Annotated in this window: 112 protein-coding genes, 1 pseudogene and 1 riboswitch (1 of these 114 running past the window's edge); of the genes and pseudogenes, 57 read left to right on the top strand and 56 right to left on the bottom strand. The window is 70.4% G+C overall.

Features of this window, described 5'->3' with window-relative positions; translation table 11 throughout:
* Nucleotides 1-1,494, bottom strand: the 5' portion of a protein-coding gene (gene thrS / locus ACZ6WN_RS13090) for a threonine--tRNA ligase (protein ID WP_465865076.1). The gene continues 495 nt to the left of window position 1, outside the view; only the first 1,494 of its 1,989 coding nucleotides appear in the window; the start codon lies at nt 1,492-1,494; the stop codon falls past the left edge of the window.
* 215 nt (nt 1,495-1,709) lie between these two features.
* Here thrS and ACZ6WN_RS13085 point away from each other — a divergent pair, with 215 nt between their 5' ends.
* The 8 genes from ACZ6WN_RS13085 to ACZ6WN_RS13050 all read left to right on the top strand — a co-directional run bounded on the left by ACZ6WN_RS13085 (nt 1,710) and on the right by ACZ6WN_RS13050 (nt 10,690).
* The gene (locus ACZ6WN_RS13085) at nt 1,710-2,708 is read left to right on the top strand and encodes a hypothetical protein (RefSeq protein ID WP_465865075.1); all 999 of its coding nucleotides are present in this window, start codon (nt 1,710-1,712) and stop codon (nt 2,706-2,708) included.
* Nucleotides 2,709-2,732: 24 nt separating this feature from the next.
* Nucleotides 2,733-3,878 (top strand): zinc-binding dehydrogenase, encoded by a 1,146-nt coding sequence (locus tag ACZ6WN_RS13080; protein WP_465865844.1) that lies wholly within the window; start codon nt 2,733-2,735, stop codon nt 3,876-3,878.
* Between the two features lie 157 nt (nt 3,879-4,035).
* The gene (locus ACZ6WN_RS13075) at nt 4,036-5,334 is read left to right on the top strand and encodes a DEAD/DEAH box helicase (protein ID WP_465865074.1); all 1,299 of its coding nucleotides are present in this window, start codon (nt 4,036-4,038) and stop codon (nt 5,332-5,334) included.
* Nucleotides 5,335-5,472: 138 nt separating this feature from the next.
* Complete coding sequence (locus ACZ6WN_RS13070; protein ID WP_465865073.1) at nt 5,473-6,840, top strand: sensor histidine kinase; 1,368 nt, start codon at nt 5,473-5,475, stop codon at nt 6,838-6,840.
* Complete coding sequence (locus tag ACZ6WN_RS13065) at nt 6,837-7,508, top strand: response regulator (protein ID WP_465865072.1); 672 nt, start codon at nt 6,837-6,839, stop codon at nt 7,506-7,508. The genes ACZ6WN_RS13070 and ACZ6WN_RS13065 overlap by 4 nt, the downstream gene beginning before the upstream one ends.
* A gap of 86 nt (nt 7,509-7,594) precedes the next feature.
* The gene (locus ACZ6WN_RS13060) at nt 7,595-8,476 is read left to right on the top strand and encodes an ABC transporter ATP-binding protein (RefSeq protein ID WP_465865071.1); all 882 of its coding nucleotides are present in this window, start codon (nt 7,595-7,597) and stop codon (nt 8,474-8,476) included.
* Entirely contained in the window at nt 8,473-9,648 is a 1,176-nt protein-coding gene (locus ACZ6WN_RS13055; protein ID WP_465865070.1) for an ABC transporter permease, read from the top strand. Before ACZ6WN_RS13060 ends, ACZ6WN_RS13055 begins: the two co-directional genes overlap by 4 nt.
* Before the next feature lie 148 nt (nt 9,649-9,796).
* Nucleotides 9,797-10,690, top strand: a complete 894-nt coding sequence (locus ACZ6WN_RS13050) for an SMP-30/gluconolactonase/LRE family protein (RefSeq protein WP_465865069.1) — start codon at nt 9,797-9,799, stop codon at nt 10,688-10,690.
* Nucleotides 10,691-10,698: 8 nt separating this feature from the next.
* Here ACZ6WN_RS13050 and ACZ6WN_RS13045 read toward each other — a convergent pair whose 3' ends face one another.
* The 3 genes from ACZ6WN_RS13045 to ACZ6WN_RS13035 all read right to left on the bottom strand — a co-directional run bounded on the left by ACZ6WN_RS13045 (nt 10,699) and on the right by ACZ6WN_RS13035 (nt 13,307).
* Nucleotides 10,699-11,646, bottom strand: coding sequence for a lipid kinase (locus ACZ6WN_RS13045; RefSeq protein ID WP_465865068.1), 948 nt, complete (start codon nt 11,644-11,646; stop codon nt 10,699-10,701).
* Between the two features lie 102 nt (nt 11,647-11,748).
* Nucleotides 11,749-12,507: an MOSC domain-containing protein gene (locus ACZ6WN_RS13040; RefSeq protein ID WP_465865067.1), complete on the bottom strand. Its 759-nt coding sequence runs from the start codon at nt 12,505-12,507 to the stop codon at nt 11,749-11,751.
* 8 nt (nt 12,508-12,515) lie between these two features.
* On the bottom strand, nt 12,516-13,307 hold the full coding sequence (locus ACZ6WN_RS13035) for an isocitrate lyase/PEP mutase family protein (protein ID WP_465865066.1): 792 nt from the start codon (nt 13,305-13,307) through the stop codon (nt 12,516-12,518).
* A gap of 58 nt (nt 13,308-13,365) precedes the next feature.
* Here ACZ6WN_RS13035 and ACZ6WN_RS13030 point away from each other — a divergent pair, with 58 nt between their 5' ends.
* Complete coding sequence (locus ACZ6WN_RS13030; protein WP_465865842.1) at nt 13,366-14,277, top strand: cation diffusion facilitator family transporter; 912 nt, start codon at nt 13,366-13,368, stop codon at nt 14,275-14,277.
* A 16-nt stretch (nt 14,278-14,293) separates the two neighbouring features.
* Here ACZ6WN_RS13030 and ACZ6WN_RS13025 read toward each other — a convergent pair whose 3' ends face one another.
* Complete coding sequence (locus ACZ6WN_RS13025) at nt 14,294-14,977, bottom strand: TetR/AcrR family transcriptional regulator (protein ID WP_465865065.1); 684 nt, start codon at nt 14,975-14,977, stop codon at nt 14,294-14,296.
* 124 nt (nt 14,978-15,101) lie between these two features.
* Nucleotides 15,102-15,416, bottom strand: a complete 315-nt coding sequence (locus tag ACZ6WN_RS13020; protein WP_350658900.1) for a DMT family transporter — start codon at nt 15,414-15,416, stop codon at nt 15,102-15,104.
* Between the two features lie 10 nt (nt 15,417-15,426).
* Nucleotides 15,427-15,490, bottom strand: a riboswitch (guanidine-III (ykkC-III) riboswitch).
* A 104-nt stretch (nt 15,491-15,594) separates the two neighbouring features.
* Here ACZ6WN_RS13020 and ACZ6WN_RS13015 point away from each other — a divergent pair.
* Nucleotides 15,595-16,170: a LysR family substrate-binding domain-containing protein gene (locus ACZ6WN_RS13015; protein WP_465865064.1), complete on the top strand. Its 576-nt coding sequence runs from the start codon at nt 15,595-15,597 to the stop codon at nt 16,168-16,170.
* 50 nt (nt 16,171-16,220) lie between these two features.
* A complete protein-coding gene (galK, locus tag ACZ6WN_RS13010; RefSeq protein ID WP_465865063.1) occupies nt 16,221-17,375 on the top strand; it encodes a galactokinase in 1,155 nt (384 codons plus the stop codon).
* A gap of 9 nt (nt 17,376-17,384) precedes the next feature.
* On the opposite strand, the gene ACZ6WN_RS13005 is transcribed toward galK, so the two are convergent.
* From ACZ6WN_RS13005 to ACZ6WN_RS12990, 4 genes are all read right to left on the bottom strand, one after another.
* Nucleotides 17,385-18,314 (bottom strand): patatin-like phospholipase family protein, encoded by a 930-nt coding sequence (locus ACZ6WN_RS13005; RefSeq protein ID WP_465865062.1) that lies wholly within the window; start codon nt 18,312-18,314, stop codon nt 17,385-17,387.
* A 74-nt stretch (nt 18,315-18,388) separates the two neighbouring features.
* Nucleotides 18,389-18,925 carry a nucleosidase gene (locus ACZ6WN_RS13000; protein ID WP_465865061.1) on the bottom strand — a complete coding sequence of 179 codons (537 nt, stop codon included), beginning with the start codon at nt 18,923-18,925 and terminating at the stop codon, nt 18,389-18,391.
* A 106-nt stretch (nt 18,926-19,031) separates the two neighbouring features.
* Nucleotides 19,032-20,246, bottom strand: coding sequence for an acyl-CoA dehydrogenase family protein (locus tag ACZ6WN_RS12995; protein ID WP_465865060.1), 1,215 nt, complete (start codon nt 20,244-20,246; stop codon nt 19,032-19,034).
* On the bottom strand, nt 20,246-21,610 hold the full coding sequence (locus tag ACZ6WN_RS12990; protein ID WP_465865059.1) for an acyl-CoA dehydrogenase family protein: 1,365 nt from the start codon (nt 21,608-21,610) through the stop codon (nt 20,246-20,248). The genes ACZ6WN_RS12995 and ACZ6WN_RS12990 overlap by 1 nt, the downstream gene beginning before the upstream one ends.
* Nucleotides 21,611-21,705: 95 nt before the next feature.
* Here ACZ6WN_RS12990 and def point away from each other — a divergent pair, with 95 nt between their 5' ends.
* Complete coding sequence (gene def / locus ACZ6WN_RS12985; RefSeq protein ID WP_465865058.1) at nt 21,706-22,323, top strand: peptide deformylase; 618 nt, start codon at nt 21,706-21,708, stop codon at nt 22,321-22,323.
* Here def and lhgO read toward each other — a convergent pair.
* The 3 genes from lhgO to ACZ6WN_RS12970 all read right to left on the bottom strand — a co-directional run bounded on the left by lhgO (nt 22,320) and on the right by ACZ6WN_RS12970 (nt 24,887).
* The gene (lhgO, locus tag ACZ6WN_RS12980) at nt 22,320-23,519 is read right to left on the bottom strand and encodes an L-2-hydroxyglutarate oxidase (protein ID WP_465865057.1); all 1,200 of its coding nucleotides are present in this window, start codon (nt 23,517-23,519) and stop codon (nt 22,320-22,322) included. The genes def and lhgO overlap by 4 nt on opposite strands.
* Entirely contained in the window at nt 23,516-23,863 is a 348-nt protein-coding gene (locus ACZ6WN_RS12975) for a YciI family protein (protein ID WP_465865056.1), read from the bottom strand. The genes lhgO and ACZ6WN_RS12975 overlap by 4 nt, the downstream gene beginning before the upstream one ends.
* A 124-nt stretch (nt 23,864-23,987) precedes the next feature.
* A complete protein-coding gene (locus tag ACZ6WN_RS12970) occupies nt 23,988-24,887 on the bottom strand; it encodes a patatin-like phospholipase family protein (RefSeq protein ID WP_465865055.1) in 900 nt (299 codons plus the stop codon).
* 226 nt (nt 24,888-25,113) lie between these two features.
* On the opposite strand from ACZ6WN_RS12970, the gene ACZ6WN_RS12965 reads away from it, so the two are divergent.
* Nucleotides 25,114-25,803, top strand: coding sequence for a Pr6Pr family membrane protein (locus ACZ6WN_RS12965; protein WP_465865054.1), 690 nt, complete (start codon nt 25,114-25,116; stop codon nt 25,801-25,803).
* 13 nt (nt 25,804-25,816) lie between these two features.
* On the opposite strand, the gene ACZ6WN_RS12960 is transcribed toward ACZ6WN_RS12965, so the two are convergent.
* Nucleotides 25,817-26,788 carry a GNAT family N-acetyltransferase gene (locus ACZ6WN_RS12960; RefSeq protein WP_465865053.1) on the bottom strand — a complete coding sequence of 324 codons (972 nt, stop codon included), beginning with the start codon at nt 26,786-26,788 and terminating at the stop codon, nt 25,817-25,819.
* A gap of 238 nt (nt 26,789-27,026) precedes the next feature.
* Here ACZ6WN_RS12960 and ACZ6WN_RS12955 point away from each other — a divergent pair, with 238 nt between their 5' ends.
* Nucleotides 27,027-27,947, top strand: coding sequence for an endonuclease domain-containing protein (locus tag ACZ6WN_RS12955; RefSeq protein WP_465865052.1), 921 nt, complete (start codon nt 27,027-27,029; stop codon nt 27,945-27,947).
* Between the two features lie 99 nt (nt 27,948-28,046).
* On the opposite strand, the gene ACZ6WN_RS12950 is transcribed toward ACZ6WN_RS12955, so the two are convergent.
* Nucleotides 28,047-29,090, bottom strand: a complete 1,044-nt coding sequence (locus ACZ6WN_RS12950; protein ID WP_465865051.1) for a LacI family DNA-binding transcriptional regulator — start codon at nt 29,088-29,090, stop codon at nt 28,047-28,049.
* 154 nt (nt 29,091-29,244) lie between these two features.
* Here ACZ6WN_RS12950 and ACZ6WN_RS12945 point away from each other — a divergent pair, with 154 nt between their 5' ends.
* Genes ACZ6WN_RS12945 through ACZ6WN_RS12930 form a run of 4 tightly spaced genes read left to right on the top strand, consistent with a single transcriptional unit; the run spans nt 29,245 to nt 34,027 of the window.
* Nucleotides 29,245-30,513: an extracellular solute-binding protein gene (locus ACZ6WN_RS12945; RefSeq protein ID WP_465865050.1), complete on the top strand. Its 1,269-nt coding sequence runs from the start codon at nt 29,245-29,247 to the stop codon at nt 30,511-30,513.
* A 33-nt stretch (nt 30,514-30,546) separates the two neighbouring features.
* Nucleotides 30,547-31,545 (top strand): carbohydrate ABC transporter permease, encoded by a 999-nt coding sequence (locus tag ACZ6WN_RS12940; protein WP_465865049.1) that lies wholly within the window; start codon nt 30,547-30,549, stop codon nt 31,543-31,545.
* A complete protein-coding gene (locus ACZ6WN_RS12935) occupies nt 31,529-32,407 on the top strand; it encodes a sugar ABC transporter permease (protein WP_465865048.1) in 879 nt (292 codons plus the stop codon). The genes ACZ6WN_RS12940 and ACZ6WN_RS12935 overlap by 17 nt, the downstream gene beginning before the upstream one ends.
* Nucleotides 32,408-32,419: 12 nt before the next feature.
* Nucleotides 32,420-34,027, top strand: a complete 1,608-nt coding sequence (locus ACZ6WN_RS12930; RefSeq protein WP_465865047.1) for a glycoside hydrolase family 13 protein — start codon at nt 32,420-32,422, stop codon at nt 34,025-34,027.
* Nucleotides 34,028-34,127: 100 nt separating this feature from the next.
* Here ACZ6WN_RS12930 and ACZ6WN_RS12925 read toward each other — a convergent pair whose 3' ends face one another.
* Together ACZ6WN_RS12925 and cobA are read right to left on the bottom strand one after the other, a co-directional pair.
* Entirely contained in the window at nt 34,128-34,931 is an 804-nt protein-coding gene (locus tag ACZ6WN_RS12925; protein ID WP_465865046.1) for a TrmH family RNA methyltransferase, read from the bottom strand.
* A gap of 75 nt (nt 34,932-35,006) precedes the next feature.
* Entirely contained in the window at nt 35,007-36,233 is a 1,227-nt protein-coding gene (cobA, locus tag ACZ6WN_RS12920) for a uroporphyrinogen-III C-methyltransferase (RefSeq protein WP_465865045.1), read from the bottom strand.
* Nucleotides 36,234-36,315: 82 nt separating this feature from the next.
* Between cobA and ACZ6WN_RS12915 the strand changes: the two genes are divergently transcribed.
* A complete protein-coding gene (locus tag ACZ6WN_RS12915; RefSeq protein WP_465865044.1) occupies nt 36,316-36,843 on the top strand; it encodes a YbhB/YbcL family Raf kinase inhibitor-like protein in 528 nt (175 codons plus the stop codon).
* Between the two features lie 35 nt (nt 36,844-36,878).
* On the opposite strand, the gene ACZ6WN_RS12910 is transcribed toward ACZ6WN_RS12915, so the two are convergent.
* The 3 genes from ACZ6WN_RS12910 to ACZ6WN_RS12900 form a co-directional block, all read right to left on the bottom strand.
* Nucleotides 36,879-37,547 carry a response regulator gene (locus ACZ6WN_RS12910; RefSeq protein ID WP_465865043.1) on the bottom strand — a complete coding sequence of 223 codons (669 nt, stop codon included), beginning with the start codon at nt 37,545-37,547 and terminating at the stop codon, nt 36,879-36,881.
* Between the two features lie 117 nt (nt 37,548-37,664).
* Entirely contained in the window at nt 37,665-38,309 is a 645-nt protein-coding gene (locus tag ACZ6WN_RS12905; RefSeq protein WP_465865042.1) for an FMN reductase, read from the bottom strand.
* Nucleotides 38,306-39,481, bottom strand: coding sequence for an LLM class flavin-dependent oxidoreductase (locus ACZ6WN_RS12900; protein WP_465865840.1), 1,176 nt, complete (start codon nt 39,479-39,481; stop codon nt 38,306-38,308). The genes ACZ6WN_RS12905 and ACZ6WN_RS12900 overlap by 4 nt, the downstream gene beginning before the upstream one ends.
* Nucleotides 39,482-39,620: 139 nt before the next feature.
* On the opposite strand from ACZ6WN_RS12900, the gene ACZ6WN_RS12895 reads away from it, so the two are divergent.
* From ACZ6WN_RS12895 to ACZ6WN_RS12885, 3 genes are read left to right on the top strand one after another with little or no spacing between them, the layout of a single operon-like run.
* Nucleotides 39,621-40,442 carry an ABC transporter permease gene (locus ACZ6WN_RS12895; protein ID WP_465865041.1) on the top strand — a complete coding sequence of 274 codons (822 nt, stop codon included), beginning with the start codon at nt 39,621-39,623 and terminating at the stop codon, nt 40,440-40,442.
* A 22-nt stretch (nt 40,443-40,464) separates the two neighbouring features.
* Nucleotides 40,465-41,262, top strand: coding sequence for an ABC transporter permease (locus ACZ6WN_RS12890; protein ID WP_465865040.1), 798 nt, complete (start codon nt 40,465-40,467; stop codon nt 41,260-41,262).
* 1 nt (nt 41,263) lies between these two features.
* Nucleotides 41,264-42,211: an ABC transporter ATP-binding protein gene (locus ACZ6WN_RS12885; RefSeq protein ID WP_465865039.1), complete on the top strand. Its 948-nt coding sequence runs from the start codon at nt 41,264-41,266 to the stop codon at nt 42,209-42,211.
* A 61-nt stretch (nt 42,212-42,272) separates the two neighbouring features.
* On the opposite strand, the gene ACZ6WN_RS12880 is transcribed toward ACZ6WN_RS12885, so the two are convergent.
* The 3 genes from ACZ6WN_RS12880 to ACZ6WN_RS12870 are packed head-to-tail and all read right to left on the bottom strand — an operon-like array spanning nt 42,273 to nt 46,460.
* A complete protein-coding gene (locus ACZ6WN_RS12880) occupies nt 42,273-43,640 on the bottom strand; it encodes a condensation domain-containing protein (protein ID WP_465865038.1) in 1,368 nt (455 codons plus the stop codon).
* Complete coding sequence (locus ACZ6WN_RS12875; RefSeq protein WP_465865037.1) at nt 43,621-45,075, bottom strand: condensation domain-containing protein; 1,455 nt, start codon at nt 45,073-45,075, stop codon at nt 43,621-43,623. The genes ACZ6WN_RS12880 and ACZ6WN_RS12875 overlap by 20 nt, the downstream gene beginning before the upstream one ends.
* Entirely contained in the window at nt 45,072-46,460 is a 1,389-nt protein-coding gene (locus tag ACZ6WN_RS12870; protein ID WP_465865036.1) for a condensation domain-containing protein, read from the bottom strand. The genes ACZ6WN_RS12875 and ACZ6WN_RS12870 overlap by 4 nt, the downstream gene beginning before the upstream one ends.
* Nucleotides 46,461-46,787: 327 nt before the next feature.
* Between ACZ6WN_RS12870 and ACZ6WN_RS12865 the strand changes: the two genes are divergently transcribed.
* The 3 genes from ACZ6WN_RS12865 to ACZ6WN_RS12855 are packed head-to-tail and all read left to right on the top strand — an operon-like array spanning nt 46,788 to nt 50,539.
* Nucleotides 46,788-48,140 carry a hypothetical protein gene (locus ACZ6WN_RS12865; RefSeq protein WP_465865035.1) on the top strand — a complete coding sequence of 451 codons (1,353 nt, stop codon included), beginning with the start codon at nt 46,788-46,790 and terminating at the stop codon, nt 48,138-48,140.
* Between the two features lies 1 nt (nt 48,141).
* Nucleotides 48,142-49,584 carry a hypothetical protein gene (locus ACZ6WN_RS12860; RefSeq protein WP_465865034.1) on the top strand — a complete coding sequence of 481 codons (1,443 nt, stop codon included), beginning with the start codon at nt 48,142-48,144 and terminating at the stop codon, nt 49,582-49,584.
* A 13-nt stretch (nt 49,585-49,597) separates the two neighbouring features.
* Nucleotides 49,598-50,539: an alpha/beta hydrolase gene (locus tag ACZ6WN_RS12855; RefSeq protein ID WP_465865033.1), complete on the top strand. Its 942-nt coding sequence runs from the start codon at nt 49,598-49,600 to the stop codon at nt 50,537-50,539.
* A gap of 15 nt (nt 50,540-50,554) precedes the next feature.
* On the opposite strand, the gene ACZ6WN_RS12850 is transcribed toward ACZ6WN_RS12855, so the two are convergent.
* From ACZ6WN_RS12850 to ACZ6WN_RS12840, 3 genes are read right to left on the bottom strand one after another with little or no spacing between them, the layout of a single operon-like run.
* The gene (locus tag ACZ6WN_RS12850) at nt 50,555-52,084 is read right to left on the bottom strand and encodes an amino acid permease (protein ID WP_465865032.1); all 1,530 of its coding nucleotides are present in this window, start codon (nt 52,082-52,084) and stop codon (nt 50,555-50,557) included.
* Between the two features lie 39 nt (nt 52,085-52,123).
* Nucleotides 52,124-52,882, bottom strand: a complete 759-nt coding sequence (gene eutC, locus ACZ6WN_RS12845; protein ID WP_465865031.1) for an ethanolamine ammonia-lyase subunit EutC — start codon at nt 52,880-52,882, stop codon at nt 52,124-52,126.
* Entirely contained in the window at nt 52,879-54,279 is a 1,401-nt protein-coding gene (locus tag ACZ6WN_RS12840; protein ID WP_465865030.1) for an ethanolamine ammonia-lyase subunit EutB, read from the bottom strand. The genes eutC and ACZ6WN_RS12840 overlap by 4 nt, the downstream gene beginning before the upstream one ends.
* 148 nt (nt 54,280-54,427) lie before the next feature.
* Between ACZ6WN_RS12840 and ACZ6WN_RS12835 the strand changes: the two genes are divergently transcribed.
* On the top strand, nt 54,428-55,606 hold the full coding sequence (locus ACZ6WN_RS12835) for a low temperature requirement protein A (protein WP_465865029.1): 1,179 nt from the start codon (nt 54,428-54,430) through the stop codon (nt 55,604-55,606).
* Nucleotides 55,607-55,636: 30 nt separating this feature from the next.
* Here the strand turns inward: ACZ6WN_RS12835 and ACZ6WN_RS12830 are convergent, their stop codons facing one another.
* A complete protein-coding gene (locus ACZ6WN_RS12830; protein WP_465865028.1) occupies nt 55,637-56,527 on the bottom strand; it encodes a LysR family transcriptional regulator in 891 nt (296 codons plus the stop codon).
* A gap of 172 nt (nt 56,528-56,699) precedes the next feature.
* Between ACZ6WN_RS12830 and ACZ6WN_RS12825 the strand changes: the two genes are divergently transcribed.
* The 4 genes from ACZ6WN_RS12825 (at nt 56,700) to ACZ6WN_RS12810 (ending at nt 61,603) form a co-directional block, all read left to right on the top strand.
* Nucleotides 56,700-57,854, top strand: coding sequence for a glutathione-independent formaldehyde dehydrogenase (locus ACZ6WN_RS12825; RefSeq protein ID WP_465865027.1), 1,155 nt, complete (start codon nt 56,700-56,702; stop codon nt 57,852-57,854).
* 64 nt (nt 57,855-57,918) lie between these two features.
* Nucleotides 57,919-58,476, top strand: coding sequence for a type 1 glutamine amidotransferase domain-containing protein (locus ACZ6WN_RS12820; protein ID WP_465865026.1), 558 nt, complete (start codon nt 57,919-57,921; stop codon nt 58,474-58,476).
* Nucleotides 58,473-59,573: an NAD(P)/FAD-dependent oxidoreductase gene (locus ACZ6WN_RS12815; protein WP_465865025.1), complete on the top strand. Its 1,101-nt coding sequence runs from the start codon at nt 58,473-58,475 to the stop codon at nt 59,571-59,573. Before ACZ6WN_RS12820 ends, ACZ6WN_RS12815 begins: the two co-directional genes overlap by 4 nt.
* A gap of 236 nt (nt 59,574-59,809) precedes the next feature.
* Entirely contained in the window at nt 59,810-61,603 is a 1,794-nt protein-coding gene (locus ACZ6WN_RS12810; protein WP_465865024.1) for a BCCT family transporter, read from the top strand.
* Nucleotides 61,604-61,649: 46 nt separating this feature from the next.
* Here ACZ6WN_RS12810 and ACZ6WN_RS12805 read toward each other — a convergent pair whose 3' ends face one another.
* From ACZ6WN_RS12805 to ACZ6WN_RS12785, 5 genes are all read right to left on the bottom strand, one after another.
* A complete protein-coding gene (locus tag ACZ6WN_RS12805; RefSeq protein WP_465865023.1) occupies nt 61,650-62,318 on the bottom strand; it encodes a nitroreductase family protein in 669 nt (222 codons plus the stop codon).
* Between the two features lie 18 nt (nt 62,319-62,336).
* Nucleotides 62,337-63,098 (bottom strand): sulfite exporter TauE/SafE family protein, encoded by a 762-nt coding sequence (locus ACZ6WN_RS12800; protein ID WP_465865022.1) that lies wholly within the window; start codon nt 63,096-63,098, stop codon nt 62,337-62,339.
* Entirely contained in the window at nt 63,099-64,178 is a 1,080-nt protein-coding gene (locus ACZ6WN_RS12795) for an SPFH domain-containing protein (protein ID WP_378729277.1), read from the bottom strand. It abuts the gene before it with no gap.
* A gap of 38 nt (nt 64,179-64,216) precedes the next feature.
* Nucleotides 64,217-64,678 (bottom strand): NfeD family protein, encoded by a 462-nt coding sequence (locus ACZ6WN_RS12790; RefSeq protein ID WP_465865021.1) that lies wholly within the window; start codon nt 64,676-64,678, stop codon nt 64,217-64,219.
* Between the two features lie 68 nt (nt 64,679-64,746).
* Nucleotides 64,747-65,544, bottom strand: coding sequence for an ABC transporter ATP-binding protein (locus ACZ6WN_RS12785; RefSeq protein WP_465865020.1), 798 nt, complete (start codon nt 65,542-65,544; stop codon nt 64,747-64,749).
* 53 nt (nt 65,545-65,597) lie between these two features.
* Here ACZ6WN_RS12785 and ACZ6WN_RS12780 point away from each other — a divergent pair, with 53 nt between their 5' ends.
* The gene (locus ACZ6WN_RS12780) at nt 65,598-66,380 is read left to right on the top strand and encodes a hypothetical protein (RefSeq protein ID WP_465865019.1); all 783 of its coding nucleotides are present in this window, start codon (nt 65,598-65,600) and stop codon (nt 66,378-66,380) included.
* A gap of 34 nt (nt 66,381-66,414) precedes the next feature.
* Nucleotides 66,415-67,659, top strand: coding sequence for a phosphoserine phosphatase SerB (serB, locus tag ACZ6WN_RS12775; RefSeq protein WP_465865018.1), 1,245 nt, complete (start codon nt 66,415-66,417; stop codon nt 67,657-67,659).
* 759 nt (nt 67,660-68,418) lie between these two features.
* Here serB and ACZ6WN_RS12770 read toward each other — a convergent pair.
* The 3 genes from ACZ6WN_RS12770 to fabG are packed head-to-tail and all read right to left on the bottom strand — an operon-like array spanning nt 68,419 to nt 70,459.
* Nucleotides 68,419-68,925, bottom strand: a complete 507-nt coding sequence (locus tag ACZ6WN_RS12770) for a SixA phosphatase family protein (RefSeq protein WP_465865017.1) — start codon at nt 68,923-68,925, stop codon at nt 68,419-68,421.
* Between the two features lie 17 nt (nt 68,926-68,942).
* Nucleotides 68,943-69,716, bottom strand: a complete 774-nt coding sequence (gene fabI, locus ACZ6WN_RS12765; protein WP_465865016.1) for an enoyl-ACP reductase FabI — start codon at nt 69,714-69,716, stop codon at nt 68,943-68,945.
* 2 nt (nt 69,717-69,718) lie between these two features.
* The gene (fabG, locus tag ACZ6WN_RS12760; protein WP_465865015.1) at nt 69,719-70,459 is read right to left on the bottom strand and encodes a 3-oxoacyl-ACP reductase FabG; all 741 of its coding nucleotides are present in this window, start codon (nt 70,457-70,459) and stop codon (nt 69,719-69,721) included.
* Between the two features lie 140 nt (nt 70,460-70,599).
* On the opposite strand from fabG, the gene ACZ6WN_RS12755 reads away from it, so the two are divergent.
* From ACZ6WN_RS12755 to ACZ6WN_RS12745, 3 genes are read left to right on the top strand one after another with little or no spacing between them, the layout of a single operon-like run.
* Nucleotides 70,600-70,923 (top strand): DUF3099 domain-containing protein, encoded by a 324-nt coding sequence (locus tag ACZ6WN_RS12755; protein ID WP_465865014.1) that lies wholly within the window; start codon nt 70,600-70,602, stop codon nt 70,921-70,923.
* Nucleotides 70,923-71,117 carry an acetone carboxylase gene (locus tag ACZ6WN_RS12750; protein ID WP_465865013.1) on the top strand — a complete coding sequence of 65 codons (195 nt, stop codon included), beginning with the start codon at nt 70,923-70,925 and terminating at the stop codon, nt 71,115-71,117. Before ACZ6WN_RS12755 ends, ACZ6WN_RS12750 begins: the two co-directional genes overlap by 1 nt.
* 22 nt (nt 71,118-71,139) lie before the next feature.
* Nucleotides 71,140-72,078: a nucleoside hydrolase gene (locus tag ACZ6WN_RS12745; RefSeq protein WP_465865012.1), complete on the top strand. Its 939-nt coding sequence runs from the start codon at nt 71,140-71,142 to the stop codon at nt 72,076-72,078.
* A 121-nt stretch (nt 72,079-72,199) separates the two neighbouring features.
* Here ACZ6WN_RS12745 and moaA read toward each other — a convergent pair whose 3' ends face one another.
* Entirely contained in the window at nt 72,200-73,219 is a 1,020-nt protein-coding gene (gene moaA, locus ACZ6WN_RS12740; protein ID WP_465865011.1) for a GTP 3',8-cyclase MoaA, read from the bottom strand.
* A gap of 66 nt (nt 73,220-73,285) precedes the next feature.
* Between moaA and ACZ6WN_RS12735 the strand changes: the two genes are divergently transcribed.
* The gene (locus tag ACZ6WN_RS12735; protein WP_465865010.1) at nt 73,286-74,173 is read left to right on the top strand and encodes an SURF1 family cytochrome oxidase biogenesis protein; all 888 of its coding nucleotides are present in this window, start codon (nt 73,286-73,288) and stop codon (nt 74,171-74,173) included.
* Nucleotides 74,174-74,177: 4 nt separating this feature from the next.
* Here the strand turns inward: ACZ6WN_RS12735 and ACZ6WN_RS12730 are convergent, their stop codons facing one another.
* Nucleotides 74,178-76,061: an ABC transporter ATP-binding protein gene (locus ACZ6WN_RS12730; RefSeq protein ID WP_465865009.1), complete on the bottom strand. Its 1,884-nt coding sequence runs from the start codon at nt 76,059-76,061 to the stop codon at nt 74,178-74,180.
* Between the two features lie 229 nt (nt 76,062-76,290).
* On the opposite strand from ACZ6WN_RS12730, the gene ACZ6WN_RS12725 reads away from it, so the two are divergent.
* The 5 genes from ACZ6WN_RS12725 to ACZ6WN_RS12705 are packed head-to-tail and all read left to right on the top strand — an operon-like array spanning nt 76,291 to nt 80,505.
* The gene (locus ACZ6WN_RS12725) at nt 76,291-77,901 is read left to right on the top strand and encodes an ATP-binding protein (RefSeq protein WP_465865008.1); all 1,611 of its coding nucleotides are present in this window, start codon (nt 76,291-76,293) and stop codon (nt 77,899-77,901) included.
* A complete protein-coding gene (locus tag ACZ6WN_RS12720; protein WP_465865007.1) occupies nt 77,891-78,277 on the top strand; it encodes a roadblock/LC7 domain-containing protein in 387 nt (128 codons plus the stop codon). The genes ACZ6WN_RS12725 and ACZ6WN_RS12720 overlap by 11 nt, the downstream gene beginning before the upstream one ends.
* A gap of 31 nt (nt 78,278-78,308) precedes the next feature.
* A complete protein-coding gene (locus tag ACZ6WN_RS12715; RefSeq protein WP_465865006.1) occupies nt 78,309-78,671 on the top strand; it encodes a DUF742 domain-containing protein in 363 nt (120 codons plus the stop codon).
* Nucleotides 78,652-79,239, top strand: coding sequence for a GTP-binding protein (locus ACZ6WN_RS12710; RefSeq protein WP_465865005.1), 588 nt, complete (start codon nt 78,652-78,654; stop codon nt 79,237-79,239). The genes ACZ6WN_RS12715 and ACZ6WN_RS12710 overlap by 20 nt, the downstream gene beginning before the upstream one ends.
* Before the next feature lie 33 nt (nt 79,240-79,272).
* Entirely contained in the window at nt 79,273-80,505 is a 1,233-nt protein-coding gene (locus ACZ6WN_RS12705; protein WP_465865004.1) for a cytochrome P450 family protein, read from the top strand.
* 14 nt (nt 80,506-80,519) lie between these two features.
* Here ACZ6WN_RS12705 and ACZ6WN_RS12700 read toward each other — a convergent pair whose 3' ends face one another.
* On the bottom strand, nt 80,520-82,118 hold the full coding sequence (locus tag ACZ6WN_RS12700; protein WP_091042352.1) for an ABC-F family ATP-binding cassette domain-containing protein: 1,599 nt from the start codon (nt 82,116-82,118) through the stop codon (nt 80,520-80,522).
* A gap of 63 nt (nt 82,119-82,181) precedes the next feature.
* Here ACZ6WN_RS12700 and ypfJ point away from each other — a divergent pair, with 63 nt between their 5' ends.
* Nucleotides 82,182-83,138, top strand: coding sequence for a KPN_02809 family neutral zinc metallopeptidase (gene ypfJ, locus ACZ6WN_RS12695; RefSeq protein ID WP_465865003.1), 957 nt, complete (start codon nt 82,182-82,184; stop codon nt 83,136-83,138).
* Nucleotides 83,139-83,162: 24 nt separating this feature from the next.
* Here ypfJ and ACZ6WN_RS12690 read toward each other — a convergent pair whose 3' ends face one another.
* The gene (locus tag ACZ6WN_RS12690; protein ID WP_465865002.1) at nt 83,163-84,080 is read right to left on the bottom strand and encodes a phosphotransferase; all 918 of its coding nucleotides are present in this window, start codon (nt 84,078-84,080) and stop codon (nt 83,163-83,165) included.
* A 102-nt stretch (nt 84,081-84,182) separates the two neighbouring features.
* Here ACZ6WN_RS12690 and ACZ6WN_RS12685 point away from each other — a divergent pair, with 102 nt between their 5' ends.
* Entirely contained in the window at nt 84,183-84,611 is a 429-nt protein-coding gene (locus ACZ6WN_RS12685; RefSeq protein ID WP_465865001.1) for a hypothetical protein, read from the top strand.
* A gap of 10 nt (nt 84,612-84,621) precedes the next feature.
* Here the strand turns inward: ACZ6WN_RS12685 and ACZ6WN_RS12680 are convergent, their stop codons facing one another.
* From ACZ6WN_RS12680 to ACZ6WN_RS12655, 6 genes are read right to left on the bottom strand one after another with little or no spacing between them, the layout of a single operon-like run.
* Nucleotides 84,622-85,236, bottom strand: a complete 615-nt coding sequence (locus tag ACZ6WN_RS12680; protein ID WP_465865000.1) for an acVLRF1 family peptidyl-tRNA hydrolase — start codon at nt 85,234-85,236, stop codon at nt 84,622-84,624.
* A gap of 9 nt (nt 85,237-85,245) precedes the next feature.
* On the bottom strand, nt 85,246-85,608 hold the full coding sequence (locus tag ACZ6WN_RS12675) for an MmcQ/YjbR family DNA-binding protein (RefSeq protein WP_465864999.1): 363 nt from the start codon (nt 85,606-85,608) through the stop codon (nt 85,246-85,248).
* 25 nt (nt 85,609-85,633) lie between these two features.
* A complete protein-coding gene (locus ACZ6WN_RS12670; protein ID WP_465864998.1) occupies nt 85,634-86,182 on the bottom strand; it encodes an ASCH domain-containing protein in 549 nt (182 codons plus the stop codon).
* A 26-nt stretch (nt 86,183-86,208) separates the two neighbouring features.
* Nucleotides 86,209-87,054: a GNAT family N-acetyltransferase gene (locus tag ACZ6WN_RS12665; protein ID WP_465864997.1), complete on the bottom strand. Its 846-nt coding sequence runs from the start codon at nt 87,052-87,054 to the stop codon at nt 86,209-86,211.
* Between the two features lie 20 nt (nt 87,055-87,074).
* Nucleotides 87,075-87,713, bottom strand: coding sequence for a maleylpyruvate isomerase family mycothiol-dependent enzyme (locus ACZ6WN_RS12660; protein ID WP_465864996.1), 639 nt, complete (start codon nt 87,711-87,713; stop codon nt 87,075-87,077).
* A gap of 12 nt (nt 87,714-87,725) precedes the next feature.
* Nucleotides 87,726-88,994: a dicarboxylate/amino acid:cation symporter gene (locus ACZ6WN_RS12655; RefSeq protein WP_465864995.1), complete on the bottom strand. Its 1,269-nt coding sequence runs from the start codon at nt 88,992-88,994 to the stop codon at nt 87,726-87,728.
* A gap of 303 nt (nt 88,995-89,297) precedes the next feature.
* Between ACZ6WN_RS12655 and ACZ6WN_RS12650 the strand changes: the two genes are divergently transcribed.
* The 10 genes from ACZ6WN_RS12650 (at nt 89,298) to ACZ6WN_RS12605 (ending at nt 96,745) form a co-directional block, all read left to right on the top strand.
* Complete coding sequence (locus ACZ6WN_RS12650; RefSeq protein WP_465864994.1) at nt 89,298-89,639, top strand: WhiB family transcriptional regulator; 342 nt, start codon at nt 89,298-89,300, stop codon at nt 89,637-89,639.
* Nucleotides 89,640-89,825: 186 nt separating this feature from the next.
* Nucleotides 89,826-90,812: an AraC-like ligand-binding domain-containing protein gene (locus ACZ6WN_RS12645; protein WP_465864993.1), complete on the top strand. Its 987-nt coding sequence runs from the start codon at nt 89,826-89,828 to the stop codon at nt 90,810-90,812.
* 83 nt (nt 90,813-90,895) lie between these two features.
* A complete protein-coding gene (gene oxdA, locus ACZ6WN_RS12640; protein ID WP_465864992.1) occupies nt 90,896-91,957 on the top strand; it encodes an aliphatic aldoxime dehydratase in 1,062 nt (353 codons plus the stop codon).
* Nucleotides 91,958-92,041: 84 nt separating this feature from the next.
* The gene (locus tag ACZ6WN_RS12635) at nt 92,042-93,583 is read left to right on the top strand and encodes an amidase (protein ID WP_465864991.1); all 1,542 of its coding nucleotides are present in this window, start codon (nt 92,042-92,044) and stop codon (nt 93,581-93,583) included.
* Nucleotides 93,580-94,284, top strand: a complete 705-nt coding sequence (gene nthB, locus ACZ6WN_RS12630; RefSeq protein ID WP_465864990.1) for a nitrile hydratase subunit beta — start codon at nt 93,580-93,582, stop codon at nt 94,282-94,284. The genes ACZ6WN_RS12635 and nthB overlap by 4 nt, the downstream gene beginning before the upstream one ends.
* Nucleotides 94,281-94,880, top strand: coding sequence for a nitrile hydratase subunit alpha (gene nthA / locus ACZ6WN_RS12625; RefSeq protein WP_465864989.1), 600 nt, complete (start codon nt 94,281-94,283; stop codon nt 94,878-94,880). Before nthB ends, nthA begins: the two co-directional genes overlap by 4 nt.
* Nucleotides 94,877-95,305, top strand: coding sequence for a nitrile hydratase accessory protein (locus tag ACZ6WN_RS12620; RefSeq protein WP_465864988.1), 429 nt, complete (start codon nt 94,877-94,879; stop codon nt 95,303-95,305). Before nthA ends, ACZ6WN_RS12620 begins: the two co-directional genes overlap by 4 nt.
* Before the next feature lie 20 nt (nt 95,306-95,325).
* Complete coding sequence (locus tag ACZ6WN_RS12615; protein WP_465864987.1) at nt 95,326-95,526, top strand: CbtB domain-containing protein; 201 nt, start codon at nt 95,326-95,328, stop codon at nt 95,524-95,526.
* Complete coding sequence (locus ACZ6WN_RS12610) at nt 95,526-96,332, top strand: CbtA family protein (RefSeq protein WP_465864986.1); 807 nt, start codon at nt 95,526-95,528, stop codon at nt 96,330-96,332. The genes ACZ6WN_RS12615 and ACZ6WN_RS12610 overlap by 1 nt, the downstream gene beginning before the upstream one ends.
* 5 nt (nt 96,333-96,337) lie before the next feature.
* Nucleotides 96,338-96,745, top strand: coding sequence for a hypothetical protein (locus tag ACZ6WN_RS12605; protein WP_465864985.1), 408 nt, complete (start codon nt 96,338-96,340; stop codon nt 96,743-96,745).
* A gap of 69 nt (nt 96,746-96,814) precedes the next feature.
* Here ACZ6WN_RS12605 and ACZ6WN_RS12600 read toward each other — a convergent pair whose 3' ends face one another.
* The 8 genes from ACZ6WN_RS12600 to ACZ6WN_RS12565 form a co-directional block, all read right to left on the bottom strand.
* The gene (locus ACZ6WN_RS12600; protein ID WP_160028798.1) at nt 96,815-97,150 is read right to left on the bottom strand and encodes a metal-sulfur cluster assembly factor; all 336 of its coding nucleotides are present in this window, start codon (nt 97,148-97,150) and stop codon (nt 96,815-96,817) included.
* Nucleotides 97,151-97,260: 110 nt separating this feature from the next.
* Nucleotides 97,261-97,725, bottom strand: coding sequence for a Fe-S cluster assembly sulfur transfer protein SufU (sufU, locus tag ACZ6WN_RS12595; protein ID WP_465864984.1), 465 nt, complete (start codon nt 97,723-97,725; stop codon nt 97,261-97,263).
* On the bottom strand, nt 97,725-98,978 hold the full coding sequence (locus ACZ6WN_RS12590) for a cysteine desulfurase (RefSeq protein ID WP_465864983.1): 1,254 nt from the start codon (nt 98,976-98,978) through the stop codon (nt 97,725-97,727). Before ACZ6WN_RS12590 ends, sufU begins: the two co-directional genes overlap by 1 nt.
* Nucleotide 98,979: 1 nt before the next feature.
* Nucleotides 98,980-99,738 carry a Fe-S cluster assembly ATPase SufC gene (gene sufC, locus ACZ6WN_RS12585; RefSeq protein ID WP_465864982.1) on the bottom strand — a complete coding sequence of 253 codons (759 nt, stop codon included), beginning with the start codon at nt 99,736-99,738 and terminating at the stop codon, nt 98,980-98,982.
* Nucleotides 99,735-100,919 (bottom strand): Fe-S cluster assembly protein SufD, encoded by a 1,185-nt coding sequence (gene sufD, locus ACZ6WN_RS12580; RefSeq protein ID WP_465864981.1) that lies wholly within the window; start codon nt 100,917-100,919, stop codon nt 99,735-99,737. Before sufD ends, sufC begins: the two co-directional genes overlap by 4 nt.
* Nucleotides 100,919-102,337, bottom strand: a complete 1,419-nt coding sequence (gene sufB, locus ACZ6WN_RS12575; protein ID WP_465864980.1) for a Fe-S cluster assembly protein SufB — start codon at nt 102,335-102,337, stop codon at nt 100,919-100,921. The genes sufD and sufB overlap by 1 nt, the downstream gene beginning before the upstream one ends.
* Nucleotides 102,334-103,077: a helix-turn-helix transcriptional regulator gene (locus ACZ6WN_RS12570; protein WP_465864979.1), complete on the bottom strand. Its 744-nt coding sequence runs from the start codon at nt 103,075-103,077 to the stop codon at nt 102,334-102,336. Before ACZ6WN_RS12570 ends, sufB begins: the two co-directional genes overlap by 4 nt.
* Nucleotides 103,078-103,195: 118 nt before the next feature.
* Nucleotides 103,196-103,579 (bottom strand): hypothetical protein, encoded by a 384-nt coding sequence (locus tag ACZ6WN_RS12565; RefSeq protein WP_465864978.1) that lies wholly within the window; start codon nt 103,577-103,579, stop codon nt 103,196-103,198.
* Nucleotides 103,580-103,662: 83 nt separating this feature from the next.
* Between ACZ6WN_RS12565 and ACZ6WN_RS12560 the strand changes: the two genes are divergently transcribed.
* Nucleotides 103,663-104,268 (top strand): methyltransferase domain-containing protein, encoded by a 606-nt coding sequence (locus ACZ6WN_RS12560; RefSeq protein ID WP_465864977.1) that lies wholly within the window; start codon nt 103,663-103,665, stop codon nt 104,266-104,268.
* Nucleotides 104,269-104,284: 16 nt separating this feature from the next.
* Here ACZ6WN_RS12560 and ACZ6WN_RS12555 read toward each other — a convergent pair whose 3' ends face one another.
* The 3 genes from ACZ6WN_RS12555 to ACZ6WN_RS12545 form a co-directional block, all read right to left on the bottom strand.
* Nucleotides 104,285-105,481 carry an outer membrane protein assembly factor BamB family protein gene (locus ACZ6WN_RS12555; protein ID WP_465864976.1) on the bottom strand — a complete coding sequence of 399 codons (1,197 nt, stop codon included), beginning with the start codon at nt 105,479-105,481 and terminating at the stop codon, nt 104,285-104,287.
* Nucleotides 105,482-105,565: 84 nt separating this feature from the next.
* Complete coding sequence (locus ACZ6WN_RS12550; RefSeq protein ID WP_465864975.1) at nt 105,566-106,036, bottom strand: PPOX class F420-dependent oxidoreductase; 471 nt, start codon at nt 106,034-106,036, stop codon at nt 105,566-105,568.
* A complete protein-coding gene (locus ACZ6WN_RS12545; protein WP_465864974.1) occupies nt 106,002-106,643 on the bottom strand; it encodes a glyoxalase in 642 nt (213 codons plus the stop codon). The genes ACZ6WN_RS12550 and ACZ6WN_RS12545 overlap by 35 nt, the downstream gene beginning before the upstream one ends.
* A 295-nt stretch (nt 106,644-106,938) precedes the next feature.
* Here ACZ6WN_RS12545 and ACZ6WN_RS12540 point away from each other — a divergent pair.
* The 3 genes and pseudogenes from ACZ6WN_RS12540 to ACZ6WN_RS12530 form a co-directional block, all read left to right on the top strand.
* Nucleotides 106,939-107,598, top strand: a pseudogene (locus ACZ6WN_RS12540) (ABC transporter ATP-binding protein); the annotation flags it as partial.
* A gap of 247 nt (nt 107,599-107,845) precedes the next feature.
* A complete protein-coding gene (locus tag ACZ6WN_RS12535; protein WP_465864973.1) occupies nt 107,846-108,637 on the top strand; it encodes an ABC transporter permease in 792 nt (263 codons plus the stop codon).
* Nucleotides 108,634-109,536, top strand: coding sequence for a COX15/CtaA family protein (locus tag ACZ6WN_RS12530; RefSeq protein ID WP_465864972.1), 903 nt, complete (start codon nt 108,634-108,636; stop codon nt 109,534-109,536). The genes ACZ6WN_RS12535 and ACZ6WN_RS12530 overlap by 4 nt, the downstream gene beginning before the upstream one ends.
* The last annotated feature ends 272 nt before the right edge of the window (nt 109,537-109,808 follow it).

Raw genomic sequence — 109,808 nt, 5'->3', positions numbered from 1 at the left:
GCGGCCGATCGCGTCCTTGGCCTGCACGGAGATCTTGGGTCCGTAGAACGCCGCGCCGCCGGGGTCGGGCACGAGGTCGAGACCGGTCTCGGAGGCGACGTCCTCGAGGATCTTGGTGGCCTCGGCCCAGTCCTCGTCGCTGCCGACGAACTTGTCCTTGTTGGCGTCGTCGCGGGTCGACATCTCGAGGTAGAAGTCGTCGAGACCGAAGTCCTTGAGCACGGTCAGCATGAAGTCGAGCAGGTGCTTGACCTCGGCCGGCGCCTGCTCCTTGGTGCAGTAGGAGTGGGAGTCGTCCTGGGCGAAGCCGCGCACGCGGGTGAGCCCGTGGATGACGCCGGACTTCTCGTTGCGGTAGACCGACCCGAACTCGAACAGGCGCAGCGGCAGCTCGCGGTAGGAGCGCCCGCGCGAACGGAAGATCAGGTTGTGCATCGGGCAGTTCATCGCCTTGAGGCGGTAGTCTTGGCCGTCTACGTCCAGCGCCGGGAACATGCCGTCGCCGTAGTAGGGCAGGTGGCCCGAGGTGTGGAAGAGCTGCTCACGCGCGATGTGAGGGGTGCCGACGTACTCGAAGCCGTGCTCGATGTGCTTGGCGCGTACGTAGTCCTCCATCTCCCGCTTGATGATCCCGCCCTTGGGGTGGAAGACCGGGAGGCCGGAGCCGATCTCGTCCGGGAAGGAGAACAGGTCGAGCTCGCGACCGAGCTTGCGGTGGTCGCGGCGCTCGGCCTCCTCGATCCGGGCCAGGTGGGCGTCGAGCGCCTCCTTGGACTCCCAGGCGGTGCCGTAGATGCGCTGGAGCTGCTTGTTCTTCTCGTCGCCTCGCCAGTACGCCGCGGCGGACCGCATCAGCTTGAAGGCCGGGATCCGCTTGGTGGTCGGCAGGTGCGGGCCTCGGCACAGGTCCTTCCACGCGATCTCGCCGTTGCGGTCGAGGTTGTCGTAGATGGTCAGCTCGCCACCGCCGACCTCGGCACCGGCCCCTTCGGCAGCCTCGGCGGCCGAGCCCTTGAGGCCGATCAGCTCGAGCTTGTAGGGCTCGTCGGCCAGCTCGACGCGGGCGTCGTCGTCGGTGGTGACCCGGCGGGAGAACTTCTGGTTGGCCTTGATGATCTTCTTCATCCGGGACTCGATCTTGACGAGATCCTCGGGCACGAACGGGGTCTCGACGTCGAAGTCGTAGTAGAAGCCGTCGGTCACCGGCGGTCCGATGCCGAGCTTGGCCTCCGGGAAGAGCTCCTGCACCGCCTGCGCCATCACGTGCGCGGTCGAGTGGCGCAGGATGTCGTGGCCGTCCTTGGAGTCGATCAGGACACCCTCGACCTCGTCGCCGTCGGCGAGCTCGTAGGCGAGGTCCTTCAGGTCGTCCCCGACCCGCGCGGCGATCACGTCAGGGTTGTCCGCGAAGAGCTCCCACGCCTTCGTGCCCGTAGTGACCGTCCGCTCCTCGCGCCCGTCGGGGGTGAGTACGGCGATCTTGATCTCGGACACGGATGCTCCTGTGGGTTCCAGTGATGTGTGGACCGCGATGCTCGCGCGGCGCTCCGATCGTATCCGTCGCCGACGGCGTACTGCGAATGGGTGAACCCGTGTCAGATACGGTCGTCGAGCAGCCTCTTTCGTACGCCTCAGGGGTTCACGGGAACCCATGGGGGCACGCGACTAGACTTCCGACACCCCTCCCAGACTCTGATGTGAAAGGCCTCGTGCTCCCCACCACCGGCCCCAAGTCCCGTCTCATCGACCCGTCCCGCCGGGTCCTCCGGCTGCAGCGACGTACCTCGATCGCCATCGTCCTGGTCACCCTGGGCCTCGGCGCGCTGGCGATGCTGTTCCCGGCCACCGTCGTGGCGCAGCAGGCCGCCGACCGGTGGAACAGCGGACAGTGGGCGGAGGTGAGCGTGGTGGAGCGGTGCGACTTCGACAGCGCCACCGGCGAGATCCTCTCCTGCCGGGGCCGATGGAGCGTCGACGGCGAGCGGGTCACCGGAAGCATCCACGGCACCCTGCGCGACATCGGCCGCGACCCCGACCCGTCGAAGGCGACCTTCCGGATGTGGGTCGTCGACTCCGATGCCTACGGGGAGCATGCGATCAACCCGTGGCCGGCCCGGATCCTCGGGATGGGTCGTGACCCGGTGCTCTGGGGCGGGATCGCGCTCACCGCGCTCGGGCTGCTGGTGCTGCCGCGGCGGCGGGCGTGGCTGCGTACGCCGGGCGAGGAGACGCTCACCGAGGACCTCGGCATCCGGCTGAGCACCCACCCCGCGCACGGACGGGCGTGGCTGGTGCCCGTCGGGCTGGTCCTCGGCCCGGCTCTCATCGCGCTCGGTGCCTGGATGGCCACCCGGCCGCACTGGCCGACGGTTCTTCTGGTGGCCGGGGGTCTGGTCGCGCTCACCGGGCTGATCCTCGGGTTCCGGCTGACCTGGCTCGGGCTGCAGCGTCCGGTCGCGGTCGACCTCGGGCTCTACGAGGGCGGCCTGGTCCTGGAGCACGCCCGACACACCGACGTCATCCTCTGGGAGGACGTGACCGGCATCGACACCGGTGTCGTCGACGAGCGCAAGGCCAACCCGCGCATCGACGTCACCCTGCACCTGGTCACCGGCGCCGCGCTGCGGCTGCCGCGCGTGGACCACGTGCACTCGCTCACCGCCCACCTGCACCGGATCACCTCCGCCGGATCGCTGCCGGCGCAGTGAGGTAGCGTCGGCGTCGTGACACAGATGCGCGCAACCGTGGTCCACAAGGGCGAGCTCTCGGTGCAGTCGGTGCCACGCCCGGAGCCCGGGCCGGGCCAGCTGCTGATCAAGGTGCTGCGCACCGGGATCTGCGGCTCCGACCTGCACGTGCGCCAGCACGCCGAGGAGCTCAACGAGGTCGTCACCGAGCTCGGCTACACCACCGCGATGACGCCCGAGCAGGAGATCGTGCTGGGCCACGAGATCCTCGGCTCGGTCGTCGCCTACGGCCCCGAGACCCGCGGTCGCTGGGAGCCGGGCACCTCGGTGGCGGCGCTGCCGGTGCTGCGCACCGACGGCGCGGTCCACATGGTCGGCTTCGACATCGACTCCCCCGGCGGCTTCGCGGAGTACACCGTGGTCCAGGAGGCGTTCACCTTCCCCGTCCCCGATGACGTGGACCCCGACCGGGCGGTCTTCACCGAGCCCTTGGCCGTCGCCTTCCACGCCGTACGCCGCGGCGCGCTCTCCGCACGACGCCCGGCCGTGGTGATCGGCTGCGGCCCGATCGGGCTGGCCGTCATCCTCATGCTCAAGGCGCAGGGGGTGAAGACGGTGGTCGCGTCCGACCTCTCCCCTGCGCGTCGCGCGCTCGCGGTCGAGTGCGGTGCCGACGTGGTCGTCGACCCGCGCGAGTCCTCGCCCTGGGACGCCTACAAGCAGCGTGGTCCGGTGGGCTCGCTGACCGACTACCTGGGCTTCGGGATCGACGCGATGCAGGTCGTGCGCCGCATCCCGCTGCTCCCCTGGGAGACGGTGCTGCTCAACGCCGACCGCCTCGGGCAGTCGCCGACGGGTCCGGTCGTCTTCGAGTGCGTCGGGGTGCCCGGGATGCTCGAGCAGATCATGACCGCGGCGCCGCTGCACACGCGCGTCGTGGTGGTCGGGGTGTGCATGGAGCCGGACACGATCCGGCCGGCGATCGCGATCCACAAGGAGATCGACCTGCGCTTCGTCTTCGGCTACGACCCGGCGGAGTTCGCGCGCACGCTGGAGCTGATCGCCGGCGGGAAGGTCGACCCCTCGCCGCTGCACACCGGCACCGTCGGGCTCGACGGCGTCGCCCAGGCGTTCTCGGACCTGGCCGACCCGGAGACGCACGCGAAGATCCTCGTCGACCCCTGGGCGTGATGCGAGACACGGCACCGGCGATTCTGGTGGACGGGTCACCTACCAGTAGTATCTGATCCATCAGCGGCCCGTTCCGGTCTTGCCCCCGGCCGCTCTCGCGGACCTGTTGGCCCGGCAACTCATTATGGCGAGACACCTCGCTTGAAAAGTTGACTCCTTGTCTCAGCAGAGCTTCAGCGCGCTCGGCGTGCCCGCAGACCTCACCGCCGTTCTCGACCACCACGGCATCACCTCCCCCACCCCGATCCAGGCCGCGACCCTGCCGGACTCCCTCGCCGGGCGCGACGTGCTCGGTCGCGGGCGGACCGGGTCGGGCAAGACGTACGCCTTCCTGATCCCGCTCGTCGCCCGCCTCGCGGGTGGCGCCAAGGCGAAGTCGGGCAAGCCGCGGGCGCTCGTGCTCGCCCCGACCCGTGAGCTGGTCCGCCAGATCGAGGAGTCGCTGCGGCCGCTCGCCGCGGAGGCCGGCCTGAGCGTGCAGACCGTCTTCGGTGGTGTCGGGCAGAACCCGCAGGTCATCGGCCTGCGCAAGGGTGCCGACGTCGTCCTCGCCTGCCCCGGCCGGCTCGAGGACCTGATCGCGCAGCGTCACGCCGACCTGTCCTCGATCGAGGTCACCGTGCTGGACGAGGCCGACCACATGGCCGACCTCGGCTTCCTGCCCGCCGTGCGCCGCCTGCTGACGATGACGCCGAAGGGCAGCCAGCGCCTCCTGTTCAGCGCCACGCTCGACAAGGGCGTCAACGTGCTGGTCAAGCAGTTCCTCCAGGAGCCGGTCGTCCACGAGGCCGACTCCGCGCAGTCGCCGGTGGCCGAGATGGAGCACCACGTGCTGCACCTCTCCGCCCGCGAGCACCGCATCCCTGTGCTCGCCGACCTGGCCGCCGCTCCCGGCCGCACCGTCGTCTTCACCCGCACCAAGCACGGCGCCAAGGGCGTCGCCCGCCAGCTCGGCCGCGCCGGCATCCCGGCCGTCGAGCTCCACGGCGACCTCTCCCAGAACGCCCGCGTGCGCAACCTGGAGGCCTTCCACTCCGGCCGGGCGACCACCCTGGTGGCCACCGACATCGCGGCCCGCGGCATCCACGTCGACGACGTCACCCTCGTCGTCCACGCCGACCCGCCCGCCGAGCACAAGGCCTACCTGCACCGCTCCGGTCGTACGGCCCGCGCCGGTGCCTCCGGCACCGTGGTCACCCTGATGCTGCCCGACCAGGTCAAGGACGTCCGCACCCTCACCCGCGCCGCCGGCATCAAGCCGACCACCACCCGTCTCGACGGGCCCTCGCACCCCATCCTGGTCGAGCTCGCGCCCGGCGAGCGCAGCCGCCCCGGCCCGTTCGTGCCGGTCGTCACCCAGCCCCCGCGCCGCCCCGCCGGCGAAGGCACTGGCACCCGCAAGAGCCGCCCCGGCTCCCGCGCCCGCAAGCGCCAGCGCTCCGCCGGCTCCCGCTGAGTTCGGGTAGTCCGGGAGCGAACTGTCTATTACTCGCCAGTAAATGGACAGTTCGCTCCCGGACTAACCCGCCAGCCGCCCGCCAGACTCCGACTCGAGACTGAGGACCTGGTCCGCCGACCGAACTAGGGTGGCCGGGTGACTGTGCACGACGACGGCTCCTCCGGCCGGCTGGCGACGTTCTTCGCGACCGACGACGACTGGGAGCGGGAAGGCTCGATCACGCTCGGCGACTGGCTGGTCGGCGCGGTCGTGCTGGTCGCGAGCCTGGTCACCCTGGAGCTGATCCGGGGAGTCGGGACGCTCGACTCCAGCGACGCGCCGACCTGGGTCGAGTGGGCGGCCGTGGTCATCGGCGCGGCGCTGCTCGTCTTCAGGCGCCGCTTCCCGCTCACGATCGCGCTCCTGGCCGCGCTCCACATGTTCGTCACCGGGGTGTGGCTCCCGATCGTGATGGGGCTGCTGCCCATGCAGATCATCTACTTCGTCGCCTTCTTCGCCGGGGCCGCCTGGGCCCGCCGCCGGCGGGACATGGTGGTCGTGATGGGGCTGATCACCCTGTTCATGTTCGCCTGGCTCTCCTGGCAGTTCGCGGTCGGCAGCGGTGTCGACGACATCCGCGAGGCGACCGCCGACGCGGAAGGCTCCTGGCTCGTCGGCCCGGTCACCGCCTACGTGCTGCTCACCACGATGATGAACCTGCTCTACTTCGCCGGCGCGATCGTCGGCGGCCAGGTCGCCTGGCGCGGCGCCCGGCAGAAGGCCGAGCTGGCCGAGCAGGCCATGACCATCGCCGCCCAGTCGGGACAGCTCCAGCGCCGCGCCGTGATCGACGAGCGGCTGCGGATCGCCCGCGAGCTGCACGACGTCGTCGCCCACCACGTCGCGGTCGTCGGGGTCCAGGCGGCCGCCGGCCGCAAGCTGCTCGAGCGCGGTCGCCCCGACGACATCGAGGGCGCCGCCGAGGCGCTCGGCAACGTCGAGGCCTCGGCCCGCGAGGGGGTCACCCAGATGCGCTCGCTGCTCGGCACGCTGCGCGACCCGGCCGGCGACTCCGACACGGAGGCCGAAGGCGTACGCCGCCCCGAGCCGCGGCTGGAGGACCTGCCCGCGCTCCTGAACGAGGTGCGCGAGAGCGGCCTACGGGTCGACTACGAGGCCGTCGGTCCGGTCTCGGACCTCCCGCTCCCCCTGGCCCACTCGGTCTACCGGATCGTCCAGGAGGCGCTGGCCAACGTACGCCGCCACTCCACCGCCGACCGCGCCCAGGTCGTCCTCCGCGTCGACCGCGCCGCGGCCGCGCCGTACGCCGAGGTCGAGATCACCGACAACGGCCGGCCCCGCCACGGCACCTCGGGCAGCGGCCTGGGCCTGCTGGGCGTACGCGAACGGGCGGCCGTCCGGAAGGCGGAGGTCGACATCGGGCCCCGAGCCGTGCAGGGCTATCGGGTGCGGGTCCGGTTCCCGCTCGAGTCCCCCGTCGCGTCGGCGGGTGCGGCGCGATGATCCGGGTGCTGCTCGCCGACGACCAGCAGCTGGTGCGCTCGGGTTTCCGTCTCATCCTCTCGATGGAGGACGACATCTCGGTGGTCGGCGAGGCCTCCGACGGCGCCGAGGCGATCGCCAAGGCTCGCGAGCTGCGGCCCGACGTGGTGCTGATGGACGTGCAGATGCCCGGCACCGACGGCATCGAGGCGACGCGTACGGTGGTCGCCGAGGGGCACGCCAAGGTGATCATCCTGACCACCTTCGACCGTGACGACTACCTCTTCGACGCGCTCGCCGCCGGCGCGAGCGGGTTCCTGCTCAAGAACGCCGACCCCGACTCGCTGGCCGAGGCGGTGCGGGCCGCCGCCGACGGGCACGCACTGCTCGCCCCGGAGGTCACGATGCGCGTGATCGGCCGGGTGACCAGCGACAATGCGCCCTCGGCGCCGAGACCGCGGCCGCCCAAGGAGCTCGACCTGCTCACCGCCCGCGAGCGCGAGGTGCTCCTGCTCATCGGCGAGGGTCTGAGCAACAACGAGATCGCCCGCCGGCTGTTCCTCACCGAGGCGACCGTGAAGACCCACGTGTCGGCGTGCCTGGCCAAGCTGCAGCTGCGCGACCGGGTCCAGACGGTGGTCTTCATCCACCGCCACGGCCTTCTCCCCGCCGGCCCGCCCAACGGGTGAGTCCGGGGTCATCCTCGCGACGGATCCGCCGGGCGCGGCACTGAAATAGCGTGGAGCCCGTTCGTTTCCGACGTAGAGGAGTTTCGATGCTCGAGGTCAGCGGGTTGACCCGTCGCTTCGGCGACATGGTCGCCGTCGACGAGGTGTCCTTCCCGGTCCCGTCCGGTGGGCTCACCGGGTTCGTGGGCGGCAACGGTGCCGGGAAGACCACCACCATGAGGATGATCATGGGGGTGCTCGCCGCGCATGCCGGGACGGTGTCCTGGCAGGGCCACGAGGTCACCCGCGAGGACCGGCGCCGGTTCGGCTACATGCCCGAGGAGCGCGGCCTCTACCCCAAGCAGCCGATCCTGGACCAGCTGGTCTACCTGGCGCGCCTGCGCGGCATGACCACCGCCGACGCGCGCCGGGAGATCTCCGCGCTGCTGGAGCGGTTCGGGCTCGGCGGGCGCATGAAGGACCCGCTGGAGAAGTTGTCCCTGGGCAACCAGCAGCGGGTCCAGATCATCGCCGCCCTCGTCCCCGCGCCGATGGCGCTGATCCTCGACGAGCCGTTCTCCGGGCTCGACCCCGACGCCATCGACGCGATGGCGGACCTGCTGCGCGAGCATGCTCGCGACGGCGTACCCGTCGTCTTCTCCTCCCACCAGCTCGATCTCGTCGACCGGCTGTGCGACCGGCTGGTCGTGATGGCCCGCGGCCGGGTGGTCACCCAGGGCACCGGCGAGGACCTGCGCGCCGACGCCGCTCTGCGCTACCGGGTCGTCCTCGACGGCGACGCCGGCTGGGTACGCGACCTGCCGGGGCTCCACGTCCGCGACGTCTCCGGCCCCGAGGCCGAGATCGAGGTCGTCTCCGCCGGTGCCGAGCAGAAGCTGCTCACCGAGGCCACCAGCCGCGGCAACGTGCTCGACTTCCACCGCGTCGTGCCCCGTCTGTCCGAGATCTACCGGGAGGTCACCGCATGAGCCGCCAGCAGCCGGTGTGGCAGATCGTCGCCCGCCGCGAGATCGCGGTCCGCGCCACGGACAAGTCGACGCTGATCGGCACCGCGGTGATGCTCGCGGTGATCGTGGGTGTGCTCGGCTTCACCGCGTGGAGCGAGAGCCGGGAGAAGACCTACGACCTCGCCTACTCGACCACCGCCTCGCAGGCGATGGTCGAGGGCATCGCCGAGCGGGCCTCCGAGATCGACGAGAAGGTACGCATCGAGCCGGTCGCCGTCGACGACGCCGATGCCGCGCGGCACGCGCTCGAGGAGGAGCAGGTCGACGCCTACCTGCGGCCGGCCACCGACGGCTGGACCCTGGTCACCCTGGACGACGCCGACTCCGAACTGCGCGACGTCGTCAGCCAGGCGGTCGAGGCGATCGTGCTGGCCGGCAACGCCGACGCGGCCGGCACCACCGCGGCCGAGCTGACCCAGGGCTCGACGGTCGCCGTGGAGCAGCTCGAGGGCGACAGCGAGCTGACCGCGATCCGCTACGTCGTCGGGTACGCCCTCGCGATCGTCTTCTACTTCGCCTCGATCATGTTCGGGATGACCCTCGCAAACAGCGTCGTGGAGGAGAAGCAGTCGCGGATCGTGGAGATGATCGCCGCCGCCGTACCCCTGCGGCAGCTCCTCGCCGGCAAGATCATCGGCAACGCCGTCATCGCCGTCGGCCAGATGCTCATCTATGTCGCCGTCGGACTGGTCGGGCTGAGCCTGACCGACTTCAGCTTCGCGCTACCGGCCCTGTCCGGCGCGATCGGCTGGTTCGTGGTCTTCTTCCTGATCGGCTTCGTGGTGCTCTCCACCCTGTGGGCCGTCGCGGGCGCGCTCGCCTCCCGCACCGAGGACCTGCAGTCCTCCTCCACCCCGATCACGATGCTGCTCATGGTGATGTTCTTCGGCGCCCTCTACCTCGACGGCGTCGGCGAGCAGATCGGCTCGTACGTCCCGCCGCTCTCGGCCGTGCTGATGCCGATGCGCCTGGTCGAGGGCACCGCCGCCTGGTGGGAGCCGATCATCGCCATCATCCTGCTCCTCGCCTTCGGGATCGCCCTGGTCCGTCTCGCGGAGCGCCTCTACAGCCGCGCCCTGCTCCAGACCGGCGGCCAGCTCTCCCTCAAGGCCGCCTGGCGACTGGAGGAGTAGCCGAGGCGTCGGCCCCGTCGGCCGAGACGTCACCCGCGTCGGCCGAGACGTCACGTCGGTGCCATCTCGATTCGCGTAGGTGACTTCTCGCCCGACGGGGCCGACTTCTCGGCATGATGGGGGCCAGCCGAGCAAAGGAGCATCTGCCGTGGTTCGAGAGATCACCACCGTCGTGAAGGACCTGCACTTCCTGGAGTGCCCGCGATGGCACGAGGACCGGATCTGGTTCGTCGACTTCTACTCCTACAAGGTCTATTCGGCCCGGGAGGACGGGTCGGACCTGAAGGTGGAGGCCGAGGTGCCGGGGCAGCCCTCGGGGCTGGGCTGGCTGCCCGACGGCCATCTGCTGGTGGTGTCGATGAACGACAGGCGGATCCTGCGCCGCGAGTCCGACGGGTCGCTGGTGACCCATGCCGACCTCAGCGGCCACGTCAGCCACCACCTCAACGACATGGTGGTCGACGAGCAGGGCCGGGCGTACGTCGGGAACTTCGGCTTCGACATCATGGCGGGCGCCGACGTGGCGCCGACGGTGCTGCTGCGGGTCGACCCGGACGGGACGGTGACCGAGGTCGCCGACGACCTGTGGTTCCCCAACGGAAGCGTGATCACCGAGGACGGCACGCTGATCGTGGACGAGACCTGCGGCAACCGGATCAGCGCGTTCGACATCGCGGAGGACGGGTCGCTGACCAACCGGCGTACGTGGGCGAAGTTCGGCGAGCTCACCACCCACACCGCGTTCGCGGAGGCGATGGGCGATGCCGTGCTCGCGCCCGACGGCTGCTGCCTGGACGCCGAGGGCGCCGTGTGGACCGCCGACGCGGTCTTCGGCCGGCTGGTCAGGGTCGCCGAGGGTGGCGAGATCCTGGAGCAGATCGAGCCGGGCGGCGGGGTCTTCGCGTGCATGCTGGGCGGCAGCGACGGGAAGACGCTGTACGCCTGCGCCGCGCCCGACTTCTTCGAGGAGCCGCGCAAGGCCAACGCCGAGGCCCGGCTGCTGGCGATCCGGGTCGACGTGCCGAGGGCCGGGCGCCCCTAGGGTCTGGTCTACGCCTCGGTCCGCTCGTCGCTGGCGTCCGGCGGCGGGCCGTCGAGACGGCCGGCGCGACTGCGCATCGGCACGGCGACGTGGATGGCGTTGCTCTCGAGCGTGAAGTCGGCCGGCGTCTCGGTGAGGATCTCTCCGTCGAGGTTGATCGGCATCGGCTCCTCGGTGGTGATCCGCACGGCGCGGGTGGTGGTGTGGTGCACCTGCTCGTGCTCGACGAAATGGCCGCTCTTCAGCAGCCGGGCGATGGAGACGTGGTCGCTCAGCTTGCCTCGCACGATCGCGTAGACGTCGAGGAGGTCGTCGTCGACCGAGGCGTTGGGCGAGACGGTGTTGCCACCGCCGTAGTGGCGGCCGTTGCCGACGGCGACCTGGAGCAGGTCCTCGAACTCGACCGTCTCGTGGTCGCCCTCCGGGAACTCCAGCCGTGCGGTGAAGGGGGTGTGATCGCGGTAGGCCTTCAGCGTCGCCACCGGGTAGGCCGCGGGCCCGATCAGCTTCTTCATCCCCGGGCTCAGCGCCTCGGTCACCGCGACGGAGAGACCGAACGAAGCCACGTTGAGATAGGCGTGGCCGTTTGCCCTGCCGATGTCGACGTTGATGACCTTGCCCTCGAGCAGCTGCTGGATCGCAGCCTGCGGCTCGAGCTCCAGCTCGAGCGTGCGGGCGAAGTCGTTGGCGGTGCCGAGCGGGATGACGGCAAGCACGACATCGGTGTTGGCGACGCGGCCAGCTGCGGCGCTCACCGACCCGTCACCGCCGCCGATGACCAACAGGTCCGGCTTCCCGGCGGCCGCCTCGTCCAGCGCGGCCTCCAGCTCCTCCCCCGAGTGGACTGCGTAGGAGCGGACGTCCTCGATCCCGGCGGACCGAAGCTTCTCCTCCACGGAACCCAGCGCATCCTCTCCCCGACGGGAGCCGGCGTTGACGACGAGGGCGACCTTCACGGAGTCACGCGACAAGAGCGTTTGCATATCCACATCTGGAGAGTACGCACCACACCCAGGCCCGCACCGCCGGATGCCGTCCGCGACCGGTAAAGACCCCGCTCAGCCGACGATCCCCCGCCGGACGACCTCGGCGAAGACCCCGAACGCCGGCTCCCCGGCGCGGTTGAGCGGGCGGTGTGCTGCGAGCGTCTTCAGCAGCCGTACGTCCCGCTCCCCCGTCTCCGGCCGGACGTCGATCACGGCGCAGCGCGGGATGGGCACGCCGATGCGGAGCGTGGCCCCGCCGACCCGGACCTCCCGGCCGAGCCAGGCGTCCTCGGCATAGGGCTCGTCGGTCTCGACCACCAGGTTCGGCCGGAACCGCGCCGCGTCCAGATCGTCCTGGCCGGTCTGGCGCGCGAGGTCCCGGAGCGACGCCGTGGTCACCACCGACACAGCACCGGCGAAGACGACGTCACCGCGACGGGCACGGGCCAGCCGCACCGGCCGGTCGAGCCACCTCGAGAACAGCGCCGCGTGCGGGCCACCGAGCAGCTCGAGCTCGACCTCGCGGCCCCAGTAGTCGCAGGTGAGCCGCTCGCCGGTCGCGACCGGCTCCGCCGAGGCGGTCTCCCCGTCGGGCAGCTCGACCTCGAGCCGGTCGCCGGCCAGCTCTGCCCGCACCGCGACCAGCGAGGGGTGCTGCACGGTGCGCAGCACCCGCCCGTGGGCCGGGTCGGCCTCGTCGACCGAGACCAGCGCGAACCCACGGTCACCCACGACGCCCTGGCCGTCGAGCACCACGCGGTCGTGGGGCAGGTGCCTGGTCCCCTTGATCGGCGCGAACCCGGCGCGCACGACCCTCAGCTCATCGATCACGCCCCCAGTCAACCAGCGCTGCGAAACGCCTTGGCACCCTCGGCCGCCAGCTCCGCGTAGCCGGTCGTGCCGGTGCCGAGCAATTCCTCCGCGGCCCGCTTGAGGGCACCGAGAGCGGCGAAGGCGAACGCGCCGCCGACCGAGATCCGCGCCGCGCCCGCCTCGGCCAGCTCCGCGACCGTCGGGCCGCCCGGCAGCAGCAGGACGTTGACCGGGCGGTCGACGGCCTCGACCAGGCGGCGTACGTCCTCCACGGCGACGACGCCGGGCGCGAAGAGCACGTCGGCGCCGGCCTCCTGATAGGCCTGGAGGCGGGTGATCGTGTCGTCCAGCTCGTCGTGGCCACGGATGTGGTTCTCGGCCCGGGCGGTCAGGACGAACCCGTCACCGGCAGCGCCGGCCGCGGCGGCGACCCGCTCGGCCGCCTCCTCCAGGACGTAGATGGTGTCCTTCTCGGTGCCGGCGTAGTCCTCGATCGACCCGCCCGCCAGACCGGTCGCCACGGCGAGCCGGAACGTCTCCTCGACCTCGGTCGTGGTGGCCGCGAAGCCCGCCTCCAGGTCGGCGGAGACGGGCACCTCGACCGCCTCGACCAGCGCCGTGGCGTGGGCGATCACCTCCTCGCGGGTGACCTGGCCGTCGAGGCGGCCCAGGGTCGCGGCGTACCCGCTGCTGGTGGTGGCGAGCGCCGAGAAACCCAGCGAGGCCAGGACCTTGGCCGAGCCCGCGTCCCAGGCGTTGGGCATGAGCAGCGGGCTTCCGGGCAGGTGCAGCGACAGGAAGTTCTCGGCGAGCGACATGCCGATCACCCTGCCACGGGACGGCGCGGTCGAGAACCGGATTTCCGGCCTAGGATCGATGATCATGGGCCACGATCACGAACACATCTCACCCTCGGCAGACCGGCGCTACCTGATCGCCGCGATGTCGCTCCTGGGTGTGTTCCTGATCGGTGAGGTGACGGTCGCGATCCTCGCCGACTCGCTCGCGCTGCTGGCCGACGCCGGCCACATGCTCACCGACATCGGGGCGATCGCGGCGGCGCTGTGGGCGATGCGGCTGGCCGCGCGCCCGGCGCACGGCCAGTGGACCTACGGCTGGAAGCGCGCCGAGATCCTCTCCGCGGCGCTCAACGGCATCACCCTGCTCGTCTTCGCCGCGGTCGTCGCCGTGGAGGCGATCCGGCGCCTGCTCGACCCGCCCGACGCCGAGGGCTGGCCGATGTTCGTGGTCGCGCTCGTCGGGTGCGCCGTCAACATCCTCGCGGCCGCCCTGATGGCGCGCGCCAACCGCACCTCGCTCAACGTCGAGGGCGCCTACCAGCACGTCCTCTCCGACCTCTACGGCTTCATCGGCACCCTCGTCGCGGCCATCGTCATCCTGCTCACCGGCTGGACCCGCGCGGACCCGGTGGCCTCGCTCGTGGTCGTCGCCCTGATGACGTACGCCGGTGTCTGCCTGCTCCGCGACAGCGGCCGGATCCTGCTCGAGGGTGCGCCGGCCGAGGTCGTCGTCGAGGACCTGCGCCGGCACCTGCTGGAGGTCGAGGACGTCGTCGAGGTGCACGACCTGCACGCCTGGACGGTCACCTCCGGCCTGCCGACGGTCTCGGCCCACCTGACGCTGCGTCCGGAGTGCTTCCTCGACGGCAGCGCGCCAAAGGTCCTCGACCGGGTCCAGGCCTGTCTGTCGGGTCACTTCGACGTCGAGCACTCCACCTTCCAACTGGAGCCCGAGACCCACCTGGCCCACGAGCCGGGGATGCACTGAGCCCGGCGGGTGAGGGTCAGGCTCGCGCGAGCGCGGCGAGTGCCGCCTCCCGCGCCTGCTCGATCGCGTCCTCGGCGACCCCGCACAGTCGCAGGCAGCCCGAGGCGATCGTGGCGACGGTCGTGCTGCCCACCCGGTTCTCACGGCGGAGGCTGACCACGCTCTCGACCATCTGCACGAGGAGCTCGCCGAGCCCGGGCTCGCCGCTGCTCGCCGAGACCCGCTCCACGGCGGCGCGCTGCGCGACCCTGCCGTAGCCGGCGACGAGGTCGCCGCGGAGGTGGCCGTAGCGGTCGTAGACGGGTGAGGCGATGACGTCGGGCAGGCGGTAGAGCATGCCGATGTTGTAGGGCATGGCGACCAGCGCGCTCATGTCGCTGACCGCGAGGGCGTAGAGGCCCACGTCGGGCGTGACCGACCCCATCTCGGCCTCGATCTTCCCGGCCTGCTCGACCCGGTCCTGGACCGAGCGCTCGAGCAGCACCGCGAGGATCTCCTCCTTGCTGCCGAAGTGGTAGTAGATGGAGGCCTGCCTCAGCCCGGCACCCTCCGCGATCTCGCGGGTGGTGGTGCCGGCGTACCCGCGGCTCACGAAGAGCTCGGCAGCGGCAGCGAGGATCTGATCTCGGGGGTTCGCCGCAATCTTTCCGGGGAGCAGCCGTGGACGGCCGCGACCCGGACGCGGCGAGATCTGTGACACCGTGGCATCGCCTTTTTCTGTCGTGCGATAGATAACGTCGGAGAGGGTAAGTTTCGCACTCATATCGAAAGAGTCAAGCGTCTGCGGACGTGTCCGCCCGCGCAGGTTGTCCCGCGCCTGAGCCTCAGTGCGTGAGCTTGAGCCCGACGACACAGCCGACCAGCGCGACGATCAGCAGGACACGGACGGGACTGATCGCCTCGTCGCCCGCCATCATCGAGTAGCCGACGGTCAGCGCGGCGCCGATCCCGACCCAGACCGCGTAGGCGGTGCCGATCGGCAGGGTGCGCATCGCCATCGCCAGACCCACCAGGCTGCCGATCAGGGCGACGCCGAAGACGATCGAGGGAACCAGCCGCGAGAATCCCTCGGTGCGGCCGAGCGCGAGCGCCCACACAGCCTCGAGGACACCTGATACAACAAGAAAGAGCCAGGACATGACCACTCCAGACGGCCGTCTTGTCGCGCCTCCGGGTACGGCTCCCTCGTCCGGCAGCCGGTCTCGGCTGACATCGCTCACGTTAGCAAACCTGTCACGCGATAGAAACTTCCCGGCAATCCGGAACGCCGTGTTCTTCAGCGCGGGATTCAGCGCCGATTGATGGGAGGATGCGTGGGTGACCTTCACCGTCGGCTTCGTCACCGGAGCCACCCCTGACAAGTGGGCCCGGACCTGGCGAGAGCGCAGCCGCGAGCGGCTCGAGCTGGTCCCGGTCACCGAGGACGAGCAGGAGCGGCTGCTTCGCGAGGGCGAGCTCGACATGTGCCTCGTCCGCCTCCCCGTGGACCGCGACGGCCTCCACTGCATCCCGCTCTACGAGGAGCAGCCGGTGGCGGTGATGGGCCACGAGCACCTGCTCTCCCTGCTCGAGGAGGTCACCCTCGACGACCTCGCCGAGGAGCAGCTGGTCATCCCCGAGCGTGGGGGCTGGACACCGACCGCGACGCAGCTGGACTGGCCGCCGATGAGCGAGAAGGACGCCGTCGAGACCGTCGCCGCCGGCACCGGCGTCGCGATCGTGCCGATGTCGATCGCCCGGCTCCACCACCGCAAGGACGCCGTCTTCCGGCCGGTGGCCGGCCTCGAGCCCACCACGGTCGGCCTGGCCTGGTTGATCGACAACGACGACGAGCGGGTGCAGACCTTCATCGGCATCGTCCGCGGCCGCTCACGAAACTCCTCGCGAGGCTGAGAAGCACCCGGATGAGCTCCGCCGCGGAGCGACCGGGCAGACTTTGCACCATGCTCGAACCGACCGATCTCACCACCCGTGCCGTCGAGGCGCTGCGTACCACCTTCGGCGCCGAGGCCACGGTGGTCGGGAGGGCACCGGGACGGGTCAACCTGATCGGTGAGCACACCGACTACAACGCCGGGCTGGTGCTGCCGGTCGCGCTCCCCCACGCCACCTACGCGGCGGCCGCGCCGCGCACCGACGGCGTGATCCGGATCGCCTCGGCCCAGGAGCCGGAGCCGTTCACCGGCCACGTCGACGAGCTCGGCCCGCAGATCGAGGGGTGGGCCGCGTACGTCGCGGGGGTGCTCTGGACGCTGCGCGAGGCCGGGCTCGTGAGCGGCGGCCTGGACATGCACCTGGAGTCCTCGGTCCCGCTCGGTGCGGGCCTGTCCTCCTCGGCGTCGGTCGAGTGCGCCACCGCGGTGGCCGCCCTCGGCATCGCGGGCCGGGCTCTCGACGAGAACCTGCAGCGGGCCGTCGTCGCGGCCGGGATCCGGGCCGAGACCGAGGTCGCCAACGCGCCGACCGGCGGGATGGACCAGTCGGTCGCCGTCTTCGCCGAGGCCGGTGGCGCATTGCTGATCGACTTCGACTCCGGCGAGCACCGCAACGTCCCGCTGGCGCTGGGCGGACGCACGATCCTGGTCACCGACACCCGGGTCAAGCACCAGCTGACCGACGGCGGCTACGGCTCGCGGCGCGCCCAGTGCGAGAAGGCCGCCGCCGACCTCGGTCTGCGCTCGCTGCGCCAGGCCACCCTGGACCGGGTCGAGTCGCTCGGCGACGAGGTCGTACGCCGCCGGGCGCGCCACATCGTCACCGAGATCGCCCGCGTCGAGCCGACCGTGACCGCGCTGGGCGGCGGCGACTGGTCGGCGATCGGCGAGCTCTTCGCCGCCTCGCACGCCTCGATGCGCGACGACTTCGAGATCTCCGTCCCCGAGCTCGACCTGGCCGTCGCGGCCGCGGTCGAGGCTGGTGCCGACGGCGCCCGGATGACCGGTGGCGGCTTCGGGGGGTCGATCGTCTCGATCCTCCCCGCCGAGGCCGTCGAGTCGGTCAGCACGGCCATCGACAAGGCCTTCGCCGAGGCCGGCTACGGCGCCCCCGGGCACCTGATCGCCAGCCCGTCGGCGGGCGCGACCTGGTCCCTGGCGTAGGCCGAAGCCTCAGACGAGGCCCGCCTCGGCGAGCATCCGGGTCGCGGTGGCGGTCGCTGCCTCGCGTGCCACCCGCAACAGGTGGATGTCGGTCTCGGTGCGCCCCGGGATCGGGTCGTCCGCGGCGGGCGCGAACGTCAGCGTACGCACGCCGGCGTAGCCGCCGGCCCGCATCTCCGCGACCGTGCTGCGGTAGCGGTCCGGCCGGCCGCGGTAGAGGTCGCCGAGCTCGGGGTTGACCCGGCGCAGGTAGCGCTCGATGACCCGGTCCGCCGGGCCATAGCTGGGCGCGGTGCCGAACGGGCGGGTCACCAGCACGATCGCGTGCGTCGCCCCTAGCGCCGCCGCCGAGGCGACCGGCACCGCTTCGACCAGCCCGCCGTCGAGCCAGCGGCGACCGCGTACGGTCACCGGGAGGCCGCCGGCCAGAGGCAGCTGGCTCGAGGCGATCACCGAGTCGGCCAGGTCGGTGGCGTCGGTGAAGTCGGTGAGCGGGACGGCCTTCGCGGTCACCACGTCGGTGGCCACCGCCGCCAGCCTCGGCGCCCCTTCGCGCAGCGCGAGCGACCACTCGAACAGCTCCGCCGAGCGTGCGGTGATCCCGCGGGTGTCCACCATCGACTTGCGCCGCAGCATCCGCCCGGCGCCGATGTACTCGGGCGAGGCGAACACCGAGGCGTACGACTCGCTGAAGGCGCCGATCGTCCCGGCCGCCACCGCGGTCGCGTTGGCGGCGCCGGCGGAGGTGCCGACGACCATGTCGACCGCATCCATCAGGCCGCGGTCGGCGAGCACCGCCGCCATCGTCGCCGACAGCATCCCCCGCATCCCGCCACCCTCGATCACGAGGGCCAGGGTCGCCCCGTCATCTCTGTTCCCACTGTTCCCGCCGAGACGGGACCGGAGCAGCTCGGCCACTCCCGATTGCGATGCGTCCACGCCTGAATTGTGATGCTACCGATGAGTAGGACCTGGCATCGGGTCGCGCCGACATGCCCGGACAGGGGCCTACGTCACACGTTCGCGGCGAGCCAGGCGCCCAGGTCGCGGGCGGATCGGTCGACGACGGCGGCCCACTCGAGGGCGCTCTCGTCGGCGTTGTCGGAGACGTGCTTCACGATCCGCGCCGGGACGCCGGCCTCCCGGGAGGCCCAGGCGACGGCGAAGGCCTCCATATCGACCAGGTGAGCGCGCCGGGCGAGCTCGGCGCGGACGGCCGGGTCGGTGACGAAGAGGTCGCCGGTCGCGCACACGATGTCCGACTCCCCGACCTCCAGCTCGTCCTCGACCGGGTGACCCAGCGCCCGGATGGCTGCGCTCGAGAAGTCGTGGTTGAGCACGGTCCCGACCTCATAGACACCGGTGTGGCCGTCACGCAGCGCACCGCAGGAACCGATGTTGACGACCTGCCGGATGGTCTTGTCGGCCGCCAGCACGCGCGAGACCGCGGAGGCGGAGGCCACCTTCCCCATCCCGGTGATCACCACCTTGAGCCCCGAAGGAACATGGGCCGCCTCGGCCCTGGTCGCCGACACCACGAGTACGCTCACGGCCGGTGACCCTACCGTCGCCCCGAACCCGCATGCCGAGTCGGCGCGTCATAACGCGCCGACTCGGCATCGATTCCGGTCAGGACGAGCCGACTCGGCCCGGGTTCTACTTGAGCTCGGCGGAGGAGAGCCCCAGGACCCGGCGCGCCACGATCAGCTGCTGGATCTGCTGGGTGCCCTCGAAGATGTCGAGGATCTTCGAGTCGCGGGCCCACTTCTCCAGCAGCTCACCCTCGGAGTAGCCGATGGTGCCGGCCAGCTCGACGCAGGACAGGGTCACGTCCGAACCCATCCGGCCGGCCTTGGCCTTGGCCATCGAGGCCTCCTTGGAGTTGGGCTGGCGGTTGTCGGCCATCCAGGCGGCCTGGAGCATGAGCAGGTACGCCCCCTCGTAGTCCGACTCCAGCTGGATGAACTTCGCCGCGGCCGCCGACTGCAGGTGAGCCGGGCGGTCGTAGTCGATCTCCACACCGGCCTTGGACAGCAGGTCGCGGGTGTAGTCGAGCGCTGCCCGGGCGCAACCGACCGCCATCGAGGCCACCAGCGGACGGGTGTTGTCGAAGGTGGCCATCGCACCGGCGAAGCCCTCCTTGACGTTGATCTCGGGGCTGCCGAGGAGGTTCTCGGCAGGCACCCGGCAGTCGGTGAAGGTGATCGTGGCGGTGTCGGAGGCCTTGATCCCGAGCTTGTGCTCGAGACGCTCGACCTTCATCCCGGGCGTGCCCTTCTCGACCACGAACGACTTGATCGCGGCCTTGCCGAGCTCCTTGTCGAGAGTCGCCCACACCACGACCGCGTCGGAGCGGTCACCGGAGGTGACGAAGATCTTCTCGCCGTTGAGCACGTAGTGGTCGCCGTCGAGCGTCGCGGTGGTCTTGATGTTGGCCGAGTCGGAGCCGGTGCCGGGCTCGGTGATGGCCATCGAGGCCCAGATGCCGTCGAAGCGCTCGTGCTGCTCGTCGTTGGCCACCGACGCGATGGCCGAGTTGCCCAGACCCTGGCGCGGCATGGCCAGCGTGAGCCCGACGTCGCCCCAGCACATCTCCGAGACGGAGAGGACCGAGGACATGTTGGCGCCGTTCTTGACCTTGCCGTCGTCGGGCTTGGAGTCGCGGCGTACGCCGGTGGCGCCTGCGCCCTCACCCTGACCGGACTCCGCCAGGCCGTCGGCCATCGCCGCGAGCATGTCGAGCTCGGTGGGGTATTCGTGCTCGGCCTTGTCATACTTGCGCGAGATCGGTCGCAGCATGTTCATCGCGACCTGGTGGACCTGCTCGCGCAGCGGCTTGAGCTTCTTGGGGTCTTCCAGATTGATGGCCATCAGACCAGCACCGTGCCTTCCATGATCCCGATCGCACGCAGGTCGCGGTACCACCGCTCCACCGGGTGCTCCTTGACGAAGCCGTGACCGCCGAGCAGCTGGACGCCGTCGAGGCCGATCTGCATGCCCTTGTCGGCACACAGCTTGCGAGCCAGCGCGATCTCGCGGGTCGCGTCGATGCCCTGGGCGACCCGGCTGGCGGCCTTATAAGTCACTAGACGCATCGCCTGCAGCTCGATCGCGATGTTGGCGACCATGAACGCCACCGACTGACGGTGGGCGATCGGCTCACCGAACGCCTCGCGGGTCTTGACGTAGGGCGTCACGTAGTCGAGGACGGCCTGGCCGACGCCGATGGAGAGCGCGCACCAGGCGAGACGGGACAGGCGCACGGCCTCGGTGTAGGTCGAGCCGTCGGTCTCGCCGAGGACGGCGGCCGCGGGGACCTTCACGTCGCTCAGCGTGAGCTTGGTCAGCGAGGCGGCGCGGACACCCATCGCGGGCTCGGACTCGATGGTCAGACCCTCGGTGGAGGACTCGATGAGGAACAGGACCGGCTTGCCTTCGAGGGTGGCGCCGACCACGAACAGCTCCGCCTCGGCACCACGGGCGACCAGCGACTTGGCGCCGTTGATGACGTAGCCGTCGGCGGTCCGGGTCGCAGTGGTCGACGGGGAGAGCACGTCGAAGAGGACCTTGTCCTCGTTGAGCGCGAACGCGGCGGCCGGGACCGAGCCTTCGGTGAAGGCCGGCAGATAGGTCTGCTGCTGCTCGTCGGTGCCCCACAGACCCAGGGCGGTCGCGACCGAGCCGGGTGCGAGGGCGGCGACGGCGAGGCCGAGGTCGCCGTGGGCGAGCGCCTCGGCGACCAGGGTGCCGGCGACCGCGGAGCGGGTCTCGGAGATGCCGCCGAGCTCCTCGGGGACACCCAGGATCGGCAGCCCGATCTCCAGGCTCGACTTCAGCAGCTCGTCAGGCGCGGCACAGGCCTCGTCGGCCTCGGCCGCCGCCGGACGTACGACCTCGGCGGCGAACTCGGTGACCACGTCGACGAGCATCTGCTCGTCCTCGCTCGGGGTCAGGTCGAAGACGCCCTTCGGGATGGCGTTGGGCACGCGGACGCCCGGGGCGCCCGGCTTGCCCTTCTTCTTGAACGCACGGCTGGTCGCCGCGATCGTCTTGAACCCGCTGCGGGTCACCGTGAAGACGACCTGCTCGGTCTGCTTGCGGACACCGAGCCGGTCGAGCGCGGCGCTCTGCGAGAGCTTGCGCAGACCAGCCACGGCGAACCCGATCGGGTCACGCGACTCACCGGACGGGACGCCGTTGGCGTTCCCACCACGTAGGCCTTGGAGGATACTCATGGGTAGAACTGTAACTGGGAGTTACAACGCGGTCTACAGTTGAGGGTGGTGATGGCGGTAACAAACGACGTACAGCTTCTTTATAGGGTTGGCGCATGGCCGACTCCTCGCTCGAATCCGCTGCCCCGCTCGCGCCGCACGGCGCCCTGCCCGAGGGCGGGAAGGTGCGGCCGATGACCCGCTGGGGCACCCCGGTCATGCACCGGCCCAAGAAGAAGGTCGAGGTCTTCGACGCGGCGCTGGCCGAGCTGGCCGCCGACATGGTCGCGACGATGTACGCCGCCGAGGGCGTGGGCCTGGCAGCCGACCAGATCGGCGAGGACGTCGCCATCTTCGTCTTCGACTGCCCCGACGCCACCGGGCAGCGCACCGTCGGCATCGTCTGCAACCCGGTCCTGACCCTGCCCGAGGGCGAGGACCGCCACCTCGACGTCGACCTGGAGGGCTGCCTCTCCTTCCCCGGCGCCTTCGTGGACTGCGCCCGCCCCGACTGGGCCGCGGTCGACGGTCTCGGCCTCGACGGGAAGCCCGTCCACTTCGAGGGCAACGGCCTGCTGGCCCGGTGCCTGCAGCACGAGACCGACCACACCAACGGCACCGTCTTCGGCGACCGCATCTCCGCCAAGGCCCGCAAGAAGCTCACCAAGGAGCACGACCGCCTGGCCAAGGACTACCCGGCCGACTGGCCCGCCGGAGGCGACCCCGTCGACTAGGGGCCGCTCCGCTCGCCCATCCGGTCCACGACGTACTCGGCGATGGCGAGGCTGGAGGTCGCGGCCGGGCTCGGCGCGTTGCGCACCGAGGTGAGGCCGTCGGCGTGGTGGATGACGAAGTCGTCGACCAGGGAGCCGTCGCGCTCGACGGCCTGGGCCCGCAGCCCCAGGCCCGCGCGCTCGACGTCGGCGGCGCCGATCTCGGGCACGTAGCGCTGGGCCTGCCGCATGTAGGCCTCCTTGGACAGTACGCCGCGCAGCTCGGTGAGGCCGGTGCGCCAGTGCTCGGCGGCGAACCGCCAGAACCCCGGCCAGGCGAGCGTGTCGACGACGTCGCGCGGGGTCAGCGAGGTGCGGCCGTAGCGTCGGCGACTGAGTGCCAGGAAGGCGTTCGGCCCGACCTCGAGACCACCGCTGACCCGGCGGGTGAAGTGCACCCCGAGGAACGGGTAGCGCGGGTCGGGGATCGGATAGACCATGCCCCGGACCAGATCCTGCTTCGCCTCGCTGACCTGCATGTACTCACCGCGGAACGGGATGATCCGGGGCGCCTTCGGACCGCCGGTCAGCTCGCCGAGCCGGTCGGACTCCAGGCCACCGCAGACGACCAGGTGGTCGACCCGGGTCCGGCCGGCGAGCGTCTCCACCTCGATCCCGCCGGGGACGCGGTCGACGCCGGTGACCTCCTGGCCGAGGCGTACCTCTCCCCCGGCCTCTGTGACGCTCCGGCCGAACGCCTCGGTCACCGCGACGTAGTCGATGATCGCCGTCCGCGGTGAGTGCAGGGCGGCCAGCCCGGCCGCGTACGGCTCGATCTCCTTCATCTCCTCGGGACCGACCCGTCGCAGCCCCGGGACGCCGTTCTCGGTGGCCGTCTTCTCCAGCGCGTCGAACCGGTCCAGCTCGGACTCCTCGACCGCGACGACGAGCTTGCCGCACTCCTCGAAGGGGATCCGGTGCTCGGCCGCGAAGTCCTTGAGCAGATCGCGGCCGCGGGTGCAGAGCCGGGCCTTGAGGCTGCCCGGCTTGTAGTAGATGCCGGCGTGGACCACGCCGGAGTTGTGGCCGGTCTGATGGGCGCCGAGCGTGGCCTCCTTCTCGAAGACGATCACCGTCTCGGCACGACGGCGGCGCAGGATCTCCCGCGCCACCGCCAGCCCGAGGATCCCGCCGCCGACGACCCCGATCGTGGTCAACGCGACTCGGCCCCGGGGAGCAGCTCGCGCACCTGCATGGTGGCGCGGCACGCCGCGGCGCACTTCCGCGCCCACATCAGCGCCTCGTCGAGGGAGTCGACGTCGACGACGATGAAGCCGCCGAGGTGCTCCTTGCTCTCCGGGTAGGGGCCGTCGGTGACCACCCCGGCCTCGTCGACCGTCCAGGCGTCCTCGTGACCGCCCTTGATCCCGCCGCCGAAGACGAACGCGCCGGCCTCGATGGCCTCACGGGTCATCTCGGAGGCGGCCGCGGCGATGTCCGCCACGTCCTCCTCGCGGTAGTCCATCGCCTCGTCGCGGAACGAGATCAGATACCTGCTCATCTGCCACCTCCTGATGTCGGGCAGCGCCCATCGCCACCCCCACTCGCTCCACGAACGGGTCCGGCCGGTTTCGACCGCCCTCGTCGGTTTTCCCGGTGACAGGAAAGGTACGCCGCGGCTGCCCTCATCGGGTCCAGAACCCGGCGATCTCCCCAGCAAGGCGTAGCCCCTGGCGATGGCCTGCGCGGGCCGCGGGCGGCCGGGTCGCAGGGTTCATCATGTTGTCGCCGAACGCCGCCAGCGAGCCTTCGTCGGGGAGAACGGTCTCGACGGTGCTCCCGCTCGCACGCAGCTCCTCGACCTGAGCGGCGAGCTCGCTGCGCCATCCGGCCGGGTGCCGGGTCCGGCCGCCCAGCGGGGAGAGCACGAGCACCCGCTCGTACCCCGCGGCAAGGTCGGCGTTCTCGCTCGAGCGCCGGTAGCCGCCGTCGATGAAGTGGCGAGCGCCGATCGCGTACGCCGGGCCGCCCGCGCAGCTGGCGGCGACCGCGTCGACCAGGTCGACGCCGCTGTCGCGGTGGAGCTCGACGGGTTCCCCGGTGTCGGCGTCGACCGTGGTGAGCAGGACCGCACGCTCCGGCCAGTGCGGGCTCGGCAGCCGGGCGGCGACGGTCTCCCGCCAACGCTCCCGCCCGGCCGGCCCGGAGGCCGCGGCGAGCTCGATCGCGTCCGCACCGGCCCGACGCCGCATGTCGGCCAGGTCCGCCGAGGCCGCGATGATCGCGTTGGTCCGTTCGAGGTGGGCCGGGCCGATGGGGCTGAGCCCGGCCGGTCTCGCCGAGGGCTGGGGTGCCGGCGCCGCGAGAGTGGCGGCCAGCAGGTCGGCCGGGCTCGCAGCACCGAGCTGAGCCGCGGCCGTCGCGCCGGCCGAGGTGCCGATGACCAGATCGGCCTCGGTCACGTCCAGCCCGCCCTCGTGCAGCCCGGCGACGACGCCGATCAGCCAGGCGTTGCCGGCCGATCCGCCGCCGCCGAGGACCAGCGCGCGCTCGTGGCCGGTGGGGGTTGATGATGTCGTGTTCATGGGAGTCGCCTCTCGGAAGGTGCCGCAGGCGCTCCCGGTGGCTCGGACGGGAGTCCGGCTCAGCCGCGCGATCGTGGAGGGCGGGGAGCACCCGCTGATGACGTTGCGTACACGGGTCTCACCTCCTGGCCTCGAATCACGATCGGGACGAAGCTAGCACGAGGACACGGCGCGGCTCATCCCGAATACGACGCCGATCGGCCCGCCTCGGCCTTACGGTGAGTCCGTGACGAAGACCTGGTCCATCCTGCGCCTGGCCATGGCCGCGCTCATCCTCGCGGCCGTCCTGACCGAGTTCCGCAACGCCCTGCGTACGGTGCCCGCCGAAGGGTCCAGCACCGCAACGGTCGTGGTGAACTTCTTCAGCTACTTCACGATCCAGTCGAACCTCTTCGCGCTGGCCGCACTCGTCGCCGGCGCGGTCTGGGCCCTGACGCGGACGGGCCCGGAGCCGGTCTGGATCGCGGTGCTGCTCGCGGCGGGCACGACGTTCATGACCATCACCGGCCTCGTCTACAACCTGCTGCTGCGGAGCATCGCGCTCGCCACGACACCGTGGGCCAACGAGGTGCTCCACCTGATCGGACCGATCTTCTTGATCCTCGACCTGTTCTTCGCTCCCCCGCGCCGGCGGCTCCCGTGGCGTACGGTCGCGGTCGTCATCGCCTGGCCGCTCCTGTGGGTGGTCTACACCCTGCTCCGCGGCGAGCACGTCGTCTCCCCGCTCACCGGGGAGGGATGGTGGTATCCCTACCCGTTCCTGAACCCGCACGTCCAGGACGGCTACCTGGTCGTCTCGTTCTACGTCGCCGGCATCGCCGCGGCGTTCACCCTGGTCGCGTGGGGTGTCGTCGGTGTCGGCCGCCGTCGCGACGCCGCCCCGGTCGAACCCGCCACCACGGGCGCGCTGCCCTGAGCCGGGGCGCCTGCTAGCGGGTGCGGATCATCCAGCGCTCGGGCGCGGGCAGGGGCTCCCAGCCGTACTTCGCGTAGAGCTCGTGGGCGTCCTCGGTGGCGAGCAGGGTCCGGCTGATGCGGTAGGGCTCGAGGTCGGCGACGACGCCCTCGACCAGCAGCTTGCCGATCCCCTGGCCGCGTACGCCGGGGTCGACGATCACGTCGCACAGCCAGGCGAAGGTGGCGAGGTCGCTGACCACGCGGGCGAAGCCGACCTGGTTGCCGGCCGGGTCGTAGACGCCGTAGCAGCGCGAGGCCTTGTTGGCCGCGTCCTGGACCTCCCGCGTGCGGTCGCCGGCCCAGTAGGACTGCGCGAGCATCCGGTGCACCCAGTCGGGGTCGATCCGGCTCTGGTCGGCGGAGAAGGAGTACGCCGCGCTCTGCTCGCTCGCGGCCGGCTCCGAGCTCAGCAGGCCGAGCAGGTCGTCCGGCTCGGGCTCGGGTCGCGCGAGCTGCGGGGCGACGGCGGGCGCCTCGACGGCTCCCGCGAATCCCGGACCGGGGTCCGGCGTACGACCCTGCTGGTAGGCCAGGGCGGCACCGTTGGCGAGTTTGTCGGCGGCCTCGTTGAGCGGGTGCCCGGAGTGGCCCTTGATCCACTCGAACCGGACGTCGCGGCCCTGCATCGCGGCGTCGAGATCCTTCATGATCTCGACGTTGAGGACGGGCTTGCCGTCGGCCTTCTTCCAGCCCTTGCGCTTCCAGCCGGCCATCCACTTGGTGACCGAGTTGATGACGTACTTGGAGTCGCAGTAGACCAGCAGCGGCTCGCCGGTGTGCGCCGTCTGCCGCAGCAGGTCGAGGACCGCGGTCAGCTCGCCCTGGTTGTTGGTGCCGTGCGGCCAGCCGCCGCAGGCCCAGGTGGACTCGTCCACATACCAACCCCACCCCGCGGGCCCCGGGTTCCCGAGCGCCGAACCATCAGCAGCAGCCACAATCGTCACGCGCCCATCCTGCCAGCCGCACGCCGCCCCCTCCCGACCGGTCACTTCCTGACCGCGAAGAGTCAGAATCTGGCGCCGAAGAGTCGGTCTTTGACCGTGAGAGGTCGATTCTTGGAGCCGAGTGTCACTCGGAGGATTCCGGGCCGGTTGCCGTCCACAGGTGATGCTCGGGACGCGGTTATCCCCAGGCGCCGACGACGGGCTCAGGACTGTCGGCAGTCACGTCGAGGCTGGCCTCATGACCACACTCACCGTGCCCGACAGCCCCTTCAGCCTTGCCGACGCCGCCGAGATCGGCATCAGCGCAGACGACGTCTACCGCATGATCGACGACGGCGTCGTACGCCGCGTGGTGCAGGGCGCATTCGTCCCAGCGAGCACACCGGACACGCCGCACACGCGAGCTGCGGCAGTTGCTCGGGTCGTGGCGCCCCATCATGTGGTGATCGACCGCACGGCGGCACTCATCCACGGAGTCGACGTCCTCACCTACGCGGAGCTCGACCTCGATGTGGACCTCGAGACCTGTGCCCCGCGCGGGCACACCCGGTCTCGGCGTACGGGAATCGATGGCCACATCAGGGACCTGCTGCCAGCCGACATCATGACCATCGGCGGCGTCACCGTCACCGTCCCGATCCGCACAGGCTGTGACCTCGGATGCAACCTCCGTCGGCGAGAGGCGTTCGCCGCGATGTGTGCGCTGGCCCGGGAGCACGGCCTGGTGGCAGCCGACTTCCTGCGCATGCTGCCGCGCTACCGCGGGCGCCGAGGCGTACGACAGCTCAAGGAGCTCGCGCCAGTGGTCGAACCGAGGGTCGAGTCGGCGCGAGAGGCTTGGACTCTCCTCGCCATCCACGATGCGGGGCTGCCGTCACCGCGGCCCCAGTTCTGGATCGAGATCGACGAGGTGCCGACCTACCGGCTCGACCTCGCCTACGAGCACGCCCGCGTGTGCGTCGAGTACGACGGCATCGACGCGCATGACCTGACGGCGGACCAGCGCAGGTACGACGCGGAACGGCGCCGATGGCTGCTGGACCATGGCTGGACCGTGATCGTCGTACGTCGCGGCGACTTCACCGGCGACAACCTCGATCGTTGGCTGCGCGAGCTACGCGCGGCTCTCAAGGCACCCATGACGAACCGTCGCTGGTGACCCACCGATAGTCGAAGCCCGAATATCTCGACCTCAAGAATCGACTCGTCGAGGCCAGAAATCGACCTCTCGGCGTCAGATTCTGACTTCTCGGCGGGATCAGGGGTTGACGCGGGGGCCGGAGGCTGTTGAGCCGCGAACGACCAGCTCGGGGTGGAAGACGAACTCCGAGTGCGGCGTGCCGGTGCCGGCGATCTCGTCGAGGATGGCGCGGACGGCGGCCTGGCCCATCGCATGGACGGGCTTGCGGACGGTGGTCAGCGGCGGGTCGGTGAAGGCGATGAGCTGGGAGTCGTCGTAGCCGACCACGGAGACGTCCTCGGGAACGCGCAGGCCGCGCGAGCGGGCGGCACGGATCGCGCCGAGCGCCATCATGTCGCTCGCGCACACGATCGCGGTGAAGCCGTCGTCGAGGAGCTCGGAGGCCGCGGCCTGACCGCCCTCGAGGGTGAACAGCGAGTCGCGGATGTGGCCCTTCTCGACCTCCTCGGCGCTGAGGCCGAAGCGGTCGGACATGGTCGCGACGAAGCCCTCGATCTTGCGCTGGACCGGCACGAAGCGGCGCGGGCCGACGGCGAGGCCGATCTTGGTGTGACCGAGCGTGGCGAGATGGGTGACGGCCAGCTGCATCGCCTCGCGGTCGTCGGGCGAGATGAACGGCGCCTTGATGTCGGGGGTGAAGCCGTCGAGGAGGACGTACGGCACCCCTTGGGCGCGCAGCTTCTCGTAGCGCGTCATGTCGGCGGTGGTGTCCGCGTGCAGACCGGAGACGAAGATGATCCCGGTGACGCCGCGGTCGACGAGCATCTCGGTGAGCTCGTCCTCGGTCGAGCCGCCGGGGGTCTGCGTGGCGAGCACGGGCGTGTAGCCCTGCCGGGTCAGTCCCTGCGCGATGACCTGCGCGAGTGCAGGGAAGATCGGGTTGTCGAGCTCGGGGGTGATCAGGCCGACCAGCCCCTCGCTGCGCTGGCGCAGCTTCACCGGGCGCTCGTACCCGTGGACGTCGATCGCCGCCAGCACCGCCTCCCGGGTGGCCGCAGCGACCCCGGGCTTGCCGTTGAGGACGCGACTGACCGTCGCCTCGCTCACGCCCGCATGGGCCGCGATGTCAGCAAGACGGGCGGAGGCTGGTGTTATGGGCACGGTCACATCATGCCCCCTCCCTACACGGCCTGCAAGAACTTTCAGCAAGTTTGCAACTTTTGCTGAAAGCCTCTTACATTCTCCTCGACGCGGGGTTACCTTCGTCACACCACCGGGCGGCTTCCTCGCCCGGCCCCATATCGAAGGAGAACTCATGCGACGTGGCATCGTGGCCACCGCAGTGGCGGCATCGCTCGCCCTCGCGGCATCGGCATGTGGCGGTAGCAGCGGCGACAGCAGCGACGGCCCGGTCACCATCACCTGGTGGGACACCTCGAACGCGACCAACGAGGCGCCGACGTACCAGGCCCTCGTCAAGGACTTCGAGAAGGCCAACCCGGACATCAAGGTCAAGTACGTCAACGTGCCCTTCGACCAGGCACAGAACAAGTTCGACACCGCCGCCGGCGCCAGCGGGGCCCCCGACGTCCTGCGTGCCGAGGTCGGCTGGACCCCCGCGTTCGCGCAGAAGGGCTACCTCGCTCCCCTCGACGAGACCGAGGCGCTCGAGGAGAAGGACGCCTTCCAGCCCAACCTGATCAAGCAGGCCGAGTTCGACGGCAAGACCTACGGCGTCCCGTTCGTCACCGACACTCTGGCTCTGGTCTACAACAAGGCGCTCTTCGAGAAGGCCGGCATCACCGAGGCCCCCGCCACCTGGGACGACCTCAAGAAGGACGCCGCCACGATCAAGTCCAAGACCGGCGTCGATGGCTACTGGGGCTCCGCCTCGGCCTACTACGCGCAGCCGTTCCTCTACGGCGAGGGCACCGACACCGTCGACGCCGAGGCCGAGAAGATCACCATCGGCTCCCCGGAGGCCAAGAAGGGCCTGACCACCTGGCAGGGTCTCTTCGACGGCGCGGGCCTGCACAAGGCGGACACCACCGCCGACGCGTACGCCCACATCCAGGACGCCTTCGTCAACGGCAAGGTCGCCGCGATCATCCAGGGCCCCTGGGAGATCACGAACTTCTACAAGGGCTCGGCGTTCTCCGACAAGAACAACCTCGGCATCGCCACCGTCCCGGCCGGCTCGACCGGCGAGGCCGGCGCCCCGACCGGCGGCCACAACCTGTCGATCTACGCCGGTTCGGACGAGGCGCACCAGGAGGCCTCGGCGACGTTCGTGAAGTTCATGACCTCGGCCGACACCCAGGCCCAGATCGCGCTGAAGAACTCCACGCTCCCGACCCGCGACGACGCCTACACCGACGAGGTCAAGGCCGACCCGGGCATCGCCGGCTTCCAGACCGTGCTCCCGGCCGCCCAGCCGCGACCCGAGCTGCCCGAGTACTCCTCGCTGTGGGGTCCGATGGACCAGGAGCTGCCGAAGATCGCCTCCGGCGCCGAGACCCTCGACGAGGGCGTCGCCACGCTGGAGACGGCCTTCGCCGACCTGCTGCCCGACTTCTCCAAGTGACACCGTTTCCACTGACACCGTCTAAGTGAGCCGATGACTCTGACAGCACCAGCGCCCGCCGCCGAGACCCCGCGGTCTCGGCGGCGGGCGCCCCGCCCCGTCCAGCGCATGCGCGACTCCTACCGCCGCTACTGGTACGCCTACGCGATGGTCGCGCCCGTCGTGATCGTCCTCGGCGTGCTGGTCGGCTACCCGCTCCTGCGCGGCTTCTACCTGACCCTGACCGACGCCAACAGCCTCAACTCGGCGCGCACCATCGGCGTCAACACGATCGATGCGACGTACAAGTTCATCGGTCTGGACAACTACGCCGAGATCCTGTGGGGTCCGGCGGCCTACGACCGCTTCTGGTCCCACTTCGTGTGGACCATCGTCTGGACCGTCACCTGCGTCGTCCTGCACTACGCGATCGGCCTCGGCCTGGCGATGCTGCTCAACCAGCGGCTGCGCGGGCGGGTGGCGTACCGGCTGCTGCTGATCCTGCCCTGGGCGGTGCCGACGTTCGTCACCGTCTTCGCCTGGCGGATCATGCTGGCCGACGCGGGCGTCATCAACACGATGCTGGGCACGATCGGTCTCGCCGAGCCGAGGTGGCTCGAGGACCCGACCTGGCAGCGTACGGCCGCGATCATGGTCAACACCTGGTGCGGCGTGCCGTTCATGATGCTCTCCCTGCTCGGCGGGCTGCAGTCGATCGACGAGAACCTCTACGAGGCGGCCGAGATCGACGGCGCCAGCGCCTGGCAGCGGTTCCGCCACGTCACCCTGCCGGGGCTGTCCTCGGTGAGCTCGACCGTCGTCCTGCTCGGTGTGATCTGGACCTTCAACCAGTTCGCGATCATCTTCCTGCTCTTCGGCAACACCGCGCCGGACGCGCAGATCCTGGTCACCTGGGCCTATCGACTCGGGTTCGGGCAGCAGCCTCGTGACTTCGCCATGTCGGCGGCGTACGGCGTGCTCCTGCTCGCGATCCTGATCGTCTTCACGTCCTTCTACTACCGGTGGTTGAAACGCAATGACCAGCTCGCTTAGCACGCTCACGCCCCGAAACCGGCAGCGCCGACGCGGCGAGCTCGGGCCGGTCGCCCGGGTGGGTACGCACGTCACCCTCACGGTGGCGTCCCTGATCGCGCTGTTCCCCATCGTCTGGCTCGTCTACCTGTCCCTGGGCCCGGACAAGGACGACTACCTCCACCCCGGCGGGATCTTCGCGAAGGCGACGTTCGACAACTACTCGTTCGTGCTGACCAACACCGCTTTCTTCAACTGGCTGTGGTCGACGCTGGTGGTCGCCGGGGGCACGACCCTGTTCGGTGTGATGTCGGCGGCGACGACCGGCTACGCGGTCTCCCGGATGCGGTTCCCGGGCCACCGGCCGCTGATGTGGGTGCTGCTGCTGACCCAGGCGTTCCCGATCGCGGTGCTGATCGTGCCGATGTACGAGATCTTCTCCCGGCTCCGCCTGGTCGACTCGCACCTCGGCCTGATCCTGGTCAACTGCACCACGATCGTCCCCTACTGCTCCTGGCTGCTGAAGGGTTACTTCGACACCATCCCGGTCGAGCTCGACGAGGCCGGCATGATCGACGGGCTCACCCCGTTCGGTACGTTCTGGCGGCTCATCCTGCCGCTGGCCCGCCCCGGTCTCGCGGTGGCCGCGTTCTACGCCTTCATCACCGCCTTCGCCGAGGTCGCGTTCGCCTCGACGTTCCTGCTCGACGACTCCAAGTACACCTTCGCGGTCGGGCTGCAGAGCTTCATCAGCGAGCACGACGCGCAGTGGAACCTGATGGCCGCCACCGCCGTCCTCATCGCCATCCCCGTGACCGTCTTCTTCTACCTCGTCCAACGACACGTCGTCACCGGTCTGACCGCCGGCGGCGTCAAGGGCTGAAAGGTTCCTCTCATGAGCACCGAATGGTGGCGCGACGCCGTCATCTACCAGGTCTACCCGCGCAGCTTCGCCGACAGCGACGGCGACGGCACCGGCGACCTTCCCGGGATTCGGTCCCGACTCCCCTACCTCCGCTCGCTGGGCGTGGATGCGGTCTGGCTGAGCCCGTTCTACGCCTCGCCGCAGGCCGACGGCGGCTACGACGTCTCCGACTACCGTGCGGTCGACCCGCGCTACGGGACGCTGGACGACGCTCGCGCGCTGATCTCTGCCGCCCATGAGCTGGGGCTCAAGATCATCGCCGACATCGTCCCCAACCACTCCTCCGACCAGCACGTGTGGTTCCAGCAGGCGCTGGCGGAGGGGCCGGGCTCGCCTATGCGCTCGCGCTACCACTTCCTGCCCGGACGCGGGCCCGACGGCTCGGAGCCACCCAACGACTGGGACTCGATCTTCGGTGGTCCGGCGTGGACCCGGGTGCCGGACGGTGAGTGGTATCTCCACCTCTTCGCCCCCGAGCAGCCCGACTTCAACTGGAACTCCCCCGAGGTGGCCGCGGAGTTCCTGGACATCCTGCGGTTCTGGCTCGACCTCGGCATCGACGGCTTCCGCATCGACGTCGCCCACGGCCTGGTCAAGGCCGAGGGCCTGCCCTCGATCGGCCACGCCGACCAGCTCCACCTGCTCGGCAACGACGTGATGCCCTTCTTCGACCAGGACGGCGTCCACGAGATCTACCGGTCGTGGCGGAAGGTGCTGGCGGACTACCCGGGCCGGATCTTCGTCGCCGAGGCGTGGACGCCGACGGTGGCGCGGTCGGCCAACTACGTACGCCCCGACGAGCTGCACCAGGCCTTCAACTTCGAGTACCTCGACACCGCCTGGGACGCCGGCGCGCTGCGCAAGGTCATCGACAGCTCCCTGGACGCGATGCGTCCGGTCGGCGCTCCGGCGACCTGGGTGCTGTCCAACCACGACGTCACCCGGCACGCCACCCGGTTCGCCAACCCTCCGGGGTCGGGGACCCAGATCCGCACGGCCGGCGACCGCCCGCTGGGGCTGCGCCGGGCGCGCGCGGCGACACTGCTCATGCTCGCGCTCCCGGGTTCGGCCTACCTCTACCAGGGCGAGGAGCTCGGCCTGCCCGACGTCACCGACCTGCCCGACGAGGTCCGCCAGGACCCGTCCTTCCACCGCGCCAACGGCCAGGACGGCTTCCGCGACGGCTGCCGGGTGCCGCTGCCCTGGACCCGGACCGGTTCGTCCTACGGCTTCGGCGACGGCGGCTCCTGGCTGCCGCAGCCGTCGTCCTGGGGCGAGCTGAGCGTCGAGGCCCAGACGGGCGTCGAGGGCTCGACCCTCGAGCTCTACCGCTCGGCGCTGACGATCCGTCGCGAGATCTCCGGCCTCGGCGCCGGCGACGCGGTCACCTGGCACGACGAGGCCCCCGCCGGGGTCCTCTGGTTCGAGCGCTCCGGTTTCGCGTGCACCGTCAACACCACCAAGGACCCCGCACGCATCGCCGCCCCCGGCGACGTACTCCTCTCCAACGAGCCCGTCGCGGTGGCCGACGGAACCGTCGACATCCCCGCCAACACCACCGTCTGGTGGCAGCTCTAACCCTGCCGAGACGTCACCCCCGTCGGCCGAGTTGGCACTGAACTGCCCACTCGGCCGACGTACGTGACGCTTCGGCCGACGGCGCTGACGCCTCGGCCGGCTAGCGGCGGGCGGTGACGTAGCAGGCGACGGCGGTGGCGGCGGCCACGTTGAGGGAGTCGATGCCGGCGGACATCGGGATGATCGCGCGGCGGTCGGAGGCCTGCTGCCAGCGCGGGGAGAGGCCGTGGCCCTCCGAGCCGAGGACGAGGGCGACCTTGTCGACGCCTTCGACGGCCTTCTCGATGTCGACGGCGTCATCGGCCAGGGTCAGGGCGACGGTGGTGAAGCCGGCGGTGGAAAGGGTCGGGAGGGCTTCGTACCAGTCCGGGAGGCGGGTCCACGGCAGCGCGAAGACGGCTCCCATCGCGACCTTGATCGAACGGCGGTAGAGCGGGTCAGCGCAGCGGGGCGCCAGCAGGACGGCGTCGAACCCCAGCGCGGCACCCGACCGGAAGATCGCGCCGACGTTGGTGTGGTCGACGATGTCCTCCAGCACCAGAACCGAGCGCGCCCCCTCCAGCACCGACTCCACCGACGGCAGCGGCCGCCGCTTCAAGGAGGCCAGTGCTCCGCGGTGCACATGGAACCCGGTGACCTCCTCGGCGGCCTTCTCGCTCATCACGTAGCACGGCGCATCCGTCGTGGCGAGCACGTCGTCGAGCCCCTCGAGCCACTTCGGTGCCATCAGGAACGAGCGCGGCTCGAAGCCTCCGGTCACGGCCCGGCGTACGACTTTCTCGCCCTCCGCCAGGAAGAGCCCCTCGGACGACTCCAACGACTTCCTCAGCTCGACGTCGCGCAGGTCGCGGTAGTCGGCGAGCCGTGGGTCGGCGGGGTCGGAGATCTCGATCAGGGTTGCCATGAGGGGTCCAGCGTAGGTCTGGACATGTCTGCCCCACACATCCGTACGTCCCCACCGGTGGGGATCATCCGCCGCCTAGAACGAGTCCGGGTGGGCGACGCGGACGACCTCGCCGACGACGATGATCGCGGGGGGCTGGACGTTCTCGTCGGCCAGGGTCTTCTCGAGGCTCTCGAGGGTCGCCAGGACCGTACGCTCGGTGGGCATCGTGCCGTCGCAGATCACCGCGACGGGGGTGCCGGGGTCGCGCCCACCATCGAGGAGAGCCGTCGCGATCGCGGGGGCGTTCTGGACGGCCATGAGGAGGACCAGGGTGCCACCGAGGCCGGCGACCGCGGACCAGTTGGTGAGCGAGGTGGGGTCGTCCGGCGGGACGTGACCGGAGATGACGGTGAACTCGTGCGCGACGCCGCGGTGGGTCACCGGGATCCCGGCGACACCGGGCACGGTCACCGGCGAGGTCAGGCCGGGGATGACGTGCACCGGCACGCCGGCCTCACGACAGGCCAGCACCTCCTCGAAGCCACGGCCGAAGATGAAGTTGTCGCCGCCCTTGAAGCGCGCGACCGCCTTGCCCGCCTGGGCTGCCTCGACGATGATCCGGTTGATCTCCTCCTGCTGGGCCGAGCGGCCGCGGGGAAGCTTGGCGACGTCGACCAGCTCGACGTCGGCGGGCAGCTCGGAGAGCAGCTCGCGCGGTGCCAGCCGGTCGGCGACCACGATGTCGGCCTCCATCAGGGCCTTGCGGCCGGCGACCGAGATCAGCCCGGGGTCGCCCGGACCGCCACCGATCAGGGTCACCCCGGGCACCCGCTGACGCTCGTGCGGAGCGATGAGGTCACCGGAGCGCAGGCCGTCGAGGATCCGGTCGCGTACGCCCGCGGAGCGCCGCGGGTCACGGTTGGCGAGCACGGCGATCGTCAGGTCGCCGTCCTGCCCGGTCGCCGGGGTCCAGGCGGTGGCCTGCGTGCCGTCGTCGGAGCGTACGCAGAAGATCCGTCGCTCCTCGGCAGCGACCGAGACCTCCTCGTTGACGTCGGCGTTCTGGGTCGCGGCGATGACGTACCAGGCGCCGTCGAGCACGTCGGCCGAGAAGCGGGCCTGGTGCCAGGTGATCTCGCCCGAGCCGAGCAGCCCCTCCAGGGCGGGGGTCAGCGAGGGCGAGACGACCTCGACCTGCGCACCCGCCGCGATCAGCGCCGGCACGCGCCGCTGCGCCACGCGGCCACCACCGACGACGACCACCCGACGACCCTCGAGGATGAGGCCGGCGGGGTAGGGAACGGCATGCTCTGAACTCATGGGTACATCCTCGCCCAACACCCGGAGGCTGCCGGACAACGGGTCGATTCGCGGACTACCTCCGTGGGCTACGTTGGTGGGCATGGCTCTCGATCGTCCGGTGAAGCCGGATCCCTACTCGCTCATGCCCGCCCTCCCCTCCTTCACGCTGACCAGCGCGGATGTCACCGACGGACAGCCGCTGAAGCAGGACCAGGTCTATGCCAGCGGCAACACCTCCCCGCAGCTCAGCTGGAGCGGTGCGCCGGAGGGGACGAAGTCCTACGTCATCACCTGCTTCGACCCCGACGCGCCCACGCCCAGCGGTTTCTGGCACTGGGCCCTGGTCGACGTCCCCGCCGAGGTGACCGATCTCCCGGCCGGTGCCGGGGCCGCGGACGCCGAGCTTCCGGGCAAGGCGTTCCACGTCGCCTCCGACTTCGGCACCAAGGACTTCGGCGGCGCCGCGCCGCCGGCCGGTGACCAGGTCCACCGCTACTACTTCGTGGTCCACGCGGTCGGCGAGGAGACGCTGGGCGTGGACGACGGGGTCACCCCGGCGGTGGTCTCCTTCAACCTGGCCTTCAAGGCGCTGGCCCGCGCCGTGGTGATGGGCACCTACCAGCACTGAGACGTGGGGGTCCCGGGGCGACCCGGGGCCCCACCTCAGCCGGATGCGAGGTGGGTCAGCGGTGTCGGCGTACGACGGTGCTCGACGTCGCTGGACAGCCCGAACGCGAGGAACATCTCGCTCAGACACCGCTCGAACTGTCGGCGGCCGCTGAAGAACCTGCTGATGATCGCGCGGTCGGGAAACCCGGCGTGGATCAGGCCCAGCACCTCGCTCTGGCGCATCGTCAGCCTCGCGATCGCCTCGGGGTCGGCGTCGGGAGACGCCTCGACCATCCGGGAGATGACCTCGGGGTCGACGACGACCTCACCCGAGGCCACCCGGCCGACGACGTCGAGGAAGTGCGGGACGGTGCGTACGCGGGACTTGCGCAGGTAGCCGAGGCCGCCGGTGCCGGTGCTGGCGAAGACGGCGGCCGCGGAGCCCGTCTCGACCGAGTCGGCGAGCACCACGATGCCCATCTCCGGCACCTTCTCGTGGAGCCGGATGGCGGCGCCGACCCCCTCGTCCTCCGGGCCCGTGCCCAGCCGGGCATCGGTCACGACCAACGTGGGCAGGGTGTCGGTCGCGGCCTGGACGAGCGCCTCGGCATCACCGGCGTCGGCGACCACCTGATAGCCACCGCGCGCGAGCAGGTCGGTGAGTCCAGCACGTAGAAGAGGCGACTCGTCGGCAACGACGACGCTCGGCTCATAGCTGGGCACAACGGCTCCGCTCGGTGTTGGGGGTAGCGGTCGAGACGCATTCTGTCGCACTTCACCGCAAACCCCCGGTATCTCGCGCCGTGTTCACGCCGGCGGCCGAGGCGGCCGCCGCCTCGCTCAGAACTCCGGCGGCCCTTCGGAGGCCCGCTTGAGCAGCGTCTCGAAGGACGTCGGGTTGGCGAACTCGTCCTCCACCAGCGTCCGATGCGGCGCCGGGGCGGGCGTGCCGCTGCCCAGAGCCAGCAGGGCGGCCAGCTCCGCGGCGGCACGGTCGACCCGCTTGGGGAGCTCCGGGCCGCCGGCGAAGTCCTCGGTCGCGGCGAAGACCCCGGTCGGGACGACCACGGCGTGCAGGTAGGCGAAGAGCGGTCGCAGCGCGTGCTCGAGCACCAGCGAGTGCCGGGCGGTGCCGGCGGTGGCGGCGATCAGGACCGGCTTCGCGTCCAGGACGCCCTGCTCGAGGACGTCGAAGAACGTCTTGAACAGGCCCGAGTAGGAGGCTGAGAAGACCGGTGTCACCGCGATGACGGCGTCGGCACGGCGTACCTGGTCGATGGCCGTCTGGAGCGCCGGCTTGGCGAACCCGGTGAGCAGGTTGTCGGTCAGCTCGTGCGCCAGGCCGCGCAGCTCGATGTGCTCCACCTGGACCTCCGCGCCCCGGGCCTGCACGGCCCGGGTCGTGGCGTCGCCGAGCATGTCGGCGAGCAGCTTGGTCGAGGACGGGACCGAGAGCCCCGCGGAGACCACGACGATCCGGGTCACAGCTCCCCCTCGAGCACCTTGGCGACCTCGGGGTCGGTCAGGTCGCGGTCGGAGGAGCCGGTGGCGGAGTCGCCCTCGGCGTAGACGGTCGAGTCCTTCGCGCCGCCGGCCTTCTCCACCAGGGAGGCGTGGGTCGGGGCGTCGGGGACACCGGGCCTGCGCAGCTTCTCGAACTCCGCGCGCAGGGTCGGGAGGATCTCGCCGTAGAGGTCGAGCTGCTCCAGGACCGTCTTCAGCGGCAGTCCGGCGTGGTCGAGCAGGAAGAGCTGGCGCTGGTAGTCGCCGACGTACTCGTGGAACGAGAGCGTCCGCTCGATGACCTGCTGCGGCGAGCCGACGGTCAGCGGGGTGGCCTCGGTGAAGTCCTCCAGCGAGGGGCCGTGGCCGTAGACCGGGGCGTTGTCGAAGTAGGGCCGGAACTCGTCGATCGCGTCCTGGGAGTTGGGCCGCATGAAGAACTGTCCGCCCAGCCCGACGATCGCCTGGTCGGCGGTGCCGTGGCCGTAGTGCTCGAAGCGCTGCCGGTAGAGCTGCACCATCTGCTTGGTGTGCGAGGCCGGCCAGAAGATGTGGTTGTGGAAGAAGCCGTCGCCGTAGTACGCCGCCTGCTCGGCGATCTCGGGCGAGCGGATCGAGCCGTGCCAGACGAACGGCGCGACGCCGTCCAGTGGCCGCGGGGTCGAGGTGTAGCCCTGCAGCGGCGTACGGAACCTTCCGGACCAGTCGACCACGTCCTCGCTCCACAGCCGGCGCAGCAGGGCGTAGTTCTCGATCGCCAGGTTGATGCCCTGGCGGATGTCCTTGCCGAACCAGGGGTAGACCGGACCGGTGTTGCCGCGGCCCATCATCAGGTCGACGCGGCCGTCGGTGAGGTGCTGGATCTTGGCGTAGTCCTCCGCGATCAGCACCGGGTCGGTGGTGGTGATCAGGGTGGTGGCGGTGCTCAGGATGATGTTCTCGGTCTTGGCACCGATGTAGGCCAGCGTGGCGGTCGGGTTGGAGGCGATGAACGGCGGGTTGTGGTGCTCACCGGTCGCGAAGACGTCCAGGCCCACCTCCTCGGCGTGCTTGGCGATCTCGACGGTGGCCTTGATCCGCTCGTGCTCCGTCGGGGTCCTGCCGGTCGTCGGATCCATCGTGACGTCACCGACGGTGAAGATGCCGAACTGCATACCCATGGTTCCCTGCCCCTTTCGTGGACTCTCGCCACGATAGTTGAAATCCGAACTACTCGGCAAACAGTTGCTGCATCAACGTTATTCCACGAAACCCCTTGGCGTCCGCAGGCCCTGTTGTGCCAACGTACGTCAGGTGTCCGGGGCGCTGCATTCACTTCTGAGTCTGTATGCCGCGATCGCGACCAGGTCCTTCCGCCGCTACTCCACCTACACCGCGGCCACGCTCGCCGGGATCTTCACCAACTCCGTCTTCGGGATCATCCTCAGCTTCGCCTACCTGGCCCTGTGGGAGCAGAACCCGTCAGCCGGTGGCTACCAGGCCGACCAGGCGGTCACGTACGTCTGGATCGGGCAGGCGCTGCTGATGACGATCGCGCTGTGGAGCGGCGGGTCGACCGACGACCTCGCCGAGCGGATCCGCAACGGCGACATCGCCGTCGACCTCTACCGACCCGTCAGCGTCCTGGGCTGGTATCTCGCCGCCGACCTCGGCCGGGGGCTCTACCACTTCGCGACCCGGGGCGTGGCCCCGACGATCGTGGGTGCCCTGCTCTTCGGGCTGGTGCTGCCCTCCCCCGCCGGGGCCGTGGGGTTCCTGGTCAGCGTGACCTTCGCCGTCGTGGTCAGCTTCGCGGTCCGGTTCCTCTTCGCGGCCAGCGCGTTCTGGCTCCTGGACGCGACCGGGCCGCGGGTGCTGCTGAGCGTGCTGGCCACCTTCCTCAGCGGGCTGACCCTGCCGCTCAACCTCTTCCCCGACGGCCTGCGCCAGGTCGCGCTGGCGCTGCCGTTCGCCTCCTACATCCAGACCCCGGCCGACATCTGGCTGGGCCGCCACACCGGCCTCGACATGCTCGCCGCGATCGGGCTGCAGGTCCTGTGGGCGGTCGTCCTCCTGGGGACCTGCGCGCTCGTGCTGCGCGCCGCGACCCGCAAGGTGGTGGTCCAAGGTGGTTGAATCTCGACAGGCTCGATCACCGGTGACGGAGGCGGTGCGCTCCTACGGGCTCATCGCGGCGCTGTGGATCCGGGCGTCGATGGCCTACCCGGTCTCCTTCTGGACGATGACGGTCGGCGGCGTGCTGATCACCTTCCTCGACTTCGTGGCGATCTGGCTGATGTTCGGCCACCTCGACAGCTACGGCGGCTTCAGCCTGCGCGAGATCGCCCTGCTCTACGGGGTCACCTCGATCGCGTTCCGGGTCGCGGACATGCTGGTCGGGAGCGTGGAGAGGATCGGGCAGAAGGTACGCAGCGGGGATCTCGACGCGATGATGACCAAGCCGGTCCCGGTGCTGGTGCAGCTGTGCGCGGACCGGTTCGAGCTGCGCCGGCTCGGCCAGATCGCCCAGGGCGTCGCGGTCTTCGCGTGGGCCGCGCCGGTCGTGGAGTGGACCCCGCAGCGCCTGCTGGTGCTGGTGGTGGCCCTCGTCTCGGGCGCGGTCATCTACTTCTGCGTGTTCGTGACCTTCTCGACGATCCAGTTCTGGACCACCGACGCCTCCGAGTTCGCCAATGCCTTCACCTACGGCGGCAACACGATCATGCAGTACCCGATGACGATCTTCCCGCGCGAGGTCGTCCGGTCGTTGACCTACCTGCTGCCGCTGGCCTTCGTGAACTGGTATCCCTGCCTGTTCCTGCTCGGCCTGACCGACCCCTTCGGGGCGCCGGACTGGTTCCGCTTCGCCTCACCCCTGGCCGCGCTGGTGCTGGTCGGCGTCACCATGCTGGTGTGGCGCCAGGGGCTTCGCCGTTACCGATCCACCGGGAGCTGATGTGGCACTGATCGAGGTGCGGGACCTCTCCCGCGAGTTCACGATCCGCAAGCGAGTGAGTGCGTTGCGGCGTACGTCGGTGGTGAAGCACGCCGTCCACGACCTCTCCTTCGAGATCGAGGCCGGCGAGATGGTCGGCTACATCGGCCCCAACGGCGCCGGGAAGTCGACCACGATCAAGATGCTCACCGGCATCCTGGTGCCCTCCGGCGGGACGGCGTTCGTCGCCGGCCTGGAACCCTCGCGCCAGCGCCGGGAGCTGGCCCGGCGGATCGGAGTCGTCTTCGGGCAGCGTACGTCGCTGTGGTGGGACCTGCCGCTGCGCGACTCCTTCGAGCTGCTGCGGCGGATCTACCGGATCGGTGACACGACCTTCCGCCGCAACCTCGAGGACCATGTCGTTCTGCTCGATCTCGGCGACCTGATGGACACTCCGGTGCGGCAGCTGAGCCTGGGCCAGCGGATGCGCGGCGACATCGCCGCGGCCCTGCTCCACGACCCCGAGATCCTCTATCTCGACGAGCCGACCATCGGCCTCGACGTCATCTCCAAGGGGCGGCTGCGGGAGTTCCTGCGGGCCCTCAACCACGAGCGCGGCACGACCCTGATGCTCACCACGCACGACCTGCAGGACATCGAGGCGCTGTGCGACCGGGTCATCGTCATCGACCACGGCACCGCCGTCTTCGACGGCCCCCTGCCCTCGCTGCGCCTCGACGGCGACGCCTCCCGCACCCTCGTCGTCGACCTCGTCGACGAGGCTCCGGCGATCGCCGTCGAGGGCGCTCAGGTGGTCAAGGTCGAAGGCCCGCGCCAATGGCTCTCCTTCCCCGCCGGCGCCTCCGCGGCGCCGCTGGTGGCGCAGGTCGCCGCTGCGTACGACGTCGCCGATCTCTCCATCCACGAGCCCGACATCGAGGACGTCATCCGCCGGCTCTACTCGCGCTGAGTCGCACCACAACCCCGCCGAGTCGGCTCGTCATGACGAGCCGACTCGGCGATCTTCTCGGTCAGTTCGCGCCGACTCGGCCGGCTTCTGCGGCGGCGCCCAGGTCGACGAGGGTGTGGCGGAGGCGGTCGAGGAGGGAGTCGACGGACGCTGCGGCCACCGCGGTGTCGGGGTGACGGATCCGGACGGCGAGACCGGTGTGGGTGCGGGAGAACCAGATCTGTACGTCGTCGGCCAGCGTCGAGGCGGAGATGTGCTGGGCGGCGCGGTCGAGATGGGCCGAGCCACCGGGGACGTGGCGGTAGTCGACCCAGGAGACGACGAAGACGTCGCTGCGTGTCTGCACCAGCGGCTCGGTGAGCGAGCCGAGGACCTGGTCGAGCGGCACCGACCCGAGGCGTACGCCATGACGGACCGCGTCGCCGGCCTCGGCCAGACCCAGATCGGTGAGCGAGGCGGGAACGGTGAGCGGGACGGTGGTGGTGTACCAGCCGAGCGAGCGGGTCACCGGTCCCGCGGTGCGGGTGGAGACCGGCGCCATCGTCTCCAGGCGGTCACCGCCGCCGAGGTCGCAGATCGCGGTGGCGAGGGCGGCCAGGACGGCGGCGTACGTCGAGGCGCCGCTGTTGCGGGCCCGCGCACCGATGCGGTCCATCAGGCCGGCGTCGGCCAGCGGGGCCACCGCGGTGGCCTGGGCGGCCCGCTCCCCCGGCTCGAGCCCGAGCGGCAGCGGGAAGGTCGGCAGCCGGTGGCCGCGGCCGCCGAGGAACTCGCCCCAGCCGCGGAGCAGCGGGTCCCCGTCAGCGACGCGGACGGGGCCGTCGGAGCCCTGCGAGACGGCGTCGAGGAACGAGGTCACCGGGGGCAGCGCCGGCTCCTCGCCGCCCTCGGTGAAGGCGGCGTAGAGATGGGCGAGCTCCTCGACCGCGACCGCGACCGAGTGGGCGTCGCAGTGCAGGTGGTCCATGCCGAGGACGATCGTGGAGCGGTCGGGGCGCGAGATCGCGGCCGGCAGGAAGGCCGGGTAGGCGAAGGGCCCGCACCGCTCGTCGAGGGCGTTGTGCAGCGCGGCGCGGGTCTCCTCGACGGTGCTGGTGTGACCGACGGTGGTCACCGACCAGGTCAGCGTGCCGGGATGGTGCCGGCGCGCCTGGAGTCCCTCGGGCCCGGCGAGGACCTCGAGCTGGAGGCTGCCGTGGCGGGCGAGGAAGGCTCGCCAGGTGCGCGAGAGCGCGACCGGCTCGATGGGTCCGTCGACGTCGAAGGCGGCCGCCAGCCAGACGGTCGGCGCTCCGGCCATCGCGCCGGCGAGGTGGTTGCGCTGGTTGAGCGAGAGCTCGGCGGGCGCACCGTGGGCGGGAGCGGAGAGGTCCCAGCGCAGCAGCGTGCCCGGCCGGGGCTCCCACAGGTCAGCGGTCGTGACCAGCATGTCCGGTCCCGATGATCTGGTCGCCCTCGATCGACGCCGTGACCGGGCGCACCGGCAGGCCGAGGTCGGCGAGCACGTCGTGGAGCGCCTCGAAGAAGGTCGCCACCGCCCGTCCGCCCTGCTCGGTGTCGGGGCTCTGGGTGGCCAGCTCGAAGCGGTCGGCGAACCGGTTGACCCACAGGCTCGCGTTGGCGGTGCGTCCCTCGCCGGTGAAGTGCAGCCCGGTGTCGAACGGGGTGGTCCCGGCACCGGGGAACTTGCGGACGTCGAGATAGGAGACCATCTGCGGGCTCGCGAGCTCGGTCGGCGCGAGCACCCCGCCGGCGACCATCGCACCCAGCGCCACGTGGACCGGGGTGCGGGCCAGCTCGCGGGCGGTGCCGAAGGCCTTCTCCGCCGCGAGCACGGTCTCGGCGAAGCTCTCCCCCAGCGGCATCGAGACGGGGGCGAAGTTGCAGAACCAGCCGTGCGACATCGCGGTCTGCTGCGTCCGGGTGCCGAGCACGGTGATCCCCAGGTAGTCCGTGGTGCCGGTCAGGCGCTGCTCGGCGTGGGCCAGGAGCGCGAAGACGCCGCTGGTGAACCGGCCGCCGGCCGTACGGCACAGCGACTCGAGCGCGTCGACCGCCTCGCCCTCCAGAGCGGTCCACCGCCGGATCCGGACCGGCGCCGTCTCTCCCTCGGCCAGCCCCAGCGAGACCGGGAACCGGGGCAGCCGCCCCCTGTGGCGCGAGACGATGTCGGCCCACTCGCGCACCGCCGGTGTCTCCGCGTCGCACCCGGCCGCGAGCTGCTGCTCGGCGGCGGCGTACGCCACGAAGCTGTCGGCCTCGGGCAGGGCCGGCGCCGGGGCGCCCAGGGCCGCGGCGTAGGCGGCGCCGAGCTCGGCCGGGACCGTCAGCTGCGAGGCGCCGTCGGTGAAGGCGTGGTCGCAGCCCCAGAAGTAGGTGAAGCCCTCCTCGCGCACGATCGCGCCGAGGAGGAACGGGGCCCAGGAGTCGGGGCGGCACTGCTCGTCCCACAGGCTGACGAGCAGGTCCTGCCAGCCACCGGACCAGTCGGCGGGCGCCTCGACCTCGACCGCCTCGAAGGCGATCGCGTCCGCAGGCACGAGGTGTCGCACCGGCGCGGCGCCGGAGAGGTCGAACCAGGTGCGCAGCCCCTCGTGCCGGCCGACGAACGAGGTCAGCGCCTCGAGGTAGGCCGCCTCGTCGAAGGCCACGTCGAACTCGCCGCAGGTCCCGGTCCAGGCGCGGTGGACACCGCCGGAGGCGACCTTGGCCCGATAGGCGTCGAGATGGTCGGCCTGCAGGAAGGAGGGCGCTCCGGGAGAGACCGGCGCGGCCGCCGCGGCCGCCCGGCACTCCGCCGTCGGCCGCAGCACGACCACCCGGCCCGGCGCCGGAGCCAGCTCGGCCAGCGCCCCGATCCTCATGCCGTGCCCTCCAGCCCGGCGGTCTCGAGCTGCGTGATCTCCTCCAGGAGCGCGCTCATCCCGCCGATCAGGTCGCGCACGACCCGTTCGGCGGCGACGGTCTCGGGGTAGCGCGTGGAGACGTTGAGACCGTCCCGGTCACGCACGAGCCACAGGTAGACCTCGTCGTCGGCACGGACGGGGGCCCGCAGCGTACGGGCGTCCCACTCGTTCCAGCGCTCGGCCCCGGGGATGAAGCGGGTGTCGACGAAGGTGACCACGAAGTGCGGAGCGTCGTCGACGCCGAGCAGGTCGGCGACCCGCGCGAACGGCTGCGGGACCAGCGGCTTCGTCGCGGCGAGCGCGGTCTGGACGCGCGCGGCGACCTCGGGCAGCGTGGTCGCGCCGGTGATGTCGAGGGTGATCGGGACGAGGCCGACGTACCAGCCGACCGCGGCGGCGTGCTCCGCGGTGTAGCGGGTGTGCATGGGTGCCACGAAACGCATCCGCTCCACCCCGTGCCGGGCCCGCAGGACGTACGCCATCGCGCCCATCATCCCGGCCTGGAAGGAGACGCCGGCGCCCTTGCACAGCTCGCCCAGAGCCCGGGCCTGGCGGGGGTCGCCGAGCCACTGCGACAGGCTGGCCTGCGGCAGCGGCTCCACGCTGCGCGTGGGTGCGTCGGTGATGCCCGCGACCGGGAAGTCGGCGAACCGCAGCGTGCCCTCAGGAGTCGTCAGCCAGTCGCGCCAGACCCGCACCGACTCGCTCTCCAGCGACATCGCCTCGCCGGTCACCCGCTCGGCGGCGGCGTGGTCGATGTGGCTGCCGGTGGTGGCTGTGGCCAGCTCCGCGAACGGCTCACCGGCCAGCGCCCGCTCGTAGAGCGAGGCGATCTCCTCGAACCAGAGCAGCTGGGAGTAGGCGTCCATGACGCCGTGGTCGGCGCCGAAGACCAGGGTGAAGCCGTCGGCGTCGGCCACGGTCGCGAAGACCACGTAGGGCCACGACGACGGGTCGATGTGGTCGGCGAGGAAGTCCGCGAGGCGGCCCCGGGCGTCCTCCCCGTCGAAACGGCCGAGCGCGGTGGTGGTCACCGAGACGTCCTGGGGGGCGACCGCGCGACGCCGGCGGCCGGCCGGGGTCTCCTCGACGGTCCCGCGCAGCGCCTCGTGGCGTCCGATCCAGGCCCGGAGCGCGAGATCGAGCGCCGTCACGTCGAGCCGGCCGCTCAACCGCATGATCGAGCCGATCCAGGACCCTGCCTCGGCGGTGTCGAGGTGCAGCTCGTGGTTGTGGGACAGTCGGCGGTCGTCGTCGGCCCAGGCACCCGGCTCCGCGGCGGGGATCCACGCGGTCACCTCGCCCGGGGGTACGTCGTACGCGGACAGCTCGGTGTACTCCATCGGAGGTGGAGTTCCTCTCTGAGGTGGGGGGCTCATTGCGGCAAAACGACATCTCGGTGACCCGAACGAACCTCAAGAACGCCGTAGCCCGAGAAGGCGACCCGCCTGGGACGACAGCGATGTCGTCCACGTCGCGGCCTATTGTGCACACAGGTCCGCACCCGAATTCGACCGCCCCCGAACGTGGGAATCCCCACACTTCTTTATTGCCCCGGGGGGTTTACATGACGTATCAACTCCGATTGACTCCTCCCCCTGCGCGCGCTGTCGCTGTGACCTCGACTGGCCCTTTGCCCGGTTGCCCGCCCCATCTCGGAGGACTCCCCCATGCCCGCTGCCACCCGTGCACCGATCGACAACTCCGGCCGTCTGCAGTTCGCCGACGACCTCTTCGCCCGCCGCCATCGCGGCCTCGGAAGCCCGATCGCCAACCAGTGGATCTGGCGGCTCAACAGTGCCTACGACGCCGACCGGCTGCGCTACATCGCGGCCGGCCTGGCCGAGGGTGGGCTGTCGCGGAAGCTGCACCGGGCGACGTTCCCCGGAGCCCGCGACCTGTGGACCAACGCCGACCGCGAGCCGTCGATCGAGCTCTACGAGGAGATCCTCCCCGTCACCGAGATCACCGGCTGGCTCCAGGAGCGTCACAGCGACCACCTCGACCCGCACGAGGGCCTGACCTACCGGCTCACCGCGATCAACCTCGACGACGGCACCTCGGTCGTCTCGATGCTGCTCGCCCATGCGGTCGGCGACGGCGGCTCCGTCCTCGATGCCGTCTCTCGCGCCGCCCGCGGCGAGCCGCTGCGGCTGCCGCCCGCCCCTGCCCGGGGATGGCACCGCCTCCGCGCCGAGGCCGCCGACAGCCGCGCGCAGTGGCGCGCCGTCCGCGACTGGACCAAGGCCCGTCGGCAGGCGAAGAAGGACGGCACCGCGGCGCTGGCCACCAGGGCGCCCCGCATCTACCCGGAGGCAACCCCCAACCCGGCGCCGGAGACCTGGCGGATGCCGCGGCTGATCACCGAGTTCGACACCGAGACGATGACGAAGATCGCCGCCGAGCACGGCGGCTCGACCAACGCCTGGTTCATCAACGTGGTCGCCGACCTGCTCGTCCGCATCGACCACGTGCCGGTCGACCGGGGCGACGTCCCGGTCTCCCTGCCGATGAGCGACTTCCAGCCCGGGGACGTACGCTCCAACTCGACCCGCGTGGCCATGGTCGAGGTGCCGCGCGACGTGCTCGACCGACGCGATCTCGCCGCGATCAAGAAGCTCTCCAAGGCGGCCTACATCCGCCTCAGCCAGGCCGGCCCCGGGCTGGTCCCGGTGCCGTTGGCGATGATGCAGATGCTGCCCGACGCGGTGCTCGACAAGCTCCCGCAGCCGCCGGCCGCCGCGTGCATGGCCTCCAACCTGCCTCAGCTGCCCGACGACTACCGCTACGCGATGGGCGAGGACGTACGCCTCGTGGCCGGGCTCGCGGGCTACCAGAACGCGACCGCCCAGGATGCCTACGACGTCGGCGGCGGGATCATCTCCTGGCTGATCCAGTCGGGACCCCGGACGACGCTCAACCTGGTCGCTGCCGAGCCCGACCGCGTGCCCGACGCGGACGTCTTGAGGAACCTGGTCGTCGAGGAGCTCGGCTCGTGGGGTCTGAGCGTCGAGGTGTGGTGACGTGCCCGAGCCCGTGACGCTGCCCTCGCTGCCCTCGCTGCCGCCCGCGAGTCTCGGCGCCCGCCCGGCGCCGTTCGCTCCCGAGCGCACCAACCGGCTGACGTACGACGACGAGGTCTTCCTCCGCTCCGCGACCGTGATCGGCGTCCCGGTCGTGGGCCAGACCGCCTGGCGGTTCCCCACCGAGGTCCCGGTCGAGGCGGTGCAGGACCTGGTCGACGAGCTGGCCGAGGGACCGCTCAACCGCCTCGTCGTACGTCCCACGGTGCTGGGTGCCCGCTCCCGCTGGGTGCCGGCGACGAGCGCCGAGCCGGTCCGCCTGCGCCCCGGCCGGCTCGAGCCGGACCAGGTGGTCGCCTGGCTCGACAGCACCGCCGACGAGGTGCCGTTCGACCCGGTGCGGGGCCCGCTGTGGGCGTTCTTCATGGCCCGCACCACCGACGGCGGCACGGTCGTGGCCTACAACGCCTCGCACGTCGTCGCCGACGGCGGGATGAAGCTCGGCGCCGTGATCGCGGCCGTACGCCGCCTGCCCCTGCCCCGGCTCCCGCTCGAGGAGGCGGAGCCCGTGGTCACCCGGCGCGACGACCGGCACGACGCCCGGACGATGGCGCGCGCCGCCGCCCGCGGCCTCCGGGCGGCCCGGAAGGCCGGGAAGGCCGGGAAGGCCGGGAAGCCGCCGGTGCTGGATGCGCAGTCGTCCGAGCGGCGGCCGGTGCCCGGCGCGCAGCCCGACGACGACGTGGTCCAGGAGGTCGCCTTCGCCGGTGCGGACTGCCCGGTCTCGGAGTGGAACGCGGCGGTCGAACGGGCCGGTGGCACCGCCAACGCGCTCCAGGTCGCGATCTCGGTCGAGGTGCTCCTCGAGGCCGGGATCGTGCGCCCCGGCGAGCCGGTCAAGATGTCGCTGCCCGTCTCGCTGCGCGGCGAGGGCGACCTGCGCGCCAACGCCACCTCAGGGGTCTCGATCGCGGTCGAGACCGAGCTGCGCGACGGCGTCGGCCGGGTCACCGACCTCGCCCACATCCGGGAGCGGTCCAAGCAGGAGTTCTCCGCGCTGTTCAAGGGCACCCGGCCCGACCCGATCGCGCACATCGCGCCGCTGGCGCAGATGATCCCGGACCGCCTCGCGAAGCCGCTGCTCAAGAACGTCGTCACCCCGCTCGGCCTCGCCTCCAACCTGGGCCGCCCGGACCCTGACTTCGTCGCGCCGTTCGGCATGGCCGCCGACTCGATCCTCTTCCGCGGCCTGGCGCTCGGGGCGACCCGCGGCGAGCTGCGACGGATGCGCGGCGGGGTGACCTCGTGGTGGTCCGAGGTCGGCGACACGTGCACCCTCGGCATCCGGGCTCTCGACCCCGACGCGGTCCCCGACTCCGAGCGGCTCAAGGAGATCGTGAGCGACGTCTACGGACGTTGGGGCCTGGTTCCTTCCTTCTGGTGAGAAGATGACATCCATGACGATCGACGTACTCGGTGAGCCCTACACCGTCGAGACCATCGACCTCGCGGACGACTTCGAGGGCACCGTCGTGGCCACGCTGGTGAAGCGCCCGGCAGACGGCGACGCGAAGGGCGCCGTCCTCTACGTCCACGGTTTCTCCGACTACTTCTTCCAGAAGGAGTACGCCGAGTGGTGGACCGCGCGCGGCTACGACTTCTACGGCCTCGACCTGCGCAAGTACGGTCGTTCGCTGCGTGAGCACCAGTCGGGGACGTACGTCGGTGATCTGTCGGAGTACTTCGACGAGATCGACGCCGCCTGGGAGCGGATCACCGAGCGCGACGGCCACTCCAAGGTCATGCTCAGCGCCCACTCCACCGGCGGCCTGACCACCTCGCTGTGGGCCGACGACCGCCAGCCCGACGCGCTCGCGGGGATGGTGCTCAACTCCCCCTGGCTCGACCTGCAGGGCTCGTTCCTGCTGCGTGAGGTCGCCACCCCGGTGGTGCGCCGGATCGGCCACCGCGCCCCGATGCGCGAGCTCGGCCGCGACGTGAGCGGCTTCTACACCATGTCGCTCCACGTCGAGCACGACGGCGAGTGGGAGTTCGACCTCGGCCTCAAGCCGGTCGGCTCCTACCCGATCCGGCTCGGCTGGCTCAAGGCGATCCGCGACGGCCACTCCCGGCTCCACCGCGGCCTGGACGTGAAGGCGCCGGTGCTGGTGCTCTCCTCCGACCGCTCCAGCAAGCCCAGGGCGATGGGCGAGCTCGTCCACTCGACCGACATCGTGCTCGACGTGCGCCAGATCCGCCGCTGGTCGACCGCGATCGGCAGCCACGTCACCTACGTCGCGGTCCCCGGCGCGAAGCACGACGTGATCCTCTCGCGCCCGGAGGTGCGCAAGCAGGCGTACGCCGAGATCGAGCGGTGGCTGGCGGCGTACGGCGTCTGAGCCCACCGGGCCGCGTCAGTCGAGGGTGGTCTTCGGTCCCGTGAACCAGGTCCGGGCCGAGACCGCCCACCAGATCGCGAGGACCACCAGCGAGCCGACGGTGAGGATCGGTGCGTAGTTGACCGACTCCCAGGAGAAGTCGTCGCTGGTGATCCAGCCCGACGGCACGAACGGCAGGATGAAGTAGACCGAGATGACCGCGATCTCGGCGACGGCGACCAGGTTGAGCCACCTGTAGTGCCGGCCGAGGTTCCACTGCCCGGTCTCGAAGGAGTCACCGGCCTTCCAGCGCAGGAAGATCGGGATCGCGAAGGCGAGGTAGAGGCCGATCACCGCGACCGAGGTGATCGCGTAGAAGGCCAGCGGGATGCCACCGACGCCCCACAGGGCGGGGAGGGTGATCACCGCGCCGACGACGGCGACCAGCAGCACCGCGTTGACCGGGACCTTCCGGGTCTCGTCGACCTTCGCCCACAGCGAGGAGCCCGGCACCGCGCCGTCGCGGGAGAAGGCGTACGTCATCCGGGAGGCGCTGGTCAGGCAGGCGGTGGTGCAGAAGAGCTGCCCGGCGGTCGAGATCAGCAGCACCACGAAGTGCCAGGAGGTGGGCAGCGCCTGGCCGAAGATCACGTCGACCGCGCCGCCGCCCTCGCTCACGCCCTCGGGGTCCTGCACGGCGAAGACGAACGCCAGCAGCAGGACGTACCCGCCGACCGCTGAGTAGAAGATCGAGCGCCAGATGCCCTTGGCGGCGCCGTCGGCCGCGCCCTGGGTCTCCTCCGAGAGGTGTGCGGAGGCGTCGAAGCCGGTGATCGTGTACTGCGTCAGCAGGAACCCGAGCGGGAGCACCAGGAACCAGTAGTTCGCGTCGGCGTAGCCGGAGTTGTTGATCCGCTCGGTGAAGACGTAGCCGATGCTCTGGTGGTGGTCCGGGACGAGGATGAGCACCAGGACCACGACCGCGGCGCCGGCGACGTGCCACCATACCGAGATGTTGTTGATGACGGCCAGCAGGTGGCTGGAGAAGATGTTGGCGAGCGCGGCCAGCGCGAGGATGACCAGGAAGATGAGGTAGACGCGGCCCAGCGAGTAGCCCTCCGCCCAGCCCTGGCTCAGCGTCGAGAGCGTCAGGTCGAGGAACGTCGCAGCGCCGTAGGCGACGCTCGCGGTCACCGCGAGCAGCCCGATCAAGTTCAACCACCCGGTGAAGAAGCCCGCCGCCGGTCCGCCGAGCTTGGCCGCCCACCAGTAGATCCCACCCGAGGTCGGGTACGCCGAGACCAGCTCCGACATCGTGAAGCCGATGATCAGGATGAATCCGGCGATGATCGGCCAGCCCCACGAGATGGCCACCGGTCCACCGTTGTTCCATGCCTGGCCGAACGTGGTGAAGCAGCCGGCGAGGATCGAGATGATCGAGAACGAGATGGCGAAGTTCGAGAACCCCGACCAGGTGCGGGCCAGCTCCTGCTTGTAGCCGAGCCTGGCCAGATGTGCTTCGTCGTCGAGCTGGACCGGCTCGACGGTTTCGTGTGCCTCGGGCATGGCACGCCTCCGGATCTCGTGGGGTGGATGATCGTGAGGCTAGGAATCGTCCGTGGCGGCCGTCGTCGCGCCAGGTAACAGCCCTGTGAAAGATCCGTCCTTGAGCGCCACGCCGGTCGCGCCGAGCTCGCGGGCCCCGGCGGCCAGACTGAGGATGGTGCGGGCGGCCGTCGCATGGTCCAGACCGTGCGGCGGCCGGATGTTGGAGACGCAGTTGCGCGCCGAGTCGAGGATCCCGGGCCGCGGGTCCCAGGTGAGGTAGGCGCCCAGCGAGTCGCTGGACGAGAGCCCCGGCCGCTCCCCGATCAGCACCAGGACCAGCCGCGCGCCCAGCGCCCGGCCGATGTGGTCGCCCAGCGCCACCCGGGCCTGGGTGGCGACCACCGGCGCGGCCACGGTCGTCGTGCTGTCGAGGAGCGGGAGCAGGTGCTCCAGGAGCGGGACCGCGTGCTTCGCCACCGCCTCGGCGGAGAGCCCGTCGGCGACGACGAGGGCGAGGTCGGCCCCGCCCGGCCCGAGCTCCAGGTCGGCGCCGGGCACACGGCCGAGGTCCGGCCGGGTCAGGTACGTCGCGCGGTCCGGCGCAGCGGAGGCGACCACCAGCGGCGTACCCAGTCCCAGACCGCCGAGCGCCTCGACCAGCGCGTCGACGTCGAGCGGGAGGTGGACCGCGTCGCGGGCGGCCGCGTGGGCAGCGCCGAAGGCGAGGACCTCGGAGGTCGGGACGGCGTTGCCGGCCCTGCCCAGTCCGACTCGGGCTGGCGTGGCCCGCCGCACCTCCTCCCAGAACTCGCTCATCGGGCCAGCTCCTTGAGCACCGTCGTGGCCGGGTCGACGTCGCGTACGGAACCGTCCGGGCCGAGCAGACCGACCGAGCCCAGCCACTCCTCGAACTCCGGGGCCGGGCGCTTGCCGAGGACCTGGCGGGCGTAGAGGGCGTCGTGGAACGAGGTCGACTGGTAGCCGAGCATCACGTCGTCGGCGCCCGGGACGGCCATCACGTACGTGCAGCCGGCGACCCCGAGCAGGGTGAGCAGGGTGTCCATGTCGTCGGAGTCGGCCTCGGCGTGGTTGGTGTAGCAGACGTCGACGCCCATCGGCACGCCCAGCAGCTTGCCGCAGAAGTGGTCCTCGAGCCCGGCGCGGACGATCTGCTTACCGTCGTAGAGGTACTCGGGACCGATGAAGCCGACCACCGTGTTGACCAGGAACGGCCGGAAGGCCCGGGCCACGCCGTACGCCCGCGCCTCCAGGGTCTGCTGGTCGACCGGCCGCCCACCGGTGCCGAGGTGGGCCTCGGCGGAGAGCGCCGAGCCCTGGCCGGTCTCGAAGTACATGACCTCGTTCCCGACCGTCCCGCGCCCCAGCGACCGGGCTGCCTCGTCGGCCTCCGCGAGCATCGCCAAGGTCACCCCGAACCCCTCGTTGGCGCCCTGGGTGCCGCCGATCGACTGGAACGGCAGGTCGACCGGCAGCCCGGCCTTGATCAGGTCGATCGTCGTGGTGACATGCGTCAGGACGCAGCTCTGCGTGGGGATCTCGTAGCGCAGACGTACGTCGTCGAGGAGACGCAGCAGGTCGGCGACCGTGCGGGGGTTGTCCGAGGCGGGATTGATGCCGATCAGCGCGTCGCCGGAGCCGAGGAGCAGTCCGTCCAGGATGGAAGCCGTGATGGCGGCCGGGTCGTCGGTGGGATGGTTCGGCTGAAGCCGGGTCGCCAGCCGTCCCCGCAGGCCCATCGTCGTACGGAAGCCGGTCACCACCTCGGTCGCCGCGGCCACCGCGATCAGGTCCTGGTTGCGCATGATCTTGGAGACCGCCGCCACCATCTCGGGGGTCAGCCCGGGCGCCACGGCGGTCAGCAGCGCGGTGTCGCGGCGCGCGGCGGCGTCGAGCAGCCATTCCCGGAACGCCCCCACGGTCAGGCCGGCGACCGGAGCGAACGCGTCCTTGTCGTGCGTCTCCAGGATCAGCCGGGTGACGTCGTCGGACTCGGCCGGAACCACCTGCTCCTCGAGAAAGGTGCTCAGCGGCAGGTCGGCGAGCACCATCCGAGCCGCCATCCGCTCGGTGTCGGACCGTGCGGCGCACCCGGCGAGGACGTCGCCGGAGCGCAGCGGCGTGGCCCGCGCCAGCACCTCCACCAGAGCGTCGAACTCGTAGACGTGCCCGTGGAGACTCTGCCGGTATCGCATGGGATCCACGGTAGAGCCGCAATATTTCCACGGTGTGAGGCCAGGCTGCCGCGTCGCCGTGGTGGGTACCCGCCACAGAACGTGGCCGTCGATCCGACGCGCACGTTCTGGACGACGCACGCAACATCCGAGATCCGGCGAGGTGGCTGTGAAACAGGATTCGCGCGAAGACATAGACGGCGCGGCTGAGCACGCCGCTGAGGACACGACGGACCGGTCGGTCGGGACGCTGGAGCTCTTCTTCGACCTGGTCTTCGTCTACGCGATGTCCCAGGTGACGATCCTGATGCTGGACGACATCTCCTGGGCGGGTTTCGGGCACGGGCTCCTGGCGCTCGCCGCGGTGTGGTGGGCATGGGTCTGCTACGCCTGGCTGACCAACGCCTCCGACGACGCCGGGCCCGGGCACCGCCTGCTGATCTTCCTGGCGATGGCGGCGATGCTGGTCGCCGCGGTCGCACTGCCACAGGCGTTCGGTGAGCGGGCGCTGGTGTTCGGGCTGGCCTACCTGGCGGTCCGGCTGATCCACGTGGCGCTGCTGGCTCTGGAGGTGCGGAGCGAGGCGGACGTGGGCGCGGCCGCGTTGCGGCTGGTCCCCACCCTGCTCGCCGGTCCGGCGCTCGTTGTGGTCGCCGCCTTCGTCGACACACCGGTGCGGGAGCTGCTGTGGATCGCGGCCGCCGCGATCGACTTCGCGGGGCCGGTGCTCGTCGGCACCGACGGGTGGGGCGTGGCGCCTGCCTACTTCGTGGAGCGCCACGGGCAGATCATCATCATCGCGCTGGGTGAGGCGATCGTGGAGGTGGGCGCCGGCGCCGAGGCGTCCCTGGGCCGGCTGGACGTGCTGGCCGCGGTCCTCCTCGCCGTGCTGATCGCTGCCGGACTGTGGTGGTCCTACTTCGGCTATCTCCGTGGCGGCGCCGAACGGCGGCTGCGCGCCACCGAGGACCGGGACCTGCGGGCCCGCCTGGCGCGCGACTCCTACAGCTATCTGCACCTGCCGCTCGTGGCCGGCGTCGTCTTCTTCGCGCTCGGGGTGCACGAGGCGGTCGCGGGTGCGGACGAGCCGCTCCCGCCGCTGGCGGCCGTGGCGCTGGCCGGTGGTGTCGCGGTGTTCTTCGTCGGCGACGTCGCCTACCGGTGGCGCGATCACCATCAGCTCGCCGGCGGTCGCCTCCTCGCCGGGCTGGGGGCCGCCGCTCTGATCCCGGTCGCCATGTCGGCGCCGGCGTTGGCTGCGCTCGCCGGGCTCACGGCGGTCTGCCTGCTCCAGATCGGCTGGGAGCTCTGGCGCCGCCCCGCGATCGGACCGGTCGAGAGCGCATGAGGACCTCAGCGCCTGCGGTGTTCTCGCGTCCTAGCCCTGGGTGCCGGCCAGCCTGGCGATGACGCGCTCCAGCCCGGGGTGCGGTGGCTCCCGCCAGACGAGCTCGACGGGGACCTGCAGGGGCGGGTCGAGGGGACGGATCACGGTGCCGGCGACCGCCAGGTGCTCAGCCATGGCCGGTGCGACCGGAGCCACCCCGTCACCGGCGGCGACCGAGTGCAGGATGGCCTCGGGGGCGTTGATGAGATCGGGCTGGGTGACCACCTGGCCCGGTCGGGACATCCCGGCCGGCAGCAGGTGAGCGACGACGTGCTCCCAGAACCCGCGGAAGAGATCGCGAGGAAACATCACGATCGCCTCGGTGGCGAGCTCGGCGACCGCGATCGCGGCGGTGTCGGCGAGTCGGTGCTCGGCAGGCACCGCGAGGTGCATGGGCACCTGACGGAGAACGGTCGAGGACAGGTCCTCCTCCTCCGCCGAGCGGACCCACACCACCGCGGCGTCGACGCTCTCCTCGCGGACGGCACGGATCGCCTCCCTGCCGGTGCTGACCGCGACGACGACCTCCAGGCCGGAGTCCGGCCCGGACAGTTGGCGCAGCGTCTCGTCCAGGACGTACTCCATGGCGGGGACCACGTCCAGGTTGAGGTGCCGGTGCCGACCGTCGGCGCAGCGGACCTCGGAGCGGGCGCGGTCGGCCCGCTCGAGCAGGATGTGGGCATGCTCGAGCAGCACCTCGCCGGCAGGGGTGAGCGAGACGCTGCGCGGGCTGCGCTCGAACAGGGCGACGTGCAGATCCCGTTCCAGCGCCCGGATCTGCTGGGAGAGCGACGGCGCCGCGATGAGCAGCCTGCGGGCGGCCCGTCCGAAGTGCCGCTCCTCGGCCACGGCAACGAAGTACCGGATCTGACGGAGCTCCATGTCCAGCCACGATAGACCCCCGCTCATGGGCCGGAGGGAGAGCGTCTTGGCGACGGAGCATGAGGGTCGCGGGCCCGGGTACCAGGGTCGACGCAGGAGATCAGACCAGCCCGCGGCGTCCTCGAGCCCCGCCGGATCCCGGGTTCCGCCACGCTCGAACAGGAGACATGTCATGAAGGCTGTCGTGTACAACGGACCGCGTGATGTCAGCGTCAAGGACGTCCCGGACGCGAAGATCGAACGTCCCACCGACGTCCTCGTGCGGATCACCGCCGCCAACATCTGCGGCTCCGACCTGCACATGTACGAGGGTCGTACCGACTTCGAGACCGGCCGCTGGTTCGGCCACGAGAACCTGGGCGAGGTCATCGAGGTCGGCGACGGCGTCGACAAGGTGAAGGTCGGCGAGCGGGTGGTCCTTCCGTTCAACATCTCGTGCGGGTTCTGCAAGAACTGCGAGCGCGGGTTCACCAACTACTGCCTCACCACCCAGCCGGACCCGAAGATGGCCGGCGCGGCGTACGGCTTCGCCGACATGGGTCCCTACGGCGGTGGGCAGGCCGAGCTGCTGCGGGTGCCCTACGGCGACCACAACTGCCTGCGGCTGGGCGAGGACTCGGTCGACAAGGAGAACGACTACGTGATGCTCGCCGACATCTTCCCGACCGGTTACCACGCGACGGAGATGGCCGGAGTGATCCCCGGCGACTCCGTGGTGATCTACGGCGCCGGACCCGTCGGGCAGATGGCGGCGCTGTCGGCGACCGTCAAGGGCGCCAGCAAGGTCATGGTCGTCGACCGCCACCCCGACCGGCTTCGGCTGGCCGAGCAGATCGGCGCGATCCCGGTCGACGACTCCCAGGTCGACCCGGTCGAGTTCGTGATGGAGCAGACCATGGGCCTGGGCGCCGACCGCGGCTGTGAGTGCGTGGGCTACCAGGCGCACGACCCCCAGGGCACCGAGAACCCCGCGATGGCCCTGAACAGCCTGGTCAAGTCGGTCCGATTCACCGGCGGGATCGGCTCGGTGGGCGTGTACGTGCCGCAGGACCCCGGCGGCCCCGACGACCTGGCGAAGCAGGGCGAGGTCGCCTTCGACTACGGCCTGCACTGGTTCAAGGGGCAGACCCTGGGCAGCGGGCAGTGCCCGGTCAAGAAGTACAACCGGAGGCTGCGCGACCTCATCGCCGCCGACAAGGTCCAGCCCTCGTGGATCGTCAGCCACAACCTTCCGCTCGACAGGGCCGGCGAGGCCTACCAGCACTTCGACGCCCGCGACGACGGCTGGACCAAGGTCGTCCTGAAGCCCGAGCTCGCCAACGCGTGACCGCTCACGCCGGGTGACCTCCGTCCCCCGGCCCGAACCGAACCGAATCGATCAGGAGGATCTGATGACCCAGCAACTGAACGGCAAGCGCGTGGCGATCCTCGCCGCGGACGGCGTGGAGCGCGTCGAGCTCGAGCAGCCCCGCGAGGCGCTGAACGCCGCCGGTGCCCAGACCACGCTGCTGTCGGTCCACGACCACGAGATCCAGGCCCGTGAGAACGACCTGAACCCGGCGGGCACCTTCCCCGTCGACGGCCTGGTGGCCGACGCCGCCGTGGCCGACTACGACGCGCTGCTGCTCCCCGGCGGCACGGTGAACCCGGACCAGCTGCGGGTCGACCCCGACGCCGTCGCCTTCGTCCGTGACTTCGTGGCGAGCGGAAAGCCCGTGGCCAGCATCTGCCACGGCCCCTGGACGCTGGTCGAGGCCGGCGTGGTCAAGGGTCGAACCCTGACGTCCTTCCCGAGCATCCGCACCGACCTGCGCAACGCCGGTGCAGAGGTCGTGGACAAGGAGGTGGTGGTCGACGGCAACCTGATCACCAGCCGTTCACCCGATGACCTGCCCGCGTTCTGCGACACGATCGTGGCCGAGTTCGGGGCAGAGCGCGCGCTCCGATGACAGGTTCGCCAGAGGTTGCGGTGATCGGGGGCGGGATCGTCGGCCTCTCGACGGCGTACGCACTGCGCGAGCAGGGCGTCGAGGTACGCCTGTACGAGACCGGCCTGCCCGGTCACGGCCAGTCCGCCGGCGAGTCCCGGATCTTCCGGCACGCGCACGACGACCCGCGGCTCGTCGCGTTCGCGCGCGCGAGCCGCGGGGTGTGGGCCGAGTGGGCCGAACGGTTCGACGTCGAGCTGGTCTCCTCGGACGGTGTGGTGGCGATCGGCGAGCCCGCGCTCGAGCGGCTTCGTGTGCTCGAGCGTGTCGGCGGCGTGGCCGCGCGGGCGATCGGTTCGGACGAGCTCGCCGAGCGGATGCCGCTGCTCGCCGGCTACTCCGGACCGGCGGTGCTCGACGAGGCGGGCGGCGCGATCCGTACGCGCGCCGCCGTCAAGGCGCTCGCGGACCAGCTCGGGGACGCCGTGGTGACCGGCGAGGTCGTCTCGATCGAACCCCACGGCAGCGGAGTCGAGGTGCGCAGCGTCACCGACCGCGCGGTCTACTCGAAGGTGATCGTGTGCGCCGGGCGCGAGACCGCCCGCCTGGCGCGGAGCGTCGGCCTCTCCCTGCCCGTCCGGCTCGCCGCGCACGTACGGCTGACCTTCGCCGTGAAGGGCGACGCCCCGGCGCGGGTCGCGTGCCTGCAGGACGGCAGCGGCGACTTCGGTGAGGTCGGCGTCTACGCGACGCCCCTGCCGGGCAACAGCCGCTATGCGGTCGGGCTCAGTGAGACCGTCGGCGTCCGAGACGACGGGACGTTCATCGATCCGGGGGCGGTTCGATCCTTGGACGAACACGCGCGCGAGTACGTGGCACGGGCGCTGCCCGGCCTCGACCCGGAGCCGCAAGACTTCGTCCACTGCTGGGTGACCGACCTGCCGTGGAGCGAGGACGGCGTGGCCGTCTGGGAGGCAGGTCCGATCCTCTTCGTCGCCGGCCACAACCTCTTCAAGCAGGCACCGGCACTGGGTCGTGCCCTCGCCCGGGCCGCGACCGGCGACGGTCTCGCCGCCGACCTCAGGCCCGAGGCGCACCTCGGCGAACCGCAGCAGTAGTCGGCGGTGGCCCTCCCGGCGGAGGATCAACGGGAGAGCCACAATCTGTCCGCCGCGCAAGCGGCGAAGGGGCGGCGGAGCACGCTCACACGAGCAGAACAACACGCGCACCGACCGGACACAGTCCGGCCAGAAGTCACCCTCGGCGGGTCGGCCGGGGTCCCCCGGTGAATCTAAAGCAAAGACGGTGCGCGTTAGGGTGCTGTGGTCCCGAACCCAACCGGAAGGACAACAGTGTGACTTCTGAGAAGAAGACAGACAGTCCGAACCATTCCGACCATCACAACTCCTCCGCCCTCATCAAGTCGCCCACGGGCGAGGTCGTTCCCCACCCTGCGCTGGACCTGCCGATCTCGAGCGAACAGGAACAACGCAAGGGAATCGACTGGGTCGTCTTCGGCATCGCGGCCGCCATCGCCATCGCATTCATGGCGTGGGGTTTCATCAACACCGACGGCATGGGCAAGGTCGCCGGCGACGCGCTCGCCTGGGTGCTGGACAAGGCCGGCTGGTTCTTCGTCCTCACTGCCAGCGGCTTCGTCATCTACATCGTCTGGCTGGCGGTCAGTAAATACGGCAACATCCCCTTGGGTCGTGACGACGAGAAGCCGGAGTTCAACACGGCGTCCTGGATCGCGATGATGTTCAGCGCCGGTATGGGCATCGGTCTGATGTTCTACGGCGTCAGCGAGCCCATCTCGCACTTCGTCACCCCACCCCCAGGCACGGGCGAAGCCGGCAACCCCGAGGCCATCCAGCACGCGATGGCCACCACGATGTTCCACTGGACGCTGCACCCGTGGGCGATCTACGCGGTCGTGGGTCTGGCGATCGGCTACGGCGCCTACCGCAAGGGCCGCGTCAGCCTGATCTCCTCGGCCTTCACGCCGCTGCTCGGCAAGAAGACCGTGGAGGGCCCGACGGGCAAGGCGATCGACATCTTCGCGATCTTCGCGACGCTGTTCGGCTCCGCCACCTCCCTCGGCACCGGCGCGATCCAGATCGAGTCCGGCCTGCAGATCGTCGCCGGGCTCGGCGAGGTCGGCAACAACGTGCTCATCGGGATCATCGCGGTCCTGACGGTCTGCTTCGTGATCTCCGCGGTCTCGGGCGTGGCCAAGGGCATCCAGTGGCTCTCCAACATCAACATGGTGCTGGCGTTCCTGCTGGCGCTGTTCCTGTTCGTGGTCGGCCCGACGGTCTTCATCCTCGACCTGATCCCGACCTCGCTCGGCACCTACATCGGCGACCTCGCCCAGATGTCGGCCCGCACCGGCGTCGGCGGCGAGGAGACCTCCGCGTGGCTCGGCTCCTGGACCGTCTTCTACTGGGCCTGGTGGATCTCGTGGACGCCGTTCGTCGGCATGTTCATCGCGCGGATCTCGCGCGGGCGCACCATCCGGCAGTTCGTGGCTGGCGTGCTCCTGGTGCCCAGCGTCGTCAGCGTGATCTGGTTCTGCATCATGGGTGGCACCGCCATCGACCTGCAGCGTGACGGCACGGTCGACATCGCCGGTCTCGGCGGCGTCGAGTCGCAGCTGTTCACCACCCTCGACCAGTTCCCGCTGGCCACGGTGATGAGCATCCTGGTCATGGTGCTGGTGGCGATCTTCTTCGTCTCGGGCGCCGACGCGGCCTCGATCGTGATGGGCACCCTCTCCGAGCACGGCTCGGAGGAGCCGAGCCGCTCGACGGTCGTGTTCTGGGGTGTCGCGACCGGTGTCGTGGCCATCCTGGGGCTGATCGCCGGTGGCGCGGACGCGCTGTCCGGTCTGCAGACGATCACGATCGTGGCGGCGCTGCCGTTCACGGTGATCATGGTCGGCCTGGCGGTCTCGCTGCAGCGGGACCTGGCCCATGACCCGTTGATCGTGCGTGGTCAGTACGCCGCGGACGCGGTCGAGCAGGCCGTGATCACCGGTGTCACCGAGCACGGCGACGACTTCGCGCTCGCGGTCGTCGAGGACGACCACAGCAACGGCACCACGCCGGCGCCTTCCGTCGCCGTCGCCGCCGACGACAAGGCCTGATCCTCGGGTCCTGAACATGATGGCGGGGTCCTCCGGGACCCCGCCATCAGTCGTCTGTCAGCGGGGTGCCCGAGAAGCTCTCCAGGGTGACGAACTCCTCGACCGGCTGCCGCCGCAGCCTGGTGAGCTGCTTGACGGGCCTGCCCAGCGGGACGACCGCCGCGACGGCGTACCCCTCCGGCGCGCCGAGCAGCTCCAGGAGCGCCGGCTCCTCGGCGATCGCCATCGTGGTGATCACCCCGCCGAAGCCCTCGTTGCGCGCGGCGAGGAGCGTGTTCCACACCAGCGGATAGACCGAGGCGCCGGAGACGACGCCCACCCGGTCAAGCTCGGAGTCGAGGGAGGCGACCGCGCCGAGGTCGACGAGGAAGACGAGCACGACCGGTGCCGTGAGCAGCGGCTCGGTCATGGAGCGCGGCACCCGGGTCTCGGCGATCTGCTCCTCGCTCACCGCCGTCGGGTGCACCGTGTTCCACGGCATCTCCCCCGCCTTGTGCTGCGCGATGTACCTGCGCGCACCCGTCGCGGTCAGCTCGACCAGACGCTCACGGGTCGCCTGGCTGCGTACGACCACGACATGACCGCCCTGTCGGTTGCCGCCGGAGGGCGCGAACCGGGCGTTGTCGAGGATCCTGGCGAGGATCTCATCGGGCAGCGGGTCGTCGGTGAAGTCGCGTACCGCATGGGTGGTCCGCATGGCGTCGTAGAGCTCCATGGGACCATCCCATCAGACTCAGCCCACCAGGAAGGCCACCAGGGCGGTGACGCCGACGACCACGATCACGCCACGGAGCACGTTCGGCGGCAGCCGGCGGCCGATCTTCGCGCCCAGCAGACCACCGATCGTCGCGCCGACGGCGATCAGGGCGGCGATCTTCCAGTCGACGTCGGCCACGAGGGCGAAGATGAGCCCGGAGATGCCGTTGGTGATCGCGACCAGGATGTTCTTGAGGGCGTTGAGCCGCTGCAACGACTCGGCGACGCCGATGCCGATGATCGCGATCATCAATACGCCCTGAGCGGCACCGAAGTAGCCGCCGTAGACGCCGAGCATCGCGATCGCCGGCCAGACCCACCAGCGCTCGCTTCCGTCGTCGGGCACCGCGCCGTGTCGCTCGGCGACCCACCGCGAGATGCGCGGACCGGTGATCACCAGGACGACCCCGAGCCCGATCAGCACCGGGACGATCGCCTCGAAGGCTCCGGCCGGCAGCACCAGCAGCAGGATCCCGCCGACCGCGCCGCCGATGAGCGCCGCGACCCCGAGCCGGAGGATCCGCCCGCGCTGCCCGACGAGCTCGCGACGGTAGCCCCAGGCACCGGCCAGCGAGCCCGGCACCAGGCCGATCGTGTTGGACACGTTGGCGACGACCGGCGGTACGCCGAAGGCCAGCAGCGTCGGGAAGGTGATCAGCGTCCCGGAACCGACGGCGGCATTGATGGTGCCCGCCCCCACCCCGGCGATCAGGATGAGGGCGGACTGAAGAGGATCCACTTAGGCGGTCGGCTCTGCAGGAGGCTTCGGCCGGTTGGGGGCCTCGGCCTCCTTGGCCTCGGCCAGCGCCTGCTCGACGGCCTTGGCCGCGGCGGACTGCTCGAGGTCGAGCTTCGGCTCGGCCGAGCCCATGTCGACGCGCTTGACCGGGCCCTCGACCTCGTCCGGGATGCCCTTGAGGCTGTTCATCGTCGAGCCGAGGCCCTCGAGCGCGGCGCCGATCTCGCTCGGGATGATCCACACCTTGTTGGCGTCGCCCTCGGCGATCTTCGGCATCATCTGCAGGTACTGGTAGGCCAGCAGCGACTGGTCGGGGCGGCCGTCGTGGATCGCCTGGAAGACGGTCTGGATGGCCTGGCCCTCACCCTGGGCACGCAGGATCGCGGCCTCGCGGTCGGCCTGCGCCGCGAGGATCTGCGACTCGCGCTGGCCCTCGGCGTTGAGGATGGCGGACTGCTTGTTTCCCTCGGCGGAGAGGATCGCGGACTGGCGCTGACCCTCGGCGGTGAGGATCGCGGCGCGCTTGTCGCGGTCGGCGCGCATCTGCTTCTCCATGGCGTCCTTGATGGACATGGGCGGGTCGATCGACTTGATCTCGACGCGCTTGACCTTGATGCCCCAGCGGCCGGTGGCCTCGTCGAGGACGATCGAGAGGCCGGAGTTGATCTGTTCGCGGCTGGTCAGCGTCTCCTCCAGGGTCATGCCACCGACGATGTTGCGCAGGGTGGTCATGGTGAGCTGCTCGACGGCCTGGATGTAGTTGGCGATCTCGTAGGTCGCCGCCACCGGGTCGTTGACCTGGAAGTAGATGACCGTGTCGATCGAGACGGTCAGGTTGTCCTCGGTGATCACCGGCTGCGGTGCGAACGCGACGACCTGCTCACGCATGTCGATCATGTAGCGCACCTTGTCGACGAACGGGATCACCGCGTTCAGGCCGGGGTCACGCTTCGACTGGAACTTGCCGAAGCGCTCCACGATGCCGACCCGCGCCTGCGGGATGATCTTGATCGTCTTGGCCAGCGTGGTGATCACCAGCACCGCCAAGATGACCAGAAGGGCCAGGATGATGCCACCCATTGCCAATCAGTCCTTGTCTAGATGTAGTTGCCCGGGAACTACGGAGTCCCGAGCTCCGGAAGAGGATGGACGTACGCCGTCGCTCCTCTGATCTCGAGCACCTCGACCGGCGTGCCGGCCGCGATCACGAGCGTCTCGTCATAGGGCTGAGCGGTCCAGAGCTCGCCCTCGAGCTTGAGCTGCCCAGGCTTGTGGGCGCTGATCTCGACGGTCGAGACGGCCTGGACGCCGATCAGCTTCTGCGCGCCGATCTGGATCTCCGGACCGTTGTGGAGCCGCCTGGCCAGCCCCGGACGTACGACCGCGAGCATGGAGACCGAGACCGCCAGCGCGACGATCGCCTGGATCACGAAGCTGTCGGTGAACGCGCCGGTCAACGCACCCGCGAAGGCACCGGTGGCGAGCATCAGCAGGATCAGGTCGAGGCTGAAGAGCTCTCCGACGACGAGCAGCGCTCCCAGTGCCGTCCAGAGGGCCCAGTCCCACTCCTGCCAGTCCATGGGCGTCACCCTATCCAGACGGGCCACACGTTGTGGGGAGGTTTCGGTACCGACTTCTTAACGTTGCGCTACCGCGTGTGGCGGGCGCGGCGCCTGGCCCAGTAACGGCCATCGCTCGCCTCGAGCTCGAGCGGCATGCCGAAGGTCTTGGAGAGGTTCGTCGCGGTCAGCGTGTCATCGATGAGCCCCTGGGCGGTGATCCGGCCCGAGCGCATCATCAGGACGTGGCTGAAGCCCGGCGGGATCTCCTCCACGTGGTGGGAGACGAGCACCGTGGCCGGGCTGTCGGGGTCGTAGGCGAGCGTCGAGAGCGTGGAGACGAGGTCCTCGCGACCGCCCAGGTCGAGCCCGGCGGCGGGCTCGTCGAGGAGCAGCATCTCGGGGTCGACCATCAGCGCACGCGCCAGCTGGACGCGCTTGCGCTCGCCCTCGGACAGGGTGCCGAAGCTCCGCTCGCCGAGGTGCTTGATGCCGACCTCGATCAGCAGCTCCTGGGCACGGTCGTGGTCGAGGTCGTCGTAGCGCTCACGCCAGCGTCCGACCACGCCGTAGGAGGCGCTCACCACGACATCGCGGACGAGCTCGTGGCGCGGGATCCGGTCGGCGAGCGCGGCGGAGGTGAGGCCGATCCGCGGGCGCAGCTCGAAGACGTCGACGCGGCCGATCTGCTCGCCGAGGATCTTCACGACGCCCGAGGTCGGGTGGAGCTGGGCCGCGGCGGCCTGGAGCAGCGTGGTCTTGCCGGCGCCGTTGTGGCCCAGGACGACCCAGCGTTCGTCCTCCTCGACCACCCAGCTCACAGAGTCGAGAAGGGCGTTGCCCCCGCGGCGTACGGTGACGTCGGTGAACTCCAGCACGGCTGCCATGGCGGCAAATCTATCGGCAGGGGTCGGCGGGCTCGGGGATAGGGTGGGCGGCTGTGAGTGTCGAGGATGCTGAGCTGGAGACAGGGCCTGTCGAGACCACCCCCGAGGCGCTGCGCCTGGCCTGGTGGGTGACCGCGTGGCTGCGCGGTGAGGCGGTCACCGACCTGGTGCTCGACGCGGTGATCGGGCCCGACGCGACCCACACCGTCAGCGGCCTCGCCGCGCTCGGGCTCGGTGGCGCCGAGGGGGTCGCGGACACCCTGGTGAGCGGGATGGGGCGGTTGCGTACGGAGGGGGCGAGCGCCGTCGGGGTGGCTTTCCCGGCCGAGGGCGACCCGGTCGGGCTGGGCGGGCCCAGAGCCTTCAACGTGGCCGCGATGGAGGCCGGCGAGGCGGTGGTGTGCGATGGCGGGATCGGGCTCGTACCGGTCCGTGTCGGCGCGGTCATCGAGTGGCAGGCGTACGCCGCCCAGCGCCGGCAGCTCCCCGACGTCGGTGAGGCCGACCGGTCCCTCCGGCTCGCCCTGAGCGAGTCAGCGACCGCGCTCGCCGAGCTCGACGTCGCCCGGTGGCGGCCGGAGGTCGCCGACCGGCTGATGAACCTGCGCCACCGGCCCACGCTGGCCGGGGCCCCCGGGGTGCCGGCGCGGTGCGTGGAGCTCGCTGCCCGTGGCGTACAGGCCCGGGAGATCGTCGCGGTGGCGCTGGAGGACGAGGGCGGCGCCGTCTCCGCCTCGGAGATGTTGCGGCGGCGGGAGGCACTGGTCGGCCTCGACCGCGCCGCCCGGCGGGCGCTCACCGCGGCGGGATCGCCCGAGGTGTGGCCGCCGAACTGAGACGCGGGCGCCGGCTCCACTATCCTGTGCAGCGATGACCGAGGAATTCGACGCGCTCGAGCGCCGTCCCGACACACTGCTGATCACCCTCGCCGGAAACGACCGGCCCGGGCTGACCTCGGCCACCTTGGCGACGCTCGCGCTGGCGGGGGTCGACGTGGTCGACCTGGAGCAGATCGTGCTGCGGGCGCGGCTCGTGCTCGGGCTCCTGGTGACCGCCCCGGCCGACGCCGCGAGCACCGACGCACTCAAGCACGCGATCGAGGAGACCGCCCACGCGCTCGACATGACCGTCGAGATCGAGGAAGGTGTCGGCGACACTCCTCGGGAGCCCGCCGACCGCGCCCGGGTGACGGTGCTGGGCCTGCCGCTGAAGGCGGCCGCGCTCGCTTCGGTGACCCGCACGATCGCCTCGGCCGGCGGCAACATCGACCGGATCATCCGGCTGGCCCGCTACCCGGTCACCGCCTTCGACCTGCACGTCTCCGGGGCCGCTCCCGACGAGCTGCGCGTGAGGCTGGCCGCCGAGGCCGCCGCCCAGGGCGTCGACATCGCGGTTCAGCCCGCCAACCTGGTCCGCCGCGGCATGCGGCTGATCGTGATGGACGTCGACTCGACGCTCATCGACGGCGAGGTGATCGAGATGATCGCCGCCCACGCGGGCTACGAGAAGGAGGTCGCCTCGGTCACCGAGGCGGCCATGCGCGGCGAGCTCGACTTCGAGGAGTCGCTCCGCGGTCGGGTGAAATACCTCAAGGGTGTGCCCGCCACCGCGCTGGACGAGGTCTATGCCGGGCTCCAGCTGAACCCCGGCGCGCGGACGATGGTCCGCACCCTGCGTCGTCTCGGCTACCGCTTCGCGATCGTCTCGGGTGGGTTCTCCCAGATCACCGACCGGCTCGCGGCCGACCTCGGCATCCACTACGCCCGAGCCAACGAGCTCGAGATCGTCGACGGCGTACTGACCGGTGAGGTCGTCGGCGAGGTCGTCGACCGGGCCGGAAAGGCCCGCGCGCTTCGCGAGTTCGCCGCCGAGATCGGCATCCCCGAGGCCGCCACCGTCGCCATCGGCGACGGCGCCAACGACCTCGACATGCTCGCCGCCGCAGGCCTCGGGATCGCCTACAACGCCAAGCCCGCCGTCCGCTCGGCCGCCGGGACCGCCATCAACGTCCCCTACCTCGACACGATCATGTACCTCCTCGGGATCTCCCGCGAGGAGATCGAGGCCGCCGACGCCGAAGCCGGCATCGTCACCCCCGCCCCTCCGCTCATCTGAGAACCTGCCGATCCGTCGCCCACGTCGGGCGAGGCGTCGGGTAGGTCGGGCGAGACGTCAGGTACGTCGGGCGATACGTCAGGTACGTCCGGCGAGACGTCAGGTACGTCCGACGAGACGTCAGGTACGTCCGACGAGACGTCAGGTACGTCCGGCGAGACGTCAGGTACGTCCGGCGAGACGTCAGGTACGTCGGTCGAAACGTCAGGTACGTCGGTCGAAACGTCAGGTACGTCGGGCGAAACGTCAGGTACGTCGGGCGAAACGTCACTGATGTCCGGCGAGGTGTCGCTGAGGTTCCGCGAGGCGTCGCTTACGTCGGGCGAAGCGTCACCTCCGTCGGCCGAGTGACAGCCGATTGACGTCTCGGCCGACGCGAGTGACTTCTCGGCCTAGTCGGCAACTCGTGCTCAGGCTTCCGCATCGCCGGCCCGCCGAGAGGTCACTACCGCCGGCCGAGTTGGCAGCCGAGCGACCTCTCGAGCAACGTACGTGACGTCTCAGCCGACGCCGCTGACGCCTCGATCGACGTACGCGACTGTTCGCCCGACGGGACTGACGCCTCGCCCGACCTACGCGACGCCTCGACGGACGCAACTGACGCTTCGGCCGACGCCCCTGACGTCTCGACCGACGTACACGACGTCTCGACCGACGTACCCGACGCCTCGCCCGACGTACCCGACGCCTCGACCGACGCCGCTGACGCCTCAGCCGACCTACCCGACGCCTCGGCCGACGCGGGGGACGTCTCGACGGTCAGGCGCGGGCGACGTGGAAGGCGGTGACGGAGGCCTCGGCCTCGTCGAGCTCGGACCAGTCGCCGTCGTAGGTGAGCACGGCGACGGCGGCGGTGGGGAAGCCCAGGGCGAGCTGGTTGCCGGCCTCGTCGTCGCCCTCCGCGTCGTCGAGGAGCTGCACCAGCGAGAACACGGTGGGGTTGTGGCCGATCACCACGACCGTGGAGTGGCCCTCATCGACCGCGCGGATCAGGTCGAGGGCGGTGGAGGTGCCGGCGGCGTACAGACCCTGGTCGTACTCCGCCAGCGTCAGGTCCCACGACGCCCCTACCGCGACGTCCTCCCAGGTCTGGGTGGCGCGGTCGGCGGCCGAGACCAGCGCGTAGTCCGGGACCACGCCCTGCTCGGCCAACCACTCCCCCGCGGCCACCGCGTCAGCATGGCCGCGCTCGGTCAGCTGACGCTCGTAGTCGGTGGGTGCCGACGACTCGGCCTTGGCGTGCCGCATGATGACAAGGGTCCGCATGCGGCAACCCTATGACCTCACGCACCCAGCGCGTGATAGCCCCCGTCGACGTGGACGATCTCGCCGGTGGTCGCCGGGAAGAAGTCCGAGATCAGCGCGCAGACGGCCTTCGCGGTGGGTCCCTGGTCGGTGTTGTCCCAGCCGAGCGGAGCCCGGCTGCCCCAGCCCTCGTCGAGCTCCTCGAAGCCCGGGATCGCCTTCGCGGCGAGCGTCTTGAGCGGACCCGCGGAGACGAGGTTGCAGCGGATCCCGTCAGGACCGAGGTCGCGGGCGAGGTAGCGCGAGGTCGACTCGAGGGCTGCCTTGGCGACACCCATCCAGTCGTACGCCGGCCAGGCGATCGTCGCGTCGAAGGTCAGGCCCACGATCGAGGAGCCGGGAGCCAGGAGCGGCCGGGTCGCCATCGCGAGCGACTTCAGCGAGTAGGCGCTGACCTGGACCGCCTGGGAGACGTCGTCCCAGGGGCCGTCGAGGAACTTGCCACCGAGGAGCGTCTCGGGGTTGCCGTACGCGATCGAGTGCACGACCCCGTCGAGCCGCTCGACACCCTCGGCCCGGAGCGCGTCGGCGAGGCCGTCGAGGTGCTCCTGGTTGGTCACGTCGAGGTCGAGCACCGGCGGCTCCTCGGGGAGCCGCTTCGCGATCCGCTTGGTGATCGACAGTGCGCGCCCGAAGTTGGAGATCAGGACGCGGGCGCCCTGCTCCTGGGCCACCTTGGCCACCGCGAAGCCGATCGAGGAGTCCATCGTGACTCCCGCGACGAGAACAGTCTTGCCGTCCAACAAACCCATGATCAGTGCCCCATTCCAAGTCCGCCGTCGACCGGGATGACGGCCCCGGTCACATAACCCGCATCTGCCAACCACGTCACGGCCGAGGCCACCTCGTCCGGTGACGCGTAGCGCCCCAACGGCACCCGCTCCGTGATCGCCTTCTGCTGCTCATCGGTGAGCACAGCGGTCATCTCGGTCTCCACGAACCCCGGAGCGACCACGTTGGCGGTGATCCCCCGCGAGCCCAGCTCGCGCGCGAGCGAGCGAGCCATCCCGACCAGCCCGGCCTTGGACGCCGCGTAGTTGACCTGGCCCGGGTTGCCCATCAGGCCCACGACCGAGGAGATGAAGATGATCCGCCCACGGCGCAGCCGCAGCATCCCCTTCGAGGCGCGCTTGGCGAGCCGGAAGGACGCGGTCAGGTTGGTGTCGATCACGGAGGCGAAGTCGTCCTCCGACATCCGGAGCACGAGGGTGTCCTTCGTGATCCCGGCATTGGCGACGAGGACCTCGACGGGTCCGTGGGCGGCCTCCGCGGCGGCGTACGCCTCCTCGACGGCGGCCGGGTCGGTGATGTCGCACACCAGGTCCAGAGCCCCCTCCGGGGCCCCGCCCTTGCGGGAAGTCACGGCGACCTTGTCACCGTTGGCCACGAAGGCTTCCGCGATCGCCCGGCCGATGCCTCGGCTGCCGCCGGTGACGAGCACCGAGCGGGGTGCCCGCGATGGACTCTGCGTTGTGGGGTCTTCACTGTCAGTCACAGGCGCGACGGTAGCGATTACTTCGGCGTACGACCAATGCCTTGGATTTGCTTGTGAGAACCCTCCAAAGCCCCTCGGAGCGCCCCTGTTGGGACCACACCATTGACCGGGTGCCATCGACCACGACCTAGACTGGCAGTATGTCCAAGGCGCAACCGATCAGGATCACGACGGCGGGGCGCAGCCGCGCCGAGGACATCGCGATCCGTCAGAAGCGCTACGCCATCTCGATGTCGATCCGCTCGCTGTGCTTCATCGGTGCCGTGATCGCCGGTCTGGCCGGCATCGGCTGGCTGTGGCCGATCCTGATCGCAGCAGCCCTGATCCTGCCCTACGTCGCGGTCGTGATGGCCAACGCGACCAACACCAAGAGCGACGAGATGAACCTGATCGACTCCCCCTACGGCCCGCGCCAGCTCGAGAGCGGACGTGAGCAGCAGCTCCATGAGAAGGGCGAGCTCTGATGGGCGCGCTCGACTCGGACCTGTGCTCGGCCAAGGGCTGCCAGGACTCCGGTTCGTGGGAGCTGCAGTGGAACAATCCGAAGATCCACACCGCCGATCGGCGTAAGATCTGGCTCGCGTGCGAGGCGCACAAGCAGTCGCTCAGCGACTTCCTGGGCGCGCGCGGTTTCCTCAAGGACGTCGTCCCTCACTAGCTGTTCACCCGGAGGCCGTGCGATGAACCCGATCCCCGTGCTCCTCGACTGCGACCCCGGCCACGACGACGCCATCGCGATCCTGCTGGCCCTGGGCAGCCCGCGCATCGACCTGCTCGCCATCACCACCACGTTCGGAAACTGCCCGGTGGAGAAGGCGACCTACAACGCCCAGCGGATCCTCGCGCTGGCGCGGCGGCCCGATGTCCCGGTCGCCGCGGGAGCCGCCGGGCCGCTGGCCGGCGAGGCGCACATCGGCGACTTCATCCACGGCGCCACCGGGATCGACGGGCCCGACCTCCCCGAGCCGCTCGCGGCACCGGTCTCGGCGGGGGCGGTCGAGTTCCTGCGTACGTCGCTCCTGGACGCCCCCGACCCCGTCACCGTCGTCGCCACCGGACCGATCACCAACGTCGCACTGCTGCTGCGCGACCATCCCGAGGTCGGTCCGAAGATCGCCGAGATCGTCTTCATGGGCGGCTCGATCGAGCGTGGCAACACCACGCCGGCCGCGGAGTTCAACGCCTACGCCGATCCGGAGGCGCTCGACCTCGTCCTCGGCAGCGGCCTCCCGATCCGGATGGTCGGGCTCAACCTCTCCCACCAGGCCCTGGCCACTCCCGACGTCGTCGCGCGGATGCGGGCGATGGATCATCCGGTCGGCCGGGCGTGCGCCGACCTGATGGGCTTCTTCGGCGGCACCTACTCCGACGTCTTCGACTTCGCCGCTCCCCCGGTCCACGACCCGTGCACCATCGCGGCCCTCATCGACCCCGGACTGATCACCTGGCACAAGTCGTTCGTGGCCGCCGAGACCGAGGGCCGCTGGACCCGCGGCGCCACGGTCGTCGACCTGCATGGCCGCCTCGAGGAGCCACCCAACGCCCAGGTCGCGATCACCCTCGACGTCGAGGCCTACTGGGACCTCGTCCTCGACGCTCTCGACCGCGTCGGCTCCTGACCCTGCCGAGGCGTCAGGTACGTCGGCCGAGGCGTCACTCCGGACGGCCGAGAGGGCATCCCGGTGACGCCTCGACCGACGCAGGTGACGCTTCGGCCGACGCGGGTGACGCCTCGGCCGGTCAGCCGCCGATGGCGGACATCGGACGGTCGGGCTGGAGGAAGCCGAGGTCGTCGATGCCGTGACCGGCGCGCTTGCCGGCCATGGCGGTGACCCAGCGCGCGGCGAGATCGGCGTCGGAGGCGCCGGCACGAAGTGGCGTACGCAGATCCGACTCGGAGCGCGCGAACAGGCAGTCGCGCACCTGCCCGTCGGCGGTGAGGCGCACCCGGTCGCAGTCGCCGCAGAAGGGCCGCGTGACGGAGGCGATGATGCCGACCTTGGCCGGACCGCCGTCGACGTGGAAGAGCTCGGCAGGGGCGCTGCCGCGGGGCTCTTCGGCAGGCGTCAGGTCGAAGGCCGCCGAGAGCGCCGCGAGGGTCTCGTCGGCGGTCACCATCTTCTCGCGCGACCAGCCGTGCTGGGCGTCGAGAGGCATCTGCTCGATGAACCGCAGCTCGTAGCCGCGCTCCACCGACCAGCCGAGCAGCTCGGCGGCCTGGTCGTCGTTGACCCCGCGCAGCAGGACGGCGTTGATCTTGATCGGGCCCAGACCGGCGTCGGCCGCGGCCTCCAGCCCGGCGACCACGTCGGCCAGCCGGTCGCGGCGGGTGATCTGCGCGAAGGTCTCGGGCCGGATGGAGTCCAGCGAGACGTTGACCCGGTCGAGGCCGGCCTCGGCGAGGGCGCCGGCCGTCTTGGCCAGCCCCAGCGCGTTCGTGGTGATCGAGAGCTCTGCCTCGGGAGCGACCTCGCGGGTGCGCGCGACGATCGGGACCAGCCCGCGCCGCACCAGCGGCTCCCCACCGGTGAACCGCACCTCGCGGACCCCGAGCTGCCCGGTGGCGACGCCGATCAGCCGCACCACCTCGTCGTCGCTGAGCACCTCGTCGCCGGGCAGCCAGTCGAGCCCTTCGGCCGGCATGCAGTAGGTGCACCGCAGGTTGCAACGATCGGTCAGAGAGACCCGCAGATCGGTCGCGACCCGGCCGAACCGGTCGACGAGCCTCTGCTCGGTCTGATCTGTCGGGGAGGTCGTCATCACACCAGTCTAGGCAGGCGCGACCCGGATCGTGAGTGAGGACCGCATGCCAGTTAGTCTCATACGGTGAGTTCGTTCCGTTTCCTGCTCAGCCGTCGCTGGGCCGGTTTCACGGTGTTCGTGCTGGTCCTGGCCTACGGGACCTGGTGGCTGGGCGAGTGGCAGTTCGACCGGCTCGCGGACCGCAAGGCCAGCAACCAGATCGTCCGTACCAATGAGCACGCCGACCCCGTGCCCGTCACCGATGTGCTGGCCTCCGGCACGAAGGTCGCCGAGGACGACGAGTGGCGGCGGGTGACCGCGACCGGGACGTACGCGGTCGACGACACGATCATCTGGCGCTACCGCACCCCCGACGACGCGAAGGGTGTCGACGTCGTCGTCCCGTTGGTGCTCGCCGACGGGAGCGCGGTGCTCGTCGACCGCGGCTGGCTGCAGACCGAGTCTCAGGACGAGTTCGAGGATCTCCCGGCGCCGCCGTCGGGTGAGGTCACGATCACGGGCTGGGTCCGCGCCGACGGCACCGGCGACTCCACCGACGTCGCCCAGGTCGACGGCTACCACGCCACCCGCGCGCTCTCCTCGACCCAGGTCGCCAAGGTGGTCGACGAGCCGCTGCTGACCGGCTGGCTGCACCTCGACACCGAGTCCCCCGAGCCCGCCACCCAGCTGCGCCCGGCCGACCTGCCCGAGCTCGACAACGGCCCCCACTTCTTCTACGGGCTGCAGTGGTGGTTCTTCGGCATCCTCGCCATCGCCGGGTTCTTCTACCTGATGTACGACGAGCGGCGTACGCAGAGCCGGGACGAGCCTGCACAAGACGATGACGCCCCGGCCGATGACGAGAGGACCGACGAGCGCGCCCGCAAGAAGGCCGCGAAGCTCGCCCAGAAGCAGGCCGTGAAGGCGGCCTACCAGGCGGCGTACGAGAAGGAGCGCAGCGGGAAGAGCTGACCGCCTAACGGCGGAACTGCGTCTCGTAGAGCTCCGCGTAGAGCCCGCCGGCAGCGAGCAGCGACTCGTGGGTGCCCGACTCGACGACCCGTCCGGCCTCGACGACCAGGATGCGGTCGGCGGCGCGGATGGTGGAGAGCCGGTGGGCGATGACGATGGAGGTACGTCCCTCCAGGGCGGCGTCCAGAGCGGTCTGCACCGCCGCCTCGGACTCGGAGTCGAGGTGGGCGGTGGCCTCGTCGAGCACCACGATGTGGGGCGCCTTCAGCAGCAGCCGGGCGATCGCGAGCCGCTGGCGCTCACCGCCGGAGAGGCGGTAGCCGCGGTCACCGACGACGGTGTCGAGACCGTCCGGGAGGCCCTTGATGACGCCGGCGACCTGGGCTGCCTCCAGGGCGGCCCAGATCTCCTCGTCGGACGCGCCCGGGCGGGCGTAGAGCAGGTTGCCGCGCACCGTGTCGTGGAACATGTGGGCGTCCTGGGTCACGTAGCCGACCGCGGCCTCGAGCGACTCCAGGGTCACCTCACGCACGTCGAGGCCGCCGACCTCGACCGACCCGGAGCGTACGTCGTAGAGCCGTGCGATCAGGTGGGTGATCGTCGACTTCCCGGCACCGGAGGGTCCGACCAGGGCGACCATCTCCCCCGGCTCGGCCGCGAAGTCGATGTCGGACAGCACCTCGCGCACCTCCCGGCTCTCCGGGCGCGCGATCGCCTCCAGGGAGGCGAGCGAGACCTCGTCGGCACGCGGGTAGGTGAAGGCGACGTGGCGGAACCGCACCGACGCCGCGTCGCGCGGCACCTCGACCGCGTCCGGCTTCTCCTCGATCAGCGACGGCAGGTCGAGGACCTCGAAGACGCGGTCGAAGCTGACCAGCGCGGTCATCACGTCGATGCGTACGTTGGAGAGCGCCTGCAGCGGCCCCAGCAGCCTCACCAGCAGCAGACCGAGCGCGGTCAGGGTGCCGAGCGTGACGTCGCCCTGGATCACCATCCAGCCGCCGACGCCGTAGACCAGCGCGGTCGCCAGCGCCGGCACCACCTGCATCGTCGCCCCGAACAGGCGGGTCAGCAGCGCGATCCGGATCCCCAGGCGGCGTACGACGTCCGCACGCCGGGCGAAGGCGGCATCCTCCTCCTCGCGGCGGCCGAAGAGCTTGAGCAGGAGCGCCCCGCCGACGTTGAACCGCTCGGTCATCGTGGTCGCCAGCGCCGCGTTGCCGTCCATCTGCTCGCGGGTCAGGCCGGCCAGGCGGCGACCGACCCAGCGCGAGGTGAGGAACAGGATCGGGAACAGCGCGACGCACATCAGCGTCACCTGCCACGACAGCACCAGCATCGCCGCGCCGACCACGACCAGGGAGATCAGGTTGGAGACGCTGTTGGACAGGGTCGAGGTGAAGGCCCGCTGCGCGCCGAGCACGTCGGTGTTCAGGCGGCTGACCAGCGCACCGGTCTGCGCCCGGGTGAAGAACGCCAGCGACTGCCGTTGGACGTGGCCGAAGACCTGGGTGCGCAGGTCGAAGATGAGTCCCTCGCCGATGCGGGTCGAGAGCCAGCCCGAGACGATCCCGAACCCCATGTCGACCACGGCCACCAACGCCATCGCCAGCGCCAGCCAGACCACCAGCGAGACGTTCTGCTCGAGCACACCGTCGTCGATGAGCCGCTGGGTCAGCAGCGGGGTCACCACGACGAGCGCGGCGTCGAAGACCGTGAACACCAGGAACGCGCTGATCAGGGTCCGGTGGGGCCTGGCGTAGGAGATGACGCGCTTCAGGGTGCCCTTCGGCAGTCCGCGCTGGAGGACCGTCCGGTCGGCACGCAGGTTGCGCATGATTCCGCCGCCGCCCATCGCCCCGCCGCTCGCACCGAAGCCTGGACCCATTTGTGACACTCCGACACCTTAGTCGCCCGGTCGCGTCCGGCCTCACCGGGACGCTTCGTCGAAATATGGTCAAAATCACCTCGAGTAGGTGACCAAGCGCTCTGTTGGTGGTATGAAGTGGAGCGCGTGTGTGCGCCGGTCTCCGGGGGCTGGATCAGGATTCATCCAGACTGCCCTGAACCCGCGGGTCCATGCCCTGACTGCTCACCCCCACCCCAGGTGCCCCGACATGACCCGACCACTCCTGGACCGACTCCACCGAGCCGGCCCATGGTTCTGCAGTACCGCGATCCTCCTCTTCGTCGCGCTCTCCCCCGTCATCTTCGTCACCGCCTCGGGTGACCAGTGGTTCTGGCCGTGGATCCTCGCCGGCGTACCCGTCGTCGCGCTCACCCTGTGGCTCACCGCCATGGCCTACGAGCACGCCCCCGCCGAGGCGTCAGCCCCGCTGGCCGAGGCGTCACGTGCGTCGGCCGAAGCGTCAGGCGCGCAGGCCGAAGCGTCACGTACGTCGGTCGAGATGGCATCGGATGACGTCTCGACCGACGGGAGCAACGTCTCGCACGACGTACCTGACGCCTCGCCCGACGTACCTGACGCTTCGCCCGACGCAGCCGACGCTTCGGCCGACCGGGGTGACGCCTCGGCCGACCGGGGTGACGCCTCGGCCGACGGGCCTGACGCCTCGGCCGAGTCGAATGCGCGAGGCGGGGATGCCGGGATGCGGGTGGCGGTGCTGTCGCTGTCTCGCAAGGTGCAGGCCTCGGCGCACCGGATCCAGGAGGAGTCGACGCGGATGGTGGCCAAGTTCCCGGCCGAGCCGGACGTGCTCGAGGCGGGGATGCGGGTCGACCATGCGGCGGCGCAGCAGGCGCGGCTGGCACAGAGCATCGCCACGCTGTGCGGGGAGCAGCCCGGGCAGCACTGGCGCGACCCGCTGGCGATCGCGGACGTCGTCCGCGGCGCCGCAGGACGGATCACCGCCTACCGCCGGGTCCGGGTGGAGGGCGACCCGCCGGTCGCGGTCCAGGGTGCGTACGTCGAGCCGCTGATCCACCTCGTCGCCGAGCTCCTCGCCAACGCGACCCAGTCCTCGCCGCCGGCGACGGAGGTGCTGGCCACGATCCGTTCCGTACGCCGCGGGGCGTCCCTCGAGATCGACGACGCCGGCGTGGGCATGGACGAGACCAACCTGGCCTGGATGCGTGAGATCGCCTCGGGCACCCGGCAGGTGCGCCTGCACGACCTCGGCGAGATCCCCCAGACCGGCCTGGCGGTGGTCGGGACCTACGTACGCCGCCACGGGTTCCGCGTCGATCTGACCGAGTCCGTCCACGGCGGCCTGCGGGTCGCCGTGCTGGTCCCCGAGGCGATGACCACCCCGCTGGACCCGACCATCCCCGAGCAGGTCGCCCCACGTACGCCGGTCTCGACCCCCATTCCCGCCTCCCTCCTGGCCAACGCGCCGAAGGCGCCGCCCGCCTCGACGACCCCTGCCTGGCCGGTCCACAGCACCGCGAAGGCACCCGATCCCCTCCCCGACCACGAGCAGCACAAGCAGCACGAGCAGCACGCGCCGTCGCTGTTCACCTCCGACGGCCTGCCGCAGCGGCGCTCGAAGCGCGGCCAGCGCCTGCTCACCGGGCAGCAGCCCGCCGCGCACCAGGAGGCGCCGCCGGAGCCGACCGCGGAGCAGGCCGGCGCCTGGATGAGCAGCTTCCTCAGCACCCCGGCCACCCCCACCCCTGCTTCCGGCACGCCGATCCCACACCAGAGCGACCGCATCACCGCGGAGACCGATTCCGCATCCGAGAACCACTGGAGGAACCATGACCGATGAGAACAGCTGGATGCTGGAGCTGGTCGCGGGAGTACGCGGCGTACGTCATGTCGTGGTCCTCTCCGCCGACGGGCTCGTCCGGGTCCGCACGAGCCACACCGCGCGCGAGGAGGCCGACAAGCTGGCCGCGGCCTGCGCCGGCCTGACCTCGCTCGGCCACGGGATCAGCCGCCAGTTCGGCGCCGATGCCCACCCACGCCAGGTGATGGTCGAGTTCAACGGCGGCTTCCTGTTCATCCGTGGCGCCGGCGACGGCTCCCGCCTCGCGGTGGTCACCGAGATGAGCATCGACCCGGCGCTGGTCGCCCAGCAGATGCAGGCGACCGTCCTGATGCTCGGGGAGCGCGCGATGAGCACCCCGAGACGCTCGATCTGAGCCGAGAGCCGAACCGAGCCGAACCGAGACGATGCCCGACGCCCGCGACGACGACTACGTCGACCACCCGATCCGGTCCTACGTACGGACGGGTGGTCGCGCCCGCCCGACCCACCGGCTGACACCGGCGACGCTCCTGGTCGGCCACACCAGCCCGTCGGCCGCGCCCGCGGCGGTGGGCCGCCAGGAGCGCGAGGTCCTCTCCCAGTGCCTCGGCGTGATCTCCATGGCCGAGATGGCCGTCCATCTCGGCCAGCCGGTCAGCGTCTTGGCGGTGATCGCCTCGGACATGATCGACGCCGGCCTGATCGGCGTACGCCCCGACAGCGACACCGCCACCGGCCCCTCCCGCGAAACCCTCCAGAAGGTCCTGCATGCTCTCAACCACCTCTGACGACAACCGCTATCTGCCGTCGACGGTCGTCGAGTCGGTCAAGATCTTGGTGGTCGGCTCCTTCGGAGTCGGCAAGACGACGCTGATCGGCTCAGTGAGCGAGATCGAGCCTCTGCGCACCGAGGAGTCGATCACCCAGGCCAGCGAGGGGATCGACGAGGTCGCAGCGACCCCGGAGAAGACGACGACCACGGTCGCGATGGACTTCGGCCGGATCACCCTGACCGAGGAGATCGCGCTCTACCTGTTCGGCACCCCCGGGCAGCGCCGCTTCTGGGACCTGTGGTCCGGCCTCGCCGAGGGCGCCGCCGGTGCCCTGGTGCTCGTCGACACCCGCCGCCTCGAAGACTCCTTCGAGGTGCTGGACCAGCTCGAGACGCGTACGTCACTGCCGTTCGTCGTCGCGATCAACCAGTTCCCCGGCGCGCCGAACTACGAGCCCGACCAGATCCGCACGGCGCTCGACCTCGATGACGAGACCCCGATCGTGATGTGCAACGCCAAGAACCGCAACGCCTGCGCCCGAGCGCTCGCCGCGCTCGTGCGCCACGCCCTCAAGACGCCCTGACCCCCGATCCACGACCGACAGGCACTCCTCGCGATGACTCCCACCCGCACCGTACGTCTGGCCGATCTCACCGACCTCGTCCAGGCACCCGACACCGTCGGCCCGAACGCGCGGGAGGTGCACGAACGGCTCCGGGCCGAGTGGGGCCCGGTCGCCCCCGGCGAGCTCTCCCCCGGCGTACGTCTCTGGTTCGCGATGGGCTATGCCGAGTTCAGCGAGGTCATCCGCAACGAGGAGGTCTTCTCCCGCAACGGCGACAACTGGAGCGCGGTGCAGGAGGGCAGGATCCTGCCGGACATGCCGATCTACCCCTTCGTCACCACCCGGCAGAACTCCTTCCACAACGACGGCGAGCTGCGCCGGCGGCTGCGCTCGCCGGTCGACCGGGCCCTCTCCCGGGTCGACGAGCACGGCTACGCCGCACAGGTACGCAGCATCTGCAACGGCCTCGTCGACGACATGCTCGAGCGCGGCGAGGCCGATCTGGTGCAGGACTACGCCGTCCTGATCCCGCTGCTGTCGGTCGCCGCGATGTTCGGCATGGGCCACGAGGTCGGCGACTCGATGCGCAAGGCCGCCCACAAGGTCCTCGGTGGCGGCCAGCTCGCCCAGGAAGGGGTCATCGAGCTGGCCGTGGAGATCGTCGACCACATCGCCAAACGCCGCAGGGACCCCCAGGACGACCTCACCTCGCACCTGATCGACGACCCCGGCCTGTGGGACGACAACGAGGTCATGGAGGCGATGATCGTGATGATCATCGCCGGCAACGAGCTGACCATCGCGACCATCACCCAGACCCTCCTGCTGATGCTCTCCGACGAGCGCTTCGCCGGCCGGCTGCGCGGTGGCCGCCTCGACGTCGACCAGGCGATCGAGGAGGTCATGTGGCGCGACCCGCCGTGCTACAACATCACCCCGCGGTTCGCGCTGCGCGACGTCGAGCTCGGCGGTCAGCTGATCCGCAAGGGGGACGCCGTGGTGCCGTGCATCGCGGCCGCCAACGTCGACCCGCTGATGACCGGCGGCGACCCGTGGCTGGAGATCGGCAACCGCGCCCACATGTCGTGGAGCGCCGGCCCCCACTCCTGCCCCGCCCAGCGACCGGGCACGATCATCGTCCAGGCGGCCGTACGCACCGTCCTGGAGCGCCTCCCCGAGGTCTCCCTCGCGGTGCCGGCCGACCGGGTCGAGCGCAACACCGACTCGCTCTCCTACCGCTACCCGACCTCGATGCCGGTGACGTTCGTCCGCACCCTCACCTGATCGCCGCCAGCAGGTCAGGCGAGCGAGACCAGGTCGGCGTACTCCTCGTTCCACAGGTCCTCGACGCCGTCGGGGAGGATGAGCACCTTGTCGGGCTCCAGCGCGTGCACGGCGCCCTCGTCGTGGGTGACGAGCACGATCGCGCCCTCGTAGCGGCGGATCGCGTTGAGCACCTCCTCGCGGGAGGCCGGGTCGAGGTTGTTGGTGGGCTCGTCGAGCAGGAGCACGTTGGCCTTGGAGACGACCAGGGAGGCCAGCGCCAGCCGGGTCTTCTCGCCACCGGAGAGCACCCCGGCGGGCTTGTGCACGTCGTCGCCGGAGAAGAGGAACGCGCCCAGCACGGTGCGGGCCTCGGTGTCGGTCAGCTGCGGCGCCGAGGACTGCATGTTCTCCAGCACCGACCGCTTGGTGTCGAGGGTCTCGTGCTCCTGGGCGTAGTAGCCGATCTTGAGCCCGTGCCCCGGCACGACCTCGCCGGTGTCGGAGGCGTCGACGCCGGCCAGGATGCGCAGCATCGTCGTCTTCCCGGCGCCGTTGAGGCCGAGGATGACCACGCGGGTCCCCTTGTCGATGGCCAGGTCGACCGCGGTGAAGACCTCCAGGCCGCCGTACGACTTCGAGAGGTCGTGGGCGGTCAGCGGAGTCTTGCCGGAGGGCGCGGGCGAGGGGAACTTGATCGCGGCGACCTTCTCCTGCTGCCGCTCGCCCTCGACACCCGCCATGATCTTCTCGGCACGCTTGAGCATGCTCTGCGCGGCGGTCGCCTTGGTGGCCTTGGCGCGCATCTTGTTGGCCTGGTCGGTGAGCGTCTTGGCCTTGTTCTGCGCGTTCATCAGCTCGCGCTTGCGGCGGGCCTCGTCGGTCTCGCGCTGGGTCAGGTACTGCTTCCACGGCATGTTGTAGATGTCGATCACCTCGCGGTTGCCGTCGAGGTGGAAGACCTTGTTGACCGTCTGAGCGAGCAGGTCGTTGTCGTGGGAGATCACGATGAAGCCGCCCTTGTAGGACTTCATCCAGTCGCGCAGCCAGATGATCGAGTCGGCGTCGAGGTGGTTGGTCGGCTCGTCGAGGATCAGCACCTCCGCCGAGGAGAACAGGATCCGCGCCAGCTCCACCCGGCGTCGCTGACCACCGGAGAGCGTCTTGAGCGGCTGGGTCATGATCCGGTCGGGGATGCCGAGCGACTGGGCGATCTGGAGAGCCTCGGTCTCGGCCGCGTAGCCGCCGCCGGCGTCGAGCTCGTCGTGGGCGCGCTGGTAGCGCTTCATCGCCTTCTCGCGCACGTTCGGGTCCTCGGAGCCCATCTCCTCCTCCGCGATCCGCATGCGGCGTACGGCATCGTCGAGCCCGCGCGCGGACAGGATCCGGTCCTTGGCGATCACCTCGGGATCACCGACCCGCGGGTCCTGGGGCAGATAGCCGATCTCACCGGTGTTGGACACCGTTCCGGAGGCGGGCAGGTGGTCGCCGGCGAGCACCTTCGTCAGAGTCGTCTTCCCCGCGCCGTTACGGCCTACGAGCCCGACCTTGTCGCCGGGTCCGACTCGGAAAGTGACGTTCTCCATCAAAAGTCTGGCGCCGACGCGGACTTCTAGGTCATGGGCAGTGATCATCTCCGTCACTAGTGTATGGGCGGGGCACTCGGCCTCACACATCACCACCTCCAGGGGGACAAGATGCGGTTCAACCCGAAGGCCAGACTCGACACCAGCCGGACCTCCGGCGGAGGTGGCGGTGGCGGGTTCGGTGGTGGGAGCGGTGCCCGGATCCCGATCCCCGGCGGCAAGGCGGGCGGTGGCATCGGCACCGTCATCGTGCTGCTGATCTTCTTCCTCATCACTCAGTGCACCGGCGTCGGCCCGCAGGTCCTCGGCGACGGCGGCGGCTCCACGTCGGTCGGCACCGGCACCTTCGGCGGCATCGAGGCGGCCGAGGGCGGCGACACCGGCGACTTCGGGTCGTGCCAGACCGGCGAGGACGCCAACACCGACGAGAACTGCGCCTTCGTAGCGCTGGAGAACTCGATGACGGGCTACTGGGACTCCCAGCGCGACCTCTCCGGCCGGTTCCGGCCCGAGCAGTCCGTGGTGATCTTCGCCGACCAGGTCCAGACCGGGGGCTGCGGCGCCGCGTCCAGCGCCGTCGGGCCGTTCTACTGCCCGGCCGACGAGACCATCTACCTCGACCCGACCTTCTTCGACTCGATCTTCGAGCAGCTCGGCGGGCAGGACACCACCTTCGTACGCGCCTACGTGCTCGCCCACGAGTACGGCCACCACATCCAGAACCTGCTCGGCACCATGGGCCAGGTGCGCACCCAGCAGGGCCCCGAGTCCGACGCCGTACGCCTGGAGCTGCAGGCCGACTGCTACGCCGGCATGTGGACCGCCGCCGCCGAGGGCGACGGGTTCGTCGAGGACATCACCGACCAGGACATCACCGAGGGCATCACCGCCGCCAAGACCGTCGGCGACGACCACATCCAGTCCCGTACGACCGGCCGCGTGGACACCTCCCAGTACACCCACGGCTCCTCCGAGCAGCGGATCGCCTGGTTCCGGAAGGGCCTGACCACCCCCGACTCGATCGCCGGCTGCGACACCTTCAAGGCGCGGGACCTCGACAACCCGTAGGCCCCTGCTGGTCGAGCAGATGCGTCACATCTCGAGCAGCGCCTCCACCAGCGGTGCCTGCTTCTGCAGGGTCCGCAGGTGGGGCGCGACCGCGGGATGGCGGAACTTCGCGAGCAGCGGGCCCTCCCCCGGCGTGACCCGGCTCAGTGCCCACTCCGCGCGGCTGAGCGCGGTGTAGACCGCGCTGATCTGCGCGCCGAGGGTCGCCTCCTCGCGGGTCGCGATGCCGGGCGGCAGCCCCAGGACGTACGCCTCCAGCAGCGGGTCGAACGACTCCCGGGCGTAGAGCAGATGGAGGCCGAGGTCCCCGCCGACGGGGCCGTGGCCGAGGCTCGACCAGTCGATCGCGACCAGCCGCTCGCCGTCCTCGGTGCGGCCGAGCAGGTTCTGCGGCGCGGGGTCGCCGTGCTGGGCGACCTGGGGAAGCTCGTCGAGGAGATCGGTGAAGCGGCCGCGCCGCTGCCAGAGGGTGTGGGCGATGTCCGCGGCGGTCGTCCGCATCATGGTGGGCCAGCCGCCGTTGTACTCCACCCGGGCCATCCGGTCACGGAACTGGTCACGCGCCAGCCAGCGCACCTCGCCGAGGTCCGCGCCGGCGAAGCGGCCCATCGAGAGGGCCGCGAAGAGGCCGGAGTTGGCGGCGTCCTCGACCCACTCGGTGGTCAGGGTGATGCCCTCCTCGTCCTCGACGACGCTCGTGCGCGCGGCGATCATGCCAGGGGTGTCGTCGACGAGCCCCGAGGTCGCGACGTCGGCCGCCCGCCGCCAGTAGGCGAAGTGTCGCCGGCGGCTGAGCTCGCCCGGATCGTACGGCCCCGGCTGCCCGAGCCGCTTGACCACGACCGGCTCCTGTTCCTCGCCCACGGCGGTGCGCCAGACCCCCAGCGTGGAGGGTCCGGTGCCGCCGGGAAGGACGAGCCACCCGGGGTCGGGCTGCCACATGCTTGCCAAAGTAGCGCATCCTCGCAGGTCGCAGCGGCACTCACCGCCGCGATGCGATGACGGGATGCTGAGTTTGGTCCTGGGGCCGATATGGTTGAGCCGATGTCCGAGACCGACTACTGCGAGCTGTGCGACCTGCCGCTGTCACAGTGCATCCATGGGCGGCCCCCGGCCCCGCCCGCTCCGGCTCCGGTGAAGAAGCCGACGACCCGTGTGCGCAAGACCTCGACGAGCGCGACGGCCGCCGCCCCGAAGGTCGTCACCAAGTCCGCTCCCCGCAAGTGGACCCCGCCGGCCGCGTTCGCGCCGCTCATCCTCGAGATCCTCGAGACCGCCGGCGGCTCGATGTCCGCCGACGACGTCCTCGACGCGCTCGAGAGCCAGCTGGCCGACAGCCTGCTGCCCGGCGACTTCGAGACCACCCCGGAAGGCGAGCTCCGCTGGCGCTACGCGGCGCGACGCGCCCGCCAGACGCTCCTGAGCGACGGCCTGATGGTCAAGGGATCGCCGGGAGTCTGGCAGCTCCCCTGACGCCGAGGCGTCAGGCGTCGGCGTTGAGGACCTCGATCCGCACCTTCTGGGCGTCCTCGATCGCCTGATCCAGCACCGCACGGTTGGGGTCGTGCACGGGCAGCCACGGTCCGGTCACGGTGAGCGGTTGAAGCCGGCGGTCCTCGAGCACGTCGTCGACACCACCGTGGTCGCCGCCCGTGACGAGCGGGCCACGCAGCCCGTGCAGGATCCGGGCGGCATGCTCGGCCGCCGCCTCGTAGGCAGCGCTGGCCTGGTTGGCCCGGCGCCGGGCGAAACGCTGCTGGCTCCAGCCACCCGCCTTGGTCTTGCCCTGCACGTGGCGCCGTCCGATCTTGTGCTCGGCGATCTCGCCGCCGCTCATCCGCGCGATCGCGAACCCGCCCTTGCGCACCAGCAGCAGACCCCACTCCTGCGGGGCCGCCGAGGCGGCGATGAACGCCTCGACCTCGGCCGGCCCGGCGTACGTCTTCTCGAACGGCAGCGCCGCGATGAACGCCGAGCCGTCGGCCGCGGCACCGGTCAGCGCACCGGAGTCGACCGCGAGCCGGGTCTCCCCGTGGCGGGCGGCGAAGTTGTCGACCCAACGCTGGATCCGAGCGACCGGGACGGCGACGTTGGGCATGTCCGTACGCTACCGGTCCAGGCCGCTCAGCAGCCGAGGCGGCGCGATCTGCCGATACGCGTCCTCGCAGATCTCGGCGACCTCGGCCCAGTCGACGTCACCGTCGAGCCGCATCCCGACCCAGCCGCGGCCACCGACGTAGGGCGGCACGAAGAAGCGCTCGGGATCATCACCCACGACCTCGGCCTGCACCCCCGCCGCAGCGGCCGCCCACAGATGCGGCTCGTCGCGCCCGTGGTGCCCCAGCGGCCACAGCATCACGAACTGCTTCTTCACGAAGAACCCGGGCGCGCCGTGCGTCACCCGCTCGGCGCTCTCCGGAAACCCGAGGCAGATCCCTCGGACCCGCTCGGTCAGCTCGGTCGGTGTCATGCCCCCGACATCCGATCCCCTCGGATCACTCCGGCTTCGGCCAGATGAGCTCGAAGCGCTCGAGGACGACGGGCATGTCCTGGGCGAAGCCGCGGTCGTGACCGGCCTCCTCGGTGAAGAAGCGCTCGTGGACCTCGCGCCAGTGCTCCAGGGATCCGTCGCCCTCGCCCTCGGCCCGGGCGTGCTCCTCGGAGACCTCCTCGAAGGGAACCACGTCGACGGCGGTCGTCACGACGAGAGCACGGGGGTGGCCGTCGCCGTCGAGGACGATGCCGAGCGTGCCGACGGTCGGGATGGGCTCCTCGGCGGCCTCGTAGTCCCACATCGCCGAGGCAGTCGCGGTCTTCACCCCCTCGAGAACGAGCTCGAGGAGCTCGTTGGACTGCTCCGGGGTGCCCCCGAAGGCCCAGGCCGGCGGCTGCAGCGCCTCCAGCGGCGAGGCGCCGAAGTAGCCGGGGGCGGCGCTGAGGTGGGCGTGATGCTTCACGTCCTCCCAGAACGCGGCGATGTCGGCCTCCTGCTGGGTCTCGGAGACAGGGGCATCAGGCGCAGGGGTCACGGCGTCGTCGCTCATAGGCGTCACTCAACCACAAGTCGGGGCTAGCCGTGCCGGGACTCGGCCGACGTGGTCGGCGCGGCCGACCGGGCCGTGATCAGGCGGGCCTCGACCCGCCAGCCGAGACCGGCATAGAGCGGCTCGCCCATCTCGCTGGCGACCAGCAGACCATGCACCGCACCGGCCTCGCGAGCCGCCTCGGCGAGCAGGCTCATCACCGCACCGCCGAGACCACGGCGGCGGTGACCGGGGTCGGTCTGGACCCGGTCGGCGACGGCATCGGCGCCGATGACCGCGATCCGCCCGCCGGCCGCGACCTCCTCGCCCGCGCTGACCGTCACGGTGATCACGCCGCCGTCGCGCTCGACCTCGACCCGGTAGCCATCCGGGAGGTCCCGCGACGCGTGGTCGGCCAGCTCGATCGACATCAGTGCCTCCTCGGCGTCGCTCGCCGCCAGTCCGCCCTCGACGAACCAGGGACGTACGCCGGCGGGCGAGTCGGTCGCCACCGACAGCCAGGCCTCGGGCGTGGCCCGGACGGTGTCGACGAGACCGGCGAGCGTGTCCGTGTCGTCGGTCGCCACCCACTCGACCCGGCGGCCGGGCTCCCCCACCTCCACGCGTACGCCTCCGGGAACCGCGGCGGGTCGCGGGAAGCCCCGTGCGTAGGCCCAGCCCCGGGCCCACCGGGAGACGAGGTCCGCAAGGCCGCCGGTACCGGCGGCAGCGGCGAGCGCGGCCTGGCGACCGCGGTACCACTCCCCCAGCACCGTCGCGACCAGCACGGCGAAGGCCAGGCCGAACGCGAGCGGGTCCAGGGTGAACAGCCCGATCACCGCGATCCCGACAGCGGCGATGTATCCGAACCAGATCCGACCGGGAGACTCCACGTCCGCGGAGCCTACCCGGGTCAGCCGAGCCGCTGCCGCAACGTCGCCACCCCTGGTCCGTCGAGATCGGCCAGCGCGACCGACCGGCCGGAGAGGGCCATCGCCAGGGCCTCGCTGGGGCCGGCGACCTCGGTCTCGGCCCGCTCCGCCGCCCAGGACCAGTCCTGGTCGGTCGCACGCAGCGCGAGCCCGTCGAGGCGTCCGGCCGGCACCACCCCGAGCGAGGCCTGCCTGGTCGGCAGCCAGTCGAGCACCGCGCGCCAGTCCTCGAGCGGGACGTCGGTGTCGAGGCCGAGCGGCCGGGCGCAGTCGCGCAGGTGGATGCAGTGGTCGGCGAACTGCCCCATCGGGCCGACCCCGGGCGCCGGCACCCGCTTGGTGGCGTACGTCCTCAGCAGCCCGGTCAGCTCGGCGACCGGCCGTCGCGCCTGCTCCCCGGCGATCTCGGCGGCGGCCCGGTCGATGGAGCCACGGGCCCACAGCGTGCGCCACAGCAACCGCCCGATCCCGACCGAGAACGGCATCGCGCTGTGCCCCAGCACCTCCCGCACCGTCCAGGCCGAGCAGAGGCTCGGCGTCTCCATCTGGGCCTCGTCGAGGCCGTCGAAGAAGTCGGCGAGCAGGCGGCGGTTGGCGGCGGTGCGGGCGGCGACGTCCATGGCCTCATCGTGTCAGGCCGCGACCTCCTCCGTGACCGGCTCGACCACCGGCTTCGTCCCGGCGTAGACGTCCCGGTCGATCTCACCGGCACCGTGGGCGACGAGCAGGGCGACCATGGTGTCGCCGTTGACGTTGAGGAACGTGCGCAGGATCCCGGTGAACCAGTCCACGGCGATGAGCAGCCCGGCGGCCTCGATGGGCAGGTCGAGCGACGTGGCCAGGAAGATGGCGACGACCGGGAACCCGCCGGGCACCGTGATCGTGCCGATGTTGAGCAGCACCGCGAGCGCCATCCCGAGCGCGATGTCGCCCGGGGAGAGCGAGACCCCGGAGGCCTGGGCGAGGAAGAGCACCACGATCGTGTAGTTGAGCACCGCGCCGCACGAGCCCATCGTCATCCCCAGACACAGGGTGAAGTCGGCGACCCGCTTCGAGATCCCGAACTTCTCGACGGCGTTCTTCAGCACGGTCGGGAAGGTGACCGCCGAGGAGGTCGTGGTGACGGCCACGACGGTCTGCTCGGCGAGCTTCGCGGGCAGGAGCAGCGGGTTGAGCCGGGTGACGGCGACGACCACGACGACGTAGAGGGCGGAGATGATCACCACGCCGGCCAGGGTCGCGCCCAGGTAGGCGAGCGCGGTGGTGACCACCGAGAAGCCGACGCGGCCGGCGAGGTCGGCGAGGAGGCAGAAGACGCCGACGGGCGCCAGGAACATGACGTACCTGATCATCAGCAGGACGATCGCCTGGATCTGCTCGAAGAAGGTGAGCACGACGGTCGGGCCGTTCAGGGCGGTGTAGCGGTTGAGCGCGAGACCGAAGATCAGGGCGAAGACGATGATCGGCACCATCGCGCCGGTGGCCATCGCCTCGACCACGTTGGTGGAGACGAAGCCGGTCACCGTCTGCTGCCACCCGACCGCGGTCGCCGCGGCCGAGTCGCTCAGCGTCGGGTCGAGATCGCCGTCGTAGCGCATGCCCGAGCCCGGCTGGATCAGCTCCGCGAGCCCCCACCCGACGAAGGCGGCGACCACCGCGAACCCCAGCATCCAGCCGAACGTCGCCCCGGCGAGCTTGCCCGCACCGGCCCCGGTCATCGCGCCGGTGGCGACGATCACCGAGGAGGCGACCAGCGGGACGATCGACATCTGGATGAGCCGGATGAAGATGTCGCCGACGAACTTGAGGTTCGCCGCCCACTCTCCCACCACCAGGCCGAAGACGATGCCGGCGACCGCACCGACGAGGATCAGGACGGCCGGGGACTTCAGGACCTTCATCGGGTCTCCTAAGCGTCGGGGACTCCGGACGCTAACGAGGCCGCGTACGCCGCGGGTTAAGCCGCCGTCACCTGCACGTTTCCCGCGACAAACCAGTGGCCCCGGCCGGCGCCGGGTGAATACCCTTGCTGTCATGCGCGAGACGACGATCTGCAACCACCTGGGCCGACCGGTCCAGGACGTGGAGTTTGCGCGCTCGGAGCCGCAACGAACGTAGGTGCTCACCGCATCCACCAGGGCCGCTCCGATCGATCAGGAGCGGCCCTTTCCCATGTCCGGCAGCATCACCAGGAGGTGAACGAGATGGAGATCATCACACTCTTCGGAGAAGGGTTCAGCACCAAGACCTACGAGCTCACGCTGAAGCACCCGACTCCCCGGAGCGACGAGTGGGCCTGCGTGGGCGAGAACCCGGAGCTCTTTCACCCCGAGGACCTCACCCAGCTCGCCGAGGCGCAGGAGGTCTGCGCCGGCTGCCCGATGCGGCAGACCTGCCTCGAGCTAGGGACCGCCCGGCGGGAGTGGGGTGTGTGGGGAGGTGTCCTCCTGGAGAGCGGGAAGCCCCGCACCGAGCCCAGAACTCCCGGAAGAAAGCCCTACAAGCGCAGCCAGGAAGCGATCGCGAGGGCAGGCCGAGTGGCGTGAGACGTGACGTGGGAGTCCTGGGGTCACCCGGTGACCTCGGGACTCCCACCATCGGCGTACGTCCTCGTCGCGTGTTGCGCCAGGGTGAAATCTCGCGCAGGAACGCCGATCGACCGTTGACAGGAGCACCCGAGCCGCGCACTGTGGGCGGTTATACATCCCCGCGTCATGATCGGAGGCGGCGTCATGTCCTGGCAGCAGCGGGTCGCTGTCGACACCCAGCAGGTGCCCCCGGCCGAGCGTGCCGACTACTGGCGTGAGCACGTCTGCAACAGCTTCGTCCCGCTGGAGGTGCGCCCCGCCGGCGAGAGCATCGGCGGCCGGATCACCGGTTCCTCGCTCGCCCAGACGCACGTACGCCGCATCCGGGCGGTCGGCCATGAGTTCGAGCGTCGCGCCTCGGACATCCGTCGCAACGACCCCGAGGTGCTCCACGTCATCGTCCTCAACCGCGGCGTGACCCAGGTCGAGCAGGACGCACGGATCGCGACGATGCACCCCGGGGACCTGCTCTTCTACGACAGCTCGCGACCGTTTCGCTTCGTCACGCCGCAGGCTCTGGACTACACGATCGCTCTGCTCCCCAAGCGTCTTCTTCCGGTCTCCGAGCAGGGCATACGGACCGGCACCGCTCGTGCGCTCGACGGCAACCAAGGGCTCGCCGCGGTCGCGCGTGACCTGGTCCGCGCGATCGCCCGGCACTCCCTCAGCGACACCGAGAGCGGCCAGCTCGCGCTCCAGCACACGTTGGTCGGGTTCCTCGCCGCTCTGCTCCCCGCCCAGGCCGCCGCCGCACCGTCCGGTGCCGTCCACCGAGAGCTGGCCAGATCCTTCATCGAGCATCACCTGAGCGACCCCGACCTCTCCCCCGCAGACATCGCGACCGCCTGCAGCATCTCGGTGAGCTACCTGCACCGGCTCTTCGCCGACGACGGCTGGACGGTCGCCGGCTACCTGCGCGAGCGGCGGCTCCAAGCCGCGTACGAGGAGCTCGCGGGCGGTCGCAACCCGGGCGAGCCGGTCGCCGCGGTCGGTCATCGGTACGGACTGGTCGACCCGTCCCACTTCAGCCGCCTCTTCAAGGCACGCTTCGATCTGCCCCCCGGCGAGCTGCGCCGGTCCTCTGCCGGGCTGCCCGGGTCGACTGTGCAGCCATCGTCAACGCCTGGGTAGCCGTGTCCTACGCGGGCACACGCCGCTCTTCCTAGTGTCGATCACGGGTCATGACGACCCGCCCGACACCGCCAGGAGGAGCCATGGAGTCCGCGATCGACCAGCACCTGACCTGTCCGAGGTCCCTGTCCCGTCGAGTCCCCGACGACTACCAGCCGCCGTTCCCGATGTGGGTCGGGCGTGCCGACGCCGACGTCGAGCAGGTCGTGATGGCCTACCTCGGCGTCCAGTACCGCGACGAGGACCAGCGACCGACCGCTCTCGCGGCACTGCGCAACCTCGTCGACAGCCTCGAGGGCACCGACGGCGCCACCCATCACGACCTCACCCACCACGTCGACAACCAGGGTCACCACAATCTGATGGTGGTCGGCTACTGGAGCGACCCCGCTGCGTACTGCCGCTGGCTGCTCTCCGAGGAGATCGCCGGCTGGTGGAGCTCGCCGGAGCGCCTCTCCGAGGGGCTCGGCTACTTTCGAGAGGTGGTCGCACCGCGGGCGGACCAGTTCGAGACGCTGTACGCCTTCCAGGACCAGCTACCCGGGGTCGGCGCGGTGATGGGCCGGACCAGCGGTGAGATCAACGAGCACGGCTACTGGGGTTCGATGCGGGAGCGCTTCCCGCTCTCCCAGACCGACTGGATGCAGGCTCGCGGCTCGCTGAGCGTCGTCTCCGGTGACCCGGCCGCCGGTGGCCGGGTGGTGGTGCAGGGTCACGACAACATCGCCCTCATCCGCTCGGGCCAGGACTGGATCGAGGCCGGTGACGAGGAGCGCACGCTGTATCTGGACGAGATCCTGCCGACGCTTCAGGCGGGTATGGACTTCCTGCGGGACAACGGCGCCGACGTCGGCTGCTACAGCAACCGGTTCGTCCAGAGCATCGACCTCGACGGCAACCTGCTCGACGAGAGCTACAACATCGGCCACTGGGCCTCCCTGGACCGGCTCGAGCGCTGGGCCGAGTCCCACCCGACCCACCTGCGGATCTTCACCACGTTCTTCAAGGTCGCCACCCGCCTCGACAAGCTCCGGCTCTACCACGAGGTCTCGGTCTCCGACGGTCGACAGCAGCTCTTCGAGTACCTCAACTGCCACCCGGCCACGGGGATGATGCGCGACGCCGAGATCCCGGCGCACGCCTGAGCGAGAACCGGTCATCACCTTCCCCGCATCCGAACGACCGGGTGGGCTCCCAGCCACCCGACGCATCCCCTCTGGAGGAACCCCATGCCGATCGACCAGCCCGACGCAGAGGAATTCGAAGCCCTCGCGTCGGCCAACCGGCTCGCCATCGACCCCGCCGATCTCCCGACCTACCTCGGCGCCGCGACCGGGCTGCTGCAGTCCTGGGACGTCGTGGAAGAGCTCTACGCCGAGATCGCTCCGGTGATTCCCGAGCGGGCCGCCCATCGCCCTTCGGAGGCGGAGAACCCGCTCGGCGCCTGGTACGTCACCTCCGAGATCACCGGCGCTCCCGACGGTCCGCTCGCCGGGCGCCGGGTCGCGATCAAGGACAACACCGCCGTGGCGGGCATCCCGATGATGAACGGCTCGAGGACGGTCGAGGGGTACGTCCCGGCGACCGACGCCACCGTGGCCACCAGGCTCCTCGAGGCCGGAGCGACGATCGCAGGCAAGGCGGTGTGCGAGGACCTCTGCTTCTCCGGCGGCTCGCACACGTCCAAGACCGGGCCGGTCCGCAACCCGTGGGACACCACGCGCTCGGCCGGTGGGTCCTCCAGCGGCAGCGGCGCGCTGGTCGCCAGCGGTGAGGTCGACCTCGCCGTCGGCGGCGACCAGGGCGGCTCGATCCGGATCCCGTCGGCGTTCTGCGGCACGGTCGGGCACAAGCCGACCTTCGGGCTCGTGCCCTACACCGGTGCCTTCCCCATCGAGCAGTCCATCGACCACCTGGGCCCGATCGCCCGCACCGTCGCCGACGCGGCGCTCGCGCTGAACGTGCTCGCCGGCCCCGACGGGCTCGACCCTCGCCAGCCCGAAACGGTCGCTCCGGTCGACTATCTCGCAGCCCTGCAGGAACCGGCTGCGGGCCTGCGCATCGGCGTCATCACCGAGGGATTCGGCTTGGCCAACTCCGAGCCCGAGGTGGACGCCACCGTCCGCGAGGCCATCGCCACGCTCGAGGGCGCCGGCCTGGTCGCCGAGGACGTCTCGATCCCCTGGCACCGGCACGGCGCCGCGATCTGGGACGTGATCTCCGTCGAGGGTGCCACCTTCCAGATGGTCGAGGGCAACGGCTACGGAATGAACTGGAAGGGCTACTACGACCCCGAGCTGATCGCCCACTACGGCCGCCAGTGGCGGAACGACCCGGGCGCGTTCTCGGAGACCGTCAAGCTCGTCGCGCTCGCCGGAAAGCACGCCCTCGACACCGAGCACGGCCGTCACTATGCGATGGCGCGCACCTTGGAGGCGTCGCTCCGTGCTGCGTACGACGAGGCGCTGGAGACGTACGACGTGCTCGTGCTCCCGACGGTGCCGATCCGCGCCAGCCTCATCCCCGGCCCCGATGCCTCGGTCGAGGAGGTCCTCGGCCGCGCGCTGGAGATGGTCGCCAACACCTGTCCGTTCGACGTCACCGGGCACCCCGCGTGCTCGGTGCCGGCCGGTCTCGCCGACGGCCTGCCCGTCGGACTGATGATCGTCGGCAAGCTGTTCGACGACGCCACCGTCCTGCGTGTCGCGCAGGCCCTGGAAACCGCAGTCGGGGGCTTCCCGCTGCCGACCACCGTAAGGAGCAACGCATGAACGGAGTGTTCGATCTCGGCGGGACCGATGGGATCGGTCCGGTCGATCCGCCGGAGCAGGAGCCGGTCTTCCGCGCCGAGTGGGAGAAGCCGATCTTCACCATGTTCGCCGCGCTCTTCCGCGCCGGCTGGTTCGGCGTGGATGCGTTCCGCCACGGCATCGAGAACATGGACCCGGCCGTCTATCTCAAGGCGCCCTACTACGAGCACTGGCTGGCCAGCTTCGAGTACCACGGCGCCCGGACCGGCAACCTCGACCTCGCCGAGCTGGACCGGCGCACGGCCCACTACCTGGCGAACCCCGATGCTCCGCTCCCCGAGCACGAGCAGAGCCAGGAGCTGCTCGACTTCGCCAACGCGGTGGTGCCGGCGGGCGCCAGCGCCCTTCGCCCCACCGACAAGGAGCCCCGCTTCAAGGTCGGCGACACGGTCCGGATGAGCACCGAGGTCCCGTTCGGCCACACCCGGATCGCGGGCTACACCCGCGGCAAGGTCGCGACGGTCGTCGCTCACCACGGCTCGTTCATCTATCCCGACACCGCCGGCAACAACCTGGGCGAGGACCCCCAGCACGTCTACACGATCAGGTTCGACGCCACCGAGCTGTGGGGCACGTACGGCGACGCCAACGGCACCGTGTGCTTCGACGCCTGGGACCCCTACCTCACCCTCGTCACCACCACCGAAGGAGCAGCAGCATGAGCAGCCTCGTCCCCAGCCAGGAGGAGATCGCCGCACGCGTCAAGGCCTTGGAGTCGATGCTCATCGAGCAGGGCGTCATCACCACCTCGATGGTCGACCGGATGGTCGAGATCTACGAGAACGAGGTCGGTCCACAGCTCGGCGCCAAGGTCGTCGCCAAGGCCTGGAGCGACCCCGAGTTCAAGGCCCGCCTCCTCGAGGACGCCACCGCGGCCTGCAAGGAGCTCGGCATCGGCGGCCTCCAGGGTGAGGACATGGTCGTCCTGGAGGACTCCGACGAGGTCCACCACGCGATCGTGTGCACCCTGTGCTCCTGCTATCCGTGGCCGGTGCTCGGTCTGCCGCCGAACTGGTACAAGGAGCCCGCCTACCGCGCCAGGATCGTGCGCGAGCCGCGCAAGGTCCTCGCCGACGACTTCGGGTACGCCGTCCCCGACTCCACCGAGATCCAGATCTGGGACTCGAGCTCGGAGATGCGCTACTGGGTCCTGCCCCTGCGCCCGACCGGGACCGACGACTGGTCCGAGGAGCAGCTCGCCGAGCTCGTCACCCGCGACTCCATGATCGGCGTCGGCCCCGTGAAGGCCGCCTCATGACCGCCACCATGAGCGACCTCCACACGCTCCCCACGGAGGCACGCCGCCAGGTCGTCGAGCAGCTGGTCTGCGGCCTTCCGGGCGGCCGGCCCGACGAGCTGTCGTTCGAGCAGCCCTGGGAGATCCGGGCGTTCGCGCTGGCCGTCGCCGCCCACCAGGCCGGCGAGTACCGGTGGCCCGCCTTCCAGGGTGCGCTCATCGACTCGATCAAGGACTGGGAAACCCAGAACCCGGGGCTCGCGGACCCGTCGTGGTCCTACTACGAGCACTGGGTGACAGCGCTGGAGACCGTCCTCGGCGAGGCCGGGATCATCGAGTCCTCGACGGTCCAGGAGCGCATCCACGAGGTGCTGGCCACACCCGCCAACCGCAACCACCACGAGGCTCACCTCGAGCCGATCGCCATCGACCCCGCTCGAAGCTGAGCCACCCCAAGGAGAATCTCATGAGCAACTCGTCCGCATCGCTCGCTCCCGCCCCGTCGGCCGGCGTCCCTCTCTGGGCCTGGGCGGTCGCCGCCTTCGCCCTGTTCGCGGTGTACTTCCTGGTCCAGGAGAACGGCGCCATCCTCTCGGCGGATGCCGCGACCTGGCTCCACGAGGTCACCCACGACGGACGGCACGCTCTCGGCGTGCCCTGCCACTGATGTCCGCGGCGAAGACGGGCTGGGGCGCCCGCATGCTCGCGGGCCTGACCGCCGGCGCTGCTGCTGGCCTCTCGGCCACAGCAGTCCTCCTGCTGGCGGTGGAACCCCGCATCGAGGCGGCCATCGCCATCGAGGAAGGCAACTCGGGTGGGCACTCCCACTCGCCCGACGCCGCCACCGGTGCCCATGATCACGGCGAGCTCGTGACCCGGCTGCAGCAGCAGGTCGGCGGCGCGATCACCGTCATCATCGTCGCCGCGCTGCTCGGGCTCGCCTTCGCCGTGGTCTATACCCGCGTACGTCACCGCCTGCCCGGGTCGACCGAGGTCGGCCGCTCGGTAGCGCTCGGCGCGCTCGGGTTCACCGCCTTCGCTCTCGCACCGGCGCTGGTCCTGCCTGCCAACCCGCCTGCGGTGGGCGACCCGGACACGGTCGACCAGCGCACCGCCGGCTACCTCCTGGTCATCCTGGTGACGGTGCTGCTCACGATGGCGGTGTTCGCGCTCACCCGGTCGCTGGCCGAGCGTGGCTTCAGCCCCCAGGTGCGCTGGGTCGCCGGCTGTCTGGTCGGCATCGCCGGCGCCGTCGCCCTGCTCACCCTGTTCCCGCGACTGGACGCCGAGATCCCGCACGAGGTCCCGGCCGCGCTCATCTGGGAGTTCCGCCTCGCCTCGCTCGGACAGCTCGCGGCGATGTGGGGCATCCTCGGGCTGACGCACGGCCTGCTGGTCACGCGCCTGCTCGCCACCTCCTCGACGCCGGGCCGCACGGCCAGGCCCAGCCCGGTGGCCGGGCTGAGGGGCTGACCGGCATGCTCTCCAAGACCGCGGCAGGCGGTGACAGCTGCACCGTCACCGTCTGCCGCGGTTGCTGCTGTGGCAGCAGCGAGGTCCACCCCGGAGTGGATCACGCCGGGCTGGTCGCCGACCTCGGTGACCGCCTCGACGGCCGGGCCTCGCTCCGGGTGCCCGGCTGCCTGTGGGCCTGCCGCGCGGCGAACGTCGTCGTCGTCTCACCGGCCGCCGACGCCCGACGCTCCGGCGCCCGGCCGGTCTGGTTCGCACGCATCCTCGACCCCGGGGCCAACGAGGCGATCGCCTCCTGGGTGCACGCCGGAGGACCGGGGCGCGCACCGCTCCCCGACCTGCTCGACCAGCACCTCACCCTCCCGTTCCGGCGCCCGCGTGCGCAGCTACGGATCAGCCCGCCAGGTGCGTGAGCTGCTCGCTTCTTCCCAAAACGAGCTCTGGCCTGCGAGTCAGCTCGCAGGCCAGAACCGGTGCCATCCTCAGACGTTGAACCCGAGAGCGCGCAGCATCTCGCGGCCGTCGGGGGTGATCTTGTCCGGGCCCCACGGCGGCATCCAGACCCAGTTGATGTGCACGTCGTTGACCATGCCCTCCAGGGCCTGCGAGGTCTGGTCCTGGATGACGTCGGTCAGCGGGCAGGCCGCCGAGGTCAGCGTCATGTCGATGACCACGTTGGAGTGGTCCTCGATGTGCAGGCCGTAGATCAGGCCCAGGTCGACGACGTTGATGCCGAGCTCGGGGTCGACGACATCCTTCATCGCCTCCTCGACGTCCTCGATCTTCAGGCTCGCACCCTCGACCGTGGACGTACGCATCCCCTGCCATTCCGGGGCCTCGTGACCGTGGCCATGGCCGTGGCCCGAGTGGTCGTGACCGGAGTGGTCATGACCCGCGTGGTCGTGTGTGCTGTGATCGGTCTCAGTCATCATCTCTCCTCAGCGAGCGCCTGCACGTTGGCCTGTGCGGTGGCGTCTTTCCAGGCCATCCACGACAGCAGCGCGCACTTGATCCGGGCGGGGAACTTGGCGACGCCGGCGAAGGCGATGCCGTCCTCCAGAATGTCCTCGTCGGGCTCCACCTGGCCCTTGCCCTGCATCAGGCGAAGGAACTCCTCGTGGATGACCATCGCCTCATCCACCGTCTTGCCGACGACCAGGTCGTTGAGCACGGAGGCCGATGCCTGCGAGATGGAGCAGCCGAGGGCGTCGTAGGAGATGTCCTCGATCTTGCCGTCGCCGACGTGCACCCGGAGGGTGATCTCGTCACCACAGGTCGGGTTGACGTGGTGCACCTCCGCCTCGAACGGGTCGCGAAGACCCTTCCCGTGCGGGTTCTTGTAATGGTCCAGGATGATCTCCTGGTACATCGCTTCGAGATTGGCAGCAGTCATCACTGATCCAACTTGAAGAACGTGCGTACGTATTCCAGCCCCTCGACCAGCGCGTCGATCTCGGCGGGCGTGGTGTAGAGGTAGGACGACATCCGGTTGGAGGCCTGTACGCCGAACCGCTGGTGGGCCGGCTTGGCGCAGTGGTGCCCGGCGCGGATCGCGACCCCCTTGGAGTCGAGGACCTGGGCCACGTCGTGCGGGTGGACCCCGTCGAGCTCGAAGGCGATCGCTCCGCCGCGCTTGGCCGCGTCGGCCGGGCCGAGCACGCTCACGCCCGGGACGGTCGCGAGACGCTCCAGCGCATAGGCCGTGATCGCCTGCTCGTGGGCATGGACGTTCTCCATCCCGACGTGCATGAGGTATTCCAGCGCCGCACCGAGGCCCACGGCCTCGGCGATCGGCGGGGTGCCGGCCTCGAACTTGTGCGGGATCGGCGCGTAGGTCGACTTCTCCATCGTCACCGTCGCGATCATCTCGCCGCCACCGAGGAACGGCGGCAGCGCCTCGAGCGCGGCCCGCCGGCCCCACAGGACGCCGATGCCGGTCGGTCCGACGACCTTGTGGCCGGTGAAGACAAGGAAGTCGGGACGCTCCTCCTCGGCCATCGAGGCCAGGTCGATCGGCAGCACCGGGGCGGCCTGCGCGGCGTCGACGACGACCAGCGCGCCGACCTCGTGGGCCTTGCGGGCGATCTCGGCGACCGGGTTGATCGTGCCGAGCATGTTGGAGACCCAGGTCAGCGCGACGATCTTGGTCGCCGGCGTGATCAGCTCGTCGATGTTCGACAGGTCGAGCTCGCCGGAGTCGGTGAGCCCGAACCACTTCAACGTCGCACCCGCACGCTGCGTGGCGAGCTGCCACGGAACGATGTTGGAGTGGTGCTCCATCTCGGTGGTCACGACCACGTCGCCCGCGGCCAGCGGCACGGTGTTGGCGACCAGGTTGAGCCCCTCGGAGGCGTTCTTGGTGAAGATCACCTCGTCGCGCTCGGGCGCGCCGAGGAAGCGCGCGACGGTGTCGCGCGCCCCCTCGAAGGCTTCGGTGGCCTCGGCACCCAGGTGGTGCATCGCCCGGGCGATGTTGGCGTTGTGCCGCTCCAGGTGGTCGACCATGGTGTCGATCACGATCTGCGGCTTCTGCGAGGTGTTGGCGCTGTCGAGGTAGACCAGCGGGGTCTCGCCACCGTCGAAGGTGCGCTCCAGGATCGGGAAGTCCTTGCGGACCAGATCCAGGTCGGGCAGCAGACCCTTCATGTCAGACCCCTGCCGCGACGTACTTCTCGTAGCCGTTGGCCTCCAGCTCCTCAGCCAGGTCCGGGCCACCCGACTCCGCGATCCGGCCGGCCACGAAGACGTGCACGTGGTCAGGCTTGATGTAGCGCAGGATGCGGGTGTAGTGGGTGATCAGCAGGACCGACTTGCCATCGCGGGCGCGGAAGTCGTTGATCCCCTCGGAGACGACCTTGAGCGCGTCGATGTCGAGGCCGGAGTCGATCTCGTCGAGCAGCGCGAAGGCCGGGTCGAGGATGTCGAGCTGGGCGATCTCGTGGCGCTTCTTCTCGCCACCCGAGAAGCCCTCGTTGACCGAGCGCTGGGAGAAGGACGGGTCCAGGTGCATCTTGCTCATCGCACCGTTGACGTCCTTGACCCACGTACGCAGCTTGGGGGCCTCGCCGGTCAGCGCGGTCTTCGCGGTGCGCAGGAAGTTGGCCACGCTCACGCCGGGGACCTCGACGGGGTACTGCATCGCCAGGAAGAGCCCGGCCTTGGCGCGCTCGTCGACGGACATCTCCAGGACGTCCTCACCGTCGAGGGTGACGGTGCCACCGGTGATGGTGTACTTCGGGTGGCCGGCGATCGAGTAGGCAAGGGTCGACTTGCCCGAGCCGTTGGGGCCCATGATCGCGTGGGTCTCGCCGGAGTTGATCGTCAGGGTCACGCCCTTGAGGATCTCCTTGGCACCGTCCTCGGTGCCGACCGAGACCGTGAGGTCCTTGATCTCAAGCGTGCTCATGCGTTCGTGTCCTTCTGGATGAGGGTGTTGATGTTCTTGGCGAGCTCGGCCTCGACCGTGGAGGTCAGCTTCTCCTCGAGCTCGGGGACGCCGATCTGACGGATCAGGTCGTTGAAGAAGCCGTGCACGACCAGGCGCTTGGCCTCGGTCTCGGAGATGCCGCGGCTCTGCAGGTAGAAGAGCTGCTCGTCGTCGAAGCGGCCGATCGCCGACGCGTGGCCCGCGCCCTCGATCTCGCCGGTCTCGATCTCCAGGTTGGGCACGGAGTCGGCCCAGGCACCGTCGGTGAGGATGAGGTTGCGGTTCTCCTCATACGTCTCGATGCCCTCGGCCTCCTTGCGGATCAGCACGTTGCCGATCCAGACCGCGTGGGCCTTCTCGCCCTGCAGCGCGCCCTTGTAGACCACGTTGGACTTGGTCTTCGGGGCGGTGTGGTCGACGAAGAGACGGTGCTCGATGTGCTGACCGGCGTCGGCGAAGTAGAGGCCGAGCGACTCCACGGAGCCGCCGGGGCCGGAGTACTCCGCGGAGAAGTCGTGGCGCACCACGTCGCCGCCGAAGCTCACCGAGACGTGCTTGAGGGTGGCGTCGCGGCCGACCTTGGCGTGCTGGGTGGAGAGGTGGACGGCGTCGTCGGCCCAGTCCTGGACGGAGACGACGGTGAGGTCGGCGCCGTCCTCGACGACGATCTCGATGTTGTCGGCGACGACGGCGGAGCCCTCGAAGACCAGCACGACGGTCGCCTTGGCGAACTTCTCCGCCACGATCACCGCGTGACCGGCGCCGGCGGTCTCCGAGCCGGTGCCGTGGTGGCGGATCACGGTCGCGCCCTCCACCACGGAGTCGGTCGGGATCCGCACGACGGTCGCACCGGTGCTGGCCGCCCAGGCACGCGCCGAGACGCGGTCGGTCGGAACCAGGCCCGAGGACCCGCGTACGGCATCGTCGGCCGCCACGGTCTCGACGGTCACGCCTGCGGCCGCCTCGACCTCCACCTTGGTCGCTCCGTCGGCGAACGGGGCGTCGTTGTGGATGCCCTTGAGGCGCTTGAGCGGGGTGAACCGCCAGATCTCCTCGCGACCCTTCGGCACCTCGTGCGCCTCGACGTCGAAAGAGCCTTCGGGGTGGAGGTGGGACTCGACCTTGTCGAGCTCCAGGGCCTCCTGTACAGCTGCGGTCATCAGCCGACCGCTCCTTCCATCTGCAGTTCGATCAGGCGGTTGAGCTCGAGGGCGTACTCCATCGGGAGCTCCTTGGCGATCGGCTCGACGAAGCCGCGCACGATCATCGCCATCGCCTCGTCCTCGGCCATGCCGCGGGACATCAGGTAGAACAGCTGGTCGTCGGAGACCTTCGAGACCGAGGCCTCGTGACCCATCGAGACGTCGTCCTCGCGGATGTCGACGTAGGGGTAGGTGTCCGAGCGGGAGATCTGGTCGACGAGCAGCGCGTCGCACAGCACGTTGGACTTCGAGCCGTGGGCGCCCTCGTTGACCTGGATCAGACCGCGGTAGGAGGTGCGGCCACCGCCGCGCGCCACGCTCTTCGACAGGATCGACGAGGAGGTGTTCGGGGCGGCGTGCACCATCTTGGCGCCCGCGTCCTGGTGCTGGCCCTCGCCGGCGAAGGCGATGGAGAGCGTCTCGCCCTTGGCGTGCTCACCCATCAGGTAGACCGCCGGGTACTTCATGGTCACCTTGGAGCCGATGTTGCCGTCGACCCACTCCATGGTCGCGCCCTCTTCGCAGACGGCGCGCTTGGTGACCAGGTTGTAGACGTTGTTCGACCAGTTCTGGATCGTCGTGTAGCGAACGCGGGCGTTCTTCTTCACGATGATCTCGACGACCGCGGAGTGCAGCGAGTCGGACTGGTAGATCGGGGCGGTGCAGCCCTCGACGTAGTGAACGTAGGAGCCCTCGTCGGCGATGATCAGGGTGCGCTCGAACTGGCCCATGTTCTCGGTGTTGATCCGGAAGTAGGCCTGCAGCGGGATGTCGACGTGGACACCCTTCGGCACGTAGATGAAGGAGCCACCCGACCACACCGCGGTGTTCAGCGCGGCGAACTTGTTGTCGCCGACCGGGATCACCGTGCCGAAGTACTCCTGGAAGATCTCCGGGTGCTCCTTGAGCGCGGTGTCGGTGTCGAGGAAGAGCACGCCCTGGGCCTCGAGGTCCTCGCGGATCGAGTGGTAGACGACCTCCGACTCGTACTGCGCGGCGACGCCGGCGACGAGGCGCTGCTTCTCGGCCTCCGGGATGCCGAGGCGGTCGTAGGTGTTCTTGATGTCCTCGGGCAGGTCCTCCCACGAGGTGGCCTGCTTCTCCGACGAGCGCACGAAGTACTTGATGTTGTCGAAGTCGATGTCCGAGAGGTCGGAGCCCCAGGTGGGCATCGGCTTGCGGCCGAAGAGCTTGAGGCCCTTCAGGCGCAGGTCGAGCATCCACTGCGGCTCGGACTTCTTGTCGGAGATGTCGCGGACGATGGCGTCGTTGAGACCGCGCTGTGCCGCGGCACCGGCGACGTCCGAGTCGGACCAGCCGAACTCGTACTTGCCGATGCCCTTCAGCTCGGGGTTGAGCTCCTCGATGGAGGTCATGTCGTGACCTGCTCCTTCTTCTTCGAAACTTCGCCGGGACCGGAGGATCCAGGAGGGATGTGCGTCGTGCAGACTCCGTCGCCGTGGGCGATGGTGGCCAAGCGTTGTACGTGGGTGCCGAGCAGCTTCGCGATCGCCTCTGTCTCCGCCTCGCAGAGCTCGGGGAACTCCTGGGCGACATGGGCGACCGGGCAGTGCTGCTGGCACAACTGCTCACCTGCGTCATGACCGTTGATCAGCGGGAGCTCCCTGACGGAGGCCGCATAGCCGTTGGCCGTGAACACGTTCGCGAGCACCTGCGCGGGGCTGAGGTCCGTCTCGCCGGCGGCGATCCGGTCCAGTCCCTGCTTGATGAACGCCGCGCGGCGCTCCGCGAATTCCCGCACGGCCTCTTCGCCGGCCACCTCGGAGAGGAACCGCAGCGCCTCGACCGCCAGGTCGTCGTACTTCTTCTCGAAGCTGTCGCGACCCTGGTCGGTGAGCGCGAAGAGCTTGGCCGGGCGGCCACGCCCCCGCGTGGACGCGGTGCGCGGCTCACGCTGCTCCACCGCCTCCTCCTCGGCCAGGGCGTCCAGGTGGCGCCTGACCGCGGCCGGGGTGAGATCGAGCCGCTTGGCCAGCGTCGCAGCGGTCTGCGGACCGTCGACGAGCAGCGAGCGAGCGACCCGCTGACGGGTGCTCTCCTCACTGGTCTCTGCGCTGTGCCCGGTCGGGGGCAGAGTGCTCTCGTCGAATTTCACAACACCATTGTGACGTTATTCCCCCGGGCGATTCAACGAAGGTCACCCTTACTTGCCGTAGGGACAGCGAGATCGTGTCGTACGTCACCACCACATCCCGCTCAGCGGCGAACTCCGATCAGCCCGTCGGCATCCCGTCCAGGGTCGGCGAGGCGAGGGCGGCGACGCCGACGTAGACCGCGTCGGGCGGCAGCCAGCGGGTGCCGCGGTCGGAGCGCAGCACCGCGCGACCGCGTTCGAGGTCGAAGATGCCGACCCGGGTGCGGCCACCGAAGCGTACGACCGCCACCTCCCCGCGCTTGGGTCGGCGGGGGTTGATCATCAGGTCGGAGCCCGGCGGGAGGCCGCGAGAGGTGAGGTGGGCGCCGACAAGACGGTAGACCTGCCTCCCCTCCTCCGGCGCACGCGCCGATGATCGTTTGGCGGGGCCAGGCAACGCCTCAGGAGCGACGTCGAACGGCAGCGGTACGTCACGCCGGGACGCGCCGCCAGTCGATCTCATGTTCGAAAGCGTACCGGTCGACGACGGCTCACGGAACCGCTCCGGTCTCCCGCCCCTCCCGCCGGTCCGGAAGACTGTGGCCCATGACCGTCAACGACCCCACGGACTGGGAGACCGCGTACGTACGTGGCACGACCGGCTGGGACCTCGGCGCTCCCCTGGCCTACATCGAGGAGGACCCGGCGCTGCTCGGCGAACCCGGCACCGCCTTCGCGCCGGGCGCCGGCCGTGGGCACGATGCGGCGGGGTTGATGGCCGCCGGATGGCGTACGACGGTTGTCGACGTCTCGCCCACGGCGGCCGCCTACGCGGCAGAGCACTACCCGGACCTCTCCTACGTGGTCGGCGACGCGCTCGACATCGACGTCGTCCTGGAGGCGACGGGCGGGCCGGTCGACCTGATGTGGGACCACACCTTCTTCTGTGCGCTGCCGCCCGCCTGGCGCGGCCGCGTCGGCGACCTGGCCCGGGCGGTCGTACGCCCCGGCGGACGAGTCGCATCGGGGGTCTTCCCCGTCGACCGTCCGAGCGAGGAGGCGGGCCCGCCGTGGACGTACGTCCCCGAGGACATGACCCGCGCCCTCGGCCCCGACTTCGACCTGGTCCACCTCTCCGAGCCGCGCCGGCTGAACCCGCGGCTGCCATGGAGCCACCGCCTCGGGATCTGGCAGCGTTCCCGAGGGTTGTGAGGCGCCGACCAGCTCCTCAGCTCGCTTTCGACGGCAGCTGGTAGGCCGTCGTCTCGGTGTCCTCGCTCGTCGAGTCGACGCTGCCCACCATCAGCAGGTCGCCGACCTTCGTCACCACGGTGGGAGTGGTCGCGACGGTGCCGAGGGTTTCTTCGCCACCGCCGTCGAGATCGCGACGGATGACGACGTAGCCGGTGTCGGACTGGGTGTCACGACCGATGTAGACGCCGTTCAGGTCGGCCCCCAGGAACGTGTCTCGGGCTTGGCCGGCGTGGCTCCAGACCACGGTCCCCGAGCTCAGGTCCCAGGCTCGAAGGGCACCGTCGCCGGCATCGTCAGACCCGGACAGCTCCTCGTCGTAGGAGCCGAAGACCCGGTCGTCCACGACTTCGGCCGACCCGAGGATCGGCGTCGTGGCGAGAGCTTCCTGTGCCCGGCCGACGGTTCTACCCATCTCACCGGTGCGCGGGTCGATGGTGCGCACGCCCTGCGCCCCCTCGATCCAGATGTCGGCGACGATCGGACCGGTGGCGTAGACCGCGCCCACGTAAGGCCGATCGCCGGCGACGGTCCACGAGCGCTCGCCGGTGTCGACGTCGAAGCCGCTGAGACCGTCCTTCTCGGAGACCAGGGCGGTGGCACCGGTGGTGGCGACCCGACATCCGAACGAGCCCAGCTCGGCGGCACCCTGACGAGCCTTCAGCGGCTCCAGCCTGTCGCCTGTCGTGACCTCCCAGCGCTCGATCGCGCAATCGGTCGCGACCGACACGGTCGCCTCGGTCAGCCCGACCATGCCCCCGCCCTCGGAACGTCCACCGATCGACTCAAATGTCGCCGACCACAGGGTGTCGCCGTCGGCGGTGTCCACGACCGCGACCCGGTTGCAGCCGTGCGAGCCCGACGGATGGTCACGCACCGCGACGAGCCCGGCATCGTTCACCGCGGAGATCTCGCACACGTTCTCCTCCAGAGGCAGATGCCAGGCCTCCTTGCCGTCGGCGAGGCGTACGGCCTCGATCCGGGAGTCGTCGATGTTGGCGTAGATCCACAGCTCGTCGGTGGCCGTCCAGGAACCCGACGACAGGAACTCGGTCTCCGGACCGCCCGGTCGAGTCCACTTCTCGGTCAGAGCCGAATCCGACTCCTCCCCACAGCCCGCGAGCATCGCACCGACCAGCAGGACCGCCGTCAGAGTCGCCCATCGAGACTTCACGGGGACCAACGGTAAAGGGAGTCTGCGCTCCGGGTATCCGCTTTCCGTGAAGTGCGTCGACCGCTGGTCAGCGGTACCGTCCGCTCAGGCGAGGCGGGCGGGGAAGCCGCCGGTGGCGATCGGGCCCCAGCGCTTCGGGGTGATCCGGAGGAGGGACTTGCCCTGGTCGATCATGGCCTGGCGGTACTCGTCCCAGTCGGAGTGCTCGCCGGAGATGTTGCGGAAGTAGGTGACGAACGCGTCGAGCGCTTCCTCTCCCGAGACGGCGTCGAGCACCTCGGCCTCGCCGTCGACCTGGACCCACGCGCCGTTCCACTCCTCGGAGAGGACCATCACGCTGACCTGCGGACGCCGGCGGGCGTTGCGGGTCTTGGCCCGCTCGGGATAGGTCGCGATCACGATCCGCCCGTCGTCGTCGACGCCCCCGGTGACCGGCGAGAGCTGCGGAGACCCGTCGGCTCGGCCGGTCACCAGGATCATCTGGTGGCGGGGACGTACGAACTCCAGGAGCCCCTCGAGATCAACGGTCGTGTTCGTCGCGATCGTGCGTGCCATGGTCCCCAGCCTGCCAGGTGAACCCGTCCGGGTCGGTGAAGGCCTCGCTGCCGCCACCCAGCACGATGCCGTACGCAGCAGCGGGGTCGAGCGCGACGCCGGTCTCCTTCTCCAGGGCGCGCCGGGGATAGATCGCGAGCTGGACGGCGCCGGGAGCGGCCTCGAACTCGGCGTACTTGCCACCGAAGCTCCGCTTCACGCCGAGCCCGCGCTCGGCGTAGAACCGCTTGCTCGCCTTGACGTCGGCCACACCGAGGAGCAGGACGATGTCGTCGATCTCCCGGGTGGCGGGACCGTGGTCCTTCTTCGCCGAGGTCGCGAGCTTCCAGATCGAGCCGTCGGGGGCCTGGACGATCCCGCCGTAGCCCCAGAACGACTTCTCGACGGGCTTGAGCGAGGTGGCGCCGGCCGCGAGCGCCGAGTCGACGAGGCTGTCGACCGTCGAGGGCTGGCCGACGACCAGGGAGATCGTGAAGGGGCGGCCGGTGCCGGTGCCCGGGCCCTGGCGTACGGCGATCTGGTCGGTGAGCCCGAAGGCCTTCTCGTAGAACGCCCGGGCGTCCGTGGGGTCGGTTGCGTCGAGGGTGATGGTCTCAAGTGTGAACATGTCTCGACCTTAGGAATCCGGAGGCCGCCGGGGCTTCTCGATTCCTGACCGGCTTGTCTGTTGATCTTCTGAGCAGAAATTGTGTCTGAGACACCGCGTCATGGCCCGGGGGGCATGCCGTCTCATCCCCGCGTTGGCCGTCCTTCGGTGGGAGTTGGGCGGCCAACGTCCTGACAGACAGCTAAGAATCCACAGGATCCGCCCTACGCGATTGGGCCGCTGGCGTGCGCCTTCTTAGACTGCCGCCGTGGAATCTTCCGTCGCCAGGCCCGCTGTCGAGGTACGCGACCTGCGCATGACCTACGGCGACAAGACGGCCGTCGACGGACTCACCCTGAGCGTCGCCGAGGGTTCGATCACGGCCGTGCTCGGACCCAACGGTGCCGGCAAGACGACCACCCTGGAGACCTGCGAGGGCTACCGCAAGCCCCAGCAGGGCACGGTGCGCGTGCTCGGACTCGACCCGATCGCCGACCGCAAGCAGCTGCTCCCCCGGATCGGGGTGATGCTGCAGGGGCAGGGCGCCTGGAGCGGCGTACGCGCCATGGAGATGCTCAAGCACATCTCCCGGCTGCATGCGCATCCGCTCGACGTCGACTACCTGGCCGAGCGGCTCGGGCTGGGCGAGTGCGGTCGCACCCCCTACCGACGCCTCTCCGGCGGGCAGCAGCAGCGGCTCGGGCTGGCGATGGCGCTGGTGGGCCGTCCGGAGCTGGTGTTCGTGGACGAGCCGACGGCGGGGATGGACCCGCAGGGGCGGCGTACGACCTGGGAGCTGCTGCGTGAGCTGCGCGCCGACGGCGTCACCGTCGTGCTGACCACCCACTACCTGGAGGAGGCCGAGGAGCTGGCCGACCAGGTGCACATCATCGACCGCGGGCGGATGATCGCCTCGGGCACGCCGCTCGAACTCACCCGGGGCGGCGCCACGGCCACGGTGCGGCTGGTCGTCACCAGGCCGTTCCCGCCCGGTGCGCGCGAGTCGCTGCGCCAGGCGCTCGGCGAGGACACCGAGGTCACCCTGCTCGATGAGCGTTCGATGCGGGTCACCGGCAAGGCCGACCCCTCCACGCTCGCCAAGGTGAGCCGCTGGTGCGAGGAGAACGACGTGCTTCCGGAGTCGCTGACCCTGGGTCGCAGGAGCCTCGAGGACGTCTTCCTCGACCTCACCGGAGGGCTCCAGCTCAGCGAGGGGATCGAGCATGTCTGAGACGGCCACGGGGACCTTCACCCCGAAGCCCGGCGGCGCCCCGATCACCCGGCAGGTGGTCGCCCAGGCGCTGATGGAGGCCAAGCTGATGCTCCGCAACGGCGAGCAGCTCCTCCTCGCCGTCGTGATCCCGGTGATGGTCCTGATCGGCGGCGTCACCGCGGGCAACGCGATCGACCTCGACCTCGGCACCGACCGGCCGCTGGTCGATCTCCTCACCCCGGGCGTCCTCGCCCTGGCGATCATGTCGACCTCGTTCACGAGCCTCGCGATCGCGACCGGGTTCGAGCGGCGCTACGGCGTGATCAAGCGCCTGGGTGCCTCACCACTCCCCCGGATCGGCCTGCTCGCCGGCAAGGTGCTCGCGCTCGGCTGCGTACAGCTCGTGCAGCTCTTCGTCATCGGCGGCGTCGGCCAGATCCTCGGCTGGACCCCCGCCGCAGGGTTCGGCACCGTCCTCGCCTTCTTCCTCGCCATCGCGATGGGCACCCTGGCCTTCGCCTCGCTCGGGCTCTTCGTCGCCGGCGTGCTGCGCGCCGAGGCGACCCTGGCCGCCGCCAACCTCATCTACCTGCTCCTCCTCGCCGGCGGCGCCGTGGTGCTGCCGCTGACCGCCTACGGCGCCTACGGCGACGTCGCCCGCTGGCTGCCCTCGGGCGCGCTGGGAGAGGCGGTACGCACCGCCTTCCTCGACGGCGTACCCGCCTGGCAAGACCTCGGCGTGCTCCTGATCTGGGCCGTTCTCGGCTCCACCCTCACAGCTAGGACCTTCAAGTGGGAATGACGTCCACCGAACCCTCCACCGGCCCGGCTCCCTCGGCCAAGGACAAGGTCCTCGCCTGGCTCCGCGCCCATGCGTTCGGTCTGGCGATCGCCAACCTGATCGCCAACATCGGGATCGTCGTGACCGGCGGGGTGGTCCGGTTGACCGGCTCCGGCCTCGGCTGCCCCACCTGGCCCAAGTGCACCGAGGATTCCTACGTCGCTCACGAGGCGCTCGGGATCAACGGCGTCATCGAGTTCGGCAACCGGCTGCTGACCTACGTGCTGGCCGCTGTCGCCGTCGCGGTCATCGTCGCCGTCTGGAACCGTCGTGGAGTCATCCGCACCCTGGCGATCACCATCGCCTTCGGCATCCCGCTCCAGGCGGTCATCGGCGGGATCACCGTCCACACCGACCTCAACCCCTACGTCGTCGCGCTCCACCTGCTCGCCTCGATGGCGATGGTCGGCCTGTGCGTCTGGATGCTCGACGAGCTCCGCTCACCCGAGCGCGAGGCCGCGCCCCGCAGCGTGCGCGTCGCCGCCGTCGTCACCTTCGCCGTCGGCTGGCTCTCGCTCTGGCTCGGCACCGTCGTGACCGGCTCCGGCCCCCACTCCGGCGACCTCGACTCGCGCCGCACCGGCCTCGACCCGGCCTTGATGTCCCACATCCACGCTTACGCCGTCTACGCGCTCATCGCCGCCACCCTGGTCACCCTGTGGCTGGGCCGGAAGAACGCCTACGTCCGCAGCGTCACCATCGTCCTGCTGGTCATCGAGCTCGCCCAGGGCCTGATCGGCTGGGTGCAGTACCTCACCGACCTCCCCGTACTCCTCGTCGGCTTCCACATGCTCGGCGCCGCCCTCATCTCCGCCGGCCTCGCCCGCGTCGTGGTCTCCACCCGCGCCCACTCCGCCTGACCACCGAATCCTCAGCCGCGTCGGCCGAGACGTCACGTACGTCGGCCGAGACGTCACGTACGTCGGCCGAAGCGTCACTTACGTCGGCCGAGTTGGCAGGGCATCGCGCACCCGTCCGACGGGACCGACGCCTCACCCGACCTAACCGACGCCTCACCCGACCTAACCGACGCCTCGCCCGACCTAACCGACGCCTCGCCCGACCTAACCGACGCCTCGCCCGACCTAACCGACGCCTCGCCCGACCTAACCGACGCCTCGCCCGACCTAAC

This window comes from Nocardioides sp. NPDC054178, from assembly GCF_055585005.1.
The sequence above is the reverse complement of the archived record's forward strand: the minus strand, read 5'-3'. Positions and strand labels throughout refer to the sequence as shown.

What these genes read in the sequence shown, in the direction of transcription:
- ACZ6WN_RS12875 (WP_465865037.1), bottom strand. Translation starts at nt 45,075, where the DNA reads ATGAGGATCGGGGCGCTGGCCGAGCTGGCTCCGGCGCCGGGCCGGGTG.
- ACZ6WN_RS12970 (WP_465865055.1), bottom strand. Translation starts at nt 24,887, where the DNA reads ATGAACACGACATCATCAACCCCCACCGGCCACGAGCGCGCGCTGGTC.
- cobA (WP_465865045.1), bottom strand. Translation starts at nt 36,233, where the DNA reads ATGAGTTCAGAGCATGCCGTTCCCTACCCCGCCGGCCTCATCCTCGAG.
- ACZ6WN_RS12900 (WP_465865840.1), bottom strand. Translation starts at nt 39,481, where the DNA reads ATGCAGTTCGGCATCTTCACCGTCGGTGACGTCACGATGGATCCGACG.
- ACZ6WN_RS12685 (WP_465865001.1), top strand. Translation starts at nt 84,183, where the DNA reads ATGTCCGAGACCGACTACTGCGAGCTGTGCGACCTGCCGCTGTCACAG.
- ACZ6WN_RS12995 (WP_465865060.1), bottom strand. Translation starts at nt 20,246, where the DNA reads ATGGCCATCAATCTGGAAGACCCCAAGAAGCTCAAGCCGCTGCGCGAG.
- nthA (WP_465864989.1), top strand. Translation starts at nt 94,281, where the DNA reads ATGAGCAGCCTCGTCCCCAGCCAGGAGGAGATCGCCGCACGCGTCAAG.
- ACZ6WN_RS13030 (WP_465865842.1), top strand. Translation starts at nt 13,366, where the DNA reads ATGATCATGGGCCACGATCACGAACACATCTCACCCTCGGCAGACCGG.
- ACZ6WN_RS12590 (WP_465864983.1), bottom strand. Translation starts at nt 98,978, where the DNA reads ATGAAGGGTCTGCTGCCCGACCTGGATCTGGTCCGCAAGGACTTCCCG.
- ACZ6WN_RS12940 (WP_465865049.1), top strand. Translation starts at nt 30,547, where the DNA reads ATGACTCTGACAGCACCAGCGCCCGCCGCCGAGACCCCGCGGTCTCGG.
- ACZ6WN_RS12670 (WP_465864998.1), bottom strand. Translation starts at nt 86,182, where the DNA reads ATGAGCGACGACGCCGTGACCCCTGCGCCTGATGCCCCTGTCTCCGAG.
- ACZ6WN_RS12720 (WP_465865007.1), top strand. Translation starts at nt 77,891, where the DNA reads ATGACCGATGAGAACAGCTGGATGCTGGAGCTGGTCGCGGGAGTACGC.
- serB (WP_465865018.1), top strand. Translation starts at nt 66,415, where the DNA reads ATGACCGAGGAATTCGACGCGCTCGAGCGCCGTCCCGACACACTGCTG.
- ACZ6WN_RS12565 (WP_465864978.1), bottom strand. Translation starts at nt 103,579, where the DNA reads ATGAGATCGACTGGCGGCGCGTCCCGGCGTGACGTACCGCTGCCGTTC.
- sufC (WP_465864982.1), bottom strand. Translation starts at nt 99,738, where the DNA reads ATGAGCACGCTTGAGATCAAGGACCTCACGGTCTCGGTCGGCACCGAG.
- ACZ6WN_RS12550 (WP_465864975.1), bottom strand. Translation starts at nt 106,036, where the DNA reads ATGGCACGCACGATCGCGACGAACACGACCGTTGATCTCGAGGGGCTC.
- def (WP_465865058.1), top strand. Translation starts at nt 21,706, where the DNA reads ATGGCCGACTCCTCGCTCGAATCCGCTGCCCCGCTCGCGCCGCACGGC.
- ACZ6WN_RS12680 (WP_465865000.1), bottom strand. Translation starts at nt 85,236, where the DNA reads ATGCCCAACGTCGCCGTCCCGGTCGCTCGGATCCAGCGTTGGGTCGAC.
- ACZ6WN_RS12650 (WP_465864994.1), top strand. Translation starts at nt 89,298, where the DNA reads ATGGAGATCATCACACTCTTCGGAGAAGGGTTCAGCACCAAGACCTAC.
- ACZ6WN_RS12600 (WP_160028798.1), bottom strand. Translation starts at nt 97,150, where the DNA reads ATGCGTACGTCCACGGTCGAGGGTGCGAGCCTGAAGATCGAGGACGTC.
- ACZ6WN_RS12935 (WP_465865048.1), top strand. Translation starts at nt 31,529, where the DNA reads ATGACCAGCTCGCTTAGCACGCTCACGCCCCGAAACCGGCAGCGCCGA.
- ACZ6WN_RS12865 (WP_465865035.1), top strand. Translation starts at nt 46,788, where the DNA reads ATGCCCGCTGCCACCCGTGCACCGATCGACAACTCCGGCCGTCTGCAG.
- ACZ6WN_RS12655 (WP_465864995.1), bottom strand. Translation starts at nt 88,994, where the DNA reads ATGAAGGTCCTGAAGTCCCCGGCCGTCCTGATCCTCGTCGGTGCGGTC.
- ACZ6WN_RS12660 (WP_465864996.1), bottom strand. Translation starts at nt 87,713, where the DNA reads ATGGACGTCGCCGCCCGCACCGCCGCCAACCGCCGCCTGCTCGCCGAC.
- ACZ6WN_RS12730 (WP_465865009.1), bottom strand. Translation starts at nt 76,061, where the DNA reads ATGGGTCCAGGCTTCGGTGCGAGCGGCGGGGCGATGGGCGGCGGCGGA.
- sufB (WP_465864980.1), bottom strand. Translation starts at nt 102,337, where the DNA reads ATGACCTCCATCGAGGAGCTCAACCCCGAGCTGAAGGGCATCGGCAAG.
- ACZ6WN_RS12830 (WP_465865028.1), bottom strand. Translation starts at nt 56,527, where the DNA reads ATGGAGCTCCGTCAGATCCGGTACTTCGTTGCCGTGGCCGAGGAGCGG.
- ACZ6WN_RS12690 (WP_465865002.1), bottom strand. Translation starts at nt 84,080, where the DNA reads ATGTGGCAGCCCGACCCCGGGTGGCTCGTCCTTCCCGGCGGCACCGGA.
- ACZ6WN_RS13055 (WP_465865070.1), top strand. Translation starts at nt 8,473, where the DNA reads ATGAGCCGCCAGCAGCCGGTGTGGCAGATCGTCGCCCGCCGCGAGATC.
- ACZ6WN_RS13065 (WP_465865072.1), top strand. Translation starts at nt 6,837, where the DNA reads ATGATCCGGGTGCTGCTCGCCGACGACCAGCAGCTGGTGCGCTCGGGT.
- ACZ6WN_RS12855 (WP_465865033.1), top strand. Translation starts at nt 49,598, where the DNA reads ATGACGATCGACGTACTCGGTGAGCCCTACACCGTCGAGACCATCGAC.
- ACZ6WN_RS12705 (WP_465865004.1), top strand. Translation starts at nt 79,273, where the DNA reads ATGACTCCCACCCGCACCGTACGTCTGGCCGATCTCACCGACCTCGTC.
- ACZ6WN_RS12545 (WP_465864974.1), bottom strand. Translation starts at nt 106,643, where the DNA reads ATGTTCACACTTGAGACCATCACCCTCGACGCAACCGACCCCACGGAC.
- ACZ6WN_RS12925 (WP_465865046.1), bottom strand. Translation starts at nt 34,931, where the DNA reads ATGGCAACCCTGATCGAGATCTCCGACCCCGCCGACCCACGGCTCGCC.
- ACZ6WN_RS12635 (WP_465864991.1), top strand. Translation starts at nt 92,042, where the DNA reads ATGCCGATCGACCAGCCCGACGCAGAGGAATTCGAAGCCCTCGCGTCG.
- ACZ6WN_RS12755 (WP_465865014.1), top strand. Translation starts at nt 70,600, where the DNA reads ATGTCCAAGGCGCAACCGATCAGGATCACGACGGCGGGGCGCAGCCGC.
- ACZ6WN_RS12975 (WP_465865056.1), bottom strand. Translation starts at nt 23,863, where the DNA reads ATGAGCAGGTATCTGATCTCGTTCCGCGACGAGGCGATGGACTACCGC.
- ACZ6WN_RS12530 (WP_465864972.1), top strand. Translation starts at nt 108,634, where the DNA reads ATGACGTCCACCGAACCCTCCACCGGCCCGGCTCCCTCGGCCAAGGAC.
- moaA (WP_465865011.1), bottom strand. Translation starts at nt 73,219, where the DNA reads ATGACGACCTCCCCGACAGATCAGACCGAGCAGAGGCTCGTCGACCGG.
- ACZ6WN_RS12870 (WP_465865036.1), bottom strand. Translation starts at nt 46,460, where the DNA reads ATGGAGTACACCGAGCTGTCCGCGTACGACGTACCCCCGGGCGAGGTG.
- eutC (WP_465865031.1), bottom strand. Translation starts at nt 52,882, where the DNA reads ATGAGCGAGTTCTGGGAGGAGGTGCGGCGGGCCACGCCAGCCCGAGTC.
- oxdA (WP_465864992.1), top strand. Translation starts at nt 90,896, where the DNA reads ATGGAGTCCGCGATCGACCAGCACCTGACCTGTCCGAGGTCCCTGTCC.
- ACZ6WN_RS12930 (WP_465865047.1), top strand. Translation starts at nt 32,420, where the DNA reads ATGAGCACCGAATGGTGGCGCGACGCCGTCATCTACCAGGTCTACCCG.
- ACZ6WN_RS12990 (WP_465865059.1), bottom strand. Translation starts at nt 21,610, where the DNA reads ATGAGTATCCTCCAAGGCCTACGTGGTGGGAACGCCAACGGCGTCCCG.
- ACZ6WN_RS12615 (WP_465864987.1), top strand. Translation starts at nt 95,326, where the DNA reads ATGAGCAACTCGTCCGCATCGCTCGCTCCCGCCCCGTCGGCCGGCGTC.
- galK (WP_465865063.1), top strand. Translation starts at nt 16,221, where the DNA reads ATGCTCGAACCGACCGATCTCACCACCCGTGCCGTCGAGGCGCTGCGT.
- ACZ6WN_RS12605 (WP_465864985.1), top strand. Translation starts at nt 96,338, where the DNA reads ATGCTCTCCAAGACCGCGGCAGGCGGTGACAGCTGCACCGTCACCGTC.
- fabI (WP_465865016.1), bottom strand. Translation starts at nt 69,716, where the DNA reads ATGGGTTTGTTGGACGGCAAGACTGTTCTCGTCGCGGGAGTCACGATG.
- ACZ6WN_RS12610 (WP_465864986.1), top strand. Translation starts at nt 95,526, where the DNA reads ATGTCCGCGGCGAAGACGGGCTGGGGCGCCCGCATGCTCGCGGGCCTG.
- ACZ6WN_RS12745 (WP_465865012.1), top strand. Translation starts at nt 71,140, where the DNA reads ATGAACCCGATCCCCGTGCTCCTCGACTGCGACCCCGGCCACGACGAC.
- ACZ6WN_RS12715 (WP_465865006.1), top strand. Translation starts at nt 78,309, where the DNA reads ATGCCCGACGCCCGCGACGACGACTACGTCGACCACCCGATCCGGTCC.
- sufD (WP_465864981.1), bottom strand. Translation starts at nt 100,919, where the DNA reads ATGACCGCAGCTGTACAGGAGGCCCTGGAGCTCGACAAGGTCGAGTCC.
- nthB (WP_465864990.1), top strand. Translation starts at nt 93,580, where the DNA reads ATGAACGGAGTGTTCGATCTCGGCGGGACCGATGGGATCGGTCCGGTC.
- ACZ6WN_RS12700 (WP_091042352.1), bottom strand. Translation starts at nt 82,118, where the DNA reads ATGATCACTGCCCATGACCTAGAAGTCCGCGTCGGCGCCAGACTTTTG.
- ACZ6WN_RS12915 (WP_465865044.1), top strand. Translation starts at nt 36,316, where the DNA reads ATGGCTCTCGATCGTCCGGTGAAGCCGGATCCCTACTCGCTCATGCCC.
- ACZ6WN_RS12790 (WP_465865021.1), bottom strand. Translation starts at nt 64,678, where the DNA reads ATGGACTGGCAGGAGTGGGACTGGGCCCTCTGGACGGCACTGGGAGCG.
- ACZ6WN_RS12535 (WP_465864973.1), top strand. Translation starts at nt 107,846, where the DNA reads ATGTCTGAGACGGCCACGGGGACCTTCACCCCGAAGCCCGGCGGCGCC.
- ACZ6WN_RS12750 (WP_465865013.1), top strand. Translation starts at nt 70,923, where the DNA reads ATGGGCGCGCTCGACTCGGACCTGTGCTCGGCCAAGGGCTGCCAGGAC.
- ACZ6WN_RS12785 (WP_465865020.1), bottom strand. Translation starts at nt 65,544, where the DNA reads ATGGCAGCCGTGCTGGAGTTCACCGACGTCACCGTACGCCGCGGGGGC.
- ACZ6WN_RS12560 (WP_465864977.1), top strand. Translation starts at nt 103,663, where the DNA reads ATGACCGTCAACGACCCCACGGACTGGGAGACCGCGTACGTACGTGGC.
- ypfJ (WP_465865003.1), top strand. Translation starts at nt 82,182, where the DNA reads ATGCGGTTCAACCCGAAGGCCAGACTCGACACCAGCCGGACCTCCGGC.
- ACZ6WN_RS12710 (WP_465865005.1), top strand. Translation starts at nt 78,652, where the DNA reads ATGCTCTCAACCACCTCTGACGACAACCGCTATCTGCCGTCGACGGTC.
- ACZ6WN_RS12795 (WP_378729277.1), bottom strand. Translation starts at nt 64,178, where the DNA reads ATGGGTGGCATCATCCTGGCCCTTCTGGTCATCTTGGCGGTGCTGGTG.
- ACZ6WN_RS12815 (WP_465865025.1), top strand. Translation starts at nt 58,473, where the DNA reads ATGACAGGTTCGCCAGAGGTTGCGGTGATCGGGGGCGGGATCGTCGGC.
- ACZ6WN_RS12820 (WP_465865026.1), top strand. Translation starts at nt 57,919, where the DNA reads ATGACCCAGCAACTGAACGGCAAGCGCGTGGCGATCCTCGCCGCGGAC.
- sufU (WP_465864984.1), bottom strand. Translation starts at nt 97,725, where the DNA reads ATGACTGCTGCCAATCTCGAAGCGATGTACCAGGAGATCATCCTGGAC.
- ACZ6WN_RS12725 (WP_465865008.1), top strand. Translation starts at nt 76,291, where the DNA reads ATGACCCGACCACTCCTGGACCGACTCCACCGAGCCGGCCCATGGTTC.
- ACZ6WN_RS13080 (WP_465865844.1), top strand. Translation starts at nt 2,733, where the DNA reads ATGCGCGCAACCGTGGTCCACAAGGGCGAGCTCTCGGTGCAGTCGGTG.
- ACZ6WN_RS12880 (WP_465865038.1), bottom strand. Translation starts at nt 43,640, where the DNA reads ATGCTGGTCACGACCGCTGACCTGTGGGAGCCCCGGCCGGGCACGCTG.
- ACZ6WN_RS12945 (WP_465865050.1), top strand. Translation starts at nt 29,245, where the DNA reads ATGCGACGTGGCATCGTGGCCACCGCAGTGGCGGCATCGCTCGCCCTC.
- ACZ6WN_RS13035 (WP_465865066.1), bottom strand. Translation starts at nt 13,307, where the DNA reads ATGTCGCTCGCCGAGAACTTCCTGTCGCTGCACCTGCCCGGAAGCCCG.
- ACZ6WN_RS12620 (WP_465864988.1), top strand. Translation starts at nt 94,877, where the DNA reads ATGACCGCCACCATGAGCGACCTCCACACGCTCCCCACGGAGGCACGC.
- ACZ6WN_RS13020 (WP_350658900.1), bottom strand. Translation starts at nt 15,416, where the DNA reads ATGTCCTGGCTCTTTCTTGTTGTATCAGGTGTCCTCGAGGCTGTGTGG.
- ACZ6WN_RS13060 (WP_465865071.1), top strand. Translation starts at nt 7,595, where the DNA reads ATGCTCGAGGTCAGCGGGTTGACCCGTCGCTTCGGCGACATGGTCGCC.
- ACZ6WN_RS12955 (WP_465865052.1), top strand. Translation starts at nt 27,027, where the DNA reads ATGACCACACTCACCGTGCCCGACAGCCCCTTCAGCCTTGCCGACGCC.
- ACZ6WN_RS12850 (WP_465865032.1), bottom strand. Translation starts at nt 52,084, where the DNA reads ATGCCCGAGGCACACGAAACCGTCGAGCCGGTCCAGCTCGACGACGAA.
- ACZ6WN_RS12805 (WP_465865023.1), bottom strand. Translation starts at nt 62,318, where the DNA reads ATGGAGCTCTACGACGCCATGCGGACCACCCATGCGGTACGCGACTTC.
- ACZ6WN_RS12770 (WP_465865017.1), bottom strand. Translation starts at nt 68,925, where the DNA reads ATGCGGACCCTTGTCATCATGCGGCACGCCAAGGCCGAGTCGTCGGCA.
- ACZ6WN_RS12645 (WP_465864993.1), top strand. Translation starts at nt 89,826, where the DNA reads ATGTCCTGGCAGCAGCGGGTCGCTGTCGACACCCAGCAGGTGCCCCCG.
- ACZ6WN_RS12825 (WP_465865027.1), top strand. Translation starts at nt 56,700, where the DNA reads ATGAAGGCTGTCGTGTACAACGGACCGCGTGATGTCAGCGTCAAGGAC.
- ACZ6WN_RS12840 (WP_465865030.1), bottom strand. Translation starts at nt 54,279, where the DNA reads ATGCGATACCGGCAGAGTCTCCACGGGCACGTCTACGAGTTCGACGCT.
- ACZ6WN_RS12675 (WP_465864999.1), bottom strand. Translation starts at nt 85,608, where the DNA reads ATGACACCGACCGAGCTGACCGAGCGGGTCCGAGGGATCTGCCTCGGG.